This window comes from Stieleria sp. JC731, assembly GCF_020966635.1.
In the GTDB taxonomy this organism is placed as follows: domain Bacteria; phylum Planctomycetota; class Planctomycetia; order Pirellulales; family Pirellulaceae; genus Stieleria.
In genome coordinates, this window is record NZ_JAJKFQ010000011.1 from 1,095,760 (window position 1) to 1,211,102 (window position 115,343).

The following is a 115,343-nucleotide window of genomic DNA, read 5'->3' on the forward strand; positions in this document are numbered from 1 at the left end:
GACACCGTGGCGATTCGAACCGACGGCCAACCCGCATTTGTTTAGGTTCGCCTATTGGCTGGGTGACCGAGTGATCTTGGATCCTTTGTTGTCGCCCGCGATCAATCGAATCCGTCAGCGATACGGATTGCGGCGAGTCAGTCGCGTGATGGACCGCTGGTGGATATCACCGGACCGTGTGTTGGCACTGTATCCGGAGTGGTATGCCCCTTCGACGTTGAATGTGCTTGAACAGCTTCGGCATGTCGGATTCCCCCGTCACGATGGGACGGATGAATCATTCGTGGTGCCCGACAACCGACCCGTTGTGTTTACTGGTGGGACGGCAAATTGGCATACGCGAAAGTTCTTTCAGGTTGCGGCAACGACTTGCGAGAAATTGAATTTGCCTGGTTTACTGTTGGCCAATCACCAGCAGTGCTTTCCTGATGATCTTCCAGAAATCGTGCGTGCACAAACGTATGCACCACTAGCGAAACTTCTCCCGCATTGTCGCGCGATTGTTCATCACGGGGGAATCGGTACGACTTCTCAAGCACTTGCCTCGGGGGTGCCGCAACTGGTTCGCCCGATGGCTTTTGACCAGTTCGACAATGCTGCCAGGATTGAATCCCTGTCCTGTGGGATTTGCCTGCAAAACGATCGTGACCTTGCAAGCGACCTGTGTCGCTTGCTAAATGACAAAACGATCGCTAGCTCGGTTGTTTCCACCGCCACATTGTTTGACGGTTCCTACCCAATTGGTCGGGCAGCGGACGAAATCGAAATCGTCATGACCGGTCAATCCGTAAAAGCTTTACAGCCGTCGGAAGACTTTACGGTTTGATCGGGTTATCGGGCCAGTATTCCTGGTTGGCCTATTCCAGATTTGCAGCGGGATCGGTCGATACGCATTAAGCCGATTCAGCCAGATATGGGGTTGGTTCGGATCGCACGCGTCGCGGCACCTGCCCGCGCATGTGCGCAACACGTTTCCCAATTGGGCCAAAAGAATGCTTCGTCATCGCAAGTCGACCGATTTAACCTCACGACGCACCAAGCGAAATCTTCTACATCGCATGATCGTCGCGGTGACGATGGCGACCACGACGGTTGCATCAACCGGTTGCCACGTTTGGGACCAATTGCCGGCCGGACCGCACGACACGACGACGTCCTACCATGACAACGTGGGAATGTCGATCGAGTACCCCGAAGTCGCCGAATGTGCGACTCCCGTGACCGCGGCTGCCGAATCGACCGATGCACCGCACGTGTTGCAGGATCCGTCTAAGATCCCTGCATTGGAAATGTCGCTTCCCGAAGCGATGACGATGGCGATGCAGAATAGCCCCGTCATTCGCTCGTTAGCTTCTGCGGTACCAAGTTCGACCGCATCACAGACGATTTACAATCCGGGATTGGTTGCCTCGTCATCGCAAGGCGTTGAAGCCGCTCTGTCCAACTTTGATGCGGTCTACACCAACTCGTTGATTTGGTCCACGCAAGATCAACCTGCCAACGTATTGATTGTCGATCCGGCTCAGGCGTTTTTTGCCGTTCCGGTAAACTTGGCCAAGAACGCCGCTTGGCAAAGTCAATTGCAGAAGAAATCTGCTACCGGTGCGACGTTCTCGCTGAGACATGTTGTTAACTACTCACGAAGCAACCGCCCTGCTCAGCTTTATCCCAGCAGTTTCACCGGTTGGGTCGAAGCTGAATGGCGTCAGCCTTTGCTACAAGGTGCAGGTTTGCAATACAACCGTATCGTCGGCGCCTCGCAAGTTCCCGGGCAATACAACGGTGTGTTGATTTCGCGAATCAATGAAGACGTCGCGTTGGCGGACTATGAACAATCAGTGATTCAGCTAGCTTCAGATGTCGAGCAAGCTTACTGGGATCTGTGGACCGCCTATCGGCTGCTGGAGGCTAACCTCAAAGGCCGCGAATCTGCGCTGAAAACCTATCAGTATCAGAACGTGCGATTGGAAGTCGGTGCCGGTCGTCAGGATGAAGAGGCACAGGCCCAATCGCAGTACTACCAGTTCGAGGCCAACGTTCAGTCGCAACTCGGCGGACCGACTTCCGGACTTTACACCATCGAACAGCGACTACGTTATCTGTTGGGGATGCCTGCTGCGGATGGAAAACTGATCCGGCCGACGACCGAACCGATGGACATGAAGGTCGTCTTTGACTGGAATTCGGCACTTTCGCAGGCATTGGATCGACGGGTCGAAGTTCGCAAACAACGTTTCATGGTCAAGCGCCGCGAGTTCGAACTGTTCGCCGCACGACTGAATAAACGTCCGAGCTTGGATTTGATCGGACTATATCGCTGGCGTGGTTTTGGTGACCATCTTATCGGTGATTCCGACGCTGGACGGTTTGATGGACTGTACTCGTCGATCACCGACGGGAACTACCAGGAATGGCAGGCGGGCGTCGAATTTGCATTACCGGTGGGAATGCGTCTAGCGAGCACGGCGGTTTCGAACGCCAAGCTTCAGCTGCAACGAGATCGCGCGATTCTGGCGGAGACTGAACTTTCAGTCAGCCATAAGTTGGCCGATCAGGCTCGTGCAGTTCAGCTGACATTCCAGCTGGTCGAAACCAACTACAACCGCTATCAGGCCGACTTGCGGCAAGTCGAAGTCTTGCTGCGTCGTTACTTGGATGGGACCGACAATATCAACTTCTTGCTGCAGGCCCAGCGTTCGGTTGTCCAAAGCGAAAGTGCGTTTTACCAATCGCTGGCCAACTACAATTTGGCAATTCGCGACCTCCATGTCCAAAAAGGCTCGTTGCTCGCGTACAACCAAATCCAATTGGCTGAAGGGGCTTGGGGTAGCGGCGCGACACGGGATGCCTATGAAAAAGGGCTGTTCTTGACACCTCGGCATAAACCCGCCGAAGTCATGCGGACTCCGGTCGTGACCCGCCAGGGATTTGACCCATCGGCAGCTCAAAGCACCGGTGGAATCACCGTTGTGCCGAATACCGAGGTCATTGATGGTGACGTTCCCGAAAGCCCGCTGTCGCTAGGTAGCGGAATGCCTTCGGTCGAGATTTCAGAACTGCCAACTGAAATCAAGCTTGCCGAGTAGGTTGTTAGCCCGAAGCGGCTTCGAGATGAGCAGAAGGGCTTAGCCAACAACAGGGCGGCCCAGTCGGCTCTCTATATCCTTGGGAGGCAGCTCATTCGGCCGCAGAGGTTTGTCGCAAGAAATGGCTTGGAAAGCTGCGACATAGAAAGGTTTGGGCGTCCGGACTTTTTGGCCGTCGACGCAAGTGTTCTTAATCCGTTACTACTCTGATCGATGAAAGTAGTAGCTTTTCGTCCCCGTGGTACGGATACGTTTGACTTTCCCAGCGCGCCGCTCAACCACTCTGCGATGAGGCTTTAACCCATCGGTTTCGGGAACGTCTTCTTCGATTCGAGGTGCTTGACTGACATTGAAAAGCACAAAGGCCAAAGAGGCCAGCGTTACTCCGATCCAGATCATTACAATCACCATTGGTGCATTGCCTTATTGGCTTGCCTTGATCACGACTCCGTTTTGCCCCAGTCGTATCGACGATCCATCAATACCTATTTTGCGCGATTCTTGAAATCTTTATGAAGGTGTACAATCCGACATTACATCTGTGATGATCGGCCGACACGACATTTCATCTAAAGTGAACCATCAGGTTCGCATTACCTTCATACCAAACTGCTATCAATTAAATCGGATAATCCGATTCCGTTCCGACGCGATTGATATCCATGTTGCCGATACAGCGGTCAGCTAATAACGGTTGTATCGGTTAGTCGCTCACCGCGATCGATTCTGGTTCTGGAGGTGAGGCCCATCATCCGTTGAAAGCGGTCGCTGCGAGCTTCTGCCAAGACTTCATTAAAAAACGCACGCTTTGACGGTCTTGCTAAATCGCGTTTCGAATTCTAACCGTGTATATGCCGGTTAGTTTTGCTCCAAACGCCGTCGTTGACTGATAGCCGTCTCACGTTGGTCATATTCTTGCAAAACCTGCCACCGTCGACGTGAAATATGGACACAAAAAAAGTCCACTGCGGAAGTTTTATCCCCTCCAGCAGTGAACCTTATTGATTAGGCAACCGGTAGCGAACTGCGATTGTCGCTTTGCATCGCACGAATACGCTAAGACAACTGCGTGCTGCTTTTAAGAACCGGTACTAAGAGCGCAAGAACGACGGCGAGGACAAAGAACGCCATCACCAGAAGCATCATTGGTTCAAGCAAGCGGACGAATAAATCGAGTCGACGAAAGGTTCGTTTCTCGAGTGAGTCCGCGATTTCTGGCAGTACTTGTTCAAGCGAGTTGCTTTCCTCGCCAACGCTAATCATTTCAACGACCGACGGAGGGAAGTAGCCTGAACTGCGAAGTGGCGAAGCAAGCGATTCACCACCGCGGATGTTTTCAGTGGCGTTCGCGATTGATTGGCTAAGCAAAAAGTTTGCCGAAGCTGATCGGCTGATTTCCAGCGACTTTAGGATCGGAACACCGTTGCCGAGCAGGGTTCCCAAGACTCGGCAGAATCGGGAGACGGCCAAATTCATCAGAATGTTGCCGAGCACAGGAATTTTAAGCTTTGCTTTGTCGATGAATTCACGACCGCCATCGCTGGACAATTGAACTTTTGCAGCGACTAGCAACGCCGCGATCGCGACAACAATCACCCAGCCATACGCTTGTAAGACGCCGCTAAAGCTGAGCAGCCATTCGGTGTACCAGGGCATTTCGCCCTTGGCACGCAACCGGTCAAACATCGAGTCGAACTTGGGGACAAAGAATACCAGCAGGCCGGTGATGACGACGGAACCCACCGAGAACAGGAAAACCGGATAGGCGAGGGCGCTGATGGTCCGTCCTTTAAGGTCTTCTTGTAGTTCGGTGAACGTGCCCACACGATCGAGCGCGTCTTCTAAGAAACCGCCCTCGGTACCGGCGCGAACCATGTTGATCCCCATGTCGGAGAACACACGTGGGTATCGAGCCATTGCGTTGCCGATCGGTTCGCCGTCTTCGACGCGTGATCGAATATCTTTGATGATCGCACCGAGCACCGGATCGGCGCTCTGTTCACCGAGCACGGTCAGTGCTCGCAGCATCGGAACGCCAGCCCGCAGCAGCGCAGCCAACTGACCGTAGAAGATGGCCATGGTTTGGCCTTTGACTTTCTTTCGGCTGCCCAAAATTGAGGCACCGGCCGATCGTGATTCCGATGCGGTGACTTTCGAAGGGAACAGCGATTTTTCGCTCAGCAACGAAGCGACTTCGCGTTCGTTTGCCGCTTCAATGGTTCCGTTGACAGTTTTGCCCGACATGTCGCGGGCGGTGTATGCGTAAACCGGCATGGACTTAAATCACCTCGCCTTTGGTCACTCGCAAGACTTCATCGACACTGGTGCTGCCGGCGATCACTTTGTCCCAAGCATCCATTCGCAGTGTTCGCATGCCTGTCGCTACAGCAGTTTTACGGATGTCCCAGCTGCTGGCGCGGGCTTGGGCTTGCTCGCGGATTTCGTCGTTGGTCACCAACAGTTCATAGATACCCATTCGTCCGCTATATCCCAGCTGACGGCATTCGCGGCATCCAACTGGCCGATACCAAGTGCACCCTTCGGCACGATCCCAAGGGAAATCACGAGGCACTTCGTCACGCGCCGGCGTGTAGGATTCTTTGCAATGTGGACAGAGCCTGCGAAGCAGTCGCTGAGCCAACACGCCTTCGACGGTTCCGGCAACCAAGAAAGGTTCGACCCCCATATCAGAAAGTCGAGTGAACGCGCCCGAAGCGTCATTGGTGTGCAATGTACTGAAAACCAAGTGACCGGTCAGCGACGCTTGGATCGCGTTTTCTGCCGTTTCCAAGTCACGAATTTCCCCGACTAGCACAATGTCGGGGTCATGTCGAAGGATGCTACGTAGCGATGCCGCGAACGTGAATCCGATTTTCGAGTGAACTTGGATTTGGTTGATTCCATCGAGTTGGTATTCGACAGGATCTTCCGTCGTGATGATCTTCGTCGCTTCGCTGCGGATTTGTAGCAAGCTGCTGTAAAGCGTTGTGGTTTTACCACTACCGGTCGGACCGGTGACCAGAATGATGCCGTGTGGCAATTCGATCAATTGGCTGAATCGGCTGTAAACCTCTTTTGCCATCCCGAGCTTGCCGAGGTCGAACACCATGGCGGATTTATCGAGTACCCGCATGACCAAGCCTTCGCCGTGGATCATCGGGATCACGCTCAATCGAATATCAACTTCGCGTCCGTGAACACGCAGTTTGATACGACCGTCTTGTGGCAAACGTTTCTCGGCGATGTTCAGCTTCGCCATGATTTTTAGGCGGCTGATGATTGCCGATTGAAAACGGTTGATCTCTGGCGGTGTGGGTTGTTTGTGCAAGATACCGTCGACACGATAACGCACAACGAGACCGTCGGATTGGGTTTCGATGTGAATGTCACTTGCACGAACTTCGATCGCTTCGAGCAGGATTTCGTTGACGAGGCGAACAACCGAAGCCTCCTGAGCCATCTCGCTCAGTTCGCTACCGTCGGTTTCCAGTTCTTCTAATAGCTCGACATCTTCATCGTCAGCCGCCGCCGCCATCAGGTCTTCGACCGTTTCGCTACCGACGCCAAGATGGCGTTTCATCAGTCGCGCAATTTCGGCCCGTTCGGCTACAATCGGAATGATGTTTTTGCCGGTCGCGGCACTCGCTTCATCCAGCGGATACAGATCAAACGGGTCGGCCGTCGCAACGACGATCGAACCGTGTTGAAAGCGAATCGGAAACAGAGATTGCCGATAGATCAGACGCTGTGGAAAACCTTCCAGGGCGGCTAAGTCGACTTCGGTTTCACGCAAGTCGACAAACTCCAGCCCGACTTCCTCCGCCAAGACAGACAACGCCTCACGTTCGTTCAAAAATCCTTTTTCGACTGCGGCTTGAATAACATCTTCGGTGCTTGACGCGCGGCTGTCGGCAAGCTGCTCGTCACTTAACAATCCGCGACGTCGCAGGATCTCGCCGGCGTGCATAATCATGAGTCAGAACCAGACTGGAAGGTAGGAAAGAGATTGTTCAGGCAAGATTGTAATCGATACGGCATCGCCGCCTTTGGCGAGCGAGCCGTCGAATTGATGATGTGATCGACGTCTGGAGGACTAACGTCCGCCCCGTCCGCCGCCACCGGGAGTTGTGGTTCCGCCGGGACGTCCACCACCAAAGCCACCGAACCCGCTTGGGCGTCCACCGCCGAAGCCTCCAAAGCCACCTCGCGAGCCCCGATCGCCACCACCGAATCCGGGAGGAGCGCCGCCGCCGCCGCCGAACCGAGCACGGAAGGCTTCACGCATCCGTTCGGCAGCATCATTGGCATCGCCACCGCGGTCGTTATTACTGTTCCCGCGGTCGTTGGATGTGTTGCTCTGGGTGCTCGTTTGTTGCTTCGGAGTTTCCAGCATTGCGGAAAGGGCTTCGACAACTTTGTCGCCATTGACCTTGCCGCTCAGCGAGTAAACGACCATCTCTTTTTCATTGACTTTACCGGCTTGATCCAAGCTTTCGATCAATGCCAAGATCTCTTGAAAGTCCTGGTTGGTTGCCGTCACGATAACCGAGTTGCTGGCGGTATCGGCAGAAATTGTGATCTTGGTGCGTTCGCTTTTAGGTGTCTCGTTTCCACCGCGGCCGCCTCGACCGCCACCGCCACGGAAGGCTGCGATCAAATCTTGTGGTGATGGTGCACCTCCACCGCCGCCACGTCCACCTCGGTCGTTCTGTTCCGCACCGGCGATGCGATCGGCGTAGACCTCTTTGACGATTTTGGCGACGTCGGCTGCGTTAACGTACAGCACCGGGACCATTCGCGGAGTCGCGGTGAGTGAAATGTTTTCGGGGCTCTCCTGGCGATCAATCTTTTCCAAGATCATCTCGATCAATTGCATATCGACATCGTTGGCTTGAATGAACAAAGCGTTCAGTCGCAAATCTGGAACGATGCTGACGCTGCCTGTGGTGGTCAGAACAGATTTCGATGTCGATGCGGAGTCGCCTCCGCCACCGGCCAGTCCCATCAATCCACCCAGCATGCCTCCACCAAGGCTGCTCGAAAGCGTATCGGTCAAACTGCCCGAGGTGTCACTGCCACCCATGATCGTTGCGACCAATTCCGCAGCGACATCGGCCTGGATGTACTTCAACCAAAAGATGGTGGGCAGTTCGCTAGCGGCGCCGCCCATGGGGCCGATCAGCTGGCTTAGAAGTTCTTCCAACTCATCTAGGGCTTCGGTGTCGTCCGATGCGATGCGAATTCCGTCCTCGGTAATTTCGATCAGAATGTCAGCTGGAGGCTTGTTCGCTTGAGCAAGCGTTTGTTCATTTGCAGCTGACTGGTTGCCCGAAGGAGCCCCCGCCGAGTCCGTGTTGTCGATAACAGTTTCTTGAGCAGCAGGTGCTTGGGTGAGGTAATAGAAACGTCGGGGATCGAACCTCGAAGCGTCGATGTTGGCACCCGGTTGGGCACGTTGCGGGCTTTCAGGTTGGGCGTTTTGAGGCTGCGGTGCCGTTTGGTCCTCTTCACGAAAGATTCGTCGTTCACGGATCCCGTTGTTCGAGCTTGAGCCACCTGGTGCGACGACACGGATCGCGTTTTCTCGACCCGTCATTCGCCAATACAGTTGCAGCTGACGAAGCGCGTCGTCAGCTTGGCTACCCGAAAGCGGCAACAACCGAACTTTGCCGCGCAGAATTCCGTCCGCACCTGCACCGTCAAGCTCTTCGAGCAAACGTTCGATTTGCGAGATTTCATCGGTGCTGCCGCGAACCCACAGCTTTCCGGTTGCAGGATCACCATCAACGACTGGGCCGCCCGGGTTTTCTTCGGTGACGCCGAAGTACTTGTTGATCGTTAGCAGGGCTTGCGCGGGATCGATTCGTTTTAGTTGGAAGACGCGGAAATCTTCACCGCTGCCTTCCATCTTTGCGATCACTTGGTCAATTTTGTCGTGAACAGCGGGTGTCGCAAATGCGATGATCGAGTTCGTTGACGGTTCGATGGCGACACGCGTGTTCGGTTCGTCCTGCAGCAAGGTTTGCAAGACATCAAAAACCGATGCCGTATCGGCGACGCGTACAAAGTGAGTTTTGAATTCTGGCTTAGCGGTTTCGCCAGATTCTGAGTCGTCCGACGTCTCCAACGGTTGGTCTGCTTTGGTGACTAGGTTTTCCAGAATGCTGATTTTCGATGGCAAGCCAGTCGCGTAGATGCGGTCACCGTACAGGCCAACCGAAATACGAATATCGTCGCTGGAGTTTTCGCCGAGTTCTAAACCGAGCAGTGGTCGAGCGGTTTGCAGAATTTCTTCCGCACCGCGATAAGCCAATTTAATTTCGTGCACTTCTTGAGCGCTTTGGCGAATGACTTCACGGATCGCCAACAGCTTTTCAGCCCGTTCGGTGATTTTGGCTTGGCGAGCGCTGTCGAGCACGATGACTCGTCCCCAAGGGCCGATCAATTCTGGCAGTTGTGATTTTGCTTCATCAGGAGTCATGCTGCCGAGCGGAAAGACTGATGTCACGATATCGCTCTTTCCGCGACTTTCCAGTGCATCAGGAGTGACAAGTTCGGCGAGTTCGCTGATCAGCTTGCTGGCGTTGTCGATTTCCAGATCGATTAAGAACAGCATCCGTCCACGCCGAACCAGTGCATGACCACGGTCCAGAAGCAGGCGGTTGAGCAGGTCTAGAGCTTCATTGAGCGTATAGGTGCGCGAGCGATCGATAAAAGAAACGGTACCTGGCGGGTAGCGATCGATTTGCAGCGACAGATCGCCCTCGGTGGCGAGCCAATCCAAGACATCATTCCAGCTGGCGCCGGTGAAGTTGAAACGGAGATTCGAAACCGGCGGACGGTCAAGTTCCTCTAGCAGGATCCGCGCTGCCTCTTCTGGCGTGACGTCTTCGCCCCGCATGCTGAACCCGTCTTGGTTCGATTCATTGCCGACAGAATCACTGCCGGCAGACTCGTTTTCGACCGGTGAATCGGCGGTCACATCTGCGGCGTCCGAAGGCGACACCACTGCGGATTCCGGCTGAGACGTCTCGGGGGCTTCGTTGATTTCTTGCCCATGAGCTGGAATCGACAGCAATGAAACGCCAAGGATCGCTGCAACTCGTGCGGCAACGGCCCAATCGGTGGCACAAAACCGGCTCGATAGTCGGGTGATACGCATGCTTTACGGTCGAAAATAAAAGAAAGGCTTGATGAGTAATTGCTGTGCTTGTGGGGAGCTCCGTCCCGCCCGGCACACCGGAATTGACGCGATCGCCTCGCTGGCGAAGGCCTCCGGTCAACTGATGTAACCTTGGGTGTAATCAAGGGTTCCTTTCCTTGGCGGGGGAATTCGGGGGAATAGGCGGTTTTTTGCTATTTTTGGCACCGAAAAAGGGGGCTGCGCCCCGTTTCACTTCTTCGAACCCGTCTTCGACCCTGCTAGGATACGTCGCTTCCGTTTTCTCGGTCGCCGCCTTCGCGATCTCGTCGTGCATTCCTTCGCACACGTCTGACCGGCAAAATCGGATGGAGTCGAGTATAAATAGTCGTGATCGGGCTGGCCCCGTTCACCTGACTTCGACACCGACCCACAATTCGATTGCAGCCTGCCGTTTAAGTTTATTTTGGGCTGCAACTAAGGAGCGAAGCCGGAAATCTCTAAGGATGATGACTCGAATGCTGCAAAAGCAACGCAAATTGATCCTCGATTCGAGCGGACGCGACGCGATGCGCCGCGCTGGACGCGTCAACGCAATGTTGATGGACTACATCCGACCTCACGTCAAAGTCGGCGCGAAGACCGGTGATTTGGACGAAATGATTCACCAATGGACGATCGACAACGGTCATCGTCCGGCCACATTGGGGTATCAGAACTTTCCCAAAAGCTGCTGCATCAGCCGCAATGAAGTGATCTGCCATGGGATTCCTGGCGACGAAGTTCTCACCGAAGGCGACATTGTCAACGTTGACATCACGACCATCGTAGACGGCTGGCACGGCGACCAAAGCGAAACGTTCTTGATTGGCAAAGTCGACGATCAAAAACGTGAAGTCACCCAGTGCGCTTTCGACTGCATGCACATGGCAATCGAAGCATTAGAGCCTGGCTGCCCCGTTTCGGTGATTGGCGAAACCATCGTTCCCGCAGCCCATAAACGCGGCTTTACCGTCGTTCGTGAATACGTCGGCCATGGACTCGGAAAACAATTCCATTTGGATCCTTCGATCCCTCACTTTCCAAACCGCCAAAGCAAAATCGATCGCCTGTACCCCGGCATGTGTTTTACCGTTGAGCCGATGATCAACGCCGGCACTCGATATGCCCGTTGTGATAAAAACGACGGTTGGACAGTGCGAACGAAAGATGGCCGCCCGTCGGCACAATTTGAACACAGCGTGTTGATGACCGAGGACGGTCCGGAGATCCTGACGCAGTGCTCTGAAGGTCCTCACAAAGGCCACGAGTTCAAGTGCTAACGCATTGGATATCGCTTGATGAGCGATTCGCCTTTCTTCTCAGGCGATCAACAGCGACTCGATCAATAGATTTTGCATTATCAACCAACACCTGACCGCTTAAAATTAGCCAGTGGTCCGGTCGCAGAGTCGGCACACCAATCGACAATGTCGTTGCCGTAAACTGTAACGCAGGCAGCATCGTTGTCATTGGCAATGTTGTCTTCTGCATCAATGTCTCCACTATCATTTGGTAACGCTGTCTCGATCGTCAGGACGCCTTGCTTGCACCTTGGCTTAGAAGGTGTCTCTAAGACCAGACGTTTAAATCGCGATTTGTAGCGTTGCCTCCCACCTGCTCTTCCCTTCCTCCTTCCGTGAGTACCTCCATGCTTCATTCGCTTCGTGCTTGGTTTGCGCTGTCGCTCGTCTGCCTATTGAGCGTCTCGTCGTTTGCCGCAGACAAAAAACTGAAGGTCTTGTTGGTCGCCGGCGGTTGCTGCCATGACTACAAAACTCAAACAACGTTGCTAAAAGAAGGGATCGAAGCACGCGTCTCTTCCGAAGTGACTGTCGTCTTCAATCCGTCCAGCGGTACCGACACGCGGTTCGAGATCTATGAATCAGATGATTGGGCCGATGGGTACGATGTCATCGTTCATGACGAGTGCTCGGCTGCAGTCACCGAGAAGCCCTACGTCGAACGAATTCTTGCCGCACACAAAAATGGCGTTCCGGCAGTCAACTTGCACTGCGCGATGCATAGCTATCGTTGGGGTGACTTTCGCAATCCTGTCGAAAAGGGTGCCGACAACGCTGCTTGGTACGAAATGATCGGCGTGCAGTCGACGGGCCACGGTCCTAAGATTCCTATCGATATCAGCTTCGAATCAGATAATCCGATTGTCAAAGGCCTGAAACCTTGGACCACAATCGACGAAGAGCTTTACAACAATGTGCAAGTTTTCTCAGGCACTTCGGTCTTGGTTCGCGGTGACCAGATTCAACCGCCAAGCCGACGTGCACTGAAAGATAATCCCGATGCTGAACCGACCAAGGCAACCGCTGTGATCGGTTGGACCAATCTATATGGTCCCGAGCAAACGCGGATATTTAGCACCTCGCTGGGCCACCAAAACGGAACCGTTGAAGACGCCCGTTATTTAGATTTCATCGCTCGAGGATTGTTGTGGTCCACCGGAAATCTGAACGATGATGGTACGGCCAATCCAGCTGTCGCAAAGTAGCTGACATTCCTCAAAGTCGATCTTGGGCATCATGCCAAGCACGATGCCCATGTCAGTGTTCGATGTGATACCGATGGCACGTGGTGCAGCTATCGCTCGCCGCGTTTTTAGTATGACAGGCTGCACACGTTTGCCTTTCTAAAGGCTCAAAATCGACTAGCGACGGGTCATGCTCGCCTTCCACATCACCATGTCCCTCGCTGACCTTGTGGCAATAAGTGCACTGCCCTAGTTGCGAAACGTTTAAATGGGGGCGATGCGAGAATTTCGTAAAATCGCGTTTGCCTCCAACACTCGGGATCGCTTCCCACGACGCAGGCAGTCGTGTCGCGCCACTATGGCAATCTACGCAGGCTTTGACGGCCGGGACGTTCATGAACCGTTCTTTCAGCGGATCGGCGTCACTCAGTCCGCTAAACATTTCGATCAGGCCTTTTAATACTGGGTCGGTATGTCCTGATGCACGATAGCGAATCGCCAATCGAAGGTCGTCCCGATACCAGCCACCCTCGCCGGCCATGGTGCCAGCGTCAAATTCAGGCGAGACATTCAGAGGCGTCAGTTCAGGTTCAGTGTGTTCGATCAGTGGATCATCGCTAGGGGATGATGCCAACGGATCGATCAACAATTCGTCATCGCTCGATTCCAGCAGCAGTGAGTCGGAGTTCAACAACGACGAGTCTTCGCTAAGTAAATCATCGTCATCGGCAACGACTTGGCGAACTTGTGATTGAAGGCGAAGTGCTTCTTTTATGTCAGCCGAAGCAGCTTTCGGTTTGAACCATTCGCGGCGAGCATCGATGATCAGTTGCGGCGGCAGAGTACGAAGGACGGAACCGAGTGGATGGTTGATCGTACCCGCAGTGGCAAGCCGGTTCTTAATCGCGAGATGTCCTTGTTGGCTAATTTCGTCGATCAGTCGTACCGTCGCTTCGGCAACCGATTTTGAAATTGCTTCGCTCTTGATGTTCTCGGGATTCAAACTCGAAAGTTCACCATCAGGGATTTGGTGCAATGATTCGGCGGCCTGCTTGTCGGATCGGAGTAGCAATTCCATCAGCGGTGAGATCCGGCCATCGATGAATCCGGTTGCGGATTCAGGCCAGTTCTTTTGGCGTGCAGCCGTTTCGGTAGTGATCGAAGGCACCGCTAGCAGTTCGATTCCGGGGCCGATCGTGGTCTGCATCGAGGATTCATGGCAGGCGGCGCATCCGGTTTCGAAGGCAACGGTGCGCAGCAATTCGCCACGACGGTTGGTTTGCAAACCGGCTACGACCTTGCGATCGGGATGGCAGCGGTTGCAGTCAAACCGAAGAGAACCGTTTTGCCAGCCCGGGAAATGTTTGTTTTGGTGGCTGGCATGACTAAATGCGATCGATCCGCCTCGTCCATACGGCCACTGGCCCCATTGCGGATGTGACCGATCGAATTGACCAAATTGGACGGCATGGCAGGTTTGACATTGGTTGTCGGTGACGGCAAGCAGGTGACCGTCGGCGCCATGGTGCTCTCGGTGACACACACTACATTCGATGTCGTCTTGGTCGATCGATGTTCCTGTACTTACCAGTTGCGAAAGTTGAAAACCTGGACCTTCGCCCGAACGAAATTTATCAGCTGCAGCCAATCGAAACGACTCCGTCAGTTCGTCACGAACGGACTTGGGTAAGTTATGTGCCGCGCGAGCAAGGTTGGTATTGATCGTCCGGTGATGACAGTTTAGGCAGCGGTCCGATTGCTTCACGCCCTTATGTCCTGGCGTTTCGCTTGCGGATGAAAACCAAGCGGTTACGTTCAGAGACTCCGAGTCATGGCAGGCTGCGCAGCGTTCGCTGCCGACCGACCCTGCCAAGATTTGTGCGTGCGGCGAAGAGAGTTCTCCCGGTTTGAACAGCACTGCTGACGGGATAAACCAAATCGAACAGACGCTTAATACGAGCGCACCGACTCCCCCGCCCCAATACCAGCGACGTCGGCGCCCGAACCAAGTCAAACTTGGTTGTTGATCTGATTCTCCAAGCCATTGATCGTTTGGTCGATCGTTATCAGGAGGATCAGGGATTGTGAATTCGTTCTCACGCATCGTGCATGACTGGAAACAAAATGTTGCGTTGGTTTGTTGGTCGGCAGGCGACGCCGCGATTGGGGATCAGGATTAATTCGAACGCGGACGCTACCATGCGAACTGGAACACGGCAGCGATATGAACGATCGATATCAACAACAGCAGCAACGACATGATCGCATGGAAGACAATCCAAACGCGTAGTCGCAATTGCAAGGCATACTGGTAATCCAAGTCATCGCGTTGCCGAACAAGCGAAGCGAACTGTCCTGCGATGCTGCGGCCATCCTGCTCTAGGTATCGGTGCAGATGGTTAAGGTCTCCGAGCAGTCTGCGCCGACGAGTTCCGGTGGGAACCAAGACGTAGGCAAACGAAGGGCTGGCGCTAAAAAATGGCCCCAGTGTCTTTTGGTAAAATGTTTCTAACACATCTTTCGCCGACGGCTCGGCAATCTTCTTCAGCATCGACTCGGCAGCCGTCGCCAGTTCTTTTCGAGTCCATGGGATGCGGTCGAACCGATGTTCGTGACCTACGGCGGTCAATCGTTTGGGGAGCGTTCGGCTGATGTACAAACCATAGAAGCCACTAGCCGATACCATCACGAAAAGCAGCGATAGGAACGATTCCAGCAAGCCATCGCCGATGATGCTGGGAACATGTAGCAAGTAGACTGCTGAGGTAAAGAAGCCCGTATAGATATGGAATTGAGTCCAGGTGCTGGCTTTGCCTAATGGCCAAAATGGAATTCGCCGTCGGACCCCTAGCAGGATCAGCATCACCAATCCAGCAAAAACAGCGAAACCGGAAACGAGGTGAGGTTCGCCAAGCCCATCACGTTCGCTTTTCACCCACATGCACATCAGTAAAATTGCGATTGCGGTTATTGCGATCGCGATAAAACGACGTTTGCGAATCGATAGCGATAGTGAGCCAGACATGTTCAGCTTCGCCCTTCCAGCCATTGTGTGAGAGGCTTCGATTCGCTGAGGTCGATTCGGACCAATGCATCATGAGGGCACGCCGCGACGCAGGCCGGTCCCGATGGCAGACCACGACACTGATCGCATTTCGTTGCCTTTTTAATCGGCCGACCAGACTGTTCGTCGACATAGGCACGGCCCTTTTTGTCGTTGATCTCAACCATCGCGATATTTTGATACGGGCATGCGGCAGAGCAGACTCCGCAACCGACGCAGATCGAATCATGGATGGAAACGACACCGGTATTCATATCGCGTGCGATCGCACCTGTAGGGCAACCGATCATGCACACGGGGTCGTTGCAGTGCATGCAAGCTTGCACAACTTGCAGCCGATCATGAACGGCACCCTGCCGAACAAACCGTGGGTTGTTGTCATGGACATCGGCACATGCGCGAACGCAGTCATCGCATCGCGTGCATCGATGGAGATCGATCACCATCGCGTCGCGACCATTGTTGAAGCGATTTTGCACGACGAATTCTAATAAGCTCGTCGATTCGAACGAACTACCCATGGATTCTTGGGAGTCTTGTGGGCTCGTTTGCTTTTGAGTTGCTGGTTGAGTCCGGCGGTTTTCGGTGCGGTTGAGACGTCGATCTTTCAACGCGTCAGTCTTCGTCCCGACAAGGTGACCGACGACTTCAGGAAGTTCGTTTTTGCGAACGTGTGGTAAGACATCTGCAGCAAAAACTTCTACCGGGATTGCTAGGGCGTCGAGAAAGCCGACCGCTCGGAGCGAATGTTGGTACGGAATCGAAGGCATCGATTCGGGACGAAACGCGTTGTACGAGATCTCTTCGAGGCCGAAGAATTGTCCTTTCCCTAGATAGGCTGTTGTTTGGTGGCCTGCGCCGTGACGGACGCATAGTCGTCCAAAGCCGCTGCGCACAATGATCAGTTCGGTCGGGAATTGTCCTTGGTCAAGCACCAAAGGTTCCGACGCGATTTGTTCGTTTGGAGGTAGCTTGCGGGTTTTCTTGTAGTCTGCGTTCCATTCCAGTCGGCCATAAGACCGCAACTGGGTGGACTCGATTACGCGTGCCATGTTTTCTTCGGGAACAAAACGCAGCAGAGGAATTTCCCTGAGGTGTACCGGCAGCCAATGGTTGCGATAGTGATTTTCGAGAGTGTCGGCGAACTTGCGATCCCGACGGAGGACACGAAGACCTTGCCAGCGAATTTCGAGCAACGCCGCTTCTGTTTCGGCAATGACGGTGGCGGTCCGTGGTGAACGGTACATTGCTGCGACTTCGCCAAAAAGTTCGCCGGGGCCGAGGCTAACGTTTTCGTATCGATTGAAGATCGCGTCGGTGTCTTGAAGGAAGACTGCTTGCCGATCATCGATGTCACGGATCAATTTTGAACGATCGTTGGTCGCGTTGATGCTGACTTGTTCCGACGATCGACTTTCGCGAAAAGGTGAGCGGCCGAGATATCGCCGCAGTGCTTCCAGCCAATCGATCACACGTGTTGCTTCACGTCCGAGTTGACTTTCGGGTAGCGAATCGAGCAAGGCTCGGACGCTGCCGGTAATCACTAAAAAAGCGCTGTTGCCGTAGTCGCCCTCGCGGACAATGACTTCGCCCGGTTCGACACGGTGCAGTCTGCAGTCATAGCGGAGAATTCCGTCTAGCGGAGTCGCCTTGGGAAACGCCGATCGATCCATTCCGTTGAAAGGCGCCCGAGTGCGCAACCATGCCACATCGGCATCGGACATCGATGCGTCGAGTGGTTTGTCCCAGCGACTGGGACGTTGCACGGGGATCGTTTGAGCCTTTTCCATCGTTTCTTCGATAGGTGCTCCAAGCGATCAAAGTCAAGGCAGTCTGGGTAAGGCGGCATGCCTTTGGTGATCCTTCCGCTAAAAAACTTTGGTGCGGGACGCGTCATCCCGTTCGGCGGGTAATCAGTTCGGCTATCCCGGGGGGCATTGGTAAGCAAGGCAGTGTGTTGTCAGGCTGGCGCAGTCTTTGACCAGCGCTTCGGATATAGTCTGAAGAGTCGTTTGTTGACCAGGGTTGGTTTTCAAGTTCATTCATCAATGATTTGTGGCACCGGCATGATTCGCCATTTCAGAAAAACATTCTTCGTAACGATCTGTCTCGGAGTCGTCGTTGGGGCCGGGTGCAATCGGTCCTCCGAGCCCGGCGATGCCGAGGTTTCTGCTGGTGAGACCGCGGGTGGAAGTGGATCTGTGCTGACGGGGGTCGAAAACGACGCCGCCGGTAAGGCTGTGAATGCGACCGCTTCTGGAGCTGATCGTGGAAAAGTGACGGAGGGAAATCAGCCGAGCGAGTTGACGCCACCTGTTGTGGCGGGGGCGGCAAGTTCAGGGCTCGGTCAAACAGGGGCACCAGTTGAAGAGCTTCCGGTGACGCCCTTGGTGATGGCACCGGTCGATAGCGTCGATTCAAGTTCCGAGAAAATCGCCCTTGCCGGAAAGGATCAAGGTTCCGCAGCGGCGGGTGGCGATCAAGCCGATTTGGCCGATGAGCTTAATCGTCGTCAACTGCGAAGCGACTTTACTGCTCAGGAGTTGATCGATTGGCTGCAGTATTGTGATCGCGATATGGAGGCGATTGCTAAGGGGAAGACGCAGCTGAAGGATCCGATTGAGATCACGAAGATGCTGGAGGCGATTGCTCGCAAGAAGCTCGAGGCGTCACTGCAGTTGAAGAATCATGCTGACGCGACGACTGATCAGCAGACGGCGGGTTTGCGTGGACAGATTCAATCATTGTCACATTTGGCTTCGATGGGTGATCTTGCGAGTGCGAAGGCTTTGAAGGCCCTTGCGAAAGAGAATCTCAAGTCGCCGATCCCTTCGGTTTCTAGTGACAGCCGAATTGTGTTGATCGGTTTCGCGATTGATGAACTGCGAGCCGGTTCGGACGAGGCTGCTGACGAGATGTTGGAGCTTGTTAATTCGATCGAAGCATCTTCGCGGGTTGATATCCCAGCGGTATTGATGTTGGCAGAGGCTCGGCAAGTGCTCAGCGACTACGGGATGATTGATAAGGCAGCCGCTGTTCGCGAGCGGATCTTGGCGCTGTATGGTAACTCGGAGGATCCCACGATTGCTCAGATCGCTTCGGATGCTGCTGGGACTGCCAAGTACGACCGAGCGCGACGCTTGTTGGATGCGATTTTGGACAACGATGAAGTTGCAATTGCTCGATGGGTCGATGTTGTCGACGAGTTGCTAGCGGATTCACCTGATGTGTTCACGGTGCGGTTTTTGTTGGAGTCATCGTTGCACCTTGAGGTGTTTGATCGCGGGGAATTCGTCGAGGCGACTTTCGAGCGTTTGTCCGATGCATTCAGTGGGGATGAATCGGCGATTGCGAAGGAGGTTTTGACAGCGCGTCAAGCGATGCAGGCGCGGAAGTCGGTTGTCGGGACGACATTTGATTTCGCGAAGTACCCGGTAATTGTCGGACAAAGTGTTGCTCCGCCGGACTACGAGGGCAAAGTTGTATTGATGCCTTTTTGGGTGATGCAGATCCCGGTTTCGCTACAAATCGTTCCGAAGTTGAAAGAGATCGAACAGGCCGAAGCGGGGCGAGTTTCGATCATTGGGATGAATTTAGATCCCGAGGAGTCGCCACTACGAGAATTTGTCGCTCGGAGCGGGCTTGGGTTCCCGAGTTTCCGCAGTGTTTCATCGAGTGAAGGTGGCGTCGCGAATCCTGTCGCGGCGGAATTCGGTTTGGTATCGATGCCCTTTGTCGCCGTGATTGGCAAAGACGGAAAGGTAGCCGCGATTGATTTTTCCGGTCTACGTCTGGATCAAATCGTCGCCGACGAACTCGCCAAATAGCTCAGCCCCAAAGTACCCGGCACTCTCCGCGGGGCCGACATTCTCTACAGCCCATTCCAAAGGGGACATAGCACGTCACCTAAATTTCCATCAGGGATTCCATCAGGGACATAGCACGTCGCCATTCTCAGGATCCTTTCATAGGGGACATAGCACGGGGACAATTCCACGGGGATATAGCACGTATGCAAGTGTCAAAGTTCATCGGGGAAAAGTGCTCAAGGGACAGGGCACGCGTTTCTCGTCGGGGACATTGCTTCCAGTTTCAGCGGGGACATAGCATCATAAGCAGCCTTTCTGGGGGCACTGTGCTCACGGTCTTTGCAGGGTTGCCTATGCTACGCTGCGGTTCTTTGGTCTTTTAGATCTATGTCTGGCAGGGCTGAGGGGCGGTACCAGATCGCATTCTCAGGCAATTCACCAAGTTCAACGCGTTCAAAAACCATCACTTGAGGTTTACTGAAAAGGCTCTTGTGAATGTTTAGAAGATCGCGTATCGCCTGCTCGGTTCTGAATAGTTTAACCGTCGTGCTTGGAGCGTATTTCAGGATCGTGTCGGTCAATTTGCTGCCAAGCCTATTGAGCGTGCGTCCCCGTTCTTCGCTGAATTGTGCAAGTGAGCTGTTAGCGTAGCCGGCAGGTACAACGCTCTTCAGTTTAAAGCCTGCAAGCTCAATCGAGTCGCAGTAATAGCTAGCAGGAAAGCCGAATTCGTAGATGCCGTACGGTTGGCTGTAGGGGTGGCCTTGCAAAAATTGGTAAAGTTCCGTCGCCGATTCGATGTAGGGCTCTCGGATCACAACCCATTGGCCGCCAGTGTTCATTTTTTGGCGAATGCAGCTCGCGACGTAAGTGATGTTCCGGAAGTGATGAATGCAATTCCTGGTCACGACGGTATCGAACTTCGTGCTGGACTCGTAAAATCCTTCCAGGGAGTTGGCAATCTTGATGCCCTGCGAATCCTCTCTGCTTCGTAAATAGCCAGTCCCCGTAATGAAGTGTGGATTTGGCTCCATAAGCGTCAAATTGGAAAATCCCCTTCGGTTCAAAGCCCACGAAAGGAAGCCGCTCCCGCCACCGATTTCCACCAGTGGCCGATCCGGGGCGACGCTAAAGATCTTTAGTAGCTTGAGCGTGTTTGCAAAGTCGTTGCTTTTGTAGTACCGGTTGAACGCTGCATCACGATCTGCCTCCCAGTACACCGATTTCAAAATTCGGTCGGCCAATTCATTGTTTTCTGCCAGTCGGTTTTCATTAACAATCATTTGCTCCGATATCGCAGGCTCTTCGCGTAAGCCAAACAGTGAGAGATCGTCCAATGCGATTTGAGGCTGAGTATTCATTGGGCATTCGATCTCCACAGGTGTCAATATTGACCCTGCTTTCAAGTGCAAGCAATTGATTCGACTGATGTGATATCTGTGTGGAAAGGCCCAGGTCCTAGGCTGCCACAAGATGTCTGCCGCATAGCAGGACGCTAGCGGAAGCATCAAAAAAGTCGCAACTCAGATCGCGACGCATGAGGGTAAACCCGAGTCGTGTCGCTGTGTTAGGTCGCGTTGCAAGATGATTGCTTTGTGGTGGCGAACCCGATTGTCCAACTCCGAAAAATATGCCGCCCGCAATCAATGAACTAAAAGCAGTTGTTGACCTTGGAATTCAAACATGTTGCAATAGCCGCTGACGTTGGATCAAAGGGAGGTATCCGGAAACTTCAATGCTGACACCGAATTGCAGCGATAAAGAATCCGATAACCGAGGCTTTGTCGATGTCCAGGCTATCTCGCGGAGAGATTATTGATCCTAATGAGCCCACCATTGTGCACGCGATCAGTCGAACTGTGCGTGGGATTTACTTTCTAGGAACCGATCCTGTTAGCGGTAAAAACTTTGACTACCGCAAGCGATGGATTGAAGATTTGCTCCGGCATTTTGCCGGTTTATTCGGGATTGACCTGCTGTGTTACAGCATTCTGTCAAACCATTATCACCTGGTCCTGCGTTCTCGTCCCGACATCGTAGACCATTGGAGTGATTTGGAGGTTGCTCGACGTTGGCTATCAATCTGTCCTAAGCGACGTGTTGGCGGAATGGCATCGGAACCAACCAACCACGAAATCGATTCTATCTGCAATGGTCCTGGAAAGATCGAAGAGATCCGCAAGCGGCTTTCGGATATCAGTTGGTGGATGCGTCTGCTAAACCAGCGAGTTGCGCAGCGAGCAAATCGAGAAGATAAAGCATCCGGACGGTTCTGGCAGGATCGCTTTGTAGCTGTGCGTATTGACGATGAAGAATCGCTACTGGCGTGTGCAGCATATGTTGAGCTCAATCCGATCCGCGCGGCGATGGCGGAAACGATTGAACATGCCGAATTTACCTCGATCGGAAAACGGATCGAGTCGGAGTTTCAATGTCAATTGATGCAGGGAGATCACAACCGCCCAGCGGCACGGGAAGTGTCTTTTGCCAAGCGGATCCGAGTCGATCACTTTCTATCGAAACTTTTCATTGACGAGCGGAGCAGTTCTGTCGGCTCTGAACCAGGGGAGTTGGGTCAGCGATGTAGCAATAAAGGTTTCTTGCCAATCAATTGCAAGCAGTTTGTTGAGTTGCTTGATTGGTCCGCAAGACAGCTGAAGCCAGGTAAGCGGGGCAAGACGCCAATGCACTATCCCCCCGTTTTGGAGCGTCTGGGGATTTCAGAACGCTCGTGGATCACGGTTATATCCGGCTTTGACAAAGCGTTTTCGCATGTGGCAGCAAAGCTGGATAATCTCATCCAGGCGCGTGGCTTGGTTTCTGGAAGGCGTTTCCCAATTCGGCCGGTCGCTCGCGAGCTTTGGGGGAGCGGCTAGCAACTAGAGTAATTGGCGAAATCTACTCTGCCTTTAGGTGGTCGCTATGCTCGCGAATCCGCGATGACGTGATTTTCATGATCTGCAACAATGCGACAGGATGGGAGTGGGAATTTGTGTAGCCCTCAGCAATGGTTCCGAACACCTGCTCTCGATCTGAAGCGATGTCATGGATTCGTTCGTTAACGAAATCGCGTGCTATGTCCCTACCAGAACCGTCTTGTAAACATGCGCGTGCTATGTCCCCGGTGTATCGGCTTCGAGTGTTAACGTGTGCTATGTCCCTGATGAGCGTGCTATGTCCCCGGTGGGATGGTGGAAGGAATGGATGACTTGCCACTGAGAATTGTTGATCTGCACAAACGCTATGGGGGCGTGGAGGCGCTTCGTGGGGTCTCGTTCGAACTGCGTCACGGCGAGCGATTAGCGTTCCTCGGTCCGAACGGTGCCGGAAAGTCAACCATGATCCGATCTCTAGCCGGACGCTGTGTCCCCAGTCGTGGTGAAATCTTGGTGTTTGGCCAACCAAGGCAGTCGAAGCTTGCGAAGCAGGCGATCGGCTGGATCCCTCAGGAAATCGCTCTCTACGATGATTTGACATCGCGGGAAAACTTAATTGCCTTCGCTAGGTTTCATGGCGTCCCGCGTAGGGCGATTCGTTCGCAGGTTTCCTGGGCACTGAAATGGACCGGACTCGAAGACCGGAAGCATCATCTCGTTAAAACCTTCTCCGGCGGAATGCAACGCCGATTAAACATCGCCTGTGGTGTGCTCCATCAACCCAAAATCCTGCTACTTGATGAGCCTACCGTTGGGGTCGACCCACAAAGTCGTCAACGCATTTTCGAGATGCTCGACGAACTATGTCGCAACGGTACGTCCATCCTTTTAACGACTCACCATCTCGAAGAAGCCCAGCAGCGAAGTGATCGGATCGTGATTCTGGATGCCGGAAAAATTGTCGCCGAAGGTTCTTTCGATGAGCTCGTCGCGAAAACCGTTGGTCATTCAAATCTAGTCCGCATACGACTGGATAGGGCTGTGCAAGCACCATTTCGATTGAAGCATCATCTCCGTCCTGGAATCGTAGGGCCATCACACAACCTTGTCACCGAAGGCTCCCGCGCGATCGAAACGAAAATCGATGATGTAAACGAGCAGCTTGCCGTATTGATCAACTCAATACACACCGAAGGCTATCGAGTAGTCGACCTCGACGTGCAAGCTCCTTCGCTGCATCATGTTTTTCTGGAACTAACCGGAAACGAACTTCGAGACTAATCATTGATGATGCGAGAGGATCGCTGACAAATGATCTGGACAGTATTGACCGTCAACTTTAAACGCTTGTTGCACAATCCGGTCGAGCTTGTGTTGACCTTTGTCGTTCCTGTGGTCTTCTTCAGCGTTTTCGCTTTGATCTTTAGCAAAGGCGTTGGGATTGGTCAGACAGCGAAAGTTAAAGTCGCTGTTTCCGATCTGGATCAATCCGATAGAACGTCCGCCATTACCAATGCGATCAAACAAAGTGATGGCTTGAGGGTGATGCCAGCTCTCGGCGAAGCCCAAGGCGAACCCGGCCAAACTCAAAAAGATGGTCGAACAGCCAAGCTGCAAGGGATCGTCGATCTGGTCCGTCGAGGTAACGCGGCGGTGGGAATCGCTGTTCATCACGATTCAAACAGCGATGTGACCGTCACACTCTATAAAGACTCTTCCGATCAAGTCGCACCGCAAGTCGTTTCCGCGATCATTGCAAAAATCTTGGCTGTCACCAAGCAGGCTCCACCAAGCGTCTTTAAACAAGCCTCCCTCGCCAGACGTCCCTCTGTCGAATCGCCAGGTCCTCAATCGCAACCGCCAATTTTTTCATCGCAGCGAGATCGACATCCCACTGTAGACACCTCATCCCCAAGTACAGACGACTTGGCCTTCAGCGAATCAGCTGACGGCGAACTTCGAATCATCGACGTGATGGGGCATGGGAAATCAAATCCCGTCATCAGCCTCTATGCCGCCGGTATCGCGGTCATGTTCTTGCTATTTGGCGCAAGCGGTGGAGGCGGCGCGTTATTGGAAGAACGCGAAAGTGCAACGCTTGATCGTCTGCTTTCGTCTCAGATGTCGATGGACCAATTGCTGCTCGGGAAGTGGTTTTATTTGACGCTGCTTGGATTTGTTCAAGTCACCGTCATGTTTATCTGGGGGCAACTTGTATTCGGAGTGGATTTACTTGGGCATCTCGATGGTTTTGTGATGATGACGGTCGTCACCAGTGGTGCGGCAGCAGCATTCGGGCTGTTCCTGGCAACGCTTTGCAAAAGTCGTGGTCAGCTGAATGGTTTGTCCGTGATTCTAATTCTTACGATGAGTGCACTTGGCGGTTCGATGGTGCCGCGCTATGTGATGAGTGACAGTATGCGTGAAGTCGGTCAGTGGACTTTCAACGCCTGGGCTTTGGATGGCTACGACAAGGTTTTTTGGAGGGAGTTGCCTGTTAGCAGCCTCGCACCACAGTTGGGCGTCCTTATGATCGCTGGTGTCGTATTTCTGTTGGCTGCCCGCGCGTTTGCCGTTCGCTGGGAAGCCGAGTGATCGGGGTTTTCCCTGCGACGTCTTTTCGATTCTTGTAGTCGATGGCTGGCCATATTATCTGCTCGAATAGACAACGCCGCTGATCGCTGATCTGTCATTCATCAGCGTCTTGACGCAACAAAACACTCTGCAAGAGTCCAGTCACCGCATGCTATGCGTGGTCGGTTTTCTGTTACATTGCTGACAAAAACCACAGTCTCGATACTCGAATTCCATTGACCATTGATGACCACAATTGCCCCAGATAAGACACGCATCGGATGGATCGGTACAGGAGTGATGGGGAAAAGCATGTGCGGTCATTTGATTAGCGCAGGTTACTCCGCAACCGTTTACAACCGAAGTCGGGAAAAAACAAAGCCTCTCGCCGACGCGGGGGCTCGCATCGCGAACAGTCCCCAAGAAGTCGCTGAAAACAGCGATGTGATATTCACGATCGTGGGTTTTCCCACTGATGTTCGAAGTGTCATCCTTGGTGCCGACGGAGTGTTAGCCGGGACACGAGAAGGAGCCATCATCGTCGATATGACGACCAGTGAACCTAGCTTGGCAGTCGAAATCGCTAGGGCTGCAGCAGCGGTTGGCGTTCAATCGATTGATGCCCCTGTCAGTGGCGGAGACACTGGTGCAAAGAACGCTGCCCTTTCGATCATGATCGGGGGCGACGAGCAAACAATTGAAAGCCTGCATCCTCTGTTTGAATTGATGGGCAAGACCATCGTTCGTCAGGGTGGGCCGGGCGCCGGGCAGCACACCAAAATGGTCAACCAGACATTGATCGCCAGCGGCATGATCTCCGTCTGCGAAGGCTTGTTGTATGCCCATAAAGTTGGTCTCGATATTCCCACAGTGCTAAAGAGTGTCGCATCCGGCGCGGCAGGCAGTTGGTCACTTTCGAATCTTGCCCCACGCATGGTCAACGGGGACTTTGATCCAGGGTTTTTCGTCGAGCACTTTTTAAAGGACATGAAGATCGCCCTTGACGAGGCATCACGCATGCAGCTGGCCCTACCCGGGTTGGCACTTGGCTATCAGCTCTATAATGCCGTAGCCGGACAGGGACACGGTCGTGATGGAACTCAAGCATTGATCCTCGCGTTGTCTCAACTGAACGGCATCGACTGGCAATCCCAATACTCCTGAGCAACGCACGATCGAGCTTCATGAAGGCAGCTTACTTAAACGAAACCGGCGGACCTGAAGTCATCAATGTTGGCGAGCTCGATGAGCCCTCGGTCGCTGCAGGTCAGGTTCGCATTCGCGTCCACGCGGCATGCGTCAATCCCATCGACACTTATGTGCGAAGCGGACTTGTTGCTTTTGATTTGCCAAGGCCTTTCATTCCGGGGTGCGATGCTGCTGGTGTTGTCGATTCGGTCGGTGAAGGCGTGACGGAGTTTAAGGTCGGGGACCGAGTCTGGTGCACCAATCAAGGTTTGCTTGGGCGGCAAGGAACGACAGCCGAGTTGATCTGTGTTGATTCGCAGTGGTGTTTTCCGCTTCCCGATAATGTTGACTTCCAGACAGCCGCAGCAAATGCATTGGTCGGAGTCACCGCCCACCTGGGCCTGTTTCGGTACGGCGCGCTAACCAAAGGCGAAACGGTATTTGTTGTTGGTGGAACCGGTGGTGTCGGTTCGATGGTTGTTCAGATGGCCAAAGCCGTCGGTGCGAATGTCATTACCACCGCTGGTAACGCCGAGAAGGTTGAGCGTGCGAAGCAATTGGGCGCCGATTATGTCATCAACTATACACAGGCTTCGATTGGCGAATCGGTCAAAGCGGTCGCCCCCGATGGAGTTCACCTGCATTGGGAAACGCGACGAATGCCAAACTTTGATGAGGCGATCGATATGCTCGCGCCACGCGGCAGGATGATCGTGATGGCAGGACGCGATTCAAGACCGGAGTTTCCGGTTGGGCCGTTCTATGTCAAAGAGTGTTCCGTTCACGGCTTTGTGATGTTTAAAGCTTCGGCCGATGAAATGAAAGTTTGCGCTGAGGACATGAATACGTGGATGTCTGAAGGAAAACTAAAAGCAAACATCGCTACGGCTTTCACGATCGAAGAAACTGCGCAGTCGCATCAGCTACAAGAAAGTAACGCAGTCGGCGGCAAAATCGTGATTACGTTATAGCGAGCTGGGCAAACTTATAAGTTTCAGCCTCATTGTCGGATGGATTCGTCGCCTTTTACACATAGACGATTACGCGACCACCGGCAATCAAATTGACCGACAACATCGAAAGCGACATCTGTGCTGGCCGATTCATATCACCTTGTATTTCCACTTCTGGCTAGTCTGCTGTTTGTTGGTGGGTTGCTGTTACTTAAAAAAGCAACACTCGCAGGTACGAACCCTTGGACGATTTCGCTGGTCGCGAACTATTGGGGAGCCGCATTGTTTTCACTCTTTTGGTTGACCGGCGAAAAGCCGGTTCCGATAGAGTTGTTGTGGCAGCCAGCTTTGGTCGCGGTGTTCTATATCCTGGGGCAGATCGGAACGTTCTCGGCGATCAACTACGGTGATGTCTCGATTGCCGCCCCGTTATTTGGAATCAAAGTCCTGTTGGTTGCGATTCTGCTAACGGTACTCGGGGGCCACACATTGCCACTGGCGATTTGGATTGCGGCCACACTAGCGACAGTTGGGATCGCTTTGGTTCAGTGGACCGGATCGGGCACGCGGAACCGACTGTGGTACACCGTGCTGAGCGCGTTTGGGGCCAGCATCTCGTTTTCGATTTTTGATGTCTTGATCCAGACTTTCTGTGCCAACCAGCGGTGGGAAACCGGGCGATTTCTGCCGATCATGTTCTGGTTTGTCGGGCTATACACGGCGGTCTTTTTCTTGGGATTGCAGCGAGACAAGTTCCGTGACCGGTTGGTCCGCCGATCGCTTTTGTTGGGAGGAATGCTGATCGCGATGCAGGCAATCTGCATCGTTTATGCACTTTCGACCTTCGGGGACGCTGCTCGAGTCAACGTGATTTACTCGATGCGTGGGATTTGGGGAGTGCTGTTGGCTTGGGGGACTGCCGTTTTCTTTGGCGGAAACGAAGCGAATTTGAGCCGCAAGACGATGTTGACCCGTTTGGGTGGGGCGTCACTGATCACAACGTCGGTGATCATCGCCATCCTCTTTGGGTAACGGTTGAAAGTTCATCGCTATAGAACTCATTGCGTCCGCCGCTCGATCGGATACGCTGTTGGCGGAAATTTTCCCACAATAACCCTCCAATACACTCACGACCAACCGGGATGACTGACGCATGAAGGCCATGCTGCTGACGGAATACAAAAATCTAGAAGTCACCAACGTCGACGACCCCACTGTAGGGCCCAAGGATCTTTTGATCCAAGTTCGCGCCTGCGGAATCTGTGGTAGCGACATCCACGGTTACGACGGCAGCAGCGGACGCCGCATTCCACCGTTGGTGATGGGGCACGAGGCTGCGGGGGTTGTCATGGAAGTTGGCAATGAGGTCACTGACTTTAAAGTTGGCGATCACGTCACGTTTGACTCAACAGTTTCGTGTGGCGAGTGCTTTCACTGTCGTCGTGGCGAAATCAATCTGTGCGACAACCGAATGGTCCTTGGCGTTTCATGCGGCGAATACCGTCGACATGGGGCATTCGCAGAGCAGGTCGCTGTGCCTCAGCACATTTGTTATCGACTTCCCGATGAGATGCCATTTGAGCACGCGGCACTGATTGAAGCTGTTTCTGTGGCTGTCCATGCAGCCAACCGAACTCCTGTTGTTCTTGGTGATACGGCTGTGGTCGTTGGTAGCGGGATGATCGGTTTGTTGACCATCCAGGCAATCAAGTTGGCCGGTTGTGCCAAAGTCATCGCTGTCGACTTGGACCAAGATCGATTGGATGCGGCGCTCTCATTGGGTGCCGATGTCGGTCTAAATGCGAGCGAAGTGGACGTCGTTGCGGAAATTAAAAAGCTGACCCACGGGCGGGGAGCCGATGTCGCACTGGAAGTTGTCGGTGCGACCGCGACGATCAATACCGCTGTCGAATCGGTTCGCAAAGGTGGCTCGATCACATTGGTCGGCAACTTGGCTCCTCGCGTCGAAATGCCACTGCAGGCGATCGTGACTCGCGAATTGAGTGTTTACGGAACCTGTGCTTCGTGCGGTGAATACCCCGCGTGTATCGAACTGATGAACTCGGGGGCGATCAAGGTCGAGCCGCTGATTACGGCGAAAGCGACTTTGGAAGAAGGCCCTGAATGGTTCAAGCGGTTGTACGCCGGCGAAAAAGGCGCGATGAAAGTCATCCTGCAGCCCACCGTTTCTGCCTAAAATAGGCTTACCCGGTTTGGATATTGGACCGGGTTCGATAAAGACAACCATCAATGACTTGTCGGTCTTTTCCCACCGGCAAGTTTCTTTTGGCGTGATTTCATTGTCCTTCCTCCTCGGTCATACATCTACGATGCTCTCTCTCAAACCGATCTATACCGTAGCGGCCATCGCTGCAGCTCTGCTTGTTAGTCCCATTGTTGCCTCTGCTGCCGAAGTCAAAACGGCCGACGACATTAAGATTGTTACCCTGAAGAACAAGCAGGGCATGACGGTCAAAGTCACCAACTACGGTGCGATAATCATGTCAATTGTCGTCCCGGATAAGAAAGGCGAAATGGGAGACGTGGTTCTTGGGTATGACGATATCCGCAGCTACACCAACGCCGTTGACAAGCCTTACTTTGGTGCCGTTGTCGGACGATATGGAAACCGCATCGCCAAAGGTAAGTTTACCATCGATGGTACTGAGTACTCGTTGCCGATTAACAATACGCCGAACAGCCTTCACGGCGGCATCATCGGCTTTGACAAAGTGATCTGGGATCTGAAAGTCGATGACGACAACAACGCGGTTCAGCTGAGCTACAACGCGAAGGATGGGGAAGAAGGTTATCCAGGTAACCTCGCTTGCTCAGTCACCTACACGTTGACTGATGATAATGAAATCAAAATCGACTACTTGGCGACCACCGATAAGGCGACGCCAGTCAACCTGACTCAGCACACCTACTTCAATTTGAAAGGCGAAGGTGAAGGAACGATTCTCGATCACGAATTGATGCTGAACGCCAACCGGTACACACCTGTTGACGAGACCTTGATTCCCACCGGCAAAACTCCTGCCGTACAAGGGACCCCATTTGACTTCACGACAGCCAAGCCGATTGGGCGTGATATCAAACAAGAAAACGAACAGTTGAAGTTCGGTGGTGGTTACGATCACAACTGGGTCTTGGACAAGGCTGGCCAGACTGGCGAAATGACCCTGGCTGCTCGCGTTGTTGAACCAACCACTGGACGCGTTTTGGAAGTCTCCACGACCGAACCCGGAATCCAGTTCTACTGCGGCAACTTCTTGGATGGGCGTTTGAAGGGCAAGGCTGGGAAAGAATACGTTTACCGTGGCGGATTCTGCCTTGAAACCCAGCACTACCCAGACAGCCCAAACCAGCCAAGCTTCCCGTCGACCATTTTGCAACCGGGTGACGAATACGAAACGTCAACCGTGTTCAAGTTTTCGACCGTCAAATAAGCGATTCGAGCTATCGGGCCGGTCAGGTCGCCTTGTTCTCCAGCGGCTGCTTGACCGTTCCACAAGCGGGGACATAGCACGTCGGTCTTCAGATGCGGGGACATAGCACGGTCTCCGGTTGAATGGGGACATGGCACCTCCGTCCATTCCCAGACGCGGGGACATAGCAGGGGTTTGCTCTCAATCTGGAACGGGGACATAGCACGACGCCTTGCGTAGCACGACGCCTTGCGGCAGGGACATAGCACGGGCTCTGGGCGTTCCGGCAGGGACAGGGCTGTCTGGCGGGGACATAGCACGGTCTTCCCCGATCTTCCCTGTACGAAAAAGCAGGGACATAGCATCGACGAAACAAACGGATCTTCTGTAGCGGCCTGTCGTGTCAAAGCGATGGGTCGCTTTCTTTTTGATAGCAACCTGTTTTGTTCAAAACCAAGTTTTTTAGAGCTGAAAATACTTGCAGGCTTTACCGCCAGCGTTACCTTTTGACCACACTTACAACTCACCACCAAAAGGAGTTTGGAATGGGCACTCGAATTCCGTTGAGCCGCGCCGACGAGGAAGCTCGCTTGCGTCAAGAACGTTTGGACTTGAGCATCGCAGAGATGGGGCTTTCGGTTCGCACAACGAACTGCTTGGAAGAAACAGGTATTCTGACCGTCCGTGATTTGCTCAAAGCGACTCCACGACGATTGCTTTCGATCAGCAACTTTGGTGAGAAAACGCTCGGTGAAGTTTACGCCGCGCTAGAGGAGTTAGGATTTTATCGACCGAGTCGTCGTCCCGACCAACCTCGGTAAACTTTCCTTCGCTCCCCAGTTTTGTCGTTTCATATTGCTTCCTGATTCCCCATATTCGTTTCTATGGGGACTGGGTTGTCGAGCGAACGGCTGAACGAAAAAACGTCGCTATTAGCGCCAGAAGGGAGCATCCGTACCGCTGATTCACCCGGCCACGATCAGACAAAAGGTGCTTCCAACGGGCGACTATAAAATGGAAAGTTTGACAGGATTCAGGCTTTCCATTTTCTTTTAGGTGCAGCTCCTTGATTGCTGCGCAGCTGTTTCGATGCTGTGTTCTTCCGCATGCAACGTTTCGGTGGGGTGAGCTTTTCACGCGAGCCAAGCCGTGGTACGCGAGCGAACTGCTTGACCGATTTTAACCGGCGGTTTGGTTCGATCGGTGCGTTCGCATCTCGCCGAGTGTCTGGAATCAGATTCCACCACGGTCTTCATGGCTCGAATCAGAGGCATTGTCAGGCTTTCGCTGTCAGTGCCCTTAATCATTGGCAAGCTAAGCGGCTAGAATGTGGCCAGCATTCCACTGGGCAAACACGTGCCCTGTGAGTTTGTTTTCCGTCCGCAGCCTTCATTTGATTCCATTGTTCGTATGCGTTTTCCTCGTCCTTGGAGCAAAAAGCGGGGAAAGCGGTTCATTGGGACCGAGCTGCGAAGCTTGCTTTGGGAGACTGCCTTCTTCACCGGCGTTTTTCTGGTCGGTGTCTTTGTACTGTCGCTAGTTTTGATCGAGCAATTGGCGACTTGGGAATCACTCAAGCCACTGAAGGATTTGGCCTCATTCGATCCGTCCGGCCAAGTTCCCGAATTGGATGGTGGCTCCCTTTCGAGCTGGATCTTTGGCATCGTTGGCGTGGCGGCGATTCTGACTGGCGGAGGCGGACTGGCGTATCGCCTGTTCAGAGTTGGGGCGAGTCACGAGCGGCGTTCGGCGATGGCCAAGAAAGCCCAATCGATTGAGATCATTGTGCCCGGAACCGAAGGTATTGAGCGAATGCCGTCAGTTCCACGCGGGGACTTCCTAACTGACAGTCCGGGAGAGCGTCTGACCTATCGAATGGCGGCTGAGCACTCCGGCGGTTGGGATTTGGTCGGTCCGACGCTGCTGGCATTGCTTTGGAATACCGTCTGGTTTGTGCTTTTAGCGGTCGTTGTTCTCGGTTTTTGGCACAATCAGCCCCGTTACATATTGGCCGGCTTATTGGTCCCGTTTGCCGGTATCGGTTACTGGTCCTTCAAGTACTTTTTGGTGCAGCTTCGCAAGTCGGTGGGGGTTGGCGCGACTATCGTCGAAATTAGCGATCATCCTTTGTATCCAGGGCGAAAGTACCGACTATTTGTTTCACAGTCGGGTAAGTTGCGGCTTCGCCGATTGAGAATTCGTGTGGCTTGCGAAGAAGAAACGGTTTACAGGCAAGGCACCGATGTACGCGTGGAGAAATATGAAGTATTCACGCAGGATTTGTGTAATGAGCGTGATGTTCGAGTTGACCCACAAAGGCCTTGGGAGCAACAATTCACGCTTGACCTACCGCCCAATGTGATGCATTCCTTTGTCGGGTCGCACAACGCGATCCGCTGGAAAGTCATTGTTACTGGAGAAGCTCGCCCGTGGCGATCGTTCTGCCGAAATTATCCCGTCGTCGTCCATCCACCGGGTTTGCCGCCGAAACGCAACCCGCGATGAGTATCGAGCTATGTCGTGAGGACGGCATCTACGAAGGCGGATGTGACCTGACTGCGAACTGGCGAATCTCTCGCGTGACGTTAGATTCGGTCACTGCGGTCGAGATTTCGGTGTTGTGGTTTACCGAAGGAAAGGGTGACACCGACCTAAATGTCCACTACTTCAAGCGATTTGAACAAGAACAAATCCTGCGTAGTGGCTTGGCCGATCGTCAGTCGCTTTCATGCGTCCTGCCCGCGACACCCTTGAGCTATCACGGGCGGCTGATTCGCTTGCGTTGGTCTGTGCGACTGAGGCTGTTCATGGCCAACGGCCGAGAAGTTGTTTCAAATCAGCCTTTTTATCTGGTTGCTCCCCAGTCAATTCAGAACGGCACCGCGCTCATTCGAACGCACTGAATTTAGACGTTCGACGATCAAAGATCAGCGGCAACGCACCAGCCTGCTTTGTTCAATCTTCAGCTGATCCATGATCGGGCTGATCTCTTCGATGAATCGATCGGCATCCACGGGGTACCCGGCAGTCGGACGTAAAAGCGTGTCGCCTTTGTGAGCTGCCGCGAAATAGTTGTTCAGTGACTCCATCGACTTTTCACGCAAGTACTTCGCCACCATTGACGAGAAAGCGACCGGAGTGAACGTGTCGCCTTTGACCGTGAATCGAATACCGAACTGCTCGTCTTGGAACGGAACGTTGTATCGGCTTTCGCCTTTGCCCTCGTTTACAACTTGTATTAGCGTACCGTCGAAAGCCGATTGCAGCGGTCCTGCATAGTATCGCCGTCCACCATGGCGATCACAAAACACTTCGATAGCCTCGCCCGCATCGCGACAAATCGAGCGAGGGCTGTTTTCATCGAGAGCGTCTCGAACGAGCTGCAGGGTCAACTCGCCGAGGATGTCCGACTTATTGAGTCCCCGCTCGCATAACGAATTGAATTCTGCAGCACAGATGACTCGGGCGGTCATTCCAAGCAGCTTTGCAGCGCCTTGATCCCAGTGATCCCAAATCGGTTTCGCACAACTGCTGTCAAGGCTCTCATTGGCAAACGATTCGAGCCATGGAATGTTCAGAAGGCTTTCATGGTCATATGGAGCCAAATCTTTTGATAAGTGCATCAGTTGTCGCTCTGGCGAGCAGCCAAACCAACCCGCGAGTGTGACCCATTGGAGGATGTGATAGGGAGCAACGGTTGGGGCTGTAGGAGAGTTGCCGGTGCGACTTTTGGGTTTGAATATCGACTTGGAGTCGTTCACGCTGATGCGAGCTTTGTTGACCACAATCGTTTCACGAAGCGCAGCAAAGGCATCGCATCGATTGTCTTCAGCGAATTCATCCGGAATCCGCCACACGGATGCGGCGATCACCAGCGGACCAAGTTTGGGGCCATATCCGGCTTCGTCGGTCGCAATCAAGATCATGTCGAGTTAATTGAAAAGTTTGGGGCTGACGAGTCGATCGCAGATGAGACGATGGGCGTCAGCATCGCTTTGGGAAGCTACGGCTACGATTGGTTTGGCAACAAGGGGTGCGAAAGCCCTTCGCTGGTTCGGTAGAATCCCAAGATTCGCTTCACCGTTTCTGTATCGACATCTCTCGCGGCAATGATGGTCAATTTGGTAATCAATCGCGCATGTTAGAAGAATACAAAGTCAACCGAAGCACCCGTCAGTGTTTCGATCAAAAACGTCCACTGAAGGAGGGCGAGTGGTACTACAGCGTCGTCATCGGTGACGACAAAGGGTACCAGCGTCGCGACTATTCGGCTGAAGCTTGGGAGTCCCCGCCTGAGGGGGCTGTCGGGTTTTGGAAGTGCCAGATGCCGCTCAATGGCGAGCGCAAGATGGTTTTGGCCCCGCGGGAGGTCTTGATCGATCTGTTGCGGCAGATGGAATCGGACGCAGATCAGGCGAAATTGAGATTCCTATTGGCCTTGATGCTCTTGAGACGGCGATTTGTCAGGGTGATCGATTCAGCAACTCCGGCGTCGGACGAGCTGAAATTCATGAACCTGGAAGTCGTCGATGACGGAACCACAATCGAGGTTCTTGAATGCAAAATCGGAAAAACAGAATCCGAGGCTCTTAGTGAATCCTTGGTCGAGTTGCTCTACTGCGAGGCCAGTGAAACCGAGACTGCAGACTGATAATCCGTTAATCCGTCGGAAGTCCGTCTGTGACCCAGGATTGCCCTCGCGATCAAAACTGAAAAATTGGTAGTTGCATAGGACTTGAGGAACGAGAGCGCTGCCACCTTTTTGCCGGTTGCCCACATGACGGAATGCTAGGAAGGTTTGATGTATCGACAAAACGCACGGATGCGTTTCCTAATCGTCTTAATGTGGGTCTCGGTCTGCTTTGTCTCGGGCGGTGCGACCTGCTCAAGGCGTGATCCTGTATTAACGCTGCCTCCTCCGCCCCCGGTTTTGACTTCGGCCCCGACGGTCAGTGACTTGGTTGCGGCAATCAATCGCACATCAGTCATTCGTGAGTTGTCGACCAATACGGCGACTGTGGACGTGATTTCGATGCCAGCGCTGCCGAAGCTTTCGGCGACTGTGAATTTGCAGCGAGACCGAAATTTCCGGATGCGTGCACGCTTGCCTGTGGTGATGGGATCTGGGTTAGACATCGGCAGCAACAACGATTTGTTCTGGTTCGAAGTCCCTGAAGATTTTAGTCGAACGCTTTACTACGCTAGGCACGATCAATACCAAGCCCAGCTCAACCATGCGATTCTACCAGTCGACCCAACTTGGTTGATCGATTCGCTCGGGTTGGCGCAGATTGATCCGTCGACGATTGATCAGCCAATGCAGTTTTCGAGCGACGGCAAAATCGTGTTGCAAACGCTAGTGCGGAAGCCTGCTGGAAACTTCCGTCGGTATTACACAATTGATGCGGCCGGCGGGCACGTCATCGACCAGTACGTTTATTCGCCTTCGGGTCAACTGATCGCCGAAAGCCATGCGTCGAATCACCAGTTCTACGCAGAACAAGGTTGCTCATTGCCGCATACGGTTCGATTCAAGCTAACACCTGCGGCGGGCGATCCGCTGGAGATGCAAGTGGACGTTGGGATGTATGCGATCAACCAAATTCTAAGCGGCGATCCAAATCTATTCGTCGTTCCACAAGGGGCTGGCAAGGTCGTCGATCTAACAACGATCAGTCCTCTCGCGATCTCGCCAGCAGTTATGCCAATGACGGGATTAGCAACGCCGCCGACCGTTAGCCAAGTCGGCTATCAGCAGGATGCAGGCACTCCCCTGCAGTACCGTGGCTTGGATCGTTAGGCGTCCAAGTATGATGCTGGTCGATGAAGCGTCGATTTCATGCACGGGCGTTGAGGCATCTTCTCGATTGGTCGTTCGGTGAACCATCGATCAAAAAAGCGACGGCCAATCTCTAGACGCCTCCGCCCCGAAAATCCTGTCTTCGAGCCAAGATAGGTACGGAAGTTGCGAACATCCTTTGACGGCTAATTGGACTTCGTTCAGTCAGTTGCCTTGTTAGTCCCGATCGCTGATTTTGTGGTCGAAAACGCAAGGCGACTATCTCGTCATTAACTTTGACAGTTGGCGAAGCCCACTTGCCGTCGATGCATGCTGCCAGTTTGGCGGTGAAACTGATTTGAGAGGGGAAAAATGACAAGTTACACAAACGCCTACCAAGCTCCACAATCTGCGATCTACGCCCAGACACCTCCGTCTCATTTGACGCTCGCTGCGTACCTTTACTGGATTTTGGGAGTCTTTGGGGCTCACCGTTTCTATCTCGGTCGGCCCATTACAGGGCTGATCTACATGTTCACCGGAGGATTGCTGTTTGTCGGATGGATCATCGATGCGTTCACGATGCAGTCGATGGTCGATGATGCTCAGCGTCGGTATAAAATCGGAGAAATCGACTACACGCTGGCTTGGGTACTGTTCAGCTTTTTGGGCGTGTTCGGTGTCCACCGCTTTTACATGGGAAAGATATTTAGCGGTGTGCTCTATTTGTTAACCGGTGGTCTGCTCGGGATTGGGTTGATTTACGATCTGCTAACGCTGAACGAACAGGTCAGCGAATTAAACGGCTGATCGCGATACCACTGACGCTATGTTTTTGGCGTTTTGGGTGGTGCGACTTGCTTGCTGGGACGCCGCTTGATCGGGGCCAAAGCGTGTTGAGCTTGAAAGGCGACGTCCGCAATGAGGGTGTCAACGCGGTTTCGTGCGATCGCATAGGCAGCGAGTGAAGGAATCGCGACGATCAATCCACCCACGGTTGTCACTAAAGCTTGGTAAATGCCTTCGGCGAGGTCGCCAGCACCGGCCGCACCTCGAGTCGTTGCGACTTGCTGAAACGCGAAAATCATCCCAGTGACGGTCCCTAACAGTCCGACCATCGGAGCGATGTTGCCGATGACCGATAGGTATTCGATTCGTCGCATCATCCTTGATGATTGTTCAGCCAAAGCATCCTCGACGGATTTTTCTACCTGCAGCCAACCAAAGTCCATCTCGGCAAGGCCGCTAAGAAGCACCACACTGAGCACGCTTGGTTCTCTACGGCATGCCGCGTCGGCCTCGGGAATTCGAGACGTCAGGAGCGATTGTCGTACGGTTTCACCCAAGCCTTCCGGTAGCACTTCGCTTCTTCGCAGTGTCATCACTTGATCGAATACCAGATAGGCTGCAAAGAAGCTTAGTCCCAGCAGCACGATCAAGATCAATGCACCTGTGATGCCGCCGCTCAAAATGATATCGGCGGCCCCGGCACGCTCCGCCTCTGCACCGTCGCTTTGCATGGCAAGTAGCGCAAGTGGAAGGTCCATCGCAAGGAATACAGTAGGGCTCATTTCGATTTGCAGTCGGCGACGAAATTGACGGTATGTGTGTGCCGCAGGTGTAAATATTCAACACGTTGGCAGATCTATCAAACGAGCAGTCTATCGCAGATCCCGTCACAGCGTCTATCGGACCGCACCGGTCAAGCTACATGCGGCCTGCTGACATCAAGAATTCGGCATCTGACAACAGTGGCTCATCCCAGCGAAGTCGAAGGATTCCGTCCTGTTGAAGCGTTGCGATCGCTTCGTCATGCTGATCACGGATCTGTTTGATCGCCGCGTTTGTTCGCGATTTTGATTGGGCAATCGACAACGCGATCATGGCAAAGACCGCTGTGGGAAGAAGCGAAAGAACGAGGCTGGTTAGAACCATCGCGAACTCAGGTTTAGGGAAACGCTCCATCACGTGTTCGTGTAGCTGACCTGATGTTTGTAACGAATCGAAACTGGCAGCGAGGTACTCTTTGTAAAGAGCGACGAAAGGCCCTGCCATCAAGCACCAAAAGATCAGTGTCCCAATTAGAGCGAACGGGGTCGCGTATCGAACCGAATTCTGCTCGATCGCATCTTCGAAAATCGATTGCGAGCGTTCTTGAAGTGCTTCGATTCCAGACAGTGATGCAACTTGTGTTGTTCCACTTCGGATGCTGACGGCATTGCTGTTTTCGTGAGAATCATTCGAAGACCGCAGCAACTCTAGCTCGTCACGAAACTGATTGGCCAGCGGTCCCAAGCGATCGCTAACAGCAGCGCTGCTACGCCGCTGCAGTCCACTTCGGATTTCCTCGCTGGCACTGCGGTCTCCCGCAAGCGTCTTTGTCGAAGTCCAAATGGTGCTGACCAGCGATGGCAGTGAACCGGACAGTGAGAGCAGCAACCGGTCCCATGCGCCACTGGTTAAATTTAATATTCCAAGGACAGTGCGAAACGGAAACCAAATCGCTCCGATATTGGTTAGCATCGACAGTCGCAAACGGCTTCGTACCGCAGCAGCCAACGGGCCGTTTGCCCCGACCAGGGTCTGAGCCACTTGTCCGGGTAATTTGGTCGCTTCGTCATTGAGCCGGTCGACGGCTTTGGTTAAACCGGGCAGCTTCTGAGCGAGCAGACCGCTAAGGGCAGCTCGAAACCGATTGTCCAAAGCTTCTAAACGTGCCGAACGCCGCCGATCGCTATCAGGATTGTTTTCCAGTTCCGCTTTTAGTCGTGTGACGAGTTCGGAAGCGACTTGCGCACCAACATCTTCTTCGGACTGTCCGGCAAGAAAAAAGTCTTGGCACAGGATCGGACGCGCGATCACACTGGTCGGCGCCACTTGACGCAAGTTGGCGACAAACGCATCGACATCGGAGCCGACACCATCGTCATTGTCTGACACGGCGTTGATCACCGGAATCACGATTGTCCCTTCGCTGGCAACAGCCAAAACACTGGGAGTTTGACCACGGATTTGATCTCGTCGAACAACCAAGATGATTGCCGAAGCCAACGAGAGGGCTCTTCTGGCGACATCGACGACGGAGTTTCGATCATCCGTCGCGCCTGGAGCATCAACCAACAGGTACGGCAGACCGAACGATTCCATTTCATCGGCCGTCACGCGTACATAGGTTTCAAAGCGAGCATCCAGGTCGGCTGGCGGTTGTGGGCCGACCCAAACCAGTTGCTCGGTTGTTTGGTCCAGATTGTTGCCGCTGCGGATCGAATCCTTCATCGGCGACTTGCGAATCAATTGCCGAACCAGCCAGCTTTTTCCTTGCCCGGTGGCTCCAACAACAGCCAGCACGAGTGCGCCGGCGGCGCGATCTTGTGCGATCAAATTTCGAGCAGCCGCATGCTCGTCGCACAGTGCGCGGACTTGGCGACCTGTTTCGCTACTGCCCAGGACGGTTGTGGCCGCATGCCGAACTCGGCGAAGAAATTCACTACCTTCGCTTTCAATCGGCATCGAGCTGCGAGATTCTGTTTCGGTTCGGTCCATGGTCCGCTCATCAATCGGGCAAACAGAGTTTACCAGCCGGTCAGGGATGGGATTGTTGGAGAGTGTTGTTTATCGACGATCTTAAATGCATCGAACCGTATTAGGTCGAGGCGGAGGGCATCACATCGGCGAGTTCTTTTACAAAGACATCGTTGATGCGGTACACAGGAAGCGTCGGTGCAATGGGATCGTGCGAAAGTTGGCTTAGGTTCGGCGTGGGCAATTGATGCGTCTGCGGTCCTAGTTTAATCGCCGGCAGTGGCTCACCCGGATCGACGCCAAGTTGTCGACAGAGCAAAACGTAGAACATCGACATTTGCTCCAGAGCCGCTTGGTTGGTCAGAATCCTGGCGTTCTTTCCGCCAGCCCAGTAGGCCGAGAACGCGGTCAGACCGGCTGCCGCTAGGAGTTCGACGATCGAAGCATTCGCGATGACCGATGTTCCGAAGTCAAACGGCAACATCAAGATGCTGCCGAAGGTCGCCAGCAAAGCAGCTAGTGGGGTCAGTCCGAAAGCGAGCTTTTTATGCTTGGGCACATGTTCCCACATTTCCGCAGCGACTTTTTGAAGTTGGTCGCCATCGAACTGAACCCGATCGTTCGCTTCAAAAGAGTTTAAGACCGATTCGAGAGTCGACTGCCAGAGTGCTGGGTCTACCGGATCGTTTTTGTCGGCGAACCAGTGGTGAAGCGTCAGAGGTGCACCAAAGCGTCGCAGGGCCGTGTCCAGGTCGTCCGGGGCGACGAGGTGTCCGACCTTTTTAGTTTTGAATTTCTCTTTGATCGATTCCGCGTACGTTTCGGCGATGGCGGTTGGCGCGTATTGCGAGATCAAGTCGGTGGCGGCTTTGGCCTTCTTTTGAATGAATGTATTGATGCGCACTCCCAGTCGTGCATACCACGGTGCCGCGTGACAAAACGCATCGGCCAACTGTTGAACAATGCGTTTGGATTGGTGCATACGGACTTCCGTGATAGCTCCAGTTCCAGACTGCTTTGTAAACAAGCTAACTGTGGTTTCAAGGATTGTTTGTCGAGCCCGCTGGCTTTCCTGAAGCGATCGGTCACAGTCTTCGCGGATCCGCGACAGGCCGAGATCCCAGACCGATCTGCGAAGTGCCGCGGTTCGCCCGCGAAGAAAACGATCAAAAGATTCGGGGCTGTCTAATTCGCTTGCTAGGTGCGTCAGCAATCGATCCGCATTGATTTCTGCAGGCGGGTTAAGTTCCGCGTTGGGATCGATGGAATAGAACACCGGAATCGGATCTTCGTCGGGTTGCCGAATCTCGATCAGCTTGTCGCCCTGGAAAACCTTCTTGGGAATGTAGGGGTCGCTTTTGGGAATCTCGAAGTCATAGGCACCATAAATTCGGTCGACACCGAACTTGTCCGTTTGCGGTGCAAACGATTCCAAGATGTCTTCGGGTTCTTGGCCGGGACGAATTTTGTTGACTGCTAACAGTCGAGGGATGCCTGGCATCAGGTCAGAAACCGTTTGCAGGATTTCGCCAAGCGTGCGATCCCGGGCCATGCCGGGTGTAGACACGATCATGAATGCGCTGCAAAACGTAGCCGCTTTGCCAAGTAGTTCGCGCCTTTGCTGGGGCGACCCGACGCCGAAGACTTCGTCGGAAACGATGTCGGGGCAATCCAGTAGCCCGATTCCCAACTGGTCTAGTTCCGGGTCTGTCGCGACCAGCGGGACACCCAATGCGTCGATTCCACCGCTACGGTTGTTGTATTGTTGGTGAGCTTCTTCGGGGTCATCGGAAAGCATTTCGGGGGCATGGCCCACGGCGTTCCCGAAATCTTGTAGCAGCAGTGACCAAAGTTCTGGCTCGTCACGCCAGCTTTGCGGCATCCACAAAACGAAACGGTGCGTTCCATGTCGATTGGCGATGCCCCTCAGGCTTCGTGCACGACCGTTGGGGCTAAGCAGGCTAGCGACCAAACTGGTTTTACCGCTGTTGAGCATCCCTGCAATTGCCAGCGTTGGGTATTCTGCAAGCTGTGCCCCGTGGTGAACTTGTCGACCGAGCGAAACGATGTCGCCAGCCAAGTCGGGTTGGATCCGGCGCAGCGAAGTCAGAAAGCTCTCCTGGCCAGGTTCCGGAAACAAGCGATTGACCGCCGCCCTTTGATCGTCATCATCGAGCAACGTTTGCAGGTGCGGCCACTGAAGTGTTTCGATCTTCTTGCGTCGTTTATAACCAAACATAGTTATCGATCAGCTAGCCGTGCTGGCGCCAGGGGCGATATTGGGCGGTCGAGTCGCATTGATGGCCGTGTTGCCGCGGGTATTGTCGCTGGTTTCAGATTGAAGGATGGCTTCGAAATCTTCCAAATAGGGTCCATCAAAGATTTCCCGCCACCATATCCCCGCGTCGGCCTGCGTCCAGTGGGGACTATCGGCACATGACAAGAGCATCGCTGCAAGTTCTTTCGCCGATTGTGGGCGTTCCTTGGGATCTCTTCTCAAACAACGAAGCAAAACGGCTTGCAGGTCATCGGAAACCGTTCGTCCGATCCGAAACGCAGGGCTTTCGACTTCGTGGTAAAGCTTTTGAACGCAGACGTCGCTCGATTCACCAATAAAGGGGGGCGAACCACATAGCAGCGTATAGCCGACAGCGCCGATCGAATAGATGTCGCTAAGCACCCCCGCAGAAGCCGCATCGCGAATCGATTCCGGTGCCATATAAAGCGGTGTGCCGGTTAGCGAATCGGTCCGTGTCAGCTGGGCCGTTTCATGATCAAGTTGCTTGGCCAAGCCAAAGTCGACAACTTTGACCAGGTCGTGAATTCCGCTTCGCGAAGTCAGCAAGACGTTGGCAGGTTTGATGTCGCGGTGTACCAGTCCGGCTTCGTGTGCTTCGGCGATCGATCCGCAGATCTGCACGAGTAGATAGATGACCCGATCGGACGGTTGGCGGTCATAGTAGTCAACGAGCTGTTCCAGCGAGATCCCGTCGACGTATTCCATCACGTAATAAAACGTTCCCTCGTCGGTGCGGCCGAAGTCATAGATTTCGATCGTGTTGGGGTGAAGCAGCTTTGCCGAAAGTCGAACTTCACGCTGAAATCTGGCTAGCGATCGTTCCGTCGCATCGGCATTTTCCAGAACTTTGATCGCGACGGGACGGTCAAGCCATCGATGCGAACCGAGGAATACCGTTCCCATTCCGCCTCGGCCGATCCGTTGTTTAAGTTCATATTGCCCTAGTGATCGATTGCCCGTTTGAGTTTGCGATTGCTCTGGCAGATCCTTCGGTGTCCGCCACAGCCTGGCAAACGCCGCAACGGACAAGGAGGAACACAAGGAAATCAATAATCCGACTAACGCGAACTTAGTCAACTGATCGATCGAACCATACGCTTCGTCCATCGACATCTCGGTGGCAATTCCGAGGTCATAACGGTCCAGCCATTTCCAAGATCCGACGACGTCGGTACCCATGTAATTGCGGTAGCCATCGACATCATCGCCGAATCCCCCACGGGTTAATGAATCCGCCAGTCGCGTCAACGGTTGCGTCGTTTGTTCCGAGGTCGGCTTCGAACTTGCAGGAGACTCAGGGACTATCGCTGAGATTTTTAAGACGCTCGATTCTCCATCAGCCAACCGACCAGTTTCCACCAGTTCGCTTTCAAACCGGCTGCGGGTTAGCAAAGTTCCTTGCCGATCGATCGCATAAGATTCACCACTGATGCCAAATCGGCTTTGTGAAAGCAGCTTGCCAAAGTAGTCGTCGACTTTGATGACTCGGGCAATCGCGCCGACATCGTCAAAGCTGTTTTGCAGTGGTGCGACGATCGCCATCCGGAAGTCTGAATCGATATCGCTGGAATCGATCGAGACGGAAAGGCGAAAGGGACGCGACAGAGCTGGCAAACCTTTTTTTAGTACGCCCCTGCAATGTTTTGTGATTGGTATCGCAGACGATTCGAACTGTGGCTCGGTTGCCACATTGATACTGCCATGTGAATCAATCACTGCGTATTCGGAACCAGGCGACGTGAGCAGCTTTCCGAGCAAACTCCGTATTTCGTTCTGCTGAGAGCTTGGGCGTTGTAGAGCTGTGTCATCGTGGATTTCTACCGCTGCCAACAAACGAACGATCTGGCTCGCCTCCGGGTTTGATGCAGTTTTGGTTGCGAACAAGAACTGATCGCGAAGCCAAAAATCGATCGCGCTGATTGTGACTTTTTGAGCCTGCGCCAAACGCGCGGCCGTTTGGACTTTCGCGTTTTGGATCAACCAGTAACGCGTCAACAACACGACCGGGACGGTCAACAGCAAAAGCAAAGAAGCCACCAGAGCGGAATTAGCGACATGCGACCGAGCGGTTGCGACGCGGTTCGTTGAGAAGCCCACGCCTTGCACGACCGGCCCACGGGGGGTGGTGGTCCCGGTGCCCTTCGAATCAGGCAATGACTGGGCGTGTTGGTGGGTTTTCGTATCCGGTACGGTCATTGCACAAGTATAGCATTGACCCCTGTTAACCGCAGGGGACATCGTGCGGTTAACAGCCTGAAGCAGTTGCGAAGTAGCTTTCGTAGAAAAAAATGGTTCGGCCGCGAAACACCTCGCTTTTTTGAGGCAAATTGCCCCGCGAGGAACTTCCGTATTGATGCACCGTACTAATGAGGGTCACCACTTTGCACTGAGGCCGCAACGGTCTTTCAGATCAGATCCTTACAACGCCACGAGGCGATGCCATGGTTATCTTGGCGAATACTCAAATCGAATTCCCCTCCAAGACGCTTGCGACGACGGCGGACCGTTCGGCAGTTCGTTCGGACGCGTCATCTGTTAAACGCATCCGCTCGCGGACTAGCGATCCACTTATTGTACCGACGCAGGCAGTTATGCCAGCGCAAGCCGAAAGGCCATCCCAGAAACGTTCCCAAGCTTCAACCGCTGACAAGCAGAACGCTGTCAAACAAACGCGGCGGCGCCGTGCAAACGTCGATACTGCTGCGGTCGATCCGATCGACTTGTACCTCGAACAGATCGGCCGACGGTCGTTGCTGACGGCTCAAGAAGAGATCGATATCGCAATCGATTTGGACATCGCACGGCGGAAGTTCCGTAAAGAGATGTTGCGAGTCGCGGCGGTTGCCGATGCCGCGATTGACTTGCTCACGGGCGTCGATCTCGGCGATCTGCGATCGGATCGTGAACTCGATTTCTGTGTTTCCGATCACGACGTTAAAGAGTCGTTGATGAGTCGTTTGCCGATCAACCTGCGAACGCTAGCTGCGCTCCGTCAGCAGCAGCGTGAGGCATTTGAAAGGCTGCAGACGGATAAACTGGGCAAACGCGAATTGGAGCAGGAAAAGCTGCGTTTCGTTCGTCGACGCGAAAAGGTCGTTGATCTGATCGAAGAGCTACGGATCCGAATCGATTGGTTTGAATCCATGTACGAGCGTGTCGTCGTCTGTGACCAAAGTGTGATCGGTCGTGGGCAGGATGGTCGAGAGTTTGGTTTGTTATCGGGATTCGAGCAGGATCTGCATGGCATTCGAAATCGGATTCGTAAAATTAGAATGCAGCATCGCCGCTATGTGATGGCTCGCGGGAAATTGACCGAGGCCAATTTGCGACTCGTTGTTTCGATCGCCAAAAAACACTTGGGACGCGGAACAGGTCTTTTGGACCTGATCCAAGAAGGCAACGTCGGTTTAATGAAAGCGGTTGAAAAATTTGATCACACCCGAGGATTCAAGTTTTCGACCTACGCAACATGGTGGATTCGACAAGCCATGTTCCGTTCTAGCGCGACGCATGGGTATTCGATGACTATTCCCCAGCACGCGATGCAGACGATGAAAACGATGCTGCACGGCGTCGAAAATCTGAAGAACGAACTCGGGTACAGGCCTAGCTTAGGTGAAGTGTCTGAAGCTTTAAATATCAGCGAAGCCAGGTTGCGTCATGCAGAGACGCTAATGGCAGGAACACAATCTGTCGTTCGTGATTCTGAAGAAGACAACACGATCACCGCGATCGAAGACCGAAGCTCAAAACCGGTTGAAGACGCGATGCATCACGAAGAGGTCGCCAAACAACTTTCTGTGGTCTTGGAAAAGTTAAATGCTCGAGAAAGGAAGCTTCTGCAGTTGCGGTATGGATTGGGCGGTCAGCAAACGCACACGTTAAGTCAGATCGGTTCTGAATTTGGAATTGGTCGCGAGCGTGTGCGGCAGATCGAGAAGCGAGCTCTGGAAAAGATCCGTGAGAGTCACTTGGTCGATGGCTTCTTGATCGCCGGATAGGCGTCACAGCGGATTTCGACCGCCGGCGTTGGCAACGATTGGTTGACGCGGACCGAATTGATAGTGCAGCGAGAATGCCTGCGGCTTTGATGTCGCGGGCATTCGTTTTTTTACGCGCGATCACACTGCTCTTCATTCGCGAACCGACTGCGAATTTCGACCGGCTGGCAATCGCTTAAAGGCTCGTCGCCTGCTGGGGCAGAATGCCACGCGGCGGGGCAACGCTCCACAGTGGCATACTGCGTCAAACGGGAAATACGCGTCAAACACGGTGAAAAACGAATTGGTACGGCACATGCGTTACTAGGTAGCGACATCCTGGCGAAGTCCCCAGCGGCAATCCAGCGACAGCGCTGATGGGATCTTCAAAGGCAAAAACAAGCAATCCAATTCCACTCTGGAGACTTCGATGCGATCGACTGAAAAGAAACGTTCGGTATTACTAGGTTTGATTTTGACCTCGGCAATTGGATTCGGATCGGGGGCAGTTTTCATGTCCGCTGATGCGTCGTCCAATCCCGCCCCGGCAAAGATGATGGACACGCTGCCTGCGGAGACGCTTGACGCGATTCATTCGGCGAACAACCTTTCGATGGCCTTCCGCGCGGTATCCGAACACGTGATGCCCTCACTGGTTGCGATTGAGAATCGTCCAGCAGTCGCGGTTGCAAAGCCGAGTGGAAACATTCGGCCTTCGGCGGATCCGTTTCACGGAAACAACCCCTTCAAGGGAACTCCTTTTGAAGACATGATGCGAGAGTTCGGCGGAATGGAAGGGATGCGTCGATTCGAGATGCGTCCAGATGGCAAGATGATGCCCAAAGGCTTTGGGGACCAGATGCCACGTCGCGGACGCGGCATTGGTTCAGGCGTCGTTATTGATGCGTCGGGGATCATCTTGACCAACAATCACGTTGTGTCTGGCGGTGGTGAAGTCACTGTGAAGCTGAACGACGGACGCGAGTTCGTTGCCAGCCAAGTTTGGACGGATCCGGATACCGATATCGCTGTTGTGAAAATCGAAGGCGCGACCGGACTTGTTCCTGCCGCACTCGGTGACAGCGAAGAAACTGATATCGGAGATTGGGTCATCGCCATGGGCCAACCGTTCGGCCTGGAAAGTAGCGTGACGGCTGGGATCATCAGTGCGAAGCACCGTGGGATCGGCATCACCGCTCGCGAAAACTTTTTGCAGACGGATGCCGCAATCAATCCCGGCAACAGTGGCGGACCGCTGGTCAACTTAAAAGGCGAAGTGATCGGTATCAACACCGCGATAAGTTCGCGTGGCGGTGGCAATGACGGAATCGGATTCGCCGTTCCGTCAAACTTGGCCCGCTGGGTCAGCGATCAGCTTGTGGAAAACGGCAGCGTCAAACGTGCGTATTTGGGAGTCGGTATTCAGCCGGTCACTCAGGACCTCGCAGGTGAACTGGGCGTGCAGCCTCGCGGCGGTGTCTTGATTACCGATGTCTACGACGATACGCCAGCTGCAGAGATGGGGCTTCAAGCCGGTGACGTGATTGTTCAGTTTGACGGAAAAGACGTTCGCACTCCACAGGCTTTGCAGCTTGCCGTTGAGCGATCTCCCGTTGGCGAAAAGGTTCCTGTGAAGGTCGTTCGTGACGGAAATCGAATCGATTTGGCCTACAAGGGAACCGAAGCGAAAAAGGGCTTCTTTCAAAAACGTCAGCAGTCGTCAGAGACACAGTCGGAACAATCGCCGACAGTGAAGATCGATGGTGTCGGTGTTGAAGTCGCGTCGCTGGATTCGGCAATCGCGAAGTCGCTGAACATCAAATCGGAAAGTGGCGTGGTTGTCACCGCTGTAAATGAAGGTAGCGCAGCAGAAGACGCGGGGCTCCAACCTGGGATGGTGATCACCGAGGTGGATCGTCAGCCGGTCAACAGCGTTAAGGAGTTCGAGTCGGCGATCACTGGTGATAGCGATGAAAAGACCTTGTTGCTGGTAAAGACCGAGCGGGGTTCGCGTTTCGTTGTCGTGAAACGGAACTAGTCTAGCGACAACATAATTTTCGAATGAAAAGCCAGGGGCAGGCCAGTTGAAAGTCTGCTCCTGGTTTGTCTTTGCGCCGCCCTATTTCTGGTTGCCGCATGTTGGTCGACTGCACAGTGTGGGCGATTTTCAATGTATCACTTCTTATTGTGTCACCGCACATTGACCTGCGGAAACACTCACCTAGTCGTCCAACGCATCAAGGCGATGCTTTCAGACGCGTGAAAGAGTACCCATGGCCGGCGAGGGGCTCCCCGTTCCCGCTTCACGCACCAGAATCTAAGATTCAGAATCAGATGGATGGCAATCCGAACGATTGCATGAGTCTGCTCGTAAGTAACGCTTCTCCCACGATACCCGTCCACCGAAACGATGCGTCTTGCTGCGAAACTAATACTGCTGTTTCTTTGTGGTCTGTTTCTGATTGTCGGCGTATTCGCCTATGCAACGGTGCAGCGTGAGAAGCAGGCAACGATAGAGCAGCACCAACGATACGCAACCGAGCTTGCGGACATGCTAGAGCAGCAGAGGCGGCAAAAGGCATCCGAAGCGGAGGCGGTCAAGCCTCCTCCAGTTCCGCAAAGGACGACGACAAAGCGTTTGATTCAGATCCGTCGCGTCGAGTTGGCATCTGATGAGCAAAGTCGTCAACCTCGCGTTCCTCGTGATCGCATTCTATACAGTCAACAAGTGACGACAATCACGATGACTGAACCCGAGGGTGTCGAGCGTTTATACACCTATGTTCCACTCGAATCCGGTGAACGGGACAATTCTTCCGATGCCGAAAATGAGCGATTGGAAGTCAGCGCACCAGATATCGATAGTGACAAGCGAGTTTGGCGGGCACTTGGAAGCACATTGCTGACGTTGTTAAGCGTCGCTGGCCTCTCGGCGGTCGTTATCTACTTTGGTGGCGTCAGGATGGTCGGTCAGCCTTTGCAACGATTGATCGATCGTGTCAATCGGATTGCAGAGGGTGATTTGTCAGAACGGATCAATATTCATTCACACGACGAACTCGCCGATTTGGCTGTCGCTATCAACGCGATGTGTGATCGATTAAAACGTCAACGGGATCAGATCGAATCGGAGACGGCGGCAAGATTGGCTGCGGTCGAACAGTTGCGACACGCCGACCGTTTGCGGTCTGTCGGTCGCATTGCTGCTGGGGTTGCGCATGAAATCGGCACGCCGCTAAACGTGGTCGCTGGCCATGCGGAATTAATCGAGGCTGGTGAATTGTCAGGTGATGCGGCCAAACAAAGTTGTCGTCAAATCAGGACGCAGTGTGATCGGATCAGCAAGACGATTTCAAGTTTATTGGCGTTTGCACGCGATGGAAAATCGAGTCGTCAGCCGACTGACATACGCTCGGTCGTTGAAGATACTTGTCAGCTTTTACAACCGATCGCACGGAAACGAACTTCGACGATCGCGATTGAACTTCCCGAAGAGCCGTTGATTGCCGAAGTTGATCCGGGGCAGTTGCAGCAAGTGCTGACCAATTTGATCAGTAACGCGTTGCAATCAGGCGACTCGGACATCGACGTCAAGGTTTCCGCATCGGATGATGATACCGAGGGATTTGTCCAACTTTGCGTCGCGGATAACGGCAATGGAATCCCCCAGGACGATTTGGACCATTTGTTTGATCCATTCTTTACCACCAAAGACGTCGGTGAAGGCACTGGGCTTGGGCTATCGATTGTTCATGGAATCGTGCATGAGCATGGCGGGCAAATTGATGTAATCAGCGAGATTGGCAATGGATCAACGTTTACCGTCCGACTGCCCGTGAAGCAGTCTGATGGTAACGTCACTCGGACCTCCGAAGAATCAAGATAGGTATGAAAGACTTGGAACGTGAAGGCACGTCACAGACGGTTATGATTGTCGACGATGACAAGTCGATGTGCGATTTGGTGCATGCCGCGCTGTCATTGAACGGATTCGAAACGATCGTCTGTCAAAATGCGTCACAGGCGATTGAACGTTTGCACGAATTCAACGTCGACGTTGTGTTGACGGACGTTCGGATGCCTGGGACCAGCGGTCTAGAATTGTGCCGTCAGATACATTCGCTGCGGCCCGACATTCCTGTCGTGGTGATGACCGCGTTCGGGAACTTAGAAACGGCGGTGGAGGCGATTCGCGGTGGTGCCTACGATTTCGTAACCAAGCCCGTCGAAATGCAAGTGCTGCGGATGGTGATCCAGCGAGCTGCCGAACACCGACGACTGTCCGAACAGATTCGCTTGCTGAGTGATCATCGCAGCCCATCGGGTGATTTTCCAGACTTGATCGGTCAAAGCGAGGTGATGGAGTACTTGCGAGACCAGATCCGTAGGGCTGCACCCAGTGATGCGTCGATCTTGATCACTGGAGAAAGCGGGACAGGTAAAGAAGTTGTTGCAAAGTCAATTCATCGACTAAGTGGGCGTGCAGACCGCCCTTTCGTCGCCGTCAATTGCGCCGCGATATCGGAAACGCTAATCGAAAGTGAACTCTTTGGTCATACGAAGGGATCGTTTACCGATGCCCGAACGGACCGAAAAGGTTTGTTTCTCGAGGCCCAAGGCGGGACTTTGTTTTTGGATGAAATCGGCGACATGCCCAACAGTATGCAAGTCAAGCTGCTGCGTGCTTTGGAGGAAAGTCGGCTTCGGCCAGTCGGTGGCAATCGAGAAATCGAATTCGATGTCCGCGTTCTTGCTGCCACCAATCGCGACTTGGAATCCGCCGTCGACTCGGGAGACTTTCGCCAGGATTTGTTCTTTCGAATTAACGTCATTCAGCTACAGCTTCCGCCGCTTCGTTCACGTGGCACCGACGTGCTGGAATTGGCACTGCATTCGATCGAACGGTTCGCCAAACAAGGCAATAAGGAAGTCACTGGTATCAGCAAACCCGCTGTCGAAAAACTGCTTTCTTATCGGTGGCCTGGCAATGTCCGTGAGCTTCGCAATGTGATGCAGCGGGCGGTTGCATTGACACAGTACGATTCGATTACGATCGAAGACTTACCGGAGAAAGTTCGCGACCATCGACCGTCGACCGTGTTCATCGGTGGAGATGATCCCGAAGAGCTAATGTCGCTAGAGGATCTCGAAGAGCGATATATCGAGCATGTGCTCAGCGTCGTCGAAGGCAATCGAACGCAAGCGGCAAAGATTCTAGGGGTCGACAGAAAAACGCTTTATCGAAAGCTAAAGCGAAAGGACGAAGACGAGTCTTAGCAGGCTGTCGATTCTCATCTGTCGCCTTTCACGTGGTAAAGGTAGCGTTCTTTTCCGCCGGTATCGTCTCGTCCAAGCCGGCTTTGTGAGCGATGAAACCTGGGAATCAGGAAGTCGTCAGTTTCCATGCGGAAGGGCATCTCTGGTTTGCGATGCCATATTCGAAGATAGGCTATGATAGAGCTACACGATGTTATATCGGATGCGATATTCCCCACTTAGTTTGCTCTGTCATCAAAGCTGTTCTATGAATCTTTCACGCCGAAATCTGCTTGCGGCAACAGCCGCGACATACGCAACCGCGGTTGCTTCAAAATTTGCTTTGGCAGCAGAGCAGAACCGTAAGTTTACGATTGATCTTCGCTGGGGCAGCATCGGTGTTCAAGCTGATCAGAAACAAGCGATTGAGCTGGCGGAAAAACACGGTTTTGAATCCGTGGCTGCTGCGCCGCAGTACCTTGCCGAGCTGAGCGATAGCGAAAGCTCAAATCTTGTCGAGGATCTCAAGAACCGAGGGCTTGTTTGGGGATCAAGCGGATTACCGGTCGAGTTTCGTAAGGACGAAGCACGTTTCAAATCGGACTTGGCGACGTTGCCCAAAATGGCTGCAGCGTTGCAGCGGGCAGGTGTGGATCGGATGGGGACCTGGATCATGCCATGCCATGACGATCTGACCTACTTGCAAAACTTCAAGCAGCACACTGCAAGACTTCGAGAAATCGCCAAGATCCTACATGACCACGGATTGCGTTTCGGATTGGAGTATGTGGGCACGCCTAGCCTTAGGAATACTCGGCGCTACGCATTTATTCATTCGATGAAAGAAACCGCAGAGCTTCACGACGCGATCAATGTCCCGAACATGGGTTTCATTCTAGACACATGGCATTGGTACACCGCTGGCGAATCGGCAGATGAAATTCGGTCGCTAGACGCGAAGCAAATCGTTGGGTGTGATTTGAACGATGCGCCCGCGGGCGTCTCATTGGAGCAACAGCAGGACAATCGCCGTGAATTGCCGATGGCAACCGGCGTGATCGATACCAAAGCGTTCGTGGACGCACTTGTTGCCGTTGGGTATGACGGCCCTGTACGCGCGGAGCCTTTCAATCAGAAGCTGAACAAGTTAGACAACGACGACGCTTGTGCGGCGGTTTCAAAGTCTCTGCATCAAGCAGCCGCATTAGCCAATGGCTAGACATCGGTCGATGGCTCGTACGTTGACTGCAGATTTCACAGATGAACAGTTCGTGCATTCAAACCGTGCAAACTGTTCTGTCCGGCCAGACTAGCCTTCGATCGTGCCGGTCGCGACACACTTGACGCTGCGACCGCCTTTCAGGTTGGTGTTGATGCGGATCTCTTGACCGATCTGATCCGCGTCGTCACCGGCTGTGAATTTCATTGTGACGAAGTGAAGCTTCTTTTCGCCCGATGGGGCATCGAATTCGAATCGTTTGTCAGCGCAAACGACGTCGGTGATTTCGAATGGCTCTTCGCCACGAACGATCAGGCGTTTTTCGACCACAGCCCCCGGCTTGTTTGAACCCAAGTTGACTGCTGCGGGCGAGACGCTGATGGACGGACGAATTCGGCCGTTGACCGACATCTCGGTCGTGGGGAACTGCGAATCGTTACTGATCAAGGTCAGGCGTTCACGAACATCGCCCTCTGGCATCGATGGCAGTACTTTGACTCGCATCCGATAGCGGACAACACCGGGTGACTTTTGCGGGGCGCTCAGTTTGACCTGTAGGTGTTCACAGTGGCTGCGAATATCCGAGATCTGCCAGTTGCTGTTTCCAGTATGAGTGACAGTAATGTCCTGTTCGGTTTCTTCGCCGGAGCCCAGTTCGCCAAATGCGACTTCGGGCGGATCGAATGTGATGTCCGTGCGGATGTAGCCTTCGACTTTCAGACGGACTTCGGCGTAGTAAGGCTTATCGAAGACAACTGTGACGGTCGCCGATTTTTGTCCGATGAAGGAACTGGTGTTGAACTTGGCGATGATCGATGCGGTCTCGTGAGTCTTGACCAGATCTTTCGAGATCGTCGGGCTGGTACAACCGCAGCTCGATCGGACTGCCGCGACGTGTACGTCTTCTTGGTAGAGGTTGGTGAAGTCGAAGTGATATTCGCACTTTGCCCCACGTCCGACCGCACGAAAGTCATGCTCAGTGGTTTTGAACATCTTCTCGGCCCAGTTGCTGTCGGCTGCCAAAGCAGGACCAGAAAAGCAAACTGCTGCGATCAAAATGACACACGAAAGCAAATGGAAGTCGCGGCGTCGCGACGGAGTACGCCAAAGGTGGGATGGGGATAGGCGTTGAGGCATCGATTCGCACCAATCAATTCGAGTCGTGTGCAGTCCAGCGGAACTGCCCGCAAACTTTAGCAGAGCTTACTGGTTTGAAGTAGGCGTTTCCGGACCTACGGTATCGATTGTTTCGGCTATTTCGTCGAACGTTTCCAGCAATTCTTTTAGCCGTTCCATTGGCAAACCGACAACGTTGCTTTCGCTTCCGTTGCCGACGATACGGATCCAATCGTTGCCATCCTGGTATCCAAAGGCGCCCGCTTTGCCATCCCACAACATCGTTTTCAGATAGTCGTCGATCATCGAATCGGTGAGGGTTTCCATCACTAATTCTGTTCTGACGACATCAACGATGCATTTGCTGTCAGTGCTTCGCCACAAGCAAACTCCTGTGAACACATCGTGCTTTCGACCACTAAGTGTACGGAGCATCTCCTCCGCATGAGCTTCGTCATGTGGCTTACCCAAGATCTGACCTGCAACCGAAGCCACGGTGTCAGCCGCAAGAACTAAAGCTGATTGGTGACGTGCGACAACATCTTCCGCTTTGCGAAACGCATATCGGGCAACAAGCTCCGGCGCAGTCTCTCGGCTGCACATTCCGCATTCGGCTTCAGCTCCTGCCGGGTCGACACTGAATTCGTATCCCGCCGCCTTTAGCAGTTGCGACCGTCTTGGCGACCCACTGGCAAGAACAAGTGGCAATCCACCCGGGATGGAGGCCATCGGAAGTTCGTTCATCAACGGAAGGTGGTCAGAGATTGCCATAAGCTTTGATGGGATGCCCGTTTATTAGGAAGCTGGTGGCGGGTCGATGGAGTCGTCGCCCGGTGCTGCAGGTGGCGGATCATTTGGTCCCGAAGTTGAATCGTCTGACTCGCTATCGGGTGATGTTTCTACAGCTGGGTTGGGTGACTGCCCGGAAGCGGCCTCGTTCCGTCGCAGTTCTAATTGGCGAACAGCACCTTTGAGCGAATCGAGCAATCTGGGAACTTGGCCTGCCGCGACGAAGACACGCGAGCTGACTGCGGATTGTGGAAAGAAGCTGGTTAGGAAATCCAAACCGAATTCCGTCGCCCCATGTCCGATCATGACCCCGTTGGCATAGGTGCCGCTCAAGACTTCGTCGGGAAGTTTCAGATCGTCATAAATTTCTTGAGGCGTCGGACGACGCGCGTCCGGATTCGGCTGCTGCTGCTTGGGAACGCCAGGGGCACCAAAACGATTGGTGTACAGATCCAAGTTGGTTTGTAGTGCTTCGATAAACTGAGGCATCACAGAATGAGGGATCACAACGCGTGCGGCAACAACGTGTGGTCGCCCGATCGTCTGCAAAAAGTCGACGATGTATTCGCTGGGGCCTGTCATCACGATCGCGCCGGTGCTGAACATCCCGCGAGCAACATGTTCTGGAACTCGGGCTCGAAGAGGCGGATTCTGGTTATTTCCAGGCTCTTGCGGACCCGAGCCGGCAGCATGATCGTCGGACATACGTTGGGGAAACCTATGGGCAGAAGCGGCAAATTCGGTGAAGAAACGGGCTGTACAGTCTATGGCGGTACCCAATAGCCCGAAAGGTGACTTCATTCCGAGGCTTGTTGCTATTGAGAACTGTTTTCATCAAGGTTACGCTAGTGGCTGAAAGAATCAGCACAAAGACGACAAACCAATCCAGCCAACGACGGCCTGATGCAAGACGAAACGAACCCGTCGCAATCCGCGATCCCGCCGATCGAGCTGCCAAAAATCATTCGATTCGAAGAACTCGCTCGCTGCGGCGACGAAATTTGGATCGAGTTCTCCGGGCAGATCTACCGTCTCCGCAAAACACGTCAGGGCAAGTTGATTCTGACAAAGTAGCCTTCTCGTCGCGATTGAAGCTATCGGCAGCCGGAGGCTGCAAAACAGTGCGTCGCAAGGCCGGAGCCTTGCGACGAGAGGGTAGCTGGCTCGTGCGAGGCTCCCGCCTCGCATGCGATGTCTTGCGGGCTCGGCCCGCCAAAACCTTCGACGATCAAACAACCGTCGCTAGCGCGATCACGGTTCAGTTTGATTGATCCATCAGCCGCCAACGCGCCAGCGTGCGGTTCTCCACAGGATCTGCAAAGCGGTAGTGGACGAAGCGATGAGTCCATCCCCTGGTTTCTTCCTTTCTAACCACAACACGATTGCCGCAGCTATCGGCAGCCGGAGGCTGCAAAACATTGCATCGCAAGGCGGGAGCCTTGCGACGAGAGGGTAGCTGGCTCGTGCGAGGCTCCCGCCTCGCATGCGATGTCTTGCGGGCTCTGCCCGCTAAAACCTTCGCTGATCATACAACCGTCGCTAGTGCGATTACGGATCAGTTTGATTGACCCATCAGCCGCAAACGCGCCAGCGTGCGGTTCTCCACTTCGACGATCATACAACCGTCGCTAGCGCGATCACGGCTCGGTTTGATTGATCCATCAGCCGCTAACGCGCCAGCGTGCGGGTCTCCACTCGATCGGCATCGAAATTAAATCACGACAATCGACACCCACCAGCCCGCTAAGACGGCAATCGCGCGGTCGATGGCAAATGATTCTTGCCGATTCCGCCCGATGCTTTGACCCACCCGAGGCCACGGTTTTGGTGGCGGACAACTCGCCAACCGTTTTTGTCGCAAGGAATTGGCTGACCGCTTAAATAAGTTTTCGCGCACTCATCGTCGACATCAACCACATCCGTGAATTGTAGATCTCGACGCCGAGCGAGCTGGTGTGATGGTTTCCAAGTGCGCCCAGTTCGATAGGCCAGTTCAGGTCCGCACGTAGCGATCGATTCGACCCAGGCGGGGGCATCGATGGGCCATCCCCAGAGAACGACGTCTGAAGCATGTGTCCGTACTTCATCTTCGCAGACAACCGATCGGATCGCGTCGGGAAATTCGACATCCGTCTTAGATTTGTCTTTGCGTTTCTTTTTGGGTTCCCGATAGGAACCATCCGCGGGTGTCGTAGCTTCACTGCTAAGAGACGCTGCAAAGCTGCCAGCACATTGATGCTGATGCGGCCACAAACGGTAGGTGCAATTGGACCCATCAACACTGCAGTACGATTGCAGTCTGTCTAGGGGCAATGGTCGTATTGGGAACTGGTCGATCAGCCATCTGACCTGAGCCTCATTTTCGAGTTCCGCAAACGTGCAGGTGCTGAAGACCAGCCGACCGCCGGGACGTAGTAGCTTGACCGCTGCAGCTAAGATCCGTTGTGCTCTTGCAGCGCTGTGCTCGATTTGCGGCAACGTGATCGAGGCTAAGGTTTGTTTTCCTCGGCCCAGCAAAGCCTGCCCGCTACAAGGGGCATCGACAACGACGATGTCAAACACTCCGCCCAATAAGTCAGCAAGTTGTTCCGGGTCCATCGAACTGATCGCATATCGATTGCTACCCGTTCGCGCTAAGTTGAAGGCTAGCGGTGCAATGCGTGAACGGATCGGTTCGTTCGCAACGAGGAATCCCGAGCCAATGTTTTCAAGCAGCGCCGATGCCTTTCCACCCGGTGCAGCGCAGAGATCGCAAACCAGGGGCGATCGCTCGGTCTCGGCTAGGCTGCGATCTGCGTTGCACGCCGCAAGTGCCAGCATCGATCCGGCGTCCTGCAAGTAAAAATCACCTGCCGCATAATCTAACGTGCGACTTAATCGGATCGACTGGTCAGGACAAGTGAATCCTAAGTCATACCAATCAATCGCTTGGGTTGGAAAAGATAGCGAACTGGGGTGCGATCCAAATCGCAAGCGACCGATGCTGGCGTATTTTTCAAACAAGCTTTCGCCGAAATCCGCAAGTGATCCGGCCGCATCGACTTGCTTTCCCAAGATCGAACGGAGCAGATCGGGGATGTCGACGTCGGTGACGTTAGGCAAGTCTCCCAATGGAGTTCTCTATCTGCGCGAAACGAAGTTGCTTTTCAAAACCAAGATTGCGGGAACCGCAAGATGCGGGCGACGCCTATCGACGGCCAAGCCTTTCGAGAATGTTGACAGCTAGCGACAGGGTCGCGGCCAAAAGCAAAGGCGACGTAAACGTGAACATGATGAAGGCTCGATGTGCCAGTCGGCCAGCATCTTCGCCACCTTCGCGGATCTCACCATAAATCAACATGCTTAGTTCTTCGCGGATGACGGGAACCCGCGAGGCATAAAACAATGCCGCGGAGATGAACGCAAAGACGACCATTAACAACAGCATCATCGACAGGCTGATTTGAAACCGAGGCACCGAGGGCCTTGCCGTTGGTTTTGTTGGCGGTTGATTCATGGTTCATATGCCTGCGGAGGGAGTTCCGGAAGCGACGTTTTCGGCGACGGGACCGGTTCCCAGAAGTCTTCGATGTCTTGACCGCCCGCATCGCGACGCAGCAACAGATACATGCCGCCCATCAATCCAAAAGCCAATGTCAGTAGCCACGCTGTAACGAAGCAGCGAATCGATTGTAGCGTTGCCAATCGAAACGCACCATCATTTTGAAGCGAACCTGGCGTGACCAGCAGAGCCGTTTTGGCGCTTTCGAACACGCCACCGTAGATCCACAGGATCGCCGATACGATCAACGTCGACAGCATCGTATATCCGGCTAACTGCAGCGGCCTGCGAAATAGATATTCGAACCCACGACTAAGGGAGTCGATCGGATCAGGATCCTTTTCGCAGATCATCGCCACATATCCGAATGGTATGGCGATGCTGGCACCAAAGATCATCAGTCCGACAGGTATCGCACCCGCGCCAACGATCCATCCGACGACCGTTCGAAACGGCGGTACTGAAGCTGCGAAGCCGGGCATGCTGAGTAAAACCAGTGCTAACAAAGCGGCACCGATTGCGAGCATCATCGTGATCGGAACCAGGTATGAATATCCCAGGCGTCTAGCCGCAATGCGTATCGATTGTCCGATCTTCGGAAGGCCTCGATCTGCAGTGAGCGAAGCGCCTGCTCGGGCGGCTAGTTGAAACGCGGGCGTCCAGATCAAAAGCATCCCAACAAAGAAGAGTATCCGTTCTGTCCATCCACCTTTGATCGATGCCGGTTCGGTTGGCAGCACGGAGTGTCCGAAGCCGCCTGGCAATCGCCACCATTGAATCGCTGACAATGGTGGGGAAGACAAAGATGTCGGCATTAGGAACGGGATTGATGTCCCAAGCAGGTTGCACGCGATTGCGGTGAGTATCAGCGCCAGTAAAGTACAGCTGATATATACAGGAGACGCGAGCAGTCGCAGAACGCGAAAGAGCCGGACGCAGGGGAACAAGTCGACCCAACTGCGCACTCGGCTGAACATGCCGCCTTCGAATTCGTAGCCAGCATGCACATCCTTATCTGTCAAACCGTCATCGCTCAAACCGCTTCCCCTCTATCTGCCTTTTTATCTAGTCAGGCTAATTTCGGCGCCAGTATCGCTCAACTCGAACGAACGACGCAAGCAGGGAGGCGACGATGAAGAATCGCTTGTTGAGCCGCGAGGCAGCAGGATTTAAGCCGCGAGGCAGCACGAGTTAGGCCGCGACGCGTTGCGATTCTGATTTCGGTTGCGACTCGTTGCGGTTGGCCGCACGATGCCATAGTGCAGCAATTTCGCTGAACAGGTTGGGGGCTTCCGTTTTTCGGTACGGGGAATCCGCCGGCAGTCCTTCCATCAAACGACGGTGGGCTTTTCCCAAGTTGTGGTACGGCAGTCGTGGGAACAGGTGGTGCAACGCGTGGTAGCGGGTACCGACCGGCCCCCACAGTTCGCTGATCCAAGGATGGTGGGGGTAGTTTACCGAATCGAGCAGCTGTTCTTCGAATGTCATCTCGCTGCCGTCACCTGTCCAGCGGTGTGCACCGAGCGTACGGATTTCGTTAAGCGTCAACAGTCCGATCGCGACGGCGTAGGCAACGATCCACAGGGGATTGAACCAAGTTCCGAAGACCAATTTATGTCCGGTAATGATCCAGACGCCTACCAAGAAGCAGAAGAACTCTTGCATCACAACGATGCGCATCACTTTCTTCGATGCATCCGTCCTTTCGTAGAACGGATCGACCACCATGGTTGAAGCATGGCGATGGACGAGCGGTCGAAGCTTTGGAAACGCCCAACAGAGTGGACTCATCACAACAAATCGGAACAATCCCAAGACCGGGATGATCGCCGCTTGCGCGATGAAGCCAATGATCAACAGCGGGCTGCGATGGCTTAGCGACAAGTATTCGCCATCATGCTCGGTGCCGTAGTGTTTACGGCGGTGGTGATCGACATGAGGGTAGTAAAGAAAAGACGGAACGAACAATGGTATGCCGCACAGCGCGTTCCAAACGATTCGGAACCCATTGAATCCATCTTTGGGAAGGTGGACCAGCTCGTGAATGAACATGACCGATCTCATGAACAGCACGATCGTCACCACATAAGACACTGATACTGCAGCGATCACCCATGGCTGCAAGCCGTAAATCTGTGGTGCGTAGACCATCACATGAAACGCGGCAAAACCGATCAGGATCGATGCAAGAAAATCGGTCCAGTAGATCTTTGCGTTCGGTTGAGTCAGGTCGCTGATTAAAGATCTCGCTTCGGCAAACGAAAACTGGCCAGTCGAAGTGCCGTTCGCGTTGTTGGAAGCCTTCTGGGTCGGCTCGATTGCTGGACGTTTCAGAATGTGGTCGTTTGCAGCTGAATCAAGTGACATCGTTCTTTTATGCGCTGGAGTGTATCTTTGCTGTTCTCATCGTCGCGTCGATTCGGTGATGATGATTAGACCACCGAATAAACCGTACAGTTTAAAAGACCTTTCTCGTAAAATCCCGCCTAATGGGAAAATCTTTACAATCCAACGACCGTGACAAATCGGCTCACCGGGTCGTCGTCGTCGGTGCTGGAGCGGCCGGAATGGTCGCCGCGAGCGAGGCTGCGATGCGTGGCGCCGAAGTGATTCTGCTAGAGAAGAATCGCAAAGCAGGCGTCAAAATCCTGATGTCAGGTGGGACTCGCTGCAATATCACCCAGAACACCGATGCGAAGGGGATCGCAGCCGCCTTTGGAAAAGCCGGTCGCTTTTTGCAAAAGTCCGTCGGTGCGTTTCCGCCGTCGGATGTTGTCGACATGTTCAATCGATTGGGCGTTGATACGAAAGTCGAATCCACCGGTAAAGTGTTCCCCAAATCTGATCGAGCGATCCATGTTCGTGACGCTCTGTTAAATCGAGTTCACGATGCGGGTGTGCGATTGCAGATGCAGACTGCTGTTCGATCGATTCAGCAGCAAGATGCAGGATGGTTGGTTCAAACGGAATCCGATTCGATCCAGTGCGACAAGGTGATCGTGACTTCCGGGGGCAAAAGCTGGCCCGGTTGTGGGACGACGGGAGACGGCTATCCCTGGATGCATCAACTTGGGCACACCATCGTCAAGACTCGGCCGGCCTTAGTCCCGTTGGTTGGCGGCGATCGCTGGATGAATGAGCTGTCCGGGATCACCTTGCCAGAGGTGACCGCAAGCGTCTATGACCGCGATGATTGGCAGACAAAATCCGGCAAAAAATTGAAGCCTCTTGTCGTCCGGCAAAGCAGTTGGTTGTTCACTCACTTTGGTTTTTCCGGGCCAGCTGCGATGGATGTCAGTGGCGTTATCACGCAAGGGGATTCTTTTGACAGCCGTGTCCTTGTTGCTGATCTGCTTCCATCGATCGAGGAAACCCAGTTGGTCGAAGTCTTGCAAAATCGGGGAGGAGCCGCCGGTAAGCGTCCGGTCGCGAACGTGTTGGCAGACTGGTTGCCAACTCGAGTTGCCGAAAGCGTTGCGCAGATAAGCGGAGCCGACGTGACGATCGCACAGTTGTCCAAAGACAGCCTTCGAAGAATTGTTGCGTCGCTAAAAAGGATTCCGATGCCTGTGAAAGGAACTCGTGGATTCGAAAAAGCGGAAGTCACCGCCGGCGGTGTTTCGCTTAAAGAAGTCGATCCACGTACGCTGGAAAGTCGCCTTCATCCGGGACTGCACATCGCGGGTGAATTGCTGGACGTCGATGGTTGGATCGGGGGATACAACTTTCAGGCTGCGTTTAGCACCGGCCGAGCCGCCGGTATCGCTGCGGCAGAGCACTGAGGACTTCGCCAAGGTAAGGGTATCGCCGTCATGGTTCTCAGTGCCACCACTTAGAAGTAATCGAACCCTCCATCGTGACGTCCCTGATGGGAGTTTTTCGCCGAACACGGCCCCCCGAAGAACGGGCAGAGAGTGTGGATAGTGTCAATAATCCCACCATCCGTCAAACTGGTACTTGATTCATCTATTTTGCCAGACTTTACTAGCCCCCCAAGGGGTGCAGGTTCTCGATCGTTTGCCCAACGCTCGTATTTACGGCTCGATCGGGACGGAGTTACGCGAATCGCGACTCCGGTAATCTGTATTTAGATTGCTCAAAAAACGTCAGCGAAGCATGGCCTAATGAGACGCTCCACCGCGAGCGGTCTGTGAATTGGCATTGTTGGTGACACGATTGCGCTGCGCCCCGGCCGCAACGAGAATCGTTTCGAGAAACACAACATGCCCCAATCGTCTCGCCAGACCAAGCAGTCTGTACGCTTCGCCCGCAAAACGTCCCGTCGATCGCGTCCTAACAAGCGACGCCGTCGCCTCTTTGCTGAGTCGTTGGAGCGGCGTCAGTTGCTCGCCGCAGACCCGTATGTATTTGACATCCCGGACGATCCTAGTTTAGAGCCCGGCGAAATCAATCAAACGATGATTTCAGTGTCCGACAACGGGTTGATCGTCTTCGATATTAACCAGCAGGTCGTGCTAGACTTTGAACCGTTGTTCGATGTCTCCAGCATCCAAATTAATGGCGGTGACGACAACAATGAGTTGATCCTCGATTTCAGTGGTGGTGACTTTACGGTCCCGGTCGGATTCGAAGGTGGCAATCAATCGTCGGCGGTTGGTGATCAGTTGACCTTGATCAACGGCTCCGCCGACTCGATCGGCATGGGCTTCAATGATGCGCATAGCGGTTCCATCGAATTGGTCACGCAAACGCTGGGGATCAATCAGACGATCACCTACACGGGGCTGGAACCGGTGGTTGTAAGCTTGACGGCAACGACGATCACGTTTGATTTTCTTGGTGGCGATGAAACGATTACGCTTGGCGACGATGCGATTGTCAACGACGGAATGAATCAAATCGATTCCACGCTTGGCGAGCTTGTTAGCTTTGCGAGTCCGTCTGATTCTGTGATCGTCAATAGCGGATTAGGCATCGATCAAGTTTTCGTTACCGAGCTGGATGCCGCTTCGACGTTTTCGGATCTGACGATCAATGGCGATGAAGGCGACGATGTCATCACCATTGAAAACGTGCTATCGACGATCGCAGCGACTGTAAATGGTGGAGATGGCGTCGACACCATTACGATCGGCTCCGCTGCTGGAACGTTAGACGGCATTCTCGGCACGGTCAGCGTCAACGGCGGCGTGCAACCTGATATCGGATCGATCAACGATACCGTGACGGCGAAAGGGGCCATGGCTTCTTCGGTCGTCATTGGTGGCGATGAATTGATCATCGACGATTCCGGATCACCGCTCGCGCATGACTATGAAGTAACTGCGACAAGTGTGCAACGGATCGGAAATCCCGCGATCAGCTACGACATGATCGAGCAATTAACACTTCGCACAGGAATCGACGCCGATTCAGTGGACGTGCTCTCGACAGGGTTGATCTTAACGACGGTTGAGTCAGGCGATGGGGACGATGCGATCACCGTCACGTCTACCGCTGATGGGAGCGCGCTTCGCATCGACACCGGCAACGGCAATGATGTCGTTAGCGTAACGGGGACTGGCACGGGGCAGTCGGTCACCACCGTAAACACCGGTCTTGGTGATGACGATATTCAGATTGATGGAACTGGCATTGCCAGTGGCTTGTCGGTCGACGCGTCTGACGGAGTCGATGTGATCTCGATCGCCGCCGTCGGAACTGATTCGATCAATTCCCTCGGACTCGGTGGTGGTGCGGATGTAATCAACGTCCGTAGTTTGGCAGCAGGAAGCTTGACGGAAGTCTTCGGTGATGACGGCAATGATACGTTCAACTTGTCATCACTCGCTGATGGCGATCGGCTGAATCCTGAAGGTTCGATGAATGGAGACCTGGATGGATTGATCGGAGAAATCTGTCTGTTCGGTGATGCACATCTAGTTCCACCCGAAATTACTGATTCGCTGACCGTCGGTGGCAGCATGGTTAGTGTCGCCGTGCCTCGTGGCGATCAAGTTAACATCAGTGATCGTGCTTCCGTTGCTGACAATGCCTACACTTTTGAACCGACTCAATTTACTCGTGTCGGCGGCCCGACGATCGAATTGGCTCGGGTAGAAAGTGTGCAGGTCGAAACTGGCAGCGGCAACGATACGTTGCAGATTGCGTCGGTTCAGGCGGTGACTTTTTCATCGTTTGTCACCGGCGCAGGCGATGACACGGTTCAGTTGGCTGCTACCGGAAGCCAAAGCCTGGTTTCAATCCAGACCCAATTGGGCAATGACACCGTCACGATCGATTCGACCGGTTCGGGAAGCTTGGTGAATGTCGCAACTGGTGATGATCAGGACGTTGTCGATGTCGTCACCACGGGGGCTTCCAGCGGGTTGTCAATCGACACAGGGATCGCAAGCGATGTGATCACCATCGTTGGTGTCGGAAATTTGGCCGTCACATCGGTTTCGTCGGGTGATCAAAACGATGTAATCAATGTACGCAGCTCTGCGATTGGTAGTGAAACCGAACTGGATACCGGTGACGGCAACGACACGATCAATCTGTCTTCGGATGCCGATGGCAACCTGCTCAACCCTAGCGGAGATCCTGCCGGAGATTTAGACGGCTTCCTTGGTGCCCTGACGATCGACGGAGGCGGCGAAGAGCCGGCCGTCACGCGAACGGATGCTGTCACGGTCAAGAGTTCCGTCATGGTTGATGTTGAGGTGCCCGTAGGTGACACCGTCAATATTAGTGATGAAGACAACGCCGCAGGCATGGCCTATGTGCTCGGTGTCAACACGTTTCAACGTGTCGTTACGCCAGTCTTTAACTATGTCGATATCGAATCGGTGAATCTGGAAACCGGCGATGCTGATGATCAGGTCACGTTACTCGGTTCACCGGATTCGAGCACGACCAACATCACGACTGGAGACGGTTTGGACATCATCGTGATCAGTTCCACCGGAGCCGATTCGCTGACAACGGTCGATGCAGGTCAAGGAAACGATCTGCTTGTCGTTAACGCAACCGGCGCCAACAGCGTCACGCGTGCAAGCACAGGTGAAGGTAACGATGATGTCAGTGTCGCTTCGACTGGCGCGGCAAGTGGACTTGCCATCGATACCGCCGCGGGGATCGACTTATTTGAAGTTCATACCACCGGTCAAGCCTCGGTTTTGGCGGTGAACTTGGGGACAGAAAACGATGTGGCGAATGTAATCGGGACTGGGATCGAAAGCACTTCGGAGTTTTTTGGTGGTGACGGAGACGATACCTTCAACGTCAACGATTCTGCCGATGGGACGCGTCTGGATCCTCGTGGAACGCAGGTCGGAACGCTCGACCAACTGGGCGGTCTGATTTGTGTCTTCGGCGAAGGCGATACTGACCCTTCGAGCGTGACGTTTGACGTCGCGGCACACCGTACCGATTCAAATATCGCGACTGTCAGCGAAACTGTGGTTCTGGGCGATCAGTTGAACATTGCTGACAACGATCACTCGGTGAATAGTTTTTATGAACTGACATCAAGCACTTTCGTCCGGACGTTGATGTCAGCGGGGATGATTGTTTACGGGACTGTCGAGTCTGTCCAAATCGAAACCGGCTCCGGCGACGATACGTTCGACGTTCAATCGACAGCCGATGCGGTGTATACGGACATCAATACCGGCATCGGGACTGATCAAATCACCGTTCAAACCACCGGCGTCGATTCGATCACCGAGATCAACAGTGGTGCCGATGCCGATCAAGTCACCGTTGATTCGACGGGCTCCTCAAGCATCCTTGGTGTGATGACGGAAATTGGTTCCGACGCCGTATCGATTAGTTCGCTAGGTGATTTGGCAGGGGTGATGGTCAGCACCGGCGATCAGGCTGACTCGGTCACTTTGAATCCAGAACCGCTATCGCCGGTCCGTACAGGCGAAGCCTTGATTGCCGTTCAAGCTGGTTCCGGGGCCGACACAATCGATGTCAACGAAGTCTACTTGAATACGACTGTCGATCTGCAGGGTGGTGGTGACAACGATCTCTTTACACTGACTGCCGATGGTTCCGATTCGGCAGGCTACCTTGGGAAGCTTAACGACGATCCCAACGCAGACCCTTCCGTCGATTCGATTGCGGCTACACGCCAATTGTTTATCGACGGCGGTGCCAATGACGGGACCACCGTGACGTTCAACGAAGGGGCCGGCACGACAGGTCCGACGTTGCTGCCGATCGAGCTTACTGAACCGAACATCGAAACCGGTGATAGAATCCGATTGGTCGCCAGTTCCGCGACCACCGCTCTGGATTTGCGGTACGCGATCACAGGACCGGCGGCGGGTGTTTTGGTTTCGACGGTTCCGGGGTCGCCGCGTCAAACTGTGGGTAATGAAGTCTTTGAAACGTTTGGGATCGAAGACATCGAAGTCACAACCGGTGCTGGCAACGATGTTTTCACCGTTAGCAGTGACGACCCGTTTGATATCGGTGTCAGCTTGCAACGCGTCGGGATGATCGGCGGTCCTGGTACCGACAAGTTCGAAGTCCTAGGAACAGCGGGCGCAGATCAAATCACCATCGGAACGGTAGGCGATATGGACGCCGAACCGCTCGAGATTTCAGGGGTCGAATTCATTCGTGTCGAAGGTGGCGATGGCGACGACCAGCTCGTCAACCGAACCTCGGTGATCTCCGTCATGGATGGCTTGGGTGGCAACGACATCATGTTCGGCGGTTCCGGGCAAGACTTGTTAACCGGCGGATCGGGTGTCGATTTTCTGTATGCCCGTGGTGGCAACGACATCCTGTTCACCGATCAAGACTTGGGAAGCAATGCCGAAGAAACCACCGATGGTGAAATCATTGACGGTGGCAGCGAAGCTTTTATCCCGCTCGGCGATGTCTGCATTCAGCATGGCACCGACCAGATCCGTAATTGCGAAGTCGTCGGCGATGGTGGTGGCGAGAAAGACGTGATCACTTGGTTGCGGGCGATCTTTATCGATCCAAACGTCATCAGTTTCAGCCCACTGCATCCTTCGCTAACACCATTTGCACCCGCGTTTCCGAACCCCGTTGCGGCCCTCGCGGTAACAGAACCTAGCAAGTTACCATTGGCTCCATCTCCCGGCAGCACGTCCCCACCGAGCGAAGAAGATCCAGTCATTCTGGCCAACTCGACAGATGTCAATGGCGACGGAACCGTCTCACCGACAGACGCTCTGGTGGTGATCAATCTGTTGTCGATCGGACAGTCTGGCGAGTCATCGCTGTACGAAACCAATCCGTCAGCCGACGTCAATGGAAATGGAACCATTGAACCGCGTGATGCTTTGATGGTGATCAATTACCTGTCGGTCGCCGAGGCTCTTTCGTCGGCCGAGTCTGAAGGGATTGGTGAAGGCGATACGCAGTCGGATTCGGCTCTTTCTGATGCCGGATCCTGGCTCGATACCGTCGACACTGCCTTCGCGGAAGATGAGGAGGATTGGTTGGACAGCGAACAGGGGTTGTTTTAACTGAAACGAACAACTGTGAAACTTTGTGTTTCGCGTTGTTGGCTGCAAAATTGTTGTGCCCCGTCGGCTTTCACTGGCACTCAGTTGCGGAATAACCGGCATGGTTTGCCAAAGAGTGATAAAAAACGGGGGGGAACTTGGTCTGCTAAGGGTTTGCCCATGAACTCGACTGATTGAATTGCCGATGTTCAGGATTGGGTAAATCACTTCCGTTCGGCGCCACGGTCTGCGCCAACGAGCCCGGACATCCCCGCCATTCACACATCACGCAACGGAATGCGACGTGAATAGAAAACACATCATTCGGCTTTCGGTCGCAGTTCTGGTGGCTTCAACGGCATCGGTCGCACGTGCCCAAGCCCCTGCCGCAGCTCCGTCGCCTACGATCTGGCGTTTCATGGGGATTCCGCAAGGCCTTCAGAAAATCCGCGATGTGACTGTCAACCGGCATGGCAATTTTCCAGGACTGGAACGCAAGCCACCGGTCAAGCGAATTGGCGATCCTGCAAACTTGGAATCAGACAATCCCGCGATTAAAGCGGCTGCCGAGATCAAGCAGGCCGAAGACCTGAAGATGCAGAAGATCAAGGCGATCAAGTTCTTGGCGACAATGGGATGCGGCTGCTACGACAAAGAAGGCAAAATCACTGACGCCCTGCTAGCGGCCATGGATGATTGCACGCCGGATGTTCGCTTGGCTGCGATCGATGCTATCGCGGACACTGCCAATGGCGAATGCTGCAAGTCTTGCGGCTCGACCTCGTGCTGCAGCGAAAAAGTAACCAAACGACTCAGCGAAATCGCTTACGAACGTGATGACAACGGCTGCATGCTGGAACCGAGTGCCGAAATTCGCGCGGCGGCAGCAAAAGCATTGAAAATCTGCTGCCCCAATCGTGCCACCGGTCCGATCGAAGAAGACATTCCTGACCTAGGTGAGCCGATCAAAACGGTTCCGATCCAAGGCGAAACCGAAGAGGAAGTCGAAGCGATCGAGGGTGAAGGGGGAGCAACAGCGATTGATGTCGAAGCGGAAACAACCAGCATCCCGATGCCTTCGCCGTCGTACGTTAGCGTTCCTGAATCTGGGGAAACGTATGTAATCGAAGAAGACGGTTTGCAATCGCCAAGCAATCAAATCCCTCAGCCAATCAAGGATATTGATTCGACATCCGGTTCCACGCTGCAGCCGATGCCGGTGCTTTTGAATTCGGCGAGCAACAACACTTCAACCACCGATGCATCATCGAAGAAGACAGCCAAAGGTGTCGAGGTCGGTACCGTTCGCATGATCGGCGGTATGGCGATTCAGCCTGTCACGATTTCACACGTGTCGGCCATCGAAGACGCTGCCGACGAACCGCAACAAGCAACTGAAGCGAAACCCCTTCAAGCGGTTCCGCAATTGGTTCGCCGCCCAAAACCAGTGGCTCTGCCAATCAACTCGCAGCCACAGTTCACCGCTCCTGCTAAAGCTCAGCCTGCACCGGCGACTCAAACCCGCAGTGTCCAATCAAAGGTTCAAGCGACGGTTGTGGGAGTGAATCACCGAACCGGTAAGATTGCTTTGCGAAGCGGCCAACCGTTCCGCGTCGGTTCATCCGTGACCGTTTATCACTCGTACTTGACCGGTGAACGGCTAGTCGGACACTTGTTGATCGAGTCGGTCAATGGAGCTCAAGCAGTTGCCGTCACGACGGACCGTTCGGCGATGGATCACATCGAAACTGGTGACCGAGCCGTTTGCTTCTAGTTCGCGCCGATTGCTCGACTGGGAACTGCGGCACTAATCGAGTGTCATCACACCATCGTCGACTTTCAGAATCGCGACGACACGTCGACCATCGCTCGCATCTTTAGGCAGACCGCTCCGCGACTCCGCCGCGCCCACCAAGACCCAACGACCCACCGGAACACGTGCGGTGGCTTCGATCGTCAATGGCGACTGGTTTTGATATTTCAATTGGATCTGAATTTGCAACTGATTCTTTTCTGTGGTGTTCAGCAGCGTCGACATCATTGACAGCTGGCCGTAACGTGAAGTGCCACTTACGGTCGATCGTTGTCCGATGGTAATCATCGAAGTCGCCGATCCGGCTTGAACGAGTCTTCCGAAACCTGCTTTGCTAAGTCCAGACCGTGCCGGACCATCGTAGGGCAAGCGATTTTCGTCGTCCGATTCGATCAGCAGCACCAATTGATAGGTGACATCTTTGGTAGGGCCGACATTGGAAGCAGCACTGGACAGCGTTGATGAATTCGCCGTCGCAGGGTTCACCGTGTTGGAAATCGGTTGAGGCTGCCGGCTTTGATGTGATTGCCGCACGCTCAAGACCTGCGCCGAAGCGTTCGAGGTGGCGAGCACCGAAGACACGGCGATGAAAAACAGAGCGGCGTTGCTCTTGAGTGCTGAGCTCGGACCGAACGCTACTCGCTTCGGCTTCATTCGCTTTAGTTCGTCACGGGCTGAAAGCTGGCTGACGCAATTTCGCTTCATCTTTATCTCCATTGACTGATACGGCTGTCTGGGAGGTTGGACAACTCACCCGGCAGGTTGGTTCCGCTGCGAGCGTAAACATGCGAGCGAAAAACAATTGATCACGGCAATTGTTGGGGAGACGGGTCTTGCAAAGTCCGGGGAGAAAAAGCTAGCTCGCTGAGCTGCCCCACCGTGCTAGCCCGCTGAGCAGCCTCATCATGCGAGAGGCTGCTGGATGCCACATTGGATATCTTTTGCCGTAAATCCGTATCCGTGTTACCCATTCTAGGACGAACCAAGTCGCCAGGTCGTTGGCTGTACACGAAGCCATCGAATCCCACGCTTTCATAAAGAACACCTGTGTACCGATCCTTGGGCGTCTCGCTACACTGCCGCGATGAGCGAAATCGATCTTTACGACTATGAACTGCCGCGTGAATTGATTGCGCAGCAACCACTTGCCACTCGAAGTGACGCTCGGTTGATGTTGATCAATCGTCGCAATGGGACAATTGAACATCATCACGTCCGAGACCTTCCGGACTTGCTGCGCAGCGAAGACACGCTGGTGCTCAATGACAGCCGCGTGATTCCCGCTCGGATGATCGGCTTTCGGACTCGTACTGGCGGTCGCTGGCAGGGCCTGTTCTTGCGTGCCGATGGCGATTCGGGCGTTTGGGAAGTGCTGACCAAGACGCGTGGAAAGCTGGTTCCCGGCGAGACGATTACGGTCGAAGATCGAAACGGTTTGCCCGGGATGCGTTTGGAAGTTGTTGCTCGCACCGCAGAAGGGCATTTGGTGGTTTTGCCACGACCGGCAGCCGAATCGATTGGAAACACGTCCAGTGAAGGCTTGGACGAAGACAGCCCGCCGCACGAGTGGCTGCAGCGTTACGGTCGTGTCCCGTTGCCTCCATATATCCGCGATGGGCATATGGTCGACGACGATGTGCAAAATTATCAAACGGTGTTTTCGAAGACTCCCGGAAGCGTCGCCGCGCCGACTGCGGGGCTGCACTTTACACCCTCGCTTTTGAAGCAGGTTCAATCTGGTGGAACCGAAACGGCGTCAGTCACACTGCACGTCGGTTTGGGCACATTTCGTCCGGTCTCGACAGATTCGCTTGACGACCATGTGATGCACACCGAATGGGCCGAGATCAGCGAAGACAATGCTGACTTGATTAACCAGCGTCGTCAGGGCGGTGGACGCTGCGTTGCGGTCGGAACGACGGCCGTTCGGACCTTGGAAAGTGCCGCAGCAGCATTAGACGGTGGTTTGGGCGAATGGTCAGGCACGACCAACCTATTCATTCGTCCGCCCTATAGGTTTCAAGTCGTCGATGCGCTAATGACGAACTTTCACCTTCCTAAAAGCACATTGCTAATCTTGGTCAGTGCTTTGGCTGGTCGTGAATTGATCCTCGAAGCATACGCGAAGGCTGTCGAAAACGAGTACCGTTTCTTCAGCTATGGCGATGCGATGCTGATCGTGTGAAATAGAAGCCCACCAGCATCACTAGTATCGCAGGCGTCATCGCCAAGCCGGCGAGTTTGTGCACATGCATCATTTCATGCATTTGCGAAGTCGATGGGATTGGCAGCATGCAATAGAAAACGCTTGCGATCGTCAGCAGTCCTGCGACTAATGTGGACAGATAACCGATGACGTGCGTCCAGGAAGTTTGGTATCGCGGCGTCAAATAACGAAGCATCGCGAACGCGAAAACCGGCAAGCCGAATACCAACGCGCCGCTGGCCATCATGTGTGCCATCAGCATCTGGCCACCCAGGGTTTGTCCTCCCAAGGCGGGCAGCGAGGTAATCGTCAGTACTCCGACAACGATAATCAAACAGGCAATCAAGAAGCGATCAATCCAAACGGCCATGACGGGGCTTCGAATCCTGGGCTTTGAAACGGTGCTGGTCAGCGAGAGACGCATGCCTTTCGCCTTGTATTCACAATGCAGCGGACGCGCGAACCTAAACTGGTGGCGAAAAGTCAAACGTTCGGCTGATTCTAGTCTCCTACCGGGATTTTGAATAACCGGGCTCGGTTAGCGGTTCGTCGATAGCCGGCTAATGTTGATTTGCACCACGCTGCCTTGAGTTGGTGCGTTGTCGTTCTGGATCGAGAGCATTTCGGCTCGAGTTGACTTTCCGTTCTCACGAGTCTGGTTTTCTGGGGCCAGGCGTCGGGGAATTTTGCAATTACGCGGCTTGCAGCAGCCGCGTGAAGGATGCTTTGGAACGCCATGGAGAGGATCAAAATTAGATTTTACGCCGTTTAAATACCCCTAGGTGGCTGGACTGCTCATTGACAAAATTTGGCTTTCTGTCGAAAGTGAGGCAGCTAACAGCCGCTTTCCCAAACCCCCCTGACAATTCTCTTCGATGACCGATGCATCTTCGTCCGGCCCACGGACACTTTTGGATAAGATCTGGGATCAGCACGTTGTTCATCAGGGCGAATCCGGCCCCGCGATCGTCTACATCGACCTTCATTTGGTTCATGAGGTCACCAGCCCACAAGCGTTTGAAGGGCTGCGAATGAACAAACGGCCGGTGCGACGCCCCGAGCGAACATTGGCCACCCCCGATCACAACGTTCCCACGTCCGATCGCTCGCTTCCGATCGCCGACCCAATCAGCCGCAAGCAGATCGAAACTCTGCGAGCAAACTGTGCCGAATTCGGCGTGCAATTGTTTGACATCGGCGACGTTCGTCAGGGGATTGTCCACGTCATCGGTCCCGAGAACGGTTACACACAACCAGGGATGACCATCGTTTGCGGTGACAGCCATACGGCAACTCACGGCGCGTTCGGCGCTCTCGCGTTCGGGATCGGCACCAGCGAAGTCGAACACGTTTTGGCAACTCAGACGTTGCTGCAGTTCAAGCCAAAGACGTTTGAATTGCGTGTCGATGGAAGCTTGTCAAAAGGCGTCACGGCCAAGGACATGATCCTGTACCTCATCGGCCAAATCGGAACCGCCGGTGGCACCGGATACGTGCTGGAGTACACAGGTGACGCCGTCCGCGCGTTGACCATGGAAGAACGCATGACGGTTTGCAACATGTCGATCGAAGCCGGGGCACGTGCCGGGATGATCGCACCCGACCAAGTCACGTTCGATTACCTCCGCGGACTTCCCGAGTCGCCAAAAGATTTCGATGCGGCGGTAAAACGATGGAGCGAACTGAACACCGATGCTGGTGCGTCATACGATAAGTCACTGACATTTGCCGGTTCGGATATCCAACCGCAGGTCACTTGGGGAACCAACCCTGGGCAAGTCCTTAGCATTACCGCGAAGACACCTAACCCCGCCGATTTCGACGACGCGACCGATCAGAAAACTACCAGTGACGCACTGAGCTACATGGGCTTGGATGCCGGTAAAGCGATTCAAGACATTTCGATCGACCGCGTCTTTATCGGGTCCTGCACCAACGCACGGATCGAAGATTTGCGTGCCGCAGCTGCAGTCGTCAAAGGTCACCGCGTTAGCGACAAAGTCAGCGCGATGGTTGTTCCCGGTAGCGGTAAAGTTAAAGAGCATGCCGAAAGCGAAGGTCTGGACAAGGTCTTCCGCGAAGCAGGCTTTGATTGGCGCGAAGCGGGATGCAGCATGTGTTTGGCAATGAACCCCGACAAGCTAGCGCCGGGCGAACGTTGTGCCAGCACCAGTAACAGAAACTTTGAAGGCCGTCAGGGCAAAGGTGGACGTACCCACCTGGTCAGTCCCGCGATGGCAGCGGCTGCCGCGATCGAAGGTCATTTCGTCGACATCCGCGATTGGAGCTACAAGGGTTAGAACGAATGCAAAGCTTTACAAAACATACCGGTGTTGTGGCGACGATGAATCGAGCCAACGTAGACACCGATCAAATCATTCCAAAACAGTTTCTCAAACGGATCGAGCGAACCGGATTCGGTCAGTTCCTGTTTTACGACTGGCGATTTGAAGACGACGGAGAAACTCCGAACCCAGAATTCGAACTCAACCAGCCAGCGGTTAAAGATGCGTCTGTTCTGATCGCTCGCCGAAACTTCGGAAGCGGATCCAGCCGTGAGCATGCCGTTTGGGCGCTTGATGATTACGGATTTCGCAGCGTGATTGCCCCTTCGTTCGCAGACATTTTCTTCAACAACTGTTTCAAGAACGGAGTCCTTCCGATCGTATTACCCGAATCGGACATTGACGAACTGTTCGCCAAGGCTGAAGAAAAAGGCACTTACGAATTGACGGTGGATCTCGAAAAACAAGAGATCTACGACGCCGATGGTTGGAAGCGATCTTTCGAAGTCGACTCCAGTCGCCGCGAAAAACTGTTGCAAGGTTTGGACGATATCGGGCAAACCCTGCAGATGGCGGATAAAATCGCAGAGTACGAAGCGGCTCGCACTTGGTAGCGCCGCTCGAAGTTAAGCTGATTACTTCTCGCTGCTGATTTTCTCCAACACCCCACTTTCGAATGAAACAACGAAACCTTGGCTTGATCGTTTGCCTATTCGCCACTCTTGTCTTGATCAACAACTCGACAAGCAAAGGCGACGACTTTCCAGTAGGCAAATGGGTTTCGTTGTTCAACGGTCAGAACCTGGAAGGCTGGACGCCCAAAATTCGCTACCACAAAGTGGGAGAGAATTACGGTGACACATTTCGCGTTGAAGACGGGCTATTGAAAGTCCGATACGACGAGTCAGCCTATCCGGCATTCGATGAGCGATTCGGACATTTGTTTTATGACCGTCCGTTTTCGCACTACCGATTTCGTGTGACCTATCGGTTCGTTGACCAGCAGGCCAATGGTGGTCCGGGCTGGGCGATTCGAAATAGCGGAGTCATGGTCCACGGGGAATCACCCGAGACGATGACGGTCGATCAGGACTTTCCTGCGTCCATCGAAGTCCAACTTCTTGGCGGCAATGGGACCGATGATCGTTCGACGGCAAACCTATGCACTCCCGGCACCAACGTTGTCTACAAGGGCAAATTGCATCGTGCACATTGCACGAATTCGAGTTCGAAAACGTTCCATGGCGAAGGTTGGGTGACCGTCGAAATCGAGGTCCGCGGATCTAAAGTGATCCGGCATATCATCGATGGGGAAAACGTTCTCGAATACACCGATCCCCAGCTTGATGAGTCTGACGATCACTCAAAAACCTTGATCGCAAAACGAAGCCAAGATGGGTTGCTGCTCGATAGCGGGACCATTTCGCTACAGTCAGAAAGTCATCCGTGTGATTTCAAAACGATTGAAATCATGGTGCTTGCTCCGTAGTGACGGACGTCTAACGCGGATCTTGATTCCGTCACGATGATTCGTTGACGGAATCAGCTTCGTTCAACCTTCCGTTGGCTAGTCGTGGGGGTTATCTCAGCTTTTGGTGCTTCGCATCGTCTTGCCAACACAACGCTAAATCGAGCCGTTAAGTTAAGCTAAACTTCAAAACTGTCGTCCCGTCAGGTCGTTGTCGAATTCGCCTGGATCGCTATGCCCTCGCGCAACTTTAATATCATTCTCTTCGCCGTCGTCACGTGCTGGTTGTGCCACGTCCAGTATCGAAAGATGCGGACCGCAAGCATCGTTGGCGAAGCGATTGACCTGATCGAACGCAATTACGTTGACCCGATCGACCGCGAGCAGTTGTTGACGTCAGCGATTCTTGGTGTGGTTGGCGAGTTGGACGAGCACAGCAGTTACTTTGCTGTCGATGCGTATCAGTCCTTTCAAGACAGCATGCATCAAGAGTTCGCCGGTATCGGAATCCTTGTTAGTCAACGCGACGAATCGAAACCGGTTCGTGTGATCACTCCGCTTGTTGGATCCCCAGCATTGCGTGCGGGGTTGCTGCCCGGTGACCAGATTATTAACGTCAACGGTGTCGACGTTTCAGCGATGAAACTGCCGGAGGTTAGCAATCGGCTCAAAGGTGCTCCGGGAACCGACGTCGACCTCATTGTCCGACGTGATGCCGATGAAATCGCGATGTCCGTTCAAAGGGCAACGATTGAGCTCGAGTCTGTCGTTGGCGACCATCGCGATGAAAATAATGAATGGGTCTACCGACTTAAATCTCATCCAGCCGTCGCATACATCCGCTTGAAAAGCTTTGGTGAAAAGACTGTTCGAGAACTGGAAGCAGTACTCACTGATCTTAATAACGATTTCGAAGCGCTGGTGTTGGACCTTCGTGACAATGGGGGCGGCCTGTTGTACGCCGCTCGCGATGTTGCCGATATGTTCTTGACCGAAGGCACAATCGTTTCGACTCGAACCCGTGGCGGGCAACTTGAAAAGGCATACTTTGCCGGTTCGAACGTCCTTGTTAATCCGAATCGCCCAGTCGCGATTTTGATCAACGGCAACTCCGCCAGTGCGAGTGAAATTGTTGCTGCGAGTCTGAAAGATAACGATCGTGCCATCATCGCCGGCACGCGAAGTTATGGAAAAGGTACCGTCCAAGAGATCAAACCGCTTCAGTATGGACGTAGTGCCCTTCGGTTGACGGTTGCCAAGTACTATCGACCTAACAATCGGAATATCCATCGCGACGCCGATGCGACTCCTGAAGACGATTGGGGTGTGCGGCCGACAAAGGGCTTCACAATTCCGATGAAGCCTGACGAACTGCAGCGTCTTGCAATTCGTTGGGACCGAGCCTCCTATCCGCTGCTCAGCGGGATCGACGACGAAGCGGATCCTGAGTCGGCAGTCGTTCCTGCTGTCACCAACAACGAAACGGAGCCGATAAGCGAGACGACGGAGTCCCAAAAGCAGGTTGATCGTCGCGAACAGGAAAAGATTCCCGATGCTCTCGATACGAATGAGTCAGACCTCAATGAGGTACCGGCTCCTTCCAAGGACAGCGATGGCGATGGGGCTGAAAGTTCGGGGCAAACCCAAGCTCTTGAGCAGGACGAAACTTCCGCTCAGGCCAGTGAATCAGAGCAGGCAATCGCGACACAAGAACTGTCACCCGACGCCAAAGAGAATTTGCAGCAGGGGCCTTCCGACCTTTCCTACGACCCGCCCCTGCGGGCCGCAGTTGGGAAATTACTCCACCAAGCTCATGGTGGAAACTGAACCGCGTGATGAAGGGGCCGAGGATCGAATAATCGCGATCGGCTTTACCCTTGCAGTCTCGTTAAGCGGAATGCATCCGGTCAATCGGGTGGTTTTTGACGGGCGAAGGGCACTTTATAACCGCTAAACTGTTTGCCGTTCGCCGGAAGCACAACTATTCTTTACTTATCCGCTTCTTCTCTTCTCTTTTGCATTTGAACTTCTCGCCCGCTCGCACAGGGAAAAAGGATCTACTAGCAATGTCTCGACGTTTGCTCTCTTTGGCAGCTCTTGCCGCGGTTATCGGTTCGACGACCGCAACGGTGAACCAGTCTGTGTTCGCCCAAAACCAGTCAGTCCTCGCTGAAACCTACGGACGCGGAGTGCATGCTTACTACGCTGGCGACTATGCCGACGCTTTCGACCAGCTCACAGCCGCGATCGATGGCGGATCGCGAGATCCTCGCGTCTATTACTTCCGCGGAATCGTCGCACACCTACAAGGCCGTCCGGAGCAAGCCGAAGGCGATTGGAAAGAAGGTGCTAAACTGGAAGCCGCGTACGGTGGCGGGTATTACGTCGGTCGCTCGCTATCTCGGTTCCAAGGCTCGGCCCGCTTGAAGCTTGAGCAAATTCGTCAGACTGCTCGTTTGGAAGCAATGGCGAATGCTTCGAACCGATCTGACATTCGTATGAAGGAGCTGAACGCAGCCGCTCCTTCACCGGTTCAGCAAGCACCGGCCACTCGACCCGCTCCTGCACCCGCCGCACCAGTCAATCCGACCGTCGATAACCCCTTCGCAGACGACGTCGCGCAAGGTGCTCCGAAAGTCGAAGATAACGACATGCTGAAAGATGTTGTCGGAGATCCCTTCGCAAACGAAGAACCCGTCGGCGGCGCAGCCGCTGCTGGTGGAGCGGCACCAGCTGCATCGGATGATCCATTCGGTGGATCGGCCCCCGCAGGTGGCGACCCGTTTGGCGGCGGAGATGCTGGTGGAAGCCCGTTCGGAGGTGGAGCCGGTGATAGCGACCCATTCGGTGGCGATCCGTTTGGCAACTAGTGTCGCTGTTAGCAGTTCGCTGCTTCTGAATTAACTTACAAAAAAAGCCAAGGCAAAACGCCTTGGCTTTTTTTGTGGTGTGATGGCAGAGTCGGGTGATCAGGCACCGGAACCAGATCACCCGACTCGAAAGCCATTACATCAAGTGAGCTTAGTGCATGACTTCGCATCACTTTCAGCTGCCCGAGTCGCAATTCCCCGTTACGACTCAAGCGATCATCCCTGAAGAAAGTGCGTATCCTTACTTTCCTCCCTTGGCCTAGCACAGTTAGCAAGCAGTGTGCCAATGAGGGTTTTGGACTTTCAGTTCGATGGCGGTAAACAGACTAATGGGGGCGAACGCTGACACTACGGCGGAATTTGGCGCTGGTGTCGGCACTTCAGCGATCGAAAAAAACAACGACGCTGACCAGAAGTTCAGCACATCTGGACCGTTGGCTAGCTCCGTTGCTAATAATCGAGGCAACGCCAGAATTCATCGCTCAACAATCGTGCATCTCTTGAGCGGACCTGCTTTCCGGCAAATTCACGCAATGCGCGTGCTCTGTCCCTGGATGTGCTCTGTCCCTGGATGTGCTCTGTCCCTGGATGTGCTCTGTCCCTGGATGTGCTCTGTCCCTGGATGTGCTCTGTCCCTGGATGTGCTCTGTCCCTGGATGTGCTCTGTCCCTGGAGATTTGCTATTAAAAAAACGCCGTGATTTGTCACGGCGTTTGCTGGCAATTTTTCGATGCGGACGCGGAAGCTTAGATTCTCGCCTGCGACTGGTTCGACGACAAATCTTCAGCGTCTGGGACGATCTTGGTCACGTTGACTTTCGTGCGACGCAATTCTTCAATCTCCGATGCCATGTCGGATATCAAATTGGCGATCTCAGTGCCGGCGGCTTCGCCGATATTGTTCATCAATGCCTTTCGTGAATTAAACGTCAATCCGTGTCGATTCATTGCTTCTTCCGAATGTCTGGACAAATATGCAGATGGTGTCGCCCCGCAGTCCCGTAGAAGTAAAGCGTAGTTTCCCTCACGCTCTCCGCAACGGCTTTTCAAGCAAAAAAGCCGGCTGCATACAAATCGTCGGAACGGTTATTCGACGGTGACACTCTTGGCTAAGTTCCTCGGTTTATCAACGTCGCAGCCACGAAGCAATGCGATGTGATAAGAAAGCAGCTGCAGCGGTACAACCGTCACGATCGGCTGGATCAATGAAGGGACGTCCGGGATGTGAATGACGTCGTCCGCGACCGCATCGATATGTGGATCATCTTTGCTAGCCACCGCGATGATCGGGCCGCCACGCGCCTTAACCTCTTCCATGTTTGCCAAAACTTTGTCGTATGTCGTTCCCTGAGGCACGATGAAGACGCTTGGCGTATTTTCGTCGACCAATGCGATTGGGCCATGCTTCATTTCAGCCGCAGGGTAGCCTTCGGCGTGAACGTAGCTGATTTCCTTCAGCTTCAATGCGCCTTCAAGTGCCGTCGGGAAATTCAATTGACGTCCCAAGTACAGAATGTTGGTCGCGTTCTGGTACTTCTCAGCGACCCTCTTAACCTGCTCGTTGCATGACAAGGCTTCCTGAACCGCACCTGGGGCCTTCATCAAATCAGAAATGATGTTGGTCCCGGCTTCATAGCTGAGGTGGCGAATCCGACCAAAGTACAGCGCAAGCATCGCCAGAACACAGCACTGGCTGGTGTATGCCTTGGTGCTCGCGACACCGATTTCGGGCCCCGCATGCAGGTAAACGCCGCCGTCGGCGGCCTGCGCGATCGAGCTGCCAACGACATTGCAAATGGCCAGTGTGCGGTGTCCTTTACGCTTGGTCTCACGCAAAGCTGCAAGCGTATCGGCGGTTTCACCACTTTGCGTCAACCCAAACACAAGCGTGTTGTTTTCGATCGGCGGGTTCCGGTACCGAAGCTCACTCGCGTACTCAACACTGACGGGAATCCGAGCGAGTTCTTCGATCAAATACTCACCCACTAGCGCCGAGTGCCAGCTCGTTCCGCAGCCGGTCAAGATGATCCTTTCGACGCTTCGCAGCTGCTGAGGCGTCAGGTTCAATCCGCCAAATACAGCGGTCGCGTTTTCTTCATCAAGTCGCCCACGCATCGCATTTCGTAGCGACTCGGGCTGCTCATAGATTTCCTTGAGCATGTAATGGTCATAGCCTTGCAGGCTGACTTCTTCTTCGACGGCTTCGAGTGGCTGAATCTGCACACTGACTTTGCCTTGGTCGCGGTGCAAAACGGTGAAGCCTTCCGGTGTCAGGATGGCCAACTGGTGATCCGCCATGTACACGATTCGGTCGGTGCATCCAGCCAACGGTGACGAATCGCTTGCGACGAAGTATTCGCCGTGGCCGACGCCGAGAACCAACGGACTGCCAAAGCGGGCCGCGATCAGAAGTTCTGGTTGATCTCGGAACGCAACCACCAAACCGTATGTACCACGCAGCTGCGCGATCGCCCACTGAACCGCTTGCGCGAATCGAAGCGAAGGTTGATCTGGAGTTTCCTTGGTGACCTTCAGCCCCTCGGCGACCAAATGCGCGACCACTTCGCTGTCGGTTGCCGAAGAAAACTCATAGCCCTTTTCGATCAATTCGTTTTTCAGGACTTGGAAGTTCTCGATCACACCGTTGTGGACAAGGATGACTTCGCCATCACCACCAACGTGTGGGTGCGCGTTTTCTTCTGTTGCGGGACCATGAGTTGCCCAGCGCGTGTGCCCGATCCCAAGCTTCCCATCGACGGGGTTTGGTCCTAGGCGTCCGGCCAACGCATCGATGCGTCCGACGCTGCGAGTGACATGGAACTGCTGATCGCACGTAATCGCGATTCCGGCGCTGTCATAGCCGCGATATTCCAGCCGACGAAGGCCATTAATAAGAAAGTCGCCAGCATTATTGGCTCCGACGTAACCAACGATTCCACACATGGATCAGGGCTCACCTTGTGAGGGGGAGGGATTCACTACACCAGTCGATTTATAAGCGTAGCTCACTACGAAAGATATGCCGGAAAAGTAATCCGTTCCGGTCAGGACGGTTGTCAGGTCCGTCACCAGTGCTTCGTGCCAACTCGATTTTAGGATTAGCCGCATGGCGTTAGCCACGGTTTCAGTGCAATAACCGGGGCTAACGCCCGTCGGCTGATGACCCGAACCCGTATTCTCATATGAATCGAAGCACTAGCGCCGGTTCATTCTCGATAGCCCGAAAAGTTTCGCAATCCAAGATGCGAACTTTGGTTCGCAGACCCGCATAAGGTCGATGCACCGGCGTCGGCGGCTTCCCTACCGCCGGTCAGCGGGTGTTTGATCGCCGTAGATGACGATGAAGAATGCTTGGACGAGAATCCAAAATCTGGTTTGAATGTATCCGCTACGCGGCTTTGCGGACCGCACCCGTGCTTGGGATGCAGGATGTTGACCAGATGCCCGATTGACGTCGCATGAACGTCGTCTCTGGCTTACTCAACCGAGTCAATAACCGCTGCTGCGCTTCGGTCGGATCGGATTGGTCAGCCCACAGGATAAGATCGACTTGACCATAGGTCCGTAAAACACGATCCAGGCCTTGCTCGACCGGCATCGGCACCAAGTGAACTTTTGCGGGATGTTCACGCAATTGACGGTGGAATTCACGCAGGGTAAGCGTGTTGCCGCCCATCTCAAATTCATCCACGGCGATATAGCAGACGGGCATTGAATGACCACGTCGGGTCAAGTTCTCGACAACGGTTCGGCCTCGTGTCCCATCGTTCACGCCGACTTCCAGGACGATTCGCACGTCCATCGAATCGATCTGCTTGCACAATTTTGCATCGGCTCGATCAAGCTTGGGCTTTTCAGTCTTGATCGCCTTAGCGGCACCTGCCGCGATAGGTGCAGGTTCGCTCGCGGATGCTGCAGAAACAGAAGCCGTATGAAGGCGAACTCGTTCACCTTTTGGCTCGGCATTTTTGTGTTCAGCTTTGCGCTCAGCCGTTACCGCCGAGGTCACAGCATGGACGCCGGATGACTGATCAACGGATGCAGACTTGTCTGTGGTTTGAATCGGAGCTTCGACTGCGTCATTGGTGTCACCCTTACCACAAATCGAATTCCACAGTTTTCGAAGTGGCATTGCTAGTTCTCCGCCCGTTTTTTCAGACCACCAAACAAGATCCTACGCCGTCGCAATTTGTGTCGGTCTTGGGACTGAAACCAATGCAAGGAATCCGCCAAACGAAGGATTAAACGCGTCCCGGTAAAGATTGCCGATTACGAAGACAGCCACGATTGGCGGAGGCTGCCGACGCCGCATCGCTCTGCTACGATAGCGTTTTTGGTTCAAGGATATTGATTTCGAGGATGATCCATTGAGAGTCGGCAGCGGTGGCGGATTTCGCGCAATTCTCTATACTTTCAAGAAAGGACGCGAAGCGGGCGGCGTTTGGAAGCTTTACAAAGCGTTGCGCACACGCAATAGCTGTAAAACTTGCGCCGTCGGAATGGGGGGCCAAAAGGGTGGCATGGTCAATGAACTTGGCCACGCGTTCGAAGTCTGCAAAAAAAGCATGCAGGCCATGGCTGCAGATATGCAGCCCGGTATCGATCCGAACTTTTGGAAGCAGAACTCCATCGAGTCGCTAAAAAAGCTGACGCCCAAAGAACTCGAAAGCCTCGGACGATTGATCCATCCGCTTCGGTATCGTGAAGGCGCAACTCACTACGAAGAGATCACCTGGAAGGAAGCGATCGATTCGATTGCGAAACAATTCAAAGCGATCACTGCTGATGAATCATTTTGGTACTTCAGCGGACGCAGTAGCAACGAAGCTGGTTTTTTACTGCAGTTGCTCGCTCGTGTCTTCGGTACAAACAACGTCAACAACTGCAGCTATTATTGTCACCAAGCCAGCGGCGTTGGATTGCAAAGCAGTGTCGGAAGCGGTACCGCGACGATTCTGTTGGACGATCTAGAAAAAGCAGACACGGTCTTCCTGATCGGTGGCAATCCGGCTAGCAACCACCCGCGTTTGATGACCAGCTTGATGCGAGTCCGTCGCGCAGGTGGCAACGTGATTGTGATCAACCCGGTTCGTGAAACCGGATTGATCAACTTCCGAATCCCAAGCGATCCGATTTCCCTACTAAAGGGAACGAAGATTGCCTCACACTACATCCAGCCTCACATCGGCGGTGATCTCGCTTTGCTTTGGGGAATCGCCAAGGCAACCAAGCAGCTCAATGCGTTCGATAGCGAATTTTTATCCCAACACACAACCGGTCAAGAGCAGTGGGCGCAGGCTCTCGATGAACTGAGCTGGCAAGAGATCGAATCGAAGTCCGGCATTGCTCGCAGTGAGATCGAGGCGATCGCAAAGTTATATGCCTCGTCAAAGCGAAGCGTCTTTTCGTGGACCATGGGCATCACCCATCACGCGCACGGAGTACAGAATGTCCAGGCGATCGCCAATTTGGCGTTCGCCCGTGGCATGGTCGGTCGCGAAGGATGCGGGCTGATGCCGATTCGCGGTCACAGCAATGTGCAAGGAATCGGCTCGGTCGGTGTGACTCCGAAGCTGAAAACTCAAATCTTCGAAGCGCTCAAGAATCAGTTCGGAGTCAATTTGCCGGAGACCGAAGGCAAAGACACGTTGGAGTGCATGGAGGCTTCTGCGCGCGGCGAAATCAAAGTTGGCTTCTGCCTAGGCGGAAACCTCTATGGTTCAAATCCCGATTCAGCGTTCGCTGACAAGGCACTATCGAATCTTGATTTGAACGTGATGATGAACACGACGATGAATACAGGTCATGTTCATGGTCTGGCGCGCGAAACGATTATTTTGCCAGTGCTCGCTCGGGATGAAGAGCCATCACCGACGACTCAGGAGTCGATGTTCAACTTCGTTCGGCTTAGTGATGGTGGTCCTGCAAGATTGCCTGGGCCACGCAGTGAGATCTCCGTGATCGCTGCGATTGGAAAGCAACTGTTACCGGACACCCCGGGTATCGACTGGGACGACCTAAGTCAGCCCTCGACGATTCGGAAATGGATTGGTGCGGTTGTACCGGGCTACGGCAAGATCTCGGATATCGACGAAACCAAGGAAGAGTTTCAAATCGAGGGGCGCACGTTTCATCAACCCAAATTTGGGACCCCCGATGGACGTGGCGTTTTGCATTGTCACCAACTTCCCGAACTGAAGGGGACCGATTCCAAGCAACTGCGACTGATGACCGTTCGCAGCGAAGGCCAGTTCAATACGGTTGTCTACGAAGAGGAAGACTTGTATCGAAACCAGGATCGACGCGACATCATTTTGATGCACCCTGATGACCTCGTTCGTTTGGGATTAACACATGATCAAAGGGTGACAGTGCAGAGTGACACGGGAAAATTGCACGGCATCTTGGCCAGAGGCTATGACTCGATCCGAAGTGGCAACGCGTTGATGTATTACCCTGAGGCGAACATTTTGGTTTCGCGGCACGCGGATCCACAAAGCAAGACGCCTGCGTTTAAAGGCGTCGTCGTTGAATTGATTGCCGAATAGCAGTTGGCGTGATGACGGCATCGACCGTTGGCTAAGTCATCGAATTGGACTGCCACCGCTTTGCGAACTTGCAAGCGGTGTGGAAAGGTCGGCTCTGGTACGCCGCGGAGTTTCCAGGCAGGTTATCATGGGAGGAGTCGCGCTCGCTGATGGGCGTGCCCCCGACAATCTTCTTCCCTTCCTGCCTTTGTTCATCCTGCCCGCCATGAAATTCTCTCGCCAGTTCTTGGTTGTTCTCCTCGTTGCGATACCGACGATCGCATTCACACTGAATCAAAAGGCTCACGCAGCGCCACCAAACTTGGTGCTGCTGCTTAGCGATGACATGGGGTGGAGCGATTATGGCTTCATGGGGCATCCCGACGTACAGACACCGAATTTGGATCGCCTCGCCAAGCAGTCCGCGGTGTTTCCTCGAGGTTACGTTCCTACCGGGTTGTGTCGTCCTTCGCTAATGACCTTGCTTACCGGTCACTATGCGTCAACTCACGGTGTGACCGGCAACGATCCATCTCCTAAATACGCGGACAAGGACTCTGACCTGTACCAGCAGCGTCGCGCGCAGTTGATTTCGTATCTCGACCGTTTCGAAACGCTACCCGAAGCTCTGGCCAAACAAGGTTACATCAGCCACCAAAGTGGCAAGCTTTGGGAAGGCAGTTATCAGAATGCCGGGTTTACAAACGGGATGACGAAAGGGTTTCCCAATCCTGGTGGTCGGCACGGAGATGCCGGTCTGAAAATTGGTCGTGAAGGAATCAACGAAATCAACACGTTTCTTGATGACGCCGTCCAACAGGAAAAGCCTTTCTACCTGTGGTATGCACCGTTCATGCCTCATACCCCGCATACGCCGCCGCAGCGATTGTTGGACAAGTATCGCGACGGTCGCCCGTTGACGGTCGCAAAGTACTATGCGATGTGTGAATGGTTTGATGAAACCTGTGGGCAAATCATGGAGTCCCTGGAAGAACGCGGACTGGCCGAAAACACCATGATTGTTTACTTGACCGACAACGGTTGGATTCAAAACCCCGATGGTCGCGGCTACGCTCCACGCAGTAAACAGACGCCTTATGAATATGGAGTGCGGACGCCGATTTTCTATTGGATGCCCGGAAAGATCAAACCCGGCGTGCGAACCGATCTGGTAACCAGCTTGGATATCTACCCGACCATGTTGGCAGCAGCTGGTGGCGAAGTCTCAGATCAACTGCCAGGTCTGGATCTAATGGATGAACTTTCCACTGGCGACAAGATTGATCGTGACACGGTTTATGGCGAAGGTTTTGCACATGATATCGCTGACATCGAAAAGCCCGAAGCCTCGTTGTTGTACCGTTGGGTCATCGAAGGTCCTTGGAAACTGCTGCTGACCTATGACGGCGAAGTCAATCGCTATCAGTCGACGCATCCTCGAACCGAAAAAGGGCCTCAACTGTTCAACTTGATCGATGACCCGCACGAAAAAACTAACCTCGCCAAAGATCACCCCGATGTGGTGGCCCGTTTGGCAAAGAAGCTTGAGCAGTGGTACCCTGTGACGGAACGCAAGACGATCACGACACCGTGATCGTCAAGGCCTGGATAACCCGATGAGCCCCGCTTGTCGGGTTTGAATTTACCGACGCCAACTTGAATGGTTGTATGCAATTAAATCATGAAAGAGTGATTTCTCTGGGATCATCTGTCGTATCGATTGCTTTCGTGTTGATCCTTTCAGCGACTTTCCAGAGTCCCACTTGGGCAGGGAAATACAACACCGTCGTCAACATTGGTGACGAGGCTCCGCAATGGCAGGACTTGCCTGGAACCGATGGTAAACTTCATTCATCGGATGAATTGAAAGACGCCAAAGCAACCGTGGTTGTCTTCACATGCAATTCTTGCCCTTATGCGATCGACGCCGAATCACGTTTGATCGATCTGGCTAAGGCTTACGAATCCAAGGGGGTTCAAATCGTAGCGGTCAATGTCAACAAGGTCGAGGAAGATCTGCTTCCCGCGATGAAAGAACGTGCGGAGCTGAAGAAGTATCCTTTCACCTATCTGTTTGACGAATCACAGAAGATCGCGAAGGATTTTGGCGCTAAATACACTCCAGAATTCTTCTTGCTCGATGCCCAACGCAAGATCGTCTACATGGGATCGATGGATGACAGTCCTGACGGTAAAGACGTCAAACAGCAATACCTTCGCTCTGCAATTGAAGCTGTCTTGAATGGCCAAACTGTGACTGATTCGGAAACCGTGCCGATCGGATGCCGGATCCGCCTTGAACGCGAACGTCGCCGTCGTCGGTAATCGCACGCCCACTTGTAAACCACGCCATCGGACTTTGTCGCTTTAGGTTGCCACGTTGGAAAGTCGTCATCCACCCGTTCGATCGAAGTATCTTTCGATCCTTCTGTTGTCGCTATCGGTGACCGCGACGGCGGCGATGACCTGTGTGCTGATCGTCGCCAACGGATCCGTCACCCTTTATGGGCTACATTGGTTCGTCAGCGAAAACCCGGAGTGGGCCGATCGTCGAAGCGTTATCCAGTTTGCACTTTTCACCGTGCCACTGCTGATGGTGGTGATTGAGTGGCTGATCTGGGACTTCATCCGCGGCCGACTTTCGAAAGAGCGGTGGGAACGGGAGTTATAGTCGCGGTGCTCTGTCGATCGCACGTTTAACGCGGCGTTACCACTTGATGCTATTCAGCCACTGACGCCGCTTGCGAAGTTCGCGATCTACGTTTGCCAGTTAATGCGACAAAGCTTGGGACCAACACGGTTCGGACATAGAAGGTATCGATCAGCACACCCAGCCCGAGCGCAAAGCCGAGCTCAATAATGCCACGCAGTCCCGTTGTGGCGTCCGTTTCGATTCCGATCATATTTAGAATCGTCGGAAGCCAAGCTGACGCGGTCATGCTGAAAAACGTTGCGGCCATCACCATCCCACAGGCAGTGATGATGCCACCGGTTCGAGAGATCGCATATCGTAGCGCCGAAAGCCAAGGTCGTGTCTTTTGCTCCTCGACAATCCGAGTGACCAAGTACACGTTATAGTCTTGGCCAACAGCTACCAAGATAACGAACAAAAACAAAGGCAGTTTCCAGTCGAGACCGACGTAGGCATCGCCGTAGGCAGCCTTGAAAAATAGGACTGTCATCCCAAGTGTCGCGTAGTAGCTGAGCAAGACAGTGAAGATCAGGTACAGGCATAGCCCGATTCGCCGTATCACCGCGATTAAGATCAGCAGCACGGCAATCACAACAGCGATTTTGATTCTTACATTGTCCGAAATCGTGACGCTGCGCAAGTCGATAATCGAAGGCGTCGTGCCGGTGTAGTAAAAGCGAGAACCTGACCATCGAGATTCCGGTTCGCGAGAGACTTCACCCAGCATTTTTCCGATCCCGGAAACAAGTCTTGCCGTTTCGATCGAAAACGGATCACCATCAATGATGACGTCCAATCTTGCCAAGCGGTCTTGGTATTCCGGGTTATGGGAAAAGAAATAGTTTTGTGCAACGCGATGTTGTCGGAGTGCTCTACGTTTCCAAGCTTCACCACTAAGAAGTCCCATTTCACGATCGGGCGGGAAGTCACCCAGGGGATCGTTGGCTGTGCGGACACCGACGACTCCAGGTTGCTCGTAAAGCCGATCGGAAAGCGACTCGATATCTTTGCGTAGCTTTTCGCGTGGTTCGCCTTCGGGGCGAACGATCAGGACGGTGACGGGATTGATTTTGCCAATTTCGAAGTGTTGCGAGAGAAGTCGAAACCCACGGCGGCTGGCCGCATCGTTGTCCAGTTGACTGCTCAGGTCATACGTTACGGAACGTTCGCTGTACCAACCAAAAATGGCAGGAACCAACAGGATCGTGATCCCCAAGATAAATGTGATTTTCGGGCGGCGCGTAATCTTGATGGCAATCCAGTCCCAGACATTGGATCGGTTGACCCCATGATTTTTGTTCGAACTGTTCGCAAATAGCGATCTTGAACTCGTCGGATCGGGCCGGATGATGCCAGGCCAAAAAACTGTCGGGCCGAGTGCAAATAGCAAGGCGGGTGTCAGAGTCAGGCAGACAACGAGCCCAACGAGCAAACAAACTGCGATGATTGGTCCTGTGTAGTGATACTTGCCAAAGTCGGCGAACCAGAGCATCGCCAAACCAAAGACTGTCGTTAGGGCGCTACCGAGCAGGGCTGACGTTACACCCGACAAAGCGTTTCGACAGGCGATCCCCCATTCCGATTTCGACGCCTCTTCGCGAAGACGCGCGATCAAGAACAAGCAGTAATCCGTTCCTGCACCAAATAGGATGACAACGATGAAGATCCGGCTGGTTGTAAAAACCCGCATGTCCAGCCAACTGATCACATCACGGATCGACCAATCGGTTAGCAACGCCACCATCGATGTCGAAACGGCGACCGCAACCCCGATCGAAACCATCGGGACGGCAACCAGCAGCGGAGCACGATAGACGATGATCAAGATCAGTAGGATCATAATGACGGTAATCGATTCGGTATATCGAATCGCATCACGTGCCGCGATCAAGGTTTCTCCGCCAATGGCCGCCGACCCTGTGTATTCCAGACGGAGCGGTGGTTGATCGGTCTGCTTCTGATTGACGTGTCGCAAGCTATATTCGCGAACATCGTTTAGAAGCGAGTCGAGCTTTTCGAGTGTCGCGATGTTACCCGTCGCCGCCAATTCACTGTTCATGCGAATGACGGCAAGTTTCGCAGCAGGTTGACTTAGCAAGCTGCCAAGAATGGTATCGTCCCAGGACAGCAAATCTAACATCGCGTCCCAAGACTGGAGATCTCGGTCGGCGATCGGAGTTGCCACATCGTCGATCGTTGGCATCAACAGTTTGGCGTCTTCAAGATCGCTTTCGGCCTGTGCTAAGTCATCGCCGATCGTTTCCAGCAGATGCGCTCGATCGTAGTAGCTGATCGCCATCCGAGGTTCGGTCAGGGTCGGTTCCGTCTCCGGAACGAACTCGAGATACGCTTCGTAAAATCGGGCGTCGACGGAGATCGAATGGTCCAGTGCAACTTTGGCTCGCTCGATCCAGGCTTGCGATGCCTCGGGTGCTTCTTCGATTGGGCCGGACTCGTAACCCAGACGCTGCGCCCTCTGCCAACAAACCTCGGCCAAGCGATGATGAAATCGACGGAGCAAGTCATCGCCGACCATCAAATCCAATTCGCTGAGCGGTGTCGTGGTTCCTTCGGCAACCTTGTCACGTCCGAGTACGATCACGATTTCGCTGCGTGCACGTTCGCCAGGAAAAGCTTCGTCGAGAACCTTTGCCGCAGCGACCGTGTTCATGCGATCGGGCAGGTACTCGAAGTCCCCGTCGTAGGCGATATCGTTCCACTTCGGTGCGAGCGAGATGAAACCCGCGGTGATCAGAACCCAGCACGCCATCACCACCCAAGGGCGACTCGTCGTTGTCTTCGCGAGCTTTTCAGTGAATATGGATAGCATGGGCAATGCAGGAGTGCAGGCGGCGGGGCATTCGGACCATTGAAGTCTGTCGCGTTTCCGATCGAGCCACCCATGTTTTCACGCACGGCTCAGAATCTGGTTCAACTGATTGCGGGAGTTGCGGTGGGAATCGAGGGCCTGACTGAGCAACCGACGTTGCCGATCAATTTCATCGATCGGACATCAACACGATATGGTTTGGTGATTCAGTAAAGGCTTGTGGATGAAGGGACAGGTTCATGGTCACGTTGTTATACCACCGACTATCAAATTTGATGCAGGGGGGATCCCTAATGAGGCGTACATCACACCTCTATCGATTGTGCTGTCGGTGCGTCGCCGCAACTTGATGAGGGTCCTTCGCAATGCATCAAGATCCGATCGGGCATCGATCTCGGTCACCTCGGCAGCACAGCGTTCGTTACACAAGAGATAGGATCATAAAAAACGCCCCGTGATCGGTTGGTCGACCACAGGGCGTTTCGAGTTTTTCGATTTAGCTATATCAGCGAAATCAAACGGCACTGACTTTCCAAATGTCGTCTGCGTATTGCTGGATAGTTCGATCGCTCGAGAACCATCCGCTGTTAGCGGTATTCAAGATGCTCATGCGATCCCACTGGGTCGGATTCTTGTAGGTACCGGCCACTTGAGACTGTGCATCGATGAAGCTGCGTAGGTCGGCGATCGTCAACCATTGGTCGCCTGGGTTCCGCAGTCCTCCGATCAATTCGCCAAAGATCCCTGGTTCGCTCGGATTGAAGTGTCCGCCTTCGAGCAATTCCATCAGGCGGCGAATGTCTTCATCGCCGTTGATGATTGCGTTGGGGTCGTAGCTCTTTCGGGTCTCTCCTACTTCGCTAGCGTTCATGCCGAAGAGGAAGAAATTCTCCTCGCCAGCCTTCTCGCGAATTTCGATGTTGGCGCCGTCAAGGGTACCGATCGTTAGGGCACCGTTCATCATGAATTTCATGTTCCCGGTTCCCGAAGCCTCTTTACCGGCTGTCGAAATCTGCTCGCTCAGTTCAGTACCTGGGCAGATGACTTCCATCGCTGAGACGCGGTAGTTGGGGAAGAACACCATTCGCAGCAACTCGGCAGCTTTCGGTTCAGCGTTTACACGAGCGGCAACGCTATTGGCAAGCTTGATGATCAGCTTCGCGATGTGGTATCCCGGAGCGGCTTTTCCACCGATCAATACGCAGCGAGGAACCATGTCGGTCGTATCACCCGCCATGATCCGGTCATACAAATGGACGACATGCAGGATGTTTAACAGCTGACGCTTGTACTCGTGAATTCGTTTGACTTGGACATCAAACAGCATCGATGGGTCAAACTGAACGCCAGTGTTTAACTTAACGTAGTCGGTCAGGCGTTGTTTGTTGAACTGTTTGACTTCACGCCATTTCTTTTGGAACCCAAGGTCATCAGCGTAGGGGGCTAGATCTTTGATCTTTTCCAGATCGGATTCCCAAGCCGAGCCAATGGTATCGGTCAACAGGTCGCGCAGTTTGGGATTGCAGTGCGACAACCACCGACGTTGCGTTACACCGTTGGTTTTGTTGTTGATCTTGTTCGGCCAGATTCGATCGAAGTCCGAGAATAGACCACTCTTGAGCAAATCGGTGTGCAGCTGTGCGACGCCGTTGACCGAGAAGCTGCCGACGATCGACAGGTAAGCCATACGGATGTGTGGATTGCTGCCGCCTTCGATAATCGAAACGCGGCTAAGCAATTCGTTGTCGCCAGGGTATTTCTTTTTAACGAAGGTGACGAAGCGATCGTTGATTTCATAGATGATTTCAAGGATCCGCGGCAGCAGATTTCCGAACAGACCGACCGACCAACGTTCTAGTGCTTCGGGAAGCAACGTGTGGTTGGTGTAAGCCATGCACTCGGTCGTAATCTCCCAGGCTTCGTCCCATTCCATGTTGTGTTCGTCCATCAACAGACGCATCAACTCTGGAACCGCACATGCGGGGTGGGTGTCATTCAGCTGGAAGCAGTTCTTTTTGCCGAAGTCGGTGAAGTCTTCCCCGTGGCGTCGCACCCAGTCGGCGATCACGTCTTGTAGACTTGCCGAAACAAGGAAGTACTGCTGCTTCAGTCGCAGTTCTTTTCCGTTTTCGCTGGCGTCGTTCGGATAGAGCACCATCGAAATCTGTTCGGCGTTGTTTTTGTCGGCAACCGATTCGGTGTAACTACCGGCGTTGAATTCACCGAGGTCAAATTCATCGTTGGCGGTTGCTTTCCAAAGCCGCAGCGTGTTGACGGTACCGTTACGGTATCCGGGGATTGGCATGTCGTAGGGAACTGCCAATACAGGTTGTGATTCAACCCAGCGGAAGTGATTCTTTCCGTCTTCGCCAATCACACGTTCGGTTCGACCGTAAAGATGAACCGTTCGCGTGTCTTCGTGTCGTTCGATTTCCCAAGGGTTGCCGTTGCGCAACCAGTGGTCGGGGCCTTCGACTTGCCGTCCACCATCGATCGTTTGGTGGAACATCCCATATTCGTAGCGAATGCCGTAACCCGAGACAGGCAGTTTCAAATTCGCGCAGCTATCCAGGAAGCATGCTGCCAGTCGTCCCAAGCCGCCGTTGCCGAGTCCGGCATCAGGCTCTTGATCGACAACTTCTTCGAGTCCGACGCCAAAGCGATGCAGCGCAGCACGCATGGGCTCGTCGAGATCAAGATTTAAAAGAGCGTTGTTTAGCGAACGTCCAAGCAAGAACTCCAGCGACAGGTAGTTCACGCGACGTGTGTCGCTTGCGTCAACTCGCTCGCGCGTTTTGATCCAATCTTCGGTAATCCTGTCCCGTGCCGCTAACGCAGCGGCACGGTAGCAATAGTCACTGTCGGACTCGGCTTCGCTCTTTCCGAACGTGAACAACAGGTGACGACGGAACTCACGAGAAAGCGTGTCCAGAAGCACCACACCATTGCCGTTGTTGTGGTCGGTCATAGGACTATCTTCGAGGGTTTTTTGCATCGTCATTCTTATCTTGGTCGTAAACCGTTTTTCTGAGTGTAGCAGGTCAAAGGTGCGAACTTGCAACGTCACGGGATCTGCAAAAGCGAAGGCTGATGCGATTCCAGCGACTCGGTTGGCTCACATCCAGAAACCTACTCACGTAAACAACACCCGGACGTTCAAGGTACAGTCATAGGGCCCGGGACACGTAGAAACAACCGTTCCAGGCTCAACGAAATGTAGGGGAAGAATGGACGCCCGCACGGATAGCGGATGGTACGTAGCCCTGAACAAAAGTTGGGCTTCGCTGATCTTTTGTCCCCCTAACATTCTCGCGGCGACTGTCCAGGTCACATCGAGGTGTCTTCATGAGTGATCGGATGCGATTGGGTGTAAAGCAAGAAAAAACACCAGGATTAAGCTTTCCCCATCAGTCACAAGCCATTCGACACGTTCACAACGCCGCAATCGGAATTCTCCGCACGATCGTCAGCCTTTACCTGCGGCCGTGAACGCTCAGATCGGATTGATGATGCGGTGTTCCACCCAAGGGAGTGGTGTCCGGCATGTCGGTCGTTGAGGAAACGAACCAATCACATCAGCCGCAACGCGCCAGCGTGCGGTTATTTCCGTGGCTACAGGCCAGCGGATGCGGGAACCGCGAGCTGGCGCTCTGCGTCTGATGAAGACAGACCAACACATCAGCCGCTACGCGCCAGCGTGCGGTTAATTCCGTGATTGCAGGCCAGTGAATGCAGGAACCGCGAGCTGGCGCTCAGCGGCTGATGAAGGCAGACCAACACATCAGCCGCTACGCGCCAGCGTGCGGTTACTTCCGTGACTACAGGCCAGCGGATGCGGGAACCGTGAGCTAACGCTCAGCGGCTGATGGAGACAGACCAACACATCAGCCGCTACGCGCCAGCGTGCGGTTAATTCCGTGATTGCAGGCCAGTGAATGCAGGAACCGCGAGCTGGCGCTCAGCGGCTGATGAAGGCAGACCAACACATCAGCCGCTACGCGCCAGCGTGCGGTTACTTCCGTGACTACAGGCCAGCGAATGCGGGAACCGTGAGCTGGCGCTCAGCGGCTGATGAAACCAGACCAACACATCAGCCGCTACGCGCCGGCGTGCGGTTAATTTCGTGACTACAGGCCAGCGGATGCGGGAACCGTGAGCTGGCGCTCAGCGGCTGATGAAACCAGACCAACACATCAGCCGCTACGCGCCGGCGTGCGGTTAATTTCGTGACTACAGGCCAGCGGATGCGGGAACCGCGAGCTGGCGCTCAACGGCTGATGAAGACAGACCAATACATCAGCCGTTGGCGTTTTAGCGTGCGGTTAGTCTTGTGCTTACTGGCCAGCGGATGCGTGAACCGCGAGCTGGCGCTCAGCGGCTGATGGAAACGAACCAATCACATCAGCCGCAACGCGCCAGCGTGCGGTTACTTCCGTGACTACAGACCAGCGGATGCGATAACCGCGAGCTGGCGCTCAGCGTCTGATGAAATCAGGCCTTATCGAGACGGGAGGTCAAACAGCTGCGACTGCTTACTTGGTTTCGTATTTAAACTTGCTTGATGAGTTTTCGCGCCGACTCGCATCGCCCAGGCATCATACTTCTCTGACAGTCGAGTCACGATCTCGGGCTGACGGTCGGCCAAGTTCACGGTTTCAGTTTTGTCATTCGAAAGATCGTATAGCTCCCAATCTTTGCTGCGTTCTGCAACCAGCTTCCATTTTCCATCGCGGACCGAATGGTTAGACGAAAATTCCCAGAAGATCGGTGGTCGAGACGATTGTTCTTGCCCCGTGATGGTGCTGACCATCGAGACGCCTTCCATTGATTGGATCGCTTTCCCCGCGAACTTGTCGGGATACTTCCCGCCGGAGAGTTCTACGAAGGTCGGCATCAAGTCAACGATGTGATGAGTCGCTTTCGAGACCGTTCCGGCGCCCGCAAGCTGCTTTGGCCAATGAATAATCATCGGGGAAAGCGTTCCGCCCTCATGAGCGTACTGCTTGTAAAGACGAAGCGGTGTGTTGCACATGTTGGCCCAACGTGCGTCGTACGCGTAGTCACTTTCAGCGGGGCCGGGCGGAATGTTGTCGCTGCGAAGGCGGTTATAAGGACAGGCGCCGTTGTCAGAGAAGAATAGGATGAGCGTGTTGTCCAGCTCTCCGTTTTGTTTCAAGTTGTCGACTAAACGTCCGACGTTTTGGTCCAAGCGATCGACCATTGCGGCATAAACTTCCATCATCGGAATCAAGAAGCGTTTCTGAGAATCCGACAGCTTGTCGAAAGGCTCGACTTTGGGATCTCGCTCCGTCAACGACCATGTCGGGTCAATTAAACCGAGTTCCTTTTGACGGGCGAAACGCTGTTGGCGAATCTTGTCCCAGCCGATGTCATAGCGACCTCGATACTTCTCAATTTCTGTTTCCGGTGCGTGCAACGGAAAGTGTGGCGCGTTGTGTGCCAGGTACAAGAAATACGACTGATCCTTTTGTCGGGCTTGTTCAAGAAACTCGATGGCGTAATCGGTAAATGCATCGGTCGAATAAAAGTCGTCCGGCGCCTCGAAAACTTCGCGATCCAGACGCATCAAATTTTTTCCGTTGCCCCAGTCTTTCCCAGTAAAGAAATTGATCGCGCCACTGAGGAAGCCAAAGTATCGATCAAATCCTCGATCGAGTGGGTGTCCATCAAGATGCCACTTTCCACTCATCATCGTCGTGTATCCGGACTGACGCAGAACTTCAGCCAGGGTCACATGACCGGGCTTCTTCAAATTCTTGGACTGTTGATGCCAGAGTCCGGTCAACAACGAGGCACGTGTTTCGCTGCACTTGGCGTTGTTGTGAAAGTCTGTCAGACGCAGTCCGGATTTTGCCAAGCGGTCGAGATTGGGAGTGTCGATTTCGCCCCCATAGCAACCGAGATCGGAGAAGCCCATGTCGTCGCAAACGATCACAACGATATTGGGGCGATCGTCCGCTAAGCAGCGATCGGAACTTGCGATTGAGAGGATCAACAACAAGAAAGACAAGACATTCGGTTGCAATTTCATACGAACGGTCATCGATGAAGATGTGTGGAAACGAGAGACCAAGCAGAGCAATGCGAATTAGTTGCGTTCGACAATCACGTCATCAACCCAAGCATTTTTCAAAACCGCTAGACGCAAACGCGACTTGGTGTCATGCCCGATACCGGACGATGTCAAAGAGCCAATTTTCTTTCCGTCGATCGAGACGATCATCGTTTCGTTTTCGATCTGTACTTGCAAGTCGTGCCAGGCATCTTTCGACAGGTCGATGGCAAACGATTGCTCCTTGGATTTGATCAGCTTGCGGTCTGCAGGGGTAAGTGTTTTGGCCTTTGACCTTTCATGCACGTCTAGCTTCATGCGTCCGGTTTTCAAGTCGATGATGGTCAGTTTAGTTGGACGGATTTTGGCAACGCATAAGTGACCGGCGTGGACTGACTTTTCATTCATGTCAGCGAAGTTGATCCCAAGTTCATCGCCGCTGCTAATTTTGAATTTCATGCCAATGGTGACATTTTTGAAATCCAAATCGTGGACGACAGAAACGCCGTGATCGGCAACCTCGTGTCGATAAATATGCAATGCGCCGTCCGCCAAGTCGGCTTGCTTGTTTCCTTTGGCTCGACTTTTACTGTTGGTCGACCAACCATGTCCTACATCTTCTTTCGTATCGTCTTTCTCTTGGCGATCAAAATGGTCTTCCAGAATTCTTTCGCCCGCAGCGACGTGGCCCGCAGTGACGTCGCCCGCAATGACCTGGGACGTCTCTGAGAAAAGAGAGATCGGGACAAGCATGACTGCGAACAGATATGTAAAGATCACGAGAGTTCGGTGGTAAGTTTTCATCAGCGCTGCCGATTGTTTTGGAGGAGTTGGTGATCGCGGAACGTCGCCGAATGGTCAGTTCTGCAATATGGAGGGGCCCCTAGTTTAACCGGTTCCGTGGCCGCGCGGCTGTCTTTGGTGGGCTGTCGCGAATCGAGTTCCGGGACTATAAAACCCACCGAAACGAGCGTCGTGGGTCGAGCCACCGGAAATCTCATTCACGCCGCTTTTTGGATGTGAATTCTCACTTACGACCACCCATCGTCACCATGCCTCGCGTTAAACCATTCCGTGCTGTCCGTCCGCCCGCCGACAAAGCTGCCTCCGTGGCCAGCGTTCCCTACGACGTTGTAAACCGAGCCGAAGCGGCCAAATTGGCTGAAGGAAACGCGGAATCCTTCTTGCATGTCGTCCGACCCGACATCGATCTACCCGCTGAAACGGATCCTTACGCGGACGAGATCTACGAGACCGCGGCGAAGAATTTCCGTGGATTCATGGATTCGGGAGTTCTGCTCCAGGATGATTCAGAAAGCGTGTTTCTGTATCGTCAGATCATGGATGGAAAAAGCCAAGTCGGTGTTGTTGCCTGCTGTCATGTCGACGATTACGAAAACAACAAGATTCTAAAGCACGAGTACACGCGGCCTGCCAAAGAAGACGACCGTACGCGTCACGTGATGACGTTGGCAGCCAACGCGGGGCCAGTCTTTCTGACTTATCGAGATCACGACGAACTGAACAAGCTGGTCGAAGCTGCGATTGATCAAACGCCACTTTATGACTTTACCGCTGAAGACGGCGTCCAGCACACTGTCTGGAAAATTGATGCTGCAGATCCGTATTGCCAAGCCTTGACCGAAGTGCCTGCGTTCTACGTTGCTGATGGGCACCACCGAGCCGCTAGCGCTTGGCGAGCAGGAAAGGCTCGTCGTGAAGCTAACCCAAATCATACCGGCGAAGAAGAATACAACTGGTTCTTGACCGTGTTGTTTCCTGCCTCGCAATTGAATGTTCTGGCCTACAACCGTGTTATCAAAGATCTCAACGGACTGACCGCCGAGCAGGTCCGTGAAAAGCTAGCCGAAGTCGGTACCATGGAGCCGACGGACAATCCGGTTCCCGATCAAGCGGGCAGCTTTTGCATCTATCTGGATGGGGCGTGGTCGAAGTTGACGATTCCTGCCGAATCCATCGACCAAGATGATGCGATCAATTCGCTCGATGTCGCATTGCTGGAAAAACGAGTGATCACCCCGATCTTCGGGATCGATGACGTACGTACGGATCCACGCATTGACTTTGTCGGTGGCATCCGCGGCACCGGTGAACTGGAGCAAAAAGTTCAGTCCGGTGAATGGGCTTTCGCCGTCTCGATGTTTCCGACATCGATCGAACAGCTGATGGCGGTTTCGGATTCCGGCCAAGTCATGCCACCGAAGAGCACCTGGTTTGAGCCCAAGTTGCGAAGCGGTTTGATGGTCCACCTGTTGGACTGATCCGCAAGTCCCGCGATTAACCGTATGCTGGCGTGCCAACGGCTGATGTGTTCACAACAACTGGAAACATATCAGCCGCAGAGCGTTAGCTCACGGTTAACGTCGGAGCCTAGTCACCAATCCCAGGGAACCGCACGCTGGCGCGTAGCGGCTGATCGAGCATCGCCAAAACCGGAATCCCATCAGCCGATGAGCGTTAGCTCACGGTTCGCGTCAGGTGCTAGTCACCAATCCCAGGGAACCGCACGCTGGCGCGTAGCGGCTGATATATGCACCTGTCTCCATCAGCCGATGAGCGTTAGCTCACGGTTAATACATGCGCTGCTCCAGGTCTCACACAGAACCGCACCCTGGCGCGGCGGCGGCTGTTATGATGCTTTCTGGTTGCGACACGACAACTCTACCAGATCAGAGACGATGCCCAGATATTTGCTTCTTTCTCGCGGAGCTTGCGAGAATCCTTCACCAGAAATGACGCCCGAACAGATGCAGGAAAAAATGCAGTCCTGTATGCGCAAGGGGCAGAACGAAGGCTGGTTAATCGATCCCGGCGCGCCTCTGAACGGTGGTTCCGCGGTTGTCGATTCGGGCATGAACGTCATCGACGGTCCGTTCATTGAAGCGAAGGAACTGATCGGAGGATACACAATCATCGAAGCTCCGACGCTTGCCGCAGCATGCGAACTGGCGAAGAAAACGATTGAAATGGCAGGGGCCGCAAAAATCGAAGTCCGTGAAATTGCCGGCGGCGGAATGCCCGAGTGACCGACGACTCGGCCAATCTGATTTCAATGCTCACCTTTTCCTTTGGGGGTCGACGCATCGAGTTGATCAAAGACGCCGTGCAGACTGTCAAGATGGATGCGATGCAAGCGTGTCGCAGGTTGCTACCATCGCCGGACTGGACTTAAGGCGACGAAGTAATGGTGTGGATTTCGATCGCCGGAAAGTTCCGATGCCAGTTCGCAATTACCTTGTGTGAATCGTCCGCGTTGGAAAGGACGACGTCGCCATTTTCGAGATCGGCAAATTGGAAAGCACCTTGAACACCTAGCTTTTTTTCAGCGGCCAAGATTAGGCATCGGCCGGATCGTTCGCGGACAACCCGTTTGACTTCTGCATCTTCGGCGACCGCTGTCGTCAATTCACCTGAGGCAGAAATGCCGCGTGGGACGAGCACAGCAACGTCAAAGTGTACCGAACGCAGTTGTTGACAGGTTTGTGCGCCAACCAGACCTTGAATCTCTCCATCAAGTCTGCCGCCTGGAACAATGGTCTTGACCCTGCCGGCCTCGCCCAGTCGGACTGCGGCAGGCAGGTTGCTTGTCACAACCGTCAAGTCATTTCGTGATGCGATGGTTTCGGCAACACACAACGCTGTCGTTCCGTGGTCCAGGAATACAACAGAGCCCTTTGGGATTTTACTGGCGGCTTCTTCCGCGATCGCCCGCTTTTCATCGAGATCGCGAATCGCTCTTCGCTGGTAGGGAAAGGGATCTTCGGAAACCCGAAGTGCTCCGCCACGAACCTGACGAACCCGTTCCTTTCGGTGCAGAATCGCGAGGTCTCGGCGGATAGTGTCTGTCGACACGCCAAATCGCTCACTGAGTTCGTCGAGGCTCGCCTGTCCTTGTTCGCCAATCCATTTTGCGATGTTTTCTCGACGTTCGGTCGCGAGCATTGATGTCTCCCACTGGTTGCAATTCACCGCAGAATATTGCGGAAGTTTGCATTTTGAGTGATTGTCAGTCGAGATTCAATGGCTAAGATTCCGCAGTTATGTCACAAAATGCAATGTATTGCCGGTTTTTGCAATGTTTCGCGTTCTTCACCGCCAACGGGCTTATCGTAGGCGGTTGGGCGACTGCGATCCCGTTTGTCAGTTCGAACGCGGGATTGAGTGAGACGGAGCTTTCGCTTGTCTTGCTTTCGTTCGCGGTCGGTGGGATCGCGGCGATGTTGATCACACCGATTTCGATCGCTTGGTTTAGTACCAATCGCGTCAGCGTCGCATCTGGAGTCGGCTTTATCGCGATGTTCCCCGTGGTCGTCGCCCAGAGTGAGCTGATCGCTTTGATTGCGACTGCTCTGGCGTTTGGCGGGTGTCACGGTGCAATGGATGTCGCGATGAATTCCGATGTCATTGAAGCGGAACGGGAAACCGGGCAACGGTTCATGTCCAAGCTGCATGGTTGCTTTAGCTTAGGAGCCGCGTTGGGCGCTGGGATCTTCGGCTGGATCGCGACAGATCGTCCGATCTTCATGGCAACGGTCTACGCAGCTACGATCGCGACGCTTGTTGTATTGCTGATCATCGTAACTCGGGCGTGCAGTAAGCCGCCTCAGGTCCAGCTTGTTAGTGAACCGCAAACGCTGCCTGAGTCCAAAGCACTGCAAAAACAAGCTGACGGCACGGCTACTGCGTGGAGACTGTTACTCGCGATGGGGGCGATCGCGTTTGGCTGTCTGGTTGCCGAAGGTGCGATGGTGGATTGGCTTGTGAAGCTGTTTCAAACAGACCAAGCCACATCGAAGGACGCAGGGTTTGTCTATGCGGCGTTCGCAATTGGCATGTCCGTTTGCCGATTCGGTGGAGACAGGATTTCTAAACTTGTCGGAGATCGCCGTACCATCATCGTTGGATGTTTGATTTCCGGCGTTTCCCTGTGTGCCGTGTTGATGCTGCACAATCCGATTGTGGCATGCGTTCCAGCAATGTTTGCCGGAGCAGGACTTGCCAATGTGATTCCATCGACCTTCCGAACCTGCGGTGCTGACCGCAAGCGACTAGAGCAGACGCTCGCTCGTGTCACCATCATTGGCTACACGGGGTTTCTATTCGGACCGCCGATGATCGGAATCATTGCCGACGCGACCTCACTGCGCACCGCGTTAGTGGTTCCCGTCGCGACTCTATTTCTAGCCAGCGCGATCGCGACACTTTCAAAAGCTCTTCGATAACAAATCAAACCCAATATGAATTCAGATCAGTTCTCCACGTTGATCGACAAAACCCCGTTTTTGATCTTTGATTTAGATGGGACTCTCGTCGATTCTTCTGCGAGTGTCCGCAGAGCATGGCGAGATTTTGCTGCGCGGCATCAAGTACCCGAAGCGGACATCTTTGCGATTTCAGAGGGACGACAAGGACACGCGGTGATTTCAGAGTTGCGGCCTGACCTGGACGCGATGGCGGAAGATCGATTGCTGATTGACTTTCAAACTCGTGATGCCAGTGACGTTGTCGAAGTCCCGGGAGCAAGCGATCTGCTTGGCGATCTTGATCCCCAGCGTTGGGGTATCGTTACCTCATGTACGAAGCGTCTCGCGATGGCAAGGCTGACTGCGGCTCAGCTGCCGATTCCCCCACTGTTCATCACTGCGGACGACACGTTGCACAGTAAGCCTCATCCCGAAGGCTTTCAGATGGCGATGCGTTTGGCCGACAAGGACCCATCGGAATGTGTTGTATTCGAGGATTCCAAAGCGGGAATTGAAGCGGCGATCAACGCGGGGATTCAAGTCGTACAGATCACACACGCTTCACATGCCTATGTCGATACGCAAATACCTAGCGTGCCTGATTGGTCGAAATATCGAAAGCGGAATGCCGCATAAGCATTGACGGATACGGGCGAATGCGTTTCAGGCTCAAAACTTTCGGAAAGTATCTAGGTGGTCCGTCGTCTATACTCCCCGGCGGATCGTCACACAGCTTGCAACGATTCAATCGCTCGAAGCCACGCCTCGTATTTCTTAAAAATGACAACGAATCGCAGCCACAAATTCTCACCCCACATTTGCCACATTCGCTGCTTCGCGGCGATGTTCTTCGCTTTCTATGCCAGCACCAGCTTGCTTCAGGCAGAAGACGTTTTGGGAACACAAACCAATCAGCGTTTTAGTGCCGCATCGGACACCGAGTACGCATTGGAGTATTTGCTGTACCTCCCACAAGAATATGACTCCAAACGAGACGAAGGCTTTCCGCTCGTTTTGTTTCTGCATGGTGCCGGAGAGCGTGGCGACGATTTGGCAAAGGTCAAAACACATGGACCGCCCAAGCTGATCGAATCGGGCAAACATTTCCCCTTCGTTCTAATCTCGCCTCAGTGTCCGAAAGACCAGACTTGGGACGCGTCTGCGCTTTCAAGTTTGCTTGATGAGATCACGACGAATTACAACGTCGATGTTGATCGAGTCTATCTGACAGGACTCAGCATGGGCGGCTACGGAACTTGGGATTTGGGGCTCTCTGAACCGGAGCGGTTCGCAGCCCTCGCACCGATCTGTGGTGGAGGCAACTTGCTTGACGTTCTGTTGGTTCCTGAGTCTCGCAAAGAGATTTTCGGGAAGCTTCCCGTACGCGTGTACCACGGTGCAAAAGATCCCGTTGTCCCACTGTCCGAGTCAGAGCGGATGGTTGCAGGAATGAAACATCACGGGGCGTCGGATATTGAATTGACAATCTATCCGGAAGCTTCACACGACTCGTGGACCCAGACATACGAGGATCCAAAGTTTTTCGAATGGATGCTGGAGCAGAAGCGACCATCCAATCCACAGCAACTCGCTGGCAACCCGGTATTCAAAGGTTGGTACGCTGACCCGGAAGGAATCATTTTCGACGATACCTACTGGATCTTTCCAACCTACTCTGCTCCCTACAACCGACAAACGTTCTTTGATTGCTTTTCATCGCAAGACCTTGTCCATTGGCGTAAGCACTCGCGCATCCTTGATACTGCCGAAATCAAATGGGCGCAGCGAGCGATGTGGGCGCCGTCGATCATTCAAATGGGCGACCAGTACTTCCTGTTCTTCGGTGCGAACGACATTCAAAACGATCAAACGCTAGGCGGAATTGGTGTCGCCGTGGCCGATCATCCGGCAGGACCGTACAAGGATCACTTGGGTAAGCCGCTGGTGGACAAGTTCCACAACGGAGCGCAGCCGATCGACCAGTTTGTTTTCAAAGACGCAGACGGAACACACTATCTGATCTATGGCGGTTGGCGTCACTGCAACATCGCTCGTCTGAATGATGACTTCAGTGGATTCATCCCGTTCGACGATGGCAGCACGTTTAAAGAGATCACACCGGAAGGATACGTCGAAGGGCCGTTCATGTTTATCCGAAACGGCAAGTACTACTTCATGTGGTCCGAAGGCGGTTGGACCGGTCCGAACTATAGTGTCGCTTATGCGATCGCCGATTCACCGTTCGGCCCTTTCAAGCGGATCGATAAAGTCTTGAAGCAGGATCCCGAGATCGCAACCGGTGCAGGCCACCACTCGGTGATTCATGTGCCTGGTTCCGATGACTACTATGCCGTTTACCATCGCCGACCGTTAAATGAGACCGATGGGAATTCGCGAGTTGTCTGCATCGATCGGATGGAATTCGATGAAGAAGGATTTATCAAGTCGATTCGGATCACGAACGAAGGTGTTCAGGCTCGTGAGATCGACTGAGTGAACTTGGCGGGAGTTGAAATCCATTGCGATTGGTGATCGTACCCGTCGCAGTCCCTGTGACGCCGGGTTTTGGATCGGCACGGCGGAGCGTGCCGGGTACTTTGGTGGATCGTACCCGTGACAGTCGCTGTGACGCCGGGGTTTAGATCGGCACGTCGGAGCGTGCCGGGTACTTTGGTTGATCGTACCCGTCACAGTCCCTGTGACGCCGGGTATGGATCGGCACGTCGGAGCGTGCCGGGTACTATTGGTTGATTGTACCCGTCACAGTCCCTGTGACGTCCGGGGTTTGGATCGGCACGTCGGAGCGTGCCGGGTACTATTGTACGATCAACCGAGGACTCCTTCCGGATGGTCGATCGTTAAGTCCAGCCGAAGAAGCGTTCTTGCATCGAGCTTGATTTGACGGTGTCCGTGACATTGCCATCGGAGTCTTCAACATCCACAACACGGTGGGTGTATTTGTGACCCGAGAGTTCGTTTGTATAGACAGCACCCAGCGGGCCTTTATAGCCAAGGACACAACTCGCCTTGACTCCATTTCGCCAAAGTTCACGTGCGAGCAATTTGGCGAACGATGGGTTTCCCAAGGCGCTATAGCAAACGTCACATCCGATGGTGCCGATGTAGTGTTTTTTTAAACCTTTGTCGAGCATCATTTCGACGACTTCTTGGTAACTGCGGTCGGCGCCGCCGGTTCCGTGATCCGCACCGATCGTTGGACTACCGATCGATCCGTGTCCACCGATGACGATTCGAGTGTTGAGTCCAAACCCGACTTTTGCGAGTGGTTTGCCTGGCGTATCGAGGTAGACGATCGTCCATTTTCGCTTGTGGTGACTTCGGCCTCGATTGCTTTGGCAATATTCGTATTCGGTTTTGAAATTACCAGCTTGGGCTTCATTCCAAGGGACAAAAGCGGTTCGACTTGTTGACATTTGAGCGGATTCTCCGAGCGCGATTCAGCAACGCATGCATGCTAACTATGGATTCGAAAATCGGAGCTGCCTGGGCTACCTTTTCGTTCAAAATTAAACAGAAAATGGCTGGTGTTGGAATGTTGCGGTTTTCCGGAGCCTGGTGACGCGGTAGGGAGCGTACCGATGGAATCAGGATCCGCGGGATTGGAGGAATCAGGATCCGAGTGATTGGCGTGAAGCAACCACCGATCGACGCGCGACTCTCCGACCCGCTAGCGTTGTCAGGCAACGCACTCAACTTGGAAAGTTGAGCGACACTGTCGCTCGATTCTCCGAATCGAGCAAAAGTCTGCTCTCCAACGACCAACGATATCGAAGAATTGATTCGGGTGGATGTTCCGCAGTGGTTCGCACTCAACTTGGAAAGTTGAGCGACAATATCCCTCGATTCTCCGAATCGAGCATGAGTCTATTCTTCAACGACTAGCGGCATCGAAGAATTGATTCGGGAGGATTTTCCGCAGCGGTTCGCACTCAACTTGGAAAGTTGAGCGATACTGTCGCTCGATTCTCCGAATCGAGCATGAGTCTGCTCATCAACGTCTAACGACATCGAAGAATTGATTCGGGAGGATTTTCCGCAGCGGTTCGCACTCAACTTGGAAAGTTGAGCGACACTGTCCCTCGATTCTCCGAATCGAGCATGAGTCTATTCTTCAACGACTAGCGGCGTCGAAGAATTGATTCGGGTGGATGTTCCGCAGCGTTTCGCACTCAACTTGGAAAGTTGAGAAACAATGTCCCTCGATTCTCCGAATCGAGCAAGTGATCGAATTCTCTCTGACTCGCTCTCAATCTCACACGTTGAATTGTACGCGTGCCTTCAATACCCGTCCGAGATCAATAGTTAAAAGTAAACTCAGCGCTCGTCAAAATACTCCATGCCGCGTCTTCTAGCGCGGTTCGTCGATCGCTTGTTTCTTTGGATGATTCATCGGCGCCGCTGTCTCCATACTCTTTCAGTACAGACAAAAGAGTTGCACGCTCTTGTTCGTTCGGGCCACGAGCGTAGGCGCGACGAAACATCTTATCGACAAACTCGACGTTGGTTTGTCCCTGTGCTATCGCAGTGGAGATCACGTTCGATTCGCTCGCCAGTTTCGGATTCAATGTGTCTCCGTTTGATAGGTGCAATACCTGCACCATACTTGGTTCGTCGCTGCGTTCACATTCGCATGTGATCTCGCGCGGATTGCGGCCAAATGTCTTTAAGAAATAAGAATCGACGGATGAGTCATAGAGTTCGATCGCTTTGGTTCCCGATGAATAGAAGTCCGTCTTTTGTTTGTCGGCACCGGGGAATGCGATTTCGTTGAACGAAGACGTTGTACCCAGGACTTGGTCGATGGAGTCAAGCAAAACTTCAGCCATCAATCGGCGCGGGTAGTACCGACTGTGGTACTTCGATTCGGCTGCGTTTTCTGGCAGAGCAACACTACTGCGTTGATACGTTTCGCTTTGCAACATGGTGCGCATCAGTTGCTTCAAGTCGAAGTCGACTTCGACAACGTAGTCGGCCAAGGCGTCAAGTAAGGCTTCATTTGATGCGGGGTTGCTAAGCCTTAAATCGTCGACCTGCTCAACCAATCCGCGACTGAAGAAGTTTTCCCAAACACGATTGCAGATCGCACGTGCGAAATACGGATTTTCAGGTGAAGTCAACCAATCTGCCAAGACGACTCTTCGGTCTGTCGGGTCGTCGATATCGATTGGGGGCGCATCGAGTGGGGCGGGTGGTTGCGGGCGGCCACGATTCGGTTGGACCAAATCGCCAGTGGCGGAAACAAACAGCGTGCGTAGCCCATCGCCGTTGCGTCCATCGCCTCCCCAACCTTTGGCACGAACTCGGGCGAACAAGTTAGCCATCGAGTAGTACTGGTCGTTGGTCCATTTTTCCAACGGATGGTTGTGGCATTTGGCGCAACCGATGGATAGTCCCAGGAACGCTTGGCAGGCGTTTTCGGTCATGTCTTCGGGGGACTGATGCAAGGCGTAAAAGTTCGTCGCGCCGTTTTCATCACTTCGACCCTTTGCGGTCAGGATTTCGCGAACGAATTGATCCCAGGGTTGGTTCGCTTGGACCCGTTCACGAACCCATTGATAATAGGTCTTTACCGCGACCGGGCGTAGCCGTGTGCCATTGATCAGCAATACATCGGACCATTTATACGTCCAATAGGAAACATAGTCTTCGCTTGCGAGAAGTTGTTCGATCCAAAGGTCTCGACGTGTTTGAGCAGGTTCGGCAAAGAAACGATCTTGTTCCTCAATCGTCGGGAGCCTGCCGATCGTATCGAGCGTGCTTCGACGCAAGAAGACTTCATCACTGCATCGACCCGATGGCTTCAATCGCAGGCGTTGCAGTTGGTCAAGATTGACGACATCGATGAAATTTCGGCGAGGTGAATCGTCGTAGATATCGTTCGCGATTTCAAAGTCGAACGGAACAATCATACGCGCCAATACGACTTTACTTCCGAACCATACCAGGACCGCACCTTCACCGCTTCCGGTCACGGTCGCAAGTCCGTTCTCGTCGACTGATGCAACTGATTCATCGGTCGCTGAAAACTTCGCCAACTGCGTCACATCGACGACTCGACCGTCATCGTAGTGGGCTTGAACAAGGATTTGTGATTGGTCACCGGTGGCCAGTGTCGCGATCGGCGGAAAGACACTGATCCTTTGAAGTCGGGCGTCTGCTTCGTTTGGACCTTCAGCACCTTGTGCGATCCATTCGGCGATGATGTTGTAGTTCCTGGATTCTGTCTTGAGACGCAAACCACCTTTGTGAGGCAGCGCGCCGGTCGGTTTCGCCAGCAACAGGCTCCGTCCGGGATCAGAAAGTTCGACACGGCGTCCACGAGCTTCACGAACAATCGTGTTGTAGTCGTGCTCGGGGTCGTAGCCCCGTAATGAAAGCCGAAAGCCACCTTTGCCCGCCAAGGCCCCATGGCAGGCACCCATACTGCAACCTGCTTTGGCAAGCACCGACTGAACTTCATTGCGAAAGCTCCACTGATGCGGTTGGTCTGCCATCGAAACCGTGATCGGGATTTCGATTGTCTGGTCGTCGACTTTGCAACGCAGAACGGTGCTGCCGTTGGACACCGCGTGGACTAGTTTTCCATCGAAGGTCGCAACGCGTTCTTCGTCGATGCTGAACTCTGCCCGGTCTCGTTCATCGCTTGTCAGTTGAGCCGAAAACTGATCATTGCGCATGTGAACGAGCGAGACGGTCTGTCGGGCTTCGCTTCCATACAACTTAATCTGAGGAGGAAGCCCGGCGAGCTGTTGAGCAACCGCTGGTGAGTTGGCTGATAAGACGGACAGCAATACGCTGAACGAAAATGCCGAGGCCAATTTTGAAAAGCGGGAGGAAATGTTTGCGACCATTGAACTCAGTATCAGGTGGGGCCAAGGGCGGGATCGTCGATTGCGGGCAACCCAAGGTCGATTGTTTTATTGACTTCGTTCGGTAAATGATTGCTCAACGAACGGTCTCGAAATCAGTGTGCTGGTGTAGCGTTAGGCGAACAATTCTTTGACTTCGCGAACACCGAAATCCACTAATGGAAACGGTCGGCCACCCGGACCTGGGATTTCAGCGTGCAAGTCCAAACCCAAGCTGTGGAAGACACTGGCGATGATTTCTCCGGGTTGCGTCGGACGATCGGCTGGGACGGCACCGATTGGGTCACTGGCGCCGATCGCTCGACCACCTTGAACGCCTCCGCCTGCAAAGGTGGTGGAAAAGCATTGCGGCCAATGGTCTCGCCCACCAGCTGGATTCACCTTGGGAGTCCGCCCGAATTCGGCGAGGCCACAGACCAGGGTGTCGTCCAACATTCCGCGTTCGTCCAAGTCACCGATCAATGCCGAGTATGCTTGGTCATACATGGGGGCGACGATGTTTTTCATTCCTTCGATCGTCGTAAAGGGTTTGCTGCCGTGGATGTCCCATGTCACTTCGTTGAACACGGTCAGGAAGGTGTTGATGGTGACAAAGCGAACTCCCGCTTCGATCAATCGTCTTGAAAGCAGACAACACTGGCCAAACCGATTCATTCCATAGCGTTCACGAACACTCGTTGGCTCTTGCGAAAGATCAAACGCTTGGCGAGCTTGCGGACTATTCATCAATCGATAAGCGGCTTCGAAATTCTTGTCCAGCATCTTTGCCGATTCGGTCGTTTCCAACTGCTTCATCCGGCCTTCGATCGCATCACGCATACGCCGCCGTCGATCGATACGAACGTCACCCAGTGTCGACGGAGGTAACAGATCGGGGACCTTAAAGTTGGCTTCGCTAGGGTCGGCCATCAGGGCAAACGGGTCGTACGCTTTGCCTAGAAAGCCGCCTGCTTGTCCGTTGGGCAAGTTGCCTCCGCCGCGTCCCATCGTTTCAGGGAGGACAACGTGGGCGGGAAGATCACTTCGCCGGCCACGCATGTATTGAACGACCGCGCCGGCATGCGGATAGTTGACACCGCCGGTAAATTGACGTCCCGTCTGTAACATTTGCCAGCCGGCATCATGAACCGCAGCAGCGGTGTGGTAGCAAGAACGGATCACAGAAAACTTATCGGCAATTTTCGCATGACCGGGAAGGATTTCAGAAAGCTGGAAATCGCCCTTCGTCGAAATCGCTTTAAATGGCCCTCGCACTTCTGACGGCGCTTCGGGTTTCATGTCAAAGGTGTCGAGCTGACTTGGCGCACCGAGATTGAAAATCATGATGCAGGAGCGTTTGTCTTTTTTGGGGTCGACGACACCACGTTCGGCTGCGGCTAAAAACTGTGGCAGCCCAAGACCAAAGGCACCTAAAGTTCCGACTTGCAAAAAATCGCGACGACGAACGCCATTGCAAGTCTGAGATGATCCGCGACCGGTCAGATTTAACATCGTGACAATCCGCCTGAAAGCAGCGTTGATGATGGGGGAGGAGGGAGAGGATGCGAGGTGGCCGAAATCGATCAATGGCTTCTCGCCGGGGGGACTTCATTGTATTAGATTTGCGACGATGATGCGCAACTTCACACTTTGCCTTGAGGCGATACGCGTTGGACCCGACCGAATTTAACCGTCAAGCCTGGGACAATATTGCCCGCAGCCGTCATCGCTGGTTCACGCCGGCTCCTGCCGAGCAGGTTTCGGAGGCTCGGCGCGGAGATTTTTCGATTCGACTGACCGCGTGCAAGGTGATTCCGCACGATTGGATTGGTGACGTCCGAGGACAACGTATTCTGGCATTGGCAGCCGGTGGAGGACATCAGGGTCCGATCCTGGCTGCCGCCGGTGCTCGCGTGACGGTCGTCGATATCAGTGAAGGACAGCTAGAAATCGATCGCCGAATGGCCAAGGAACACGATCTGGACTTGGCGACCGTTCAGGCTGACATGGCGGATCTGAGCGAGATTCCTGATGGGGAATTCGACATGATCATCAATCCCTGTTCTGTTAACTTCGCACCCGATGTTCGCCCGGTTTGGCAGGAAGCCGCTCGCGTGCTCCGGGGTGGAGGCGTGCTGATAGCTGGTGTCATCCAGCCGGTTAACTATCTGTTTGACGAATCGGCGCGTGATGACCGAAAGCTAAAGGTCCGCTTTAAGATCCCCTACTCGGATCTGCATCTGCCGGATGAGGAACGAGAACGCACGATCGGTGCAGAACGTCCGATCGATTTCGGCCACAGCCTAACGGACTTGATTGGCGGACAACTTGATGCCGGTTTTCATCTCACAGCTATAATGGAAGATACTTGGGGAGGTGACGACATTCTTTCGGAACACACCGCGACTTTTTTGGCTACGCGAGCGATTCGTTCGCCTCTCTCATAGTAGTACTGCTAGTCAGACGCTTAGCGGCGATGCCGATTGTCACCAACCCGTCCACCATACCCCCTGCAAAACGTCATGTCGCGAATCCTCAATTCGATTGTCTTGCTCGTCGGGCTCGGTATGGTTGCTTCTGCGGTCGACCCTTACCAATTGGCTCGTGACCGCTTGGTCGAACAGCGTGTCGCGGCATCCGGTGTGACTGATACGCGAGTTTTGGATGCGATCCGTGAAACGCCTCGGCATGAATTTGTTCCGAAAAGCCAACTGCCGCGCGCATACTTTGATATGGCGCTTCCGATTGGGCATTCGCAGACGATCAGCAGTCCGTTTATCGTTGCTTCTATGACCGAAGCGCTCGCCCCGGAACCGACGGACAAGGTATTAGAGATCGGCACCGGAAGCGGTTACCAAGCCGCCGTTCTCAGTTTGCTCGTCGAACATGTGTACTCAATTGAGATCGTGCGTGAACTTGGGGAGCGGGCGGCGGATACGTTGGCGCGTTTGGACTATGGAAACGTTTCGACTCGCGTCGGCGACGGTTTCCTCGGTTGGCCTGACGCTGCACCGTTTGACAAAATCATTGTGACTTGCAGCCCCGAATCGGTTCCACAACCCTTGATCGATCAATTGCGTGAAGGCGGTGTGATGGTGATCCCGGTCGGCGAACGCTATCAGCAGACGCTGTACCGCATGGTGAAGAAGGATGGCAAACTGGAACGCGAAGCACTGCGTCCAACGTTATTCGTTCCCATGACGGGTGAAGCCGAGGACGGTCGTAAAGTAAAACCAGATGCGGCAAATCCCGTCGCGATCAATGGTGACTTTGAAGCGATCCCCGAAGGCGACAAAGCTGACGCGGACGACTATGTGCCGGGTTGGTATTACGGTCGCCAAGTCAACTTGGTCAAAGGCCACGAAAGTGATCAAGCACCTTCGGGCGAAAGGTTCGTTCGCTTTGACAACGAAACACCAGGCCTAAGCTCTCACCTGCTGCAGGGGATCGCCATCGATGGAAAAGAGGTCTCACAAATCCGATTGAGCGGTTCGGTGCGTACCGAGGATGTCGAGAAGGGGCCGACAAGTGATGGGATGCCTGCGATCGCAATCAGTTTCTACGATGAGATCCGCCGAGATCTAGGCACTTTTGTGCTGGGCCCGTTCCGTGGGACTCGCGGTTGGCGCTCACATAGCCGACTGATTCGAGTCCCGATTCAAACACATGAAGCGATCCTGCGAATCGGGCTGTTCGGAGCGACCGGTGTTGCCGATTTTGACAATGTCAAACTGGAGAAGTTTGACCGCTAGGAAAGATCGCTAAACCGTGGTCAAGCCTGAAAGAGAGTCGAGTGATGTGACGGCCAGTTCATGTGATGGCTTGATGATTTGGAAATCCAATCAGCTGCAAAGCCACATCATCACCGCTTGCCATTCGACCCATTGTGCTAGTTCGCAGGATTTGATCTGGTCAGCGTTGCCGCTGCGGGCGGCCAGTTCGCAGCTGTCGACAAATTCGAACGGATCAAGATAAACGCCGTCGGAATGCTGCGAGATCACTTCAAGAGCCGGATGTTGTCCGATTTTGCGGAACCAGTACTTGCTGTTTCCGAAGTCCCCTTCGCGTCGGTGCATGATTCCGTGCAGAAAGCTGCCGTCGCGACTGGGAAGGTCTTGGCTGATCGAATGGCTGCGGTGGATATCACCGGCAACCAACCAAAGTGCGCTCAGGCACTCCATCTGACGCGATGCCGAGACATCCACCAAGTGGTCGCCCACACCGCCAGAAAGGAGGGGCAGCATCGGTTTGTGAATTGAACCTTCGCCAAGTGAAGGCGTGGGGGCCGATTCGATCGCCGACGCGAGCTCCACCGAAAGGAAATCACGGAGTAAATGGGCAAATTCGGAAAACGCAGGCATCAAACACGACTCTTGTGAAGATATTGTCAGATCGTCAGGACCGGTTTTTGTCCAGAACGTAGGGTTGTTCCAAATGCATCGCAGACTACCGAGATCGATCCCCGCTTGCTAGACTACGGGGCCAATCTTGTGGTTTGTAGTTCGGCGGACGCTGCGGTGCAGCCCAATCCGGCCTTCAATCGCATCTGTCGACGCCGATTTGCGATGGCAGGCGAAGCGCGATCACAAATTGTCGTTCCAGATCAGTCACCTTCACGATGCGAGTCCCCCTCGCGGTCCTCTTCCACATCAATTTTCATCTCATTGATGAGCAACGAATCCCAACCGGGTGTCCAATCGACCGAGACACCTGAAGCTGCTAGCGAACAAGTTGGCTCTGCTACCGAATCCGCCACGCAAGCTGGTGCTGCCAGCAGCCCCGAGTCGGCGTCTGCTGATTCGAATCCTTCTGCTGCCGCAAAGGCACCGAAGCCAACCGGCGCCGGACCGCTCGCTTCACGTGGACTTGGTGTTGCTAAACCAGCTTCGCCATCGGTTTCGACCGAGCAGTTGGAAAAGGCAGAAGCCGCAGGAAAGAAGGACGGTAAGAAAAAGAAGAAGGCCCCACGCCCACGATTGCATGGCGAAAAGGAAGGCCAAGCCAAACCAGCAGCAGCTGCTGCTGGCAGCAAGCCATCGCGAGTCGCCGTTCCATCGGTACGGGGCGAGCTTTCCGATGACCTGTTGGCAGAGTTTGAAGCCGAACTGGGTTCCGCTGATGTCGACGCGATGCTCGGCGGCGATGCAGGAATGCCGAAACGCAAAGAGCCGCTTGCCGACGGAACTCGCGTCTCCGCTCAAGTTCTGAAAATTCACCAAGACAGCGTTTACCTGTCGCTCGGCGGACCTGACGAAGGCGTTGTGCCTTTCGAACAGTTCACCGAAGAGGAGCCTCAGGCCGGCGCTTCGATCGAAGTTCTCGTTCGCGGCTTCAACCGACAAGACGGCTTGTACATGTGCTCCCTGCCAGGTTCGACCGTTGCGGTCGCGGACTGGAGCGACTTGGAAGAAGGCGCGGTTGTCGAAGCCGTTGTCACCGGGCACAACACCGGTGGGTTGGAATGCAAGGTTGGCGGTGTTCGTGCCTTCATGCCGATCAGCCAAATCGCTGACTACCGTGTCGAAGACGCCAGTGAATTCGTCGACCAAAAATTCGTTTGTTTGGTGACCGAAGCCAACGAGCGACGCGGAAACCTCGTCCTGAGCCGACGGGCGATTCTGGAACGCGAACGCGAGCAAAAGCGAGCTGAGCAGTTGCAGAAGATCGAAGCCGGTGATGTCGTTGAAGGCGTCGTCCGAACGATCAAAGACTTTGGCGCTTTTGTCGATTTGGGAGCCCTGGAAGGCCTGATCCACATCAGCAAACTTAGCTGGGATCGCGTTAAACACCCAAGCGAAGTCGTCGAAGTTGGCCAAAAGGTCAGCGTTAAAATCGATTCGGTCAACAAGGAAACCGGCAAGCTAAGCCTTTCCTATCGTGACCTTCTCGAGAATCCCTGGGACGCCGCCGAAGCTGATTTTGCCGTCGGTTCGGTTCACAAAGGAACCGTCTCTCGCGTCGCGTCTTTTGGCTGCTTTGTTCGTCTCGGTGGTGGGATCGAAGGTTTGGTGCACGTCAGCGAATTGGCAAACCACCGTGTTTCCAAAGTTGACGCTTTCGTCAGTGAAGGCCAAGAAGTTGACGTCAAAGTTCTTTCGTTCGACCGAGCCGAACAGAAAATCGGTTTGTCGATGAAAGCGGCGAACAAGCCTGCCGAGGAAGACACAAAACCGAAGCAAGAAGAGATTGACGAGCCACAACGCGAAGTCGCTGTGAAACCACAGCACGCCGGCCCATTGAAAGGCGGCAACAACCGCGAAACCGGTGGCGAGCAATTCGGCTTGCGTTGGTAGTCATCAGCACGTCGAATTCGATTTGCATCCGCACCATCGCGATGGTGCTCTGCTCATTCACACCGCTTCCCTGAATCGAATTTGGGGAAGCGGTTTTTCTTTGAAGGCGTGGTGCTTGATACGCTGCTGCACAGTTTGAACGCTGCCGAACAGTGTGAACATTACCGAACAGGGATTGCCAGATTGTGCGCAGCGACCGTTCTCTAGCTTAGGCGATACTTTTCAATTCGACCAAAGTCGGGAAACGCGCCGTCTTTCTTGTGGTCTGGCTGGCCTTGTGTTCCCATGACGAGTAGCGACTGGCCTTCGTCGGTGAATTGCAGCGTTGTCACGCGATAACCGGTTTTCAAAGTTGTCAGCCGATTGCCGGTTTCCAGCGAGAACAAGGCAACATTCCAATCACCACCTCTCAGACGACCGCCCATCGCGAACATCGTCCCTTCGGGGTGAACCGCGAGAGCCTCCATCAAGCCCTCACCGTTTTCTCCGTCGTGAATTTGGTCGATCATCTTCGATTGATCACCTGACGACCACTCCCATTTTTGCCAAAGCTGCTTCCCATTGCCA

The 115,343-nt window shown here is 53.8% G+C and carries 83 protein-coding genes (2 of these 83 only partly in view); 47 read left to right on the forward strand and 36 right to left on the reverse strand.

The genetic code is table 11. The annotated features are described in order from the left end of the window. Together LOC67_RS20940 and LOC67_RS20945 are read left to right on the forward strand one after the other, a co-directional pair. Window positions 1-826, forward strand: partial view of a glycosyltransferase gene (locus LOC67_RS20940; RefSeq protein ID WP_230264759.1) — the 3' portion only. The gene continues 440 nt to the left of window position 1, outside the view; only the last 826 of its 1,266 coding nucleotides appear in the window; its start codon lies beyond the left edge, outside the window; its stop codon occupies window positions 824-826. Between the two features lie 166 nt (window positions 827-992). Further along, window positions 993-3,086, forward strand: coding sequence for a TolC family protein (locus tag LOC67_RS20945; protein ID WP_230264760.1), 2,094 nt, complete (start codon window positions 993-995; stop codon window positions 3,084-3,086). Window positions 3,087-3,287: 201 nt separating this feature from the next. On the opposite strand, the gene LOC67_RS20950 is transcribed toward LOC67_RS20945, so the two are convergent. The 4 genes from LOC67_RS20950 to LOC67_RS20965 all read right to left on the reverse strand — a co-directional run bounded on the left by LOC67_RS20950 (window position 3,288) and on the right by LOC67_RS20965 (window position 10,248). Next, window positions 3,288-3,485 carry a hypothetical protein gene (locus LOC67_RS20950; RefSeq protein ID WP_230264761.1) on the reverse strand — a complete coding sequence of 66 codons (198 nt, stop codon included), beginning with the start codon at window positions 3,483-3,485 and terminating at the stop codon, window positions 3,288-3,290. Between the two features lie 657 nt (window positions 3,486-4,142). Further along, window positions 4,143-5,360: a type II secretion system F family protein gene (locus tag LOC67_RS20955; protein WP_230264762.1), complete on the reverse strand. Its 1,218-nt coding sequence runs from the start codon at window positions 5,358-5,360 to the stop codon at window positions 4,143-4,145. 4 nt (window positions 5,361-5,364) lie between these two features. Further along, a complete protein-coding gene (locus tag LOC67_RS20960; protein ID WP_230264763.1) occupies window positions 5,365-7,059 on the reverse strand; it encodes a GspE/PulE family protein in 1,695 nt (564 codons plus the stop codon). A 120-nt stretch (window positions 7,060-7,179) separates the two neighbouring features. Then, complete coding sequence (locus LOC67_RS20965; RefSeq protein WP_230264764.1) at window positions 7,180-10,248, reverse strand: secretin N-terminal domain-containing protein; 3,069 nt, start codon at window positions 10,246-10,248, stop codon at window positions 7,180-7,182. Between the two features lie 497 nt (window positions 10,249-10,745). Here LOC67_RS20965 and map point away from each other — a divergent pair, with 497 nt between their 5' ends. Continuing rightward, entirely contained in the window at window positions 10,746-11,549 is an 804-nt protein-coding gene (map, locus tag LOC67_RS20970) for a type I methionyl aminopeptidase (protein ID WP_230264765.1), read from the forward strand. 368 nt (window positions 11,550-11,917) lie between these two features. After that, window positions 11,918-12,775: a ThuA domain-containing protein gene (locus LOC67_RS20975; protein WP_230264766.1), complete on the forward strand. Its 858-nt coding sequence runs from the start codon at window positions 11,918-11,920 to the stop codon at window positions 12,773-12,775. 52 nt (window positions 12,776-12,827) lie between these two features. Here LOC67_RS20975 and LOC67_RS20980 read toward each other — a convergent pair whose 3' ends face one another. The 3 genes from LOC67_RS20980 to LOC67_RS20990 form a co-directional block, all read right to left on the reverse strand. Then, window positions 12,828-14,858, reverse strand: coding sequence for a cytochrome c3 family protein (locus LOC67_RS20980; RefSeq protein WP_230264767.1), 2,031 nt, complete (start codon window positions 14,856-14,858; stop codon window positions 12,828-12,830). A 90-nt stretch (window positions 14,859-14,948) separates the two neighbouring features. Continuing rightward, window positions 14,949-15,779, reverse strand: coding sequence for a hypothetical protein (locus LOC67_RS20985; RefSeq protein WP_230264768.1), 831 nt, complete (start codon window positions 15,777-15,779; stop codon window positions 14,949-14,951). Between the two features lie 2 nt (window positions 15,780-15,781). Next, window positions 15,782-17,608 (reverse strand): cyclic nucleotide-binding domain-containing protein, encoded by a 1,827-nt coding sequence (locus LOC67_RS20990; RefSeq protein ID WP_230264769.1) that lies wholly within the window; start codon window positions 17,606-17,608, stop codon window positions 15,782-15,784. Between the two features lie 276 nt (window positions 17,609-17,884). On the opposite strand from LOC67_RS20990, the gene LOC67_RS20995 reads away from it, so the two are divergent. After that, complete coding sequence (locus tag LOC67_RS20995) at window positions 17,885-19,645, forward strand: TlpA family protein disulfide reductase (protein WP_230264770.1); 1,761 nt, start codon at window positions 17,885-17,887, stop codon at window positions 19,643-19,645. 338 nt (window positions 19,646-19,983) lie between these two features. Here LOC67_RS20995 and LOC67_RS21000 read toward each other — a convergent pair whose 3' ends face one another. Then, a complete protein-coding gene (locus tag LOC67_RS21000) occupies window positions 19,984-20,988 on the reverse strand; it encodes a class I SAM-dependent methyltransferase (RefSeq protein ID WP_230264771.1) in 1,005 nt (334 codons plus the stop codon). A gap of 426 nt (window positions 20,989-21,414) precedes the next feature. On the opposite strand from LOC67_RS21000, the gene LOC67_RS21005 reads away from it, so the two are divergent. From LOC67_RS21005 to LOC67_RS21055, 11 genes are all read left to right on the forward strand, one after another. Beyond that, window positions 21,415-22,503: a hypothetical protein gene (locus LOC67_RS21005; RefSeq protein ID WP_230264772.1), complete on the forward strand. Its 1,089-nt coding sequence runs from the start codon at window positions 21,415-21,417 to the stop codon at window positions 22,501-22,503. A 324-nt stretch (window positions 22,504-22,827) separates the two neighbouring features. Further along, on the forward strand, window positions 22,828-23,784 hold the full coding sequence (locus tag LOC67_RS21010; RefSeq protein WP_230264773.1) for an ABC transporter ATP-binding protein: 957 nt from the start codon (window positions 22,828-22,830) through the stop codon (window positions 23,782-23,784). 30 nt (window positions 23,785-23,814) lie between these two features. Next, complete coding sequence (locus LOC67_RS21015) at window positions 23,815-25,098, forward strand: ABC transporter permease (protein ID WP_230264774.1); 1,284 nt, start codon at window positions 23,815-23,817, stop codon at window positions 25,096-25,098. Window positions 25,099-25,332: 234 nt separating this feature from the next. Then, window positions 25,333-26,241, forward strand: coding sequence for an NAD(P)-dependent oxidoreductase (locus tag LOC67_RS21020; protein ID WP_230265086.1), 909 nt, complete (start codon window positions 25,333-25,335; stop codon window positions 26,239-26,241). Window positions 26,242-26,261: 20 nt separating this feature from the next. Further along, window positions 26,262-27,236 carry an NADPH:quinone reductase gene (locus tag LOC67_RS21025; RefSeq protein ID WP_230264775.1) on the forward strand — a complete coding sequence of 325 codons (975 nt, stop codon included), beginning with the start codon at window positions 26,262-26,264 and terminating at the stop codon, window positions 27,234-27,236. Between the two features lie 120 nt (window positions 27,237-27,356). Beyond that, the gene (locus LOC67_RS21030) at window positions 27,357-28,250 is read left to right on the forward strand and encodes a DMT family transporter (RefSeq protein ID WP_230264777.1); all 894 of its coding nucleotides are present in this window, start codon (window positions 27,357-27,359) and stop codon (window positions 28,248-28,250) included. A gap of 121 nt (window positions 28,251-28,371) precedes the next feature. Further along, the gene (locus LOC67_RS21035) at window positions 28,372-29,415 is read left to right on the forward strand and encodes a galactitol-1-phosphate 5-dehydrogenase (protein ID WP_230264778.1); all 1,044 of its coding nucleotides are present in this window, start codon (window positions 28,372-28,374) and stop codon (window positions 29,413-29,415) included. 133 nt (window positions 29,416-29,548) lie between these two features. Further along, a complete protein-coding gene (locus LOC67_RS21040; RefSeq protein WP_230264779.1) occupies window positions 29,549-30,670 on the forward strand; it encodes an aldose epimerase family protein in 1,122 nt (373 codons plus the stop codon). 524 nt (window positions 30,671-31,194) lie between these two features. Then, complete coding sequence (locus LOC67_RS21045) at window positions 31,195-31,470, forward strand: DNA-directed RNA polymerase subunit alpha C-terminal domain-containing protein (protein WP_230264780.1); 276 nt, start codon at window positions 31,195-31,197, stop codon at window positions 31,468-31,470. Window positions 31,471-32,059: 589 nt separating this feature from the next. Beyond that, entirely contained in the window at window positions 32,060-33,154 is a 1,095-nt protein-coding gene (locus LOC67_RS21050) for a hypothetical protein (RefSeq protein ID WP_230264781.1), read from the forward strand. Beyond that, window positions 33,151-33,552 carry a hypothetical protein gene (locus LOC67_RS21055; protein ID WP_230264782.1) on the forward strand — a complete coding sequence of 134 codons (402 nt, stop codon included), beginning with the start codon at window positions 33,151-33,153 and terminating at the stop codon, window positions 33,550-33,552. The genes LOC67_RS21050 and LOC67_RS21055 overlap by 4 nt, the downstream gene beginning before the upstream one ends. Before the next feature lie 24 nt (window positions 33,553-33,576). Here the strand turns inward: LOC67_RS21055 and LOC67_RS21060 are convergent, their stop codons facing one another. Further along, window positions 33,577-34,575, reverse strand: a complete 999-nt coding sequence (locus LOC67_RS21060; protein ID WP_230264783.1) for a hypothetical protein — start codon at window positions 34,573-34,575, stop codon at window positions 33,577-33,579. A 212-nt stretch (window positions 34,576-34,787) separates the two neighbouring features. Between LOC67_RS21060 and LOC67_RS21065 the strand changes: the two genes are divergently transcribed. The 3 genes from LOC67_RS21065 (at window position 34,788) to LOC67_RS21075 (ending at window position 37,238) form a co-directional block, all read left to right on the forward strand. Then, complete coding sequence (locus LOC67_RS21065) at window positions 34,788-35,300, forward strand: hypothetical protein (RefSeq protein WP_230264784.1); 513 nt, start codon at window positions 34,788-34,790, stop codon at window positions 35,298-35,300. A gap of 150 nt (window positions 35,301-35,450) precedes the next feature. Beyond that, the gene (locus LOC67_RS21070) at window positions 35,451-36,449 is read left to right on the forward strand and encodes a hypothetical protein (protein ID WP_230264786.1); all 999 of its coding nucleotides are present in this window, start codon (window positions 35,451-35,453) and stop codon (window positions 36,447-36,449) included. 351 nt (window positions 36,450-36,800) lie between these two features. Beyond that, on the forward strand, window positions 36,801-37,238 hold the full coding sequence (locus tag LOC67_RS21075; protein ID WP_230264788.1) for a TM2 domain-containing protein: 438 nt from the start codon (window positions 36,801-36,803) through the stop codon (window positions 37,236-37,238). A gap of 17 nt (window positions 37,239-37,255) precedes the next feature. On the opposite strand, the gene LOC67_RS21080 is transcribed toward LOC67_RS21075, so the two are convergent. The 4 genes from LOC67_RS21080 to LOC67_RS21095 all read right to left on the reverse strand — a co-directional run bounded on the left by LOC67_RS21080 (window position 37,256) and on the right by LOC67_RS21095 (window position 44,286). Beyond that, on the reverse strand, window positions 37,256-37,999 hold the full coding sequence (locus tag LOC67_RS21080) for a MotA/TolQ/ExbB proton channel family protein (RefSeq protein WP_410001165.1): 744 nt from the start codon (window positions 37,997-37,999) through the stop codon (window positions 37,256-37,258). A gap of 136 nt (window positions 38,000-38,135) precedes the next feature. Next, window positions 38,136-39,971, reverse strand: a complete 1,836-nt coding sequence (locus LOC67_RS21085) for a GTPase domain-containing protein (RefSeq protein WP_230264789.1) — start codon at window positions 39,969-39,971, stop codon at window positions 38,136-38,138. A gap of 100 nt (window positions 39,972-40,071) precedes the next feature. Then, window positions 40,072-42,189, reverse strand: coding sequence for a hypothetical protein (locus LOC67_RS21090; RefSeq protein ID WP_230264790.1), 2,118 nt, complete (start codon window positions 42,187-42,189; stop codon window positions 40,072-40,074). 9 nt (window positions 42,190-42,198) lie between these two features. Continuing rightward, on the reverse strand, window positions 42,199-44,286 hold the full coding sequence (locus LOC67_RS21095) for a serine/threonine-protein kinase (RefSeq protein WP_230264791.1): 2,088 nt from the start codon (window positions 44,284-44,286) through the stop codon (window positions 42,199-42,201). Between the two features lie 404 nt (window positions 44,287-44,690). On the opposite strand from LOC67_RS21095, the gene LOC67_RS21100 reads away from it, so the two are divergent. Then, complete coding sequence (locus tag LOC67_RS21100; RefSeq protein ID WP_230264792.1) at window positions 44,691-46,250, forward strand: RNA polymerase sigma factor RpoD/SigA; 1,560 nt, start codon at window positions 44,691-44,693, stop codon at window positions 46,248-46,250. A gap of 303 nt (window positions 46,251-46,553) precedes the next feature. Here the strand turns inward: LOC67_RS21100 and LOC67_RS21105 are convergent, their stop codons facing one another. Beyond that, the gene (locus tag LOC67_RS21105; protein WP_230264793.1) at window positions 46,554-46,745 is read right to left on the reverse strand and encodes a hypothetical protein; all 192 of its coding nucleotides are present in this window, start codon (window positions 46,743-46,745) and stop codon (window positions 46,554-46,556) included. Between LOC67_RS21105 and LOC67_RS21110 the strand changes: the two genes are divergently transcribed. The 4 genes from LOC67_RS21110 to LOC67_RS21125 all read left to right on the forward strand — a co-directional run bounded on the left by LOC67_RS21110 (window position 46,744) and on the right by LOC67_RS21125 (window position 52,704). Further along, on the forward strand, window positions 46,744-48,267 hold the full coding sequence (locus tag LOC67_RS21110; protein WP_230264794.1) for a Do family serine endopeptidase: 1,524 nt from the start codon (window positions 46,744-46,746) through the stop codon (window positions 48,265-48,267). The two genes, LOC67_RS21105 and LOC67_RS21110, sit on opposite strands and share 2 nt — an antisense overlap. Window positions 48,268-48,639: 372 nt before the next feature. Beyond that, window positions 48,640-50,115 carry a sensor histidine kinase gene (locus LOC67_RS21115; RefSeq protein ID WP_230264795.1) on the forward strand — a complete coding sequence of 492 codons (1,476 nt, stop codon included), beginning with the start codon at window positions 48,640-48,642 and terminating at the stop codon, window positions 50,113-50,115. A gap of 2 nt (window positions 50,116-50,117) precedes the next feature. After that, entirely contained in the window at window positions 50,118-51,506 is a 1,389-nt protein-coding gene (locus LOC67_RS21120) for a sigma-54-dependent transcriptional regulator (protein ID WP_230264796.1), read from the forward strand. A 247-nt stretch (window positions 51,507-51,753) separates the two neighbouring features. Beyond that, window positions 51,754-52,704, forward strand: coding sequence for a sugar phosphate isomerase/epimerase family protein (locus tag LOC67_RS21125; protein ID WP_230264797.1), 951 nt, complete (start codon window positions 51,754-51,756; stop codon window positions 52,702-52,704). A gap of 90 nt (window positions 52,705-52,794) precedes the next feature. Here LOC67_RS21125 and LOC67_RS21130 read toward each other — a convergent pair whose 3' ends face one another. The 3 genes from LOC67_RS21130 to LOC67_RS21140 form a co-directional block, all read right to left on the reverse strand. Beyond that, the gene (locus tag LOC67_RS21130; RefSeq protein ID WP_230264798.1) at window positions 52,795-53,841 is read right to left on the reverse strand and encodes a DUF1573 domain-containing protein; all 1,047 of its coding nucleotides are present in this window, start codon (window positions 53,839-53,841) and stop codon (window positions 52,795-52,797) included. A 66-nt stretch (window positions 53,842-53,907) separates the two neighbouring features. Further along, window positions 53,908-54,564: a Maf family protein gene (locus LOC67_RS21135; RefSeq protein ID WP_230265088.1), complete on the reverse strand. Its 657-nt coding sequence runs from the start codon at window positions 54,562-54,564 to the stop codon at window positions 53,908-53,910. Between the two features lie 51 nt (window positions 54,565-54,615). After that, on the reverse strand, window positions 54,616-55,314 hold the full coding sequence (locus LOC67_RS21140) for a DUF3467 domain-containing protein (protein ID WP_230264799.1): 699 nt from the start codon (window positions 55,312-55,314) through the stop codon (window positions 54,616-54,618). A gap of 198 nt (window positions 55,315-55,512) precedes the next feature. On the opposite strand from LOC67_RS21140, the gene hemP reads away from it, so the two are divergent. Beyond that, complete coding sequence (hemP, locus tag LOC67_RS21145) at window positions 55,513-55,683, forward strand: hemin uptake protein HemP (protein ID WP_230264800.1); 171 nt, start codon at window positions 55,513-55,515, stop codon at window positions 55,681-55,683. A 669-nt stretch (window positions 55,684-56,352) separates the two neighbouring features. On the opposite strand, the gene LOC67_RS21150 is transcribed toward hemP, so the two are convergent. From LOC67_RS21150 to LOC67_RS21165, 4 genes are all read right to left on the reverse strand, one after another. Beyond that, complete coding sequence (locus LOC67_RS21150) at window positions 56,353-57,720, reverse strand: methyltransferase RsmF C-terminal domain-like protein (RefSeq protein ID WP_230264802.1); 1,368 nt, start codon at window positions 57,718-57,720, stop codon at window positions 56,353-56,355. A gap of 76 nt (window positions 57,721-57,796) precedes the next feature. Next, window positions 57,797-58,105: a hypothetical protein gene (locus tag LOC67_RS21155; protein WP_230264804.1), complete on the reverse strand. Its 309-nt coding sequence runs from the start codon at window positions 58,103-58,105 to the stop codon at window positions 57,797-57,799. Next, window positions 58,102-59,172: a hypothetical protein gene (locus LOC67_RS21160; protein ID WP_230264806.1), complete on the reverse strand. Its 1,071-nt coding sequence runs from the start codon at window positions 59,170-59,172 to the stop codon at window positions 58,102-58,104. Before LOC67_RS21160 ends, LOC67_RS21155 begins: the two co-directional genes overlap by 4 nt. A 169-nt stretch (window positions 59,173-59,341) precedes the next feature. Continuing rightward, a complete protein-coding gene (locus tag LOC67_RS21165; RefSeq protein ID WP_230264807.1) occupies window positions 59,342-60,517 on the reverse strand; it encodes a fatty acid desaturase family protein in 1,176 nt (391 codons plus the stop codon). Window positions 60,518-60,639: 122 nt separating this feature from the next. On the opposite strand from LOC67_RS21165, the gene LOC67_RS21170 reads away from it, so the two are divergent. From LOC67_RS21170 to LOC67_RS21180, 3 genes are all read left to right on the forward strand, one after another. Beyond that, the gene (locus LOC67_RS21170) at window positions 60,640-61,932 is read left to right on the forward strand and encodes an NAD(P)/FAD-dependent oxidoreductase (protein WP_230264808.1); all 1,293 of its coding nucleotides are present in this window, start codon (window positions 60,640-60,642) and stop codon (window positions 61,930-61,932) included. Window positions 61,933-62,373: 441 nt separating this feature from the next. After that, window positions 62,374-67,608, forward strand: a complete 5,235-nt coding sequence (locus LOC67_RS21175) for a dockerin type I domain-containing protein (protein ID WP_230264809.1) — start codon at window positions 62,374-62,376, stop codon at window positions 67,606-67,608. A 283-nt stretch (window positions 67,609-67,891) separates the two neighbouring features. Further along, window positions 67,892-69,361: a hypothetical protein gene (locus LOC67_RS21180; RefSeq protein ID WP_230264810.1), complete on the forward strand. Its 1,470-nt coding sequence runs from the start codon at window positions 67,892-67,894 to the stop codon at window positions 69,359-69,361. A 33-nt stretch (window positions 69,362-69,394) separates the two neighbouring features. Here the strand turns inward: LOC67_RS21180 and LOC67_RS21185 are convergent, their stop codons facing one another. Further along, window positions 69,395-70,105: a hypothetical protein gene (locus LOC67_RS21185; RefSeq protein ID WP_230264811.1), complete on the reverse strand. Its 711-nt coding sequence runs from the start codon at window positions 70,103-70,105 to the stop codon at window positions 69,395-69,397. Between the two features lie 379 nt (window positions 70,106-70,484). On the opposite strand from LOC67_RS21185, the gene queA reads away from it, so the two are divergent. Further along, window positions 70,485-71,585, forward strand: a complete 1,101-nt coding sequence (gene queA / locus LOC67_RS21190) for a tRNA preQ1(34) S-adenosylmethionine ribosyltransferase-isomerase QueA (RefSeq protein WP_230264812.1) — start codon at window positions 70,485-70,487, stop codon at window positions 71,583-71,585. Here queA and LOC67_RS21195 read toward each other — a convergent pair. Next, on the reverse strand, window positions 71,554-71,976 hold the full coding sequence (locus LOC67_RS21195; RefSeq protein ID WP_230264813.1) for a hypothetical protein: 423 nt from the start codon (window positions 71,974-71,976) through the stop codon (window positions 71,554-71,556). The two genes, queA and LOC67_RS21195, sit on opposite strands and share 32 nt — an antisense overlap. A gap of 505 nt (window positions 71,977-72,481) precedes the next feature. On the opposite strand from LOC67_RS21195, the gene leuC reads away from it, so the two are divergent. The 5 genes from leuC (at window position 72,482) to LOC67_RS21220 (ending at window position 78,229) form a co-directional block, all read left to right on the forward strand. Continuing rightward, window positions 72,482-73,906, forward strand: coding sequence for a 3-isopropylmalate dehydratase large subunit (leuC, locus tag LOC67_RS21200; RefSeq protein WP_230264814.1), 1,425 nt, complete (start codon window positions 72,482-72,484; stop codon window positions 73,904-73,906). 5 nt (window positions 73,907-73,911) lie between these two features. Beyond that, complete coding sequence (gene leuD, locus LOC67_RS21205; RefSeq protein WP_230264815.1) at window positions 73,912-74,505, forward strand: 3-isopropylmalate dehydratase small subunit; 594 nt, start codon at window positions 73,912-73,914, stop codon at window positions 74,503-74,505. A 62-nt stretch (window positions 74,506-74,567) separates the two neighbouring features. Further along, window positions 74,568-75,380, forward strand: a complete 813-nt coding sequence (locus LOC67_RS21210) for a DUF1080 domain-containing protein (protein ID WP_230264816.1) — start codon at window positions 74,568-74,570, stop codon at window positions 75,378-75,380. Window positions 75,381-75,668: 288 nt separating this feature from the next. Beyond that, window positions 75,669-77,186, forward strand: coding sequence for a S41 family peptidase (locus tag LOC67_RS21215; protein WP_230264817.1), 1,518 nt, complete (start codon window positions 75,669-75,671; stop codon window positions 77,184-77,186). Window positions 77,187-77,425: 239 nt separating this feature from the next. After that, window positions 77,426-78,229 (forward strand): hypothetical protein, encoded by an 804-nt coding sequence (locus LOC67_RS21220; protein ID WP_230264818.1) that lies wholly within the window; start codon window positions 77,426-77,428, stop codon window positions 78,227-78,229. A 746-nt stretch (window positions 78,230-78,975) separates the two neighbouring features. Here the strand turns inward: LOC67_RS21220 and LOC67_RS21225 are convergent. The 3 genes from LOC67_RS21225 to LOC67_RS21235 form a co-directional block, all read right to left on the reverse strand. Beyond that, window positions 78,976-79,176, reverse strand: coding sequence for a hypothetical protein (locus tag LOC67_RS21225; RefSeq protein ID WP_230264819.1), 201 nt, complete (start codon window positions 79,174-79,176; stop codon window positions 78,976-78,978). Between the two features lie 138 nt (window positions 79,177-79,314). Next, window positions 79,315-81,171: a glutamine--fructose-6-phosphate transaminase (isomerizing) gene (gene glmS / locus LOC67_RS21230; RefSeq protein WP_230264820.1), complete on the reverse strand. Its 1,857-nt coding sequence runs from the start codon at window positions 81,169-81,171 to the stop codon at window positions 79,315-79,317. Window positions 81,172-81,616: 445 nt separating this feature from the next. Next, window positions 81,617-82,360: a hypothetical protein gene (locus tag LOC67_RS21235; protein ID WP_230264821.1), complete on the reverse strand. Its 744-nt coding sequence runs from the start codon at window positions 82,358-82,360 to the stop codon at window positions 81,617-81,619. A 235-nt stretch (window positions 82,361-82,595) separates the two neighbouring features. On the opposite strand from LOC67_RS21235, the gene LOC67_RS21240 reads away from it, so the two are divergent. The 4 genes from LOC67_RS21240 (at window position 82,596) to LOC67_RS21255 (ending at window position 87,426) form a co-directional block, all read left to right on the forward strand. Further along, a complete protein-coding gene (locus LOC67_RS21240; RefSeq protein WP_230264822.1) occupies window positions 82,596-84,776 on the forward strand; it encodes an FdhF/YdeP family oxidoreductase in 2,181 nt (726 codons plus the stop codon). Then, window positions 84,766-86,349, forward strand: a complete 1,584-nt coding sequence (locus tag LOC67_RS21245; protein ID WP_230264823.1) for a sulfatase — start codon at window positions 84,766-84,768, stop codon at window positions 86,347-86,349. The genes LOC67_RS21240 and LOC67_RS21245 overlap by 11 nt, the downstream gene beginning before the upstream one ends. A 134-nt stretch (window positions 86,350-86,483) precedes the next feature. Continuing rightward, a complete protein-coding gene (locus LOC67_RS21250; protein ID WP_230264824.1) occupies window positions 86,484-87,080 on the forward strand; it encodes a thioredoxin family protein in 597 nt (198 codons plus the stop codon). Window positions 87,081-87,135: 55 nt separating this feature from the next. After that, window positions 87,136-87,426: a hypothetical protein gene (locus tag LOC67_RS21255; RefSeq protein WP_230264825.1), complete on the forward strand. Its 291-nt coding sequence runs from the start codon at window positions 87,136-87,138 to the stop codon at window positions 87,424-87,426. Between the two features lie 49 nt (window positions 87,427-87,475). On the opposite strand, the gene LOC67_RS21260 is transcribed toward LOC67_RS21255, so the two are convergent. Then, window positions 87,476-90,277, reverse strand: coding sequence for an MMPL family transporter (locus tag LOC67_RS21260; RefSeq protein WP_230264826.1), 2,802 nt, complete (start codon window positions 90,275-90,277; stop codon window positions 87,476-87,478). 72 nt (window positions 90,278-90,349) lie between these two features. Between LOC67_RS21260 and LOC67_RS21265 the strand changes: the two genes are divergently transcribed. Beyond that, window positions 90,350-90,490, forward strand: coding sequence for a hypothetical protein (locus tag LOC67_RS21265; RefSeq protein ID WP_230264827.1), 141 nt, complete (start codon window positions 90,350-90,352; stop codon window positions 90,488-90,490). A gap of 301 nt (window positions 90,491-90,791) precedes the next feature. Here LOC67_RS21265 and LOC67_RS21270 read toward each other — a convergent pair whose 3' ends face one another. From LOC67_RS21270 to LOC67_RS21280, 3 genes are all read right to left on the reverse strand, one after another. Next, a complete protein-coding gene (locus LOC67_RS21270) occupies window positions 90,792-93,245 on the reverse strand; it encodes a glycogen/starch/alpha-glucan phosphorylase (protein ID WP_230264828.1) in 2,454 nt (817 codons plus the stop codon). A 1,530-nt stretch (window positions 93,246-94,775) separates the two neighbouring features. Beyond that, entirely contained in the window at window positions 94,776-96,329 is a 1,554-nt protein-coding gene (locus LOC67_RS21275; protein ID WP_230264829.1) for an arylsulfatase, read from the reverse strand. 57 nt (window positions 96,330-96,386) lie between these two features. Continuing rightward, complete coding sequence (locus LOC67_RS21280) at window positions 96,387-97,154, reverse strand: hypothetical protein (RefSeq protein ID WP_230264830.1); 768 nt, start codon at window positions 97,152-97,154, stop codon at window positions 96,387-96,389. A gap of 248 nt (window positions 97,155-97,402) precedes the next feature. Between LOC67_RS21280 and LOC67_RS21285 the strand changes: the two genes are divergently transcribed. After that, a complete protein-coding gene (locus tag LOC67_RS21285; RefSeq protein WP_230264831.1) occupies window positions 97,403-98,632 on the forward strand; it encodes a DUF1015 domain-containing protein in 1,230 nt (409 codons plus the stop codon). Between the two features lie 417 nt (window positions 98,633-99,049). Continuing rightward, window positions 99,050-99,397, forward strand: a complete 348-nt coding sequence (locus tag LOC67_RS21290; RefSeq protein WP_230264832.1) for a YciI family protein — start codon at window positions 99,050-99,052, stop codon at window positions 99,395-99,397. 142 nt (window positions 99,398-99,539) lie between these two features. On the opposite strand, the gene LOC67_RS21295 is transcribed toward LOC67_RS21290, so the two are convergent. Further along, entirely contained in the window at window positions 99,540-100,313 is a 774-nt protein-coding gene (locus LOC67_RS21295; RefSeq protein WP_230264833.1) for a DeoR/GlpR family DNA-binding transcription regulator, read from the reverse strand. Window positions 100,314-100,411: 98 nt separating this feature from the next. Here LOC67_RS21295 and LOC67_RS21300 point away from each other — a divergent pair, with 98 nt between their 5' ends. The 3 genes from LOC67_RS21300 to LOC67_RS21310 all read left to right on the forward strand — a co-directional run bounded on the left by LOC67_RS21300 (window position 100,412) and on the right by LOC67_RS21310 (window position 104,107). Then, a complete protein-coding gene (locus LOC67_RS21300) occupies window positions 100,412-101,593 on the forward strand; it encodes an MFS transporter (RefSeq protein ID WP_230264834.1) in 1,182 nt (393 codons plus the stop codon). Window positions 101,594-101,608: 15 nt separating this feature from the next. Further along, window positions 101,609-102,250 carry an HAD-IA family hydrolase gene (locus tag LOC67_RS21305; protein ID WP_230264835.1) on the forward strand — a complete coding sequence of 214 codons (642 nt, stop codon included), beginning with the start codon at window positions 101,609-101,611 and terminating at the stop codon, window positions 102,248-102,250. A 144-nt stretch (window positions 102,251-102,394) separates the two neighbouring features. Beyond that, entirely contained in the window at window positions 102,395-104,107 is a 1,713-nt protein-coding gene (locus LOC67_RS21310) for a family 43 glycosylhydrolase (protein ID WP_230264836.1), read from the forward strand. A 365-nt stretch (window positions 104,108-104,472) separates the two neighbouring features. Here the strand turns inward: LOC67_RS21310 and LOC67_RS21315 are convergent, their stop codons facing one another. The 3 genes from LOC67_RS21315 to LOC67_RS21325 all read right to left on the reverse strand — a co-directional run bounded on the left by LOC67_RS21315 (window position 104,473) and on the right by LOC67_RS21325 (window position 109,995). Further along, window positions 104,473-105,048, reverse strand: a complete 576-nt coding sequence (locus tag LOC67_RS21315; RefSeq protein ID WP_230264837.1) for a hypothetical protein — start codon at window positions 105,046-105,048, stop codon at window positions 104,473-104,475. 882 nt (window positions 105,049-105,930) lie between these two features. Beyond that, window positions 105,931-108,486: a DUF1549 and DUF1553 domain-containing protein gene (locus tag LOC67_RS21320; RefSeq protein ID WP_230264838.1), complete on the reverse strand. Its 2,556-nt coding sequence runs from the start codon at window positions 108,484-108,486 to the stop codon at window positions 105,931-105,933. A 132-nt stretch (window positions 108,487-108,618) separates the two neighbouring features. After that, window positions 108,619-109,995: a DUF1501 domain-containing protein gene (locus LOC67_RS21325; RefSeq protein ID WP_230264839.1), complete on the reverse strand. Its 1,377-nt coding sequence runs from the start codon at window positions 109,993-109,995 to the stop codon at window positions 108,619-108,621. Window positions 109,996-110,153: 158 nt separating this feature from the next. Here LOC67_RS21325 and LOC67_RS21330 point away from each other — a divergent pair, with 158 nt between their 5' ends. Continuing rightward, window positions 110,154-110,930, forward strand: coding sequence for a class I SAM-dependent methyltransferase (locus tag LOC67_RS21330; RefSeq protein ID WP_230264840.1), 777 nt, complete (start codon window positions 110,154-110,156; stop codon window positions 110,928-110,930). A 75-nt stretch (window positions 110,931-111,005) separates the two neighbouring features. Continuing rightward, window positions 111,006-112,235: a protein-L-isoaspartate(D-aspartate) O-methyltransferase gene (locus LOC67_RS21335; RefSeq protein WP_230264841.1), complete on the forward strand. Its 1,230-nt coding sequence runs from the start codon at window positions 111,006-111,008 to the stop codon at window positions 112,233-112,235. A gap of 90 nt (window positions 112,236-112,325) precedes the next feature. On the opposite strand, the gene LOC67_RS21340 is transcribed toward LOC67_RS21335, so the two are convergent. After that, window positions 112,326-112,844, reverse strand: a complete 519-nt coding sequence (locus tag LOC67_RS21340) for a hypothetical protein (protein ID WP_230264842.1) — start codon at window positions 112,842-112,844, stop codon at window positions 112,326-112,328. A gap of 306 nt (window positions 112,845-113,150) precedes the next feature. Between LOC67_RS21340 and LOC67_RS21345 the strand changes: the two genes are divergently transcribed. Beyond that, a complete protein-coding gene (locus LOC67_RS21345; RefSeq protein WP_230264843.1) occupies window positions 113,151-114,776 on the forward strand; it encodes a 30S ribosomal protein S1 in 1,626 nt (541 codons plus the stop codon). Between the two features lie 203 nt (window positions 114,777-114,979). Here the strand turns inward: LOC67_RS21345 and LOC67_RS21350 are convergent, their stop codons facing one another. Beyond that, window positions 114,980-115,343: the final stretch of a WD40 repeat domain-containing protein gene (locus tag LOC67_RS21350; RefSeq protein ID WP_230264844.1), read on the reverse strand. Its footprint extends 689 nt past the window's final position; only the last 364 of its 1,053 coding nucleotides appear in the window; the start codon falls outside the window, past its right edge; its stop codon occupies window positions 114,980-114,982.

Excerpts from the sequence above, each read along its gene's own strand:
- LOC67_RS20945 (WP_230264760.1), top strand. The coding sequence starts at position 993 with ATGCTTCGTCATCGCAAGTCGACCGATTTAACCTCACGACGCACCAAG.
- LOC67_RS20950 (WP_230264761.1), bottom strand. The coding sequence starts at position 3,485 with ATGATCTGGATCGGAGTAACGCTGGCCTCTTTGGCCTTTGTGCTTTTC.
- LOC67_RS20955 (WP_230264762.1), bottom strand. The coding sequence starts at position 5,360 with ATGCCGGTTTACGCATACACCGCCCGCGACATGTCGGGCAAAACTGTC.
- LOC67_RS20960 (WP_230264763.1), bottom strand. The coding sequence starts at position 7,059 with ATGATTATGCACGCCGGCGAGATCCTGCGACGTCGCGGATTGTTAAGT.
- LOC67_RS20965 (WP_230264764.1), bottom strand. The coding sequence starts at position 10,248 with ATGCGTATCACCCGACTATCGAGCCGGTTTTGTGCCACCGATTGGGCC.
- map (WP_230264765.1), top strand. The coding sequence starts at position 10,746 with ATGCTGCAAAAGCAACGCAAATTGATCCTCGATTCGAGCGGACGCGAC.
- LOC67_RS20975 (WP_230264766.1), top strand. The coding sequence starts at position 11,918 with ATGCTTCATTCGCTTCGTGCTTGGTTTGCGCTGTCGCTCGTCTGCCTA.
- LOC67_RS20980 (WP_230264767.1), bottom strand. The coding sequence starts at position 14,858 with ATGCGTGAGAACGAATTCACAATCCCTGATCCTCCTGATAACGATCGA.
- LOC67_RS20985 (WP_230264768.1), bottom strand. The coding sequence starts at position 15,779 with ATGTCTGGCTCACTATCGCTATCGATTCGCAAACGTCGTTTTATCGCG.
- LOC67_RS20990 (WP_230264769.1), bottom strand. The coding sequence starts at position 17,608 with ATGGAAAAGGCTCAAACGATCCCCGTGCAACGTCCCAGTCGCTGGGAC.
- LOC67_RS20995 (WP_230264770.1), top strand. The coding sequence starts at position 17,885 with ATGATTCGCCATTTCAGAAAAACATTCTTCGTAACGATCTGTCTCGGA.
- LOC67_RS21000 (WP_230264771.1), bottom strand. The coding sequence starts at position 20,988 with ATGAATACTCAGCCTCAAATCGCATTGGACGATCTCTCACTGTTTGGC.
- LOC67_RS21005 (WP_230264772.1), top strand. The coding sequence starts at position 21,415 with ATGTCCAGGCTATCTCGCGGAGAGATTATTGATCCTAATGAGCCCACC.
- LOC67_RS21010 (WP_230264773.1), top strand. The coding sequence starts at position 22,828 with ATGGATGACTTGCCACTGAGAATTGTTGATCTGCACAAACGCTATGGG.
- LOC67_RS21015 (WP_230264774.1), top strand. The coding sequence starts at position 23,815 with ATGATCTGGACAGTATTGACCGTCAACTTTAAACGCTTGTTGCACAAT.
- LOC67_RS21025 (WP_230264775.1), top strand. The coding sequence starts at position 26,262 with ATGAAGGCAGCTTACTTAAACGAAACCGGCGGACCTGAAGTCATCAAT.
- LOC67_RS21035 (WP_230264778.1), top strand. The coding sequence starts at position 28,372 with ATGAAGGCCATGCTGCTGACGGAATACAAAAATCTAGAAGTCACCAAC.
- LOC67_RS21040 (WP_230264779.1), top strand. The coding sequence starts at position 29,549 with ATGCTCTCTCTCAAACCGATCTATACCGTAGCGGCCATCGCTGCAGCT.
- LOC67_RS21045 (WP_230264780.1), top strand. The coding sequence starts at position 31,195 with ATGGGCACTCGAATTCCGTTGAGCCGCGCCGACGAGGAAGCTCGCTTG.
- LOC67_RS21050 (WP_230264781.1), top strand. The coding sequence starts at position 32,060 with ATGCGTTTTCCTCGTCCTTGGAGCAAAAAGCGGGGAAAGCGGTTCATT.
- LOC67_RS21055 (WP_230264782.1), top strand. The coding sequence starts at position 33,151 with ATGAGTATCGAGCTATGTCGTGAGGACGGCATCTACGAAGGCGGATGT.
- LOC67_RS21060 (WP_230264783.1), bottom strand. The coding sequence starts at position 34,575 with ATGATCTTGATTGCGACCGACGAAGCCGGATATGGCCCCAAACTTGGT.
- LOC67_RS21065 (WP_230264784.1), top strand. The coding sequence starts at position 34,788 with ATGTTAGAAGAATACAAAGTCAACCGAAGCACCCGTCAGTGTTTCGAT.
- LOC67_RS21070 (WP_230264786.1), top strand. The coding sequence starts at position 35,451 with ATGTATCGACAAAACGCACGGATGCGTTTCCTAATCGTCTTAATGTGG.
- LOC67_RS21075 (WP_230264788.1), top strand. The coding sequence starts at position 36,801 with ATGACAAGTTACACAAACGCCTACCAAGCTCCACAATCTGCGATCTAC.
- LOC67_RS21080 (WP_410001165.1), bottom strand. The coding sequence starts at position 37,999 with ATGAGCCCTACTGTATTCCTTGCGATGGACCTTCCACTTGCGCTACTT.
- LOC67_RS21085 (WP_230264789.1), bottom strand. The coding sequence starts at position 39,971 with ATGGACCGAACCGAAACAGAATCTCGCAGCTCGATGCCGATTGAAAGC.
- LOC67_RS21090 (WP_230264790.1), bottom strand. The coding sequence starts at position 42,189 with ATGTTTGGTTATAAACGACGCAAGAAGATCGAAACACTTCAGTGGCCG.
- LOC67_RS21100 (WP_230264792.1), top strand. The coding sequence starts at position 44,691 with ATGGTTATCTTGGCGAATACTCAAATCGAATTCCCCTCCAAGACGCTT.
- LOC67_RS21110 (WP_230264794.1), top strand. The coding sequence starts at position 46,744 with ATGTCCGCTGATGCGTCGTCCAATCCCGCCCCGGCAAAGATGATGGAC.
- LOC67_RS21105 (WP_230264793.1), bottom strand. The coding sequence starts at position 46,745 with ATGAAAACTGCCCCCGATCCGAATCCAATTGCCGAGGTCAAAATCAAA.
- LOC67_RS21115 (WP_230264795.1), top strand. The coding sequence starts at position 48,640 with ATGCGTCTTGCTGCGAAACTAATACTGCTGTTTCTTTGTGGTCTGTTT.
- LOC67_RS21120 (WP_230264796.1), top strand. The coding sequence starts at position 50,118 with ATGAAAGACTTGGAACGTGAAGGCACGTCACAGACGGTTATGATTGTC.
- LOC67_RS21125 (WP_230264797.1), top strand. The coding sequence starts at position 51,754 with ATGAATCTTTCACGCCGAAATCTGCTTGCGGCAACAGCCGCGACATAC.
- LOC67_RS21130 (WP_230264798.1), bottom strand. The coding sequence starts at position 53,841 with ATGCCTCAACGCCTATCCCCATCCCACCTTTGGCGTACTCCGTCGCGA.
- LOC67_RS21135 (WP_230265088.1), bottom strand. The coding sequence starts at position 54,564 with ATGAACGAACTTCCGATGGCCTCCATCCCGGGTGGATTGCCACTTGTT.
- LOC67_RS21140 (WP_230264799.1), bottom strand. The coding sequence starts at position 55,314 with ATGTCCGACGATCATGCTGCCGGCTCGGGTCCGCAAGAGCCTGGAAAT.
- hemP (WP_230264800.1), top strand. The coding sequence starts at position 55,513 with ATGCAAGACGAAACGAACCCGTCGCAATCCGCGATCCCGCCGATCGAG.
- LOC67_RS21155 (WP_230264804.1), bottom strand. The coding sequence starts at position 58,105 with ATGAATCAACCGCCAACAAAACCAACGGCAAGGCCCTCGGTGCCTCGG.
- LOC67_RS21165 (WP_230264807.1), bottom strand. The coding sequence starts at position 60,517 with ATGTCACTTGATTCAGCTGCAAACGACCACATTCTGAAACGTCCAGCA.
- LOC67_RS21170 (WP_230264808.1), top strand. The coding sequence starts at position 60,640 with ATGGGAAAATCTTTACAATCCAACGACCGTGACAAATCGGCTCACCGG.
- LOC67_RS21175 (WP_230264809.1), top strand. The coding sequence starts at position 62,374 with ATGCCCCAATCGTCTCGCCAGACCAAGCAGTCTGTACGCTTCGCCCGC.
- LOC67_RS21185 (WP_230264811.1), bottom strand. The coding sequence starts at position 70,105 with ATGAAGCGAAATTGCGTCAGCCAGCTTTCAGCCCGTGACGAACTAAAG.
- queA (WP_230264812.1), top strand. The coding sequence starts at position 70,485 with ATGAGCGAAATCGATCTTTACGACTATGAACTGCCGCGTGAATTGATT.
- LOC67_RS21195 (WP_230264813.1), bottom strand. The coding sequence starts at position 71,976 with ATGGCCGTTTGGATTGATCGCTTCTTGATTGCCTGTTTGATTATCGTT.
- leuC (WP_230264814.1), top strand. The coding sequence starts at position 72,482 with ATGACCGATGCATCTTCGTCCGGCCCACGGACACTTTTGGATAAGATC.
- leuD (WP_230264815.1), top strand. The coding sequence starts at position 73,912 with ATGCAAAGCTTTACAAAACATACCGGTGTTGTGGCGACGATGAATCGA.
- LOC67_RS21210 (WP_230264816.1), top strand. The coding sequence starts at position 74,568 with ATGAAACAACGAAACCTTGGCTTGATCGTTTGCCTATTCGCCACTCTT.
- LOC67_RS21215 (WP_230264817.1), top strand. The coding sequence starts at position 75,669 with ATGCGGACCGCAAGCATCGTTGGCGAAGCGATTGACCTGATCGAACGC.
- LOC67_RS21220 (WP_230264818.1), top strand. The coding sequence starts at position 77,426 with ATGTCTCGACGTTTGCTCTCTTTGGCAGCTCTTGCCGCGGTTATCGGT.
- LOC67_RS21225 (WP_230264819.1), bottom strand. The coding sequence starts at position 79,176 with ATGAATCGACACGGATTGACGTTTAATTCACGAAAGGCATTGATGAAC.
- glmS (WP_230264820.1), bottom strand. The coding sequence starts at position 81,171 with ATGTGTGGAATCGTTGGTTACGTCGGAGCCAATAATGCTGGCGACTTT.
- LOC67_RS21235 (WP_230264821.1), bottom strand. The coding sequence starts at position 82,360 with ATGCCACTTCGAAAACTGTGGAATTCGATTTGTGGTAAGGGTGACACC.
- LOC67_RS21260 (WP_230264826.1), bottom strand. The coding sequence starts at position 90,277 with ATGCTATCCATATTCACTGAAAAGCTCGCGAAGACAACGACGAGTCGC.
- LOC67_RS21265 (WP_230264827.1), top strand. The coding sequence starts at position 90,350 with ATGTTTTCACGCACGGCTCAGAATCTGGTTCAACTGATTGCGGGAGTT.
- LOC67_RS21270 (WP_230264828.1), bottom strand. The coding sequence starts at position 93,245 with ATGACCGACCACAACAACGGCAATGGTGTGGTGCTTCTGGACACGCTT.
- LOC67_RS21275 (WP_230264829.1), bottom strand. The coding sequence starts at position 96,329 with ATGAAATTGCAACCGAATGTCTTGTCTTTCTTGTTGTTGATCCTCTCA.
- LOC67_RS21280 (WP_230264830.1), bottom strand. The coding sequence starts at position 97,154 with ATGAAAACTTACCACCGAACTCTCGTGATCTTTACATATCTGTTCGCA.
- LOC67_RS21285 (WP_230264831.1), top strand. The coding sequence starts at position 97,403 with ATGCCTCGCGTTAAACCATTCCGTGCTGTCCGTCCGCCCGCCGACAAA.
- LOC67_RS21290 (WP_230264832.1), top strand. The coding sequence starts at position 99,050 with ATGCCCAGATATTTGCTTCTTTCTCGCGGAGCTTGCGAGAATCCTTCA.
- LOC67_RS21295 (WP_230264833.1), bottom strand. The coding sequence starts at position 100,313 with ATGCTCGCGACCGAACGTCGAGAAAACATCGCAAAATGGATTGGCGAA.
- LOC67_RS21300 (WP_230264834.1), top strand. The coding sequence starts at position 100,412 with ATGTCACAAAATGCAATGTATTGCCGGTTTTTGCAATGTTTCGCGTTC.
- LOC67_RS21305 (WP_230264835.1), top strand. The coding sequence starts at position 101,609 with ATGAATTCAGATCAGTTCTCCACGTTGATCGACAAAACCCCGTTTTTG.
- LOC67_RS21310 (WP_230264836.1), top strand. The coding sequence starts at position 102,395 with ATGACAACGAATCGCAGCCACAAATTCTCACCCCACATTTGCCACATT.
- LOC67_RS21315 (WP_230264837.1), bottom strand. The coding sequence starts at position 105,048 with ATGTCAACAAGTCGAACCGCTTTTGTCCCTTGGAATGAAGCCCAAGCT.
- LOC67_RS21320 (WP_230264838.1), bottom strand. The coding sequence starts at position 108,486 with ATGGTCGCAAACATTTCCTCCCGCTTTTCAAAATTGGCCTCGGCATTT.
- LOC67_RS21325 (WP_230264839.1), bottom strand. The coding sequence starts at position 109,995 with ATGTTAAATCTGACCGGTCGCGGATCATCTCAGACTTGCAATGGCGTT.
- LOC67_RS21335 (WP_230264841.1), top strand. The coding sequence starts at position 111,006 with ATGTCGCGAATCCTCAATTCGATTGTCTTGCTCGTCGGGCTCGGTATG.
- LOC67_RS21340 (WP_230264842.1), bottom strand. The coding sequence starts at position 112,844 with ATGCCTGCGTTTTCCGAATTTGCCCATTTACTCCGTGATTTCCTTTCG.
- LOC67_RS21345 (WP_230264843.1), top strand. The coding sequence starts at position 113,151 with ATGAGCAACGAATCCCAACCGGGTGTCCAATCGACCGAGACACCTGAA.